This window comes from Streptomyces sp. NPDC002018 (assembly GCF_042890865.1).
In the GTDB taxonomy this organism is placed as follows: domain Bacteria; phylum Actinomycetota; class Actinomycetes; order Streptomycetales; family Streptomycetaceae; genus Streptomyces.
Genome location: NZ_JBIASO010000025.1, coordinates 1 through 113,284 on the forward strand (window position 1 = coordinate 1; position 113,284 = coordinate 113,284).

Consider the following 113,284-nt stretch of genomic DNA (forward strand, 5'->3'; position numbering starts at 1 on the left):
GTGTCGTGGGCGGTGATGGTGTCGCTTGCGGGGTTGTGGGGTTCGTTGGGGGTGGTGCCGCGGGTGGTGGTGGGTCATTCGCAGGGGGAGATTGCTGCGGCTGTGGTGGCGGGTGTGTTGTCGTTGGAGGATGCGGCGCGTGTGGTGGTGTTGCGTTCGCGGGTGATTGGTCGTGAGCTTGCGGGGTTGGGGGGTATGGCGTCGGTTCCGCTTGCGGTGGGGGTGGTGGAGGAGCGGATTGCTGCTGATGGTCGGGTGAGTGTGGCGGCGGTGAATGGTCCGCGTTCGACGGTGGTGTCGGGTGATGCGGAGGCGATCGGCGCGCTTGTGGCTGAGTTTGAGGGGGAGGGGGTACGGGCTCGTCGTATTCCGGTTGACTACGCCTCCCACTCGGCCCATGTCGAGCGTATCGAGGGAGAGCTGAAGGAAGCTCTCGCGCCTATCCGGCCCCGAACCGCTTCTGTCCCCCTGTACTCCACGGTCGATGGCGCGCTGATCGACACCAGCGTGATGGACGCCGACTACTGGTTCCGGAATCTGCGGCAGACAGTGCGGTTCGAGGAGACCATCCAGGCGCTGTTGGACGACGGACACGACGCCTTCTTGGAGATGAGCGCCCATCCGGTGTTGACGTATGGGGTGGAGGAGTCGGTCGAGGCCGCCGGGTCCGACGCGGTGGTGGTGGGTTCGTTGCGTCGGGAGGAGGGTGGTCTGGAGCGGTTCCTGTCTTCGGTGGCGGCGGCGTGGGTGCGGGGTGTGGAGGTGGACTGGGCGCGGCTCTTCTCGGGCAGTGGTGCGCGGCGGGTGGATCTGCCGACGTATCCCTTCCAGCGTGAGCGTTTCTGGCTCAGTGCGCCCGAGGCGAAGGGTGATGTGGCGACGGCTGGTCTGCGGGCTGCCGGGCATCCGCTGCTGGGTGCGGCGGTCGAACTGGCCGACGGTGGCGGTGTGGTGCTGACCGGCCGACTGTCCCTGCGGACGCATCCATGGCTTGCTGATCATGCCGTTCTCGACACGGTTCTCCTGCCCGGTACGGCCTTTGTCGAGCTTGCCGTACACGCGGGTGACCAGGTGGGATGTGACCTTCTCGAAGACCTGACCCTCGCCGCCCCGCTCGTTCTGACCGAAGGCGCGGAGACGCAGCTCCAGGTGGTGGTCGGCGGCGAGGACACCTCGGGCCGGCGGCAGCTGAGTATCCACTCCCGGCCCGCCACCGCCACCGCCACTGCCACCGACAGCAACGCCACCGCCGACGGCCTCGACCGCCCCTGGACCCGCCATGCCACCGGCACTCTCACCATCGCCGTGGCCCAGACCCTCACCCATGCCCCGGTCCCGCCCCAAGCCCCCGTCGAGGAATGGCCCCCGCCGGCCGCCGTCGCACTCGACGCCGACGGTGTGTACGCGGCGCTCTCCGCCCTGGGGTTCGGCTACGGTCCTGCCTTCCAGGGGCTGCGCCGGGCCTGGCGGCGTGGGGACGAGGTCTTCGCCGAGGTTGCCCTTCCCGACGAACAGGCCGCCGAGGCCGCCTCCTTCACCCTCCACCCCGCCCTCCTCGACGCCGCCGTCCAGCCGGTTCGTACCGGTACCGGCGCCCCCGACGGCGAGGAGGCGGCGCTCCTCCCGTACTCCTGGTCGGGTGTGCGCGTCCACGCGAGCGGCGCCTCCGGCCTCCGGGTGCGGTTGACCCCGCTGGACTCCGGTGCGGTGACACTGGAGGCGACCGATGACACCGGCCGGCCGGTCGTCTCGGTGGAGGCGATGACGCTGCGCCCCCTGTCGGCCGGAGATCTGCGGGCATCGGACCACGGTGAACACCACGAATCGCTGTTCCGCGTGGACTGGAGGCCCGTCTCCCCGCCGGGACCGGCCGATGCACTCCTTCCGGCCTCCTGGGCCGTGCTCGGCGACGGTGAAGGAACCCTCCCCGCCGTATCCGCCCGGGTGCACGCGGACTTCGGGTCCCTCCTGCGTGCGCTGGACGACGGCGAGGCCGTTCCGGCGGTCGTGGTGGCACCGTTCCTCTCCCCGCCCGACGGCGCCCGGGACACTCTTCCGGACCGCGCGCACGCGGCCACGGCCGGGGCCCTGGAACTCGTCCAGCGCTGGCTCTCCGACGAACGGCTCGCCGCGTCACGCCTGGTGGTCCTCACACGCGGTGCTGTCTCCACAGCCGGGGGCGCCAGAGACACCAGGGACGCCGGGGACGCCAGGGACCCCGGTGACATCGGCGTCCGGGACCTCGCGCACGCGGGCCTCTGGGGGCTGGTACGCAGCGCCCAGACCGAGAATCCCGGCCGCTTCGTACTGGCCGACACCGACGGCACTGCTCCCGCGACCGGACGCCTGGCCTCCGCCCTCGCCACCGGTGAACCGCAACTCGCACTGCGCGGCGGCGATGTGCTCGTACCGCGGCTCGCCAGGATCCCCGTCGCAGCGGTCGCGCCCGCGCCCGCGGCCCTCGCTCCGGACCCCGACGGCACGGTGCTGGTCACCGGCGCGACGGGCGCGCTGGGCGCCCGGCTGGCCCGGCATCTGGTGACCGCGCACGGCGCCCGGAACTTGCTGCTGGTGAGCCGGCGCGGTGAACGGGCCGACGGGGCGGCCACGCTGGAGGCCGAGCTGACGGCGCTGGGCGCCCGCGTCACGATCGCGGCGTGCGATGTCACCGACCGCGCCCAGCTCGGCCGGCTGCTCGCCGGGGTACCCGCGGACCGTCCCCTGACGGCCGTCGTGCACACGGCGGGCGTACTGGCCGACGGGATCGTCGCCTCGATGACGGCGGAACAGCTCGCCACCGCCCTGCGGCCGAAGGTGGACGCGGCGTGGCACCTCCACGAAGCGACCCGGGATCTCGGTCTCTCCGCCTTCGTGCTCTACTCGTCCGCCGCCGGGCTGCTCGGTGGCGCGGGGCAGGCCAACTACGCCGCCGCCAACGCCTTCCTGGACGCACTGGCCGCCCACTGCCGCGACCAGGGCATACCCGCGCTCTCGCTGGCGTGGGGGCTGTGGGGCGAGTCACTCGGAGGCATGACCGGGCAGATGAGCGAGGACGACCGGCGCCGCCTCGGACGCGGTGGTCTCGCCCCCATGACCGACGCCGAGGCGCTGGCGCTCTTCGACTCGGCCCTCCGGTACGACGAGGCGCTCCAGGTCCCGGTGCGATGGGACTTGGCGGCCGTCCGCGCCCAGGGGGAGCGGCTGCCCGCCCTTCTGCGTGGCCTGGTGCGGGTCGTCACCCGGCGTGCCCCGGCCCACGGTTCGGGGTCGGGTGGCGGCCCGGCCGACGCCGGGCCCTCGGGACTCGTACGACGGCTTACGGACCTCACCGCGGAGGAACGCGGCAGAGTGGTGGTGGATCTGGTGCGTGGCGAGGTCGCGGCCGTGCTCGGCCACGCCGACCGGCGCACGGTCGACCAGGACCGCGCGTTCAAGGAGCTGGGGTTCGACTCGCTCACGGCGGTCGAGCTGCGCAACCGGCTCGGTGCGGTGACCGGGCTCCGGCTGCCGGCCGGCCTGGTGTTCGACCACCCGACCGCCGCCGCCGTCGCCGGCCATGTGCTCTCGGTGCTCTTCCCCGAGGACGGGACGCCATTGAGCGAGGCCGACGCGGAAGAGGCGGAGATCCGGCGCGTTCTCTCGACGATCCCGCTGAGCCGTATCCGTCAGTCGGGCGTCCTGGACACCCTGCTGGACCTCGCCGCCGCCGACCATGCCGTACCGCGACGGACCCCGGCCCCGGGGCCGGACCACGGGAACGGTTCCGAATCGATCGACACGATGGACGCCGAGAGCCTGCTGCGGCTGGCCGCCGGCCGTTCCACCGACTGACCGGGGATCCCGGGACGGAGAATACGGTGGCAGATTCCACGCAACAGTTCGTCGAGGCGCTGCGCTCGTCCCTCAAGGAGAACGAGCGGCTGCGGCAGCAGAACCGCCGGCTCATCGCGTCCGCCTCGGAACCGATCGCCGTCGTGGGTATGGGGTGTCGTTTTCCGGGTGGGGTGGGGTCGCCGGAGGATTTGTGGCGGCTGGTGGCGGACGGTGTGGACGCGGTGTCGGGGTTCCCGGTGGACCGGGGGTGGGATGTCGACGGGTTGTACGACCCGGATCCTGGGCGGTCGGGGCGTTCGTACGCGAGGGAGGGTGGCTTCCTCCACGGTGCGGCGGACTTCGACGCGGGGTTCTTCGGTATTTCGCCGCGTGAGGCGTTGGCGATGGATCCGCAGCAGCGGTTGCTGCTGGAGACGGCGTGGGAGACCTTCGAGCACGCGGGTGTCGACCCGGGCTCGGTACGCGGCACCGCGACCGGTGTCTTCATCGGTGGCAACGGTCAGGACTACCCTCTCCTCCTCGCCAACGCACCACGGGAGGTCGAGGGTTTCCTGCTGACGGGCAACGCGGCGAGCGTGGGATCCGGGCGTATCGCCTATCACCTGGGGCTAGCAGGACCCGCCGTGTCGCTCGACACCGCGTGCTCCTCGTCGCTCGTCGCCCTCCATCTCGCGGCGCGGGCGCTGCGCTCCGGCGACTGCACCCTGGCGCTCGTGGGCGGCATCTCGGTGATGTGCACACCGACGAGCTTCGTGGAGTTCAGCAGGCAGCGAGGACTGGCCCCGGACGGCCGGTGCAAGCCCTTCGCCGCGGCGGCGGACGGTGTCGGATGGGGCGAGGGCGTGGGAATGCTCCTCGTCGAGCGTTTGTCGGACGCCCGGCGCAACGGTCACACGGTGCTGGCCGTGGTCCGTGGTTCCGCGGTGAACCAGGACGGCGCGTCGAACGGTCTGACGGCTCCCAACGGTCCCGCGCAGCAGCGGGTGATCCGGCAGGCCCTCGCGGCTTCGGGACTCACCGCCGCCGAGGTGGACGCGGTGGAGGCACACGGCACGGGGACCCGCCTCGGTGATCCGATCGAGGCCGAGGCACTGCTCGCGACCTACGGGCAGGAGCGGGCCGCGGACCGTCCGCTCCGGCTCGGATCGTTGAAGTCGAACATCGGTCATACGCAGGCCGCCGCCGGTGTCGCGGGTCTGATCAAGATGGTGATGGCGATCCGCGAGGGGCTGCTGCCCCGCACCCTGCACGTGGACGAGCCGTCCCCCTTCGTCGACTGGTCCTCGGGAGCGGTGGAGCTCCTCACGGAGGCGCGGGAGTGGCCGGAGACGGACCGGCCCCGGCGGGCGGGGGTCTCGTCGTTCGGCATCAGCGGGACGAACGCGCATGTGGTGATCGAGCAGGCCCCGGCCGAGGAGAGCACGGCGACGGTGGAAGCCGCCCCTCCCGGAATCGTGCCCTGGGTCGTGTCGGCCCGTTCGCACACGGCGTTGAGGGCCCAGACCGGGCGGCTGCGGACGTATCTGCGGTCGCGGCGTGAGCACTCCGCGCTCGACGTGGGATGGTCGTTGACGTCGTCGCGGTCGGTGTTCGAGCACCGCGCCGTGGTGCTGGGCGGGAATCAGGGACACCTCCTCGACGCCCTGGACGTGTGGACGGACGATCCCTCCGGTCCTGGCGTGGTGTCGGGGGCGGTGGTCCCGGGCCGGCTCGGCGCGGTGTTCACGGGGCAGGGCGCGCAGCGGGCGGGGATGGGCCGGGAACTGTACGAGACGTTCCCGGTGTTCGCGGGGGCGTTCGACGAGGTGTGCTCGTACTTCACCCCGTCGGTGCGGGAGGCCGTCCGGTCCGGGGAGGGGCTCGACAGCACGGATGTGGCACAGCCCGCGCTCTTCGCGCTGGAGGCGGCCCTGTTCCGGCTGGTCTGGTCCTGGGGCGCGCGGCCGGAGGTGGTGGCCGGGCATTCGGTGGGCGAGATCGCCGCCGCGCATGTGGCGGGCGTCCTCTCGGTCGAGGACGCGGCCCGCCTGGTGAGCGCTCGCGGCCGGCTGATGCGGGACCTGCCGGCCGGCGGAGCCATGCTGGCCGTACAGGCCACCGAGGAGGAGGTCCTGCCGCTGCTGTCCGGCCGGGAGGACCGGGCCGCTGTCGCGGCGGTGAACGGTCCCCGGTCGGTCGTCGTCGCCGGTGACGCGCCCATCGTGCGGGAGATCGGTGACCACTTCGCGGAAGAGGGCCGGAGAACGAAGCGGCTGACGGTCGGTCACGCCTTTCACTCGCCTCTGATGGACCCCATGCTCGACGCCTTCCGCGCCGAGATCGGCCCGCTGTCCTTCAAGGCTCCACGCATGCCCGTCGTCTCGGCGGTCACCGGAGAACTGATCACCCACGAGATCGCCTCGGCGGACTACTGGGTCGCTCATGTACGCCGCCCGGTGCGGTTCGCCGACGCCGTACGCGCCATGGAGAACGAAGGCGTTCGTACGTTCCTCGAACTCGGCCCCGACGGTGTGCTGTCGGCCTTCGTACCCGAATGCCTCGGCGACCCCTCCGGTTCGTCCGCCCTGCCCGTGCTGCGCCGGGACCGCCCCGAGCCGCAGGCGGCCATGACGGCGATGGCCCAGGCCTTCGTACGCGGTGTCCCGGTCGACTGGAGGTCGTTCTACGAAGGCACCGGCGCCCGCCGCGTCACACTGCCGACCTACGCCTTTCAGCGCAGGCGCTACTGGCCCGACCTGCCCGACCTGCCCGACGGACGCCCCGCTACCCCGGCCGGGGCCCCGCCCACCGGCACGGCCGCGCCAGTTGGTGACTTCGCCACGGCCACGGCCACGGCCACAGGCGCGGGCGCGGGCGCGGAGCCCACCCTCGGCGAACACCTCGCCGCCCTGCCCGGCGCGGAACGCGACAGCGCGCTGCTCGACCTCGTGCGCGTCCGGACGGCCCGCACCCTGGGACACCCACCTGAGGAGGTGGAGCCGTCACACTCCTTCACCGAACTCGGTGTCACCTCCCTCACCGCTGTGGAACTGCGCGACGACCTCGCCTCGGCCACGGGTGTGACGCTCGACGCGACCGTCGTCTTCGACCATGCGACGCCCCGGGCGCTCGCCGCGCATCTCGCCACCGCTCTCGCCCCCGCCGGAGCGAGCGGTCCCGTGTCGCCCGCCCCGGCCCCACCGGACTCGCCACTCGCCACACTGTTCCTGCGGGCCTGTGCCCAGGGCCGTACGCGGGAAGGGCTCGACCTGCTGGCCGCCGCCGCGGACGCGTCCCACGATCCGGCCGGCTCCGCCACCGCCGCCGCGCGCGGCGCACACGACATCACACGGTTCTCGAAGGGGCCCGGCACCCCGGCCCTCATCTGTCTGCCGAGTTTCGCCGCCCCGGCGAGCGCGTACCAGTACGCACGCTTCGCCGCCGCCTGCCGGGAGGTCCGCGACGTGGCCGTGATCGCCCCGCCGGGCTATCGGGCCCCGGGGGCCCTGCCCCGTTCCCTCGACGAACTCATCGGCCTTCAGGCCGCCGCCGTCCGGCAGTGCGCCGACGGGTCCCCGTTCGTACTCGTCGGATACTCCTCCGGGGGGTGGCTCGCCCACGCCCTGGCCGAGGCCCTGGAGAGCGGTGGCGGCCCCGCGCCGTACGGCGTCGTCCTGCTCGACTCCTCCCTGCCTCGCAGCCGTGAACTCGCCCTGCTCCAGGGGCGCTTGTTCGGCCGGCTCGCGGCCGACCCCATGATCGCCGACCTTGTCGACGACACGAAGCTCGCGGCCATGGGCCGGTACCTGCGGATGTTCCGCGACTGGTCTCCCGGCGCGCTCGACTGCCCCGTTCTGCATGTACGGGCGACGGAGGCCCTGCCCGGCGACGGCGACCGTACCCGTCCCGGGGCGCCCCCGCCCTACCGCGCGTCCTGGCCGCTGCCGCACACCGGTGTGGACGTTCCGGCGGACCACCTGAGTGTGATCGACCAGTTCGCGGGCGCCACCGCCGATGCCGTGGCGGACTGGCTCGCCGGACGGATCCAGCCGACGGAAGGGACGCACCAGTGACACAGCCACCGGACCACCGCTCCTTGCTCAGCCGGGAGTTCATCGAGGACCCGCACGCGTTCTACCGCGAGCTGCGCCGCGAAGGGGTGGTGAGCAGGCATGTGGTGAAGACCTTCGCCGCCGAGATGGACGCGTGGGTGGTGACGGGCTACGAGGAGGCCCGGGAACTGCTCGCCGACCCCCGGCTGTCCAAGGACGCCGGGGATCTGCCGCAGGTGATCGCCGCCAACACCGCGCACACCGACGGCGCCGGGGCCGCCGCCGCGCCGCCCAATCCGCGGAACATGCTCTTCAGCGACCCTCCCGACCACACCCGGCTGCGCCGTCTGATCGGCAAGGCGTTCACGATGCGCCGCGTGGAGAAGATGCGCCGGTGGATCGAGGAGACGACCGACGGCCTGCTGGACACCGTCGTTCCCGGCCAGGAGTTCGACCTGGTGGAGGAAGTGGCGCTGGCCCTGCCGATCTATGTCATCGGCAATCTGCTCGGCGTCCCCTCCGAGCGGTTCGCGGACATCCGGCACTGGAACAGCGTCCTGACGAACGTCGACAGGGGCGCCGAGGAGAAGAAGGCCGCCCTCGCCCAGATGTACGGCTACATGGGCGGGCTCATCGCGAGCAAGCGCGAGCGGCCGGGGGACGACATGGTGAGCGCCCTCCTCGGGACTCAGGACGACGGAGCGGGGCTGGACGACGGAGAGCTGCTGTCCACGATCTTCCTCGTCATGAACGCGGGATACGAGACGACGGCGAACATGATCAGCAGCGGTGTCCTGACCCTGCTGCGCCACCCGGAGGCCCGCGAGCGGCTGCGTGCCGACCCGGCGCTGCTCCCCGGCGCGATCGAGGAGTTCCTGCGCCACGAGGGCCCGTTGAACCTCGCGACCATCAGGTTCACGACGGCTCCGGTGCGGGTGGGCGACGTCCTCATTCCGCCGAACGCGATCGTGTTCGTCTCGCTGCTGGCCGCCAACCGCGACGCGAAGAGATTCGTGGATCCGGACCGGTTCGACATCGGGCGCCCGACGGCCGGCCATCTCGCGTTCGGGCACGGCATCCACCACTGCCTGGGCGCGCCGCTCGCCCGGCTCGAAGGGGAGGTCGTCTTCCGCCGGCTGCTGGACCGCTTCCCCTCCTGGGAGCTCGCGGTGCCGGACGAGAGCCTGCGGTGGAGGTACAGCCTCCAGTTCCGGGGGCTCGACGCGCTTCCGGTGCGGCTGAGCCGAGGGGAACGAGGCAGCAGATGACGGGTGTGACCGGGATTCGACCGAGGAGAGGAGTCGGAACATGACCGACAACGTGGTGACCAGGTTCTTCACAGCAGGTGAGGCGGACGACGTACCGGGCGCCGTGGCGTGCTTCGCCGACGACGGCGTCTGGATCACCTGGGACGGGCCCGAACCGGGCACGACCTACCGGCGGGACGAGATCCCGGGCCTTCTGGCGGGGATGATCGACACGCGCAAGAAGTTCGAGAACCAGGGCGTGCGGATCGTCTACGGCGAACAGCTGGTCGCCGGGGACAAGATCGTCCTGGAGTACACGCTCAAGTCGCCGGACGGTTCGGTGCTCGACCGGGGCGTGGACATCTTCACCCTGCGCGACGGCAAGATCGCGGTGAAGGATGTCTTCCGGAAGGCGTGAGGACGTCCTCGGCGGCGGTCGTCAGCGCCAGACCATCGACTCGCCCAGGGCCGCCATGGCGTCCCGCACCTGGGCGGCGGCCATCGGCGGCTCGGGCAGCGGGTGCGCGCGGTCGGCGCGGAAGCCGTCGAGGGTGAGGGCGAGGTGACGGCGCCAGGCGTGGGGAGCGGTGGCGCGAGTGGCCTCGATGATCCGGGTGTGGGACCAGACCAGCAGGGCGAGGTCCTCGGCGGTGACATCCGGCCGCAGCCTGCCGTCGTGGTGCGCGCGCGCCACGATCCGGCGGAACAGGTCCTGGATGCGCTCATGGGCCTCGGTCGTCCAGTCGCAGCTGAACGTCATCGACAGCAGGTCGTTGAGCCCCCGGTCCTGGGACTGGAGTTCGCAGAGCCGTTCCAGGAAACCGGTGAACGCCTCCCACGCGTCCGGCACGGTGAGCGCCTGCCTGCCCGCCCGGACGCACTCGTCGAGTCTGTCGTCGAAGATCGCCTGCATCAGGTCCAGGCGGCGCGGGAAGTGCCGGTAGAGGGTGCCGATCGCGACGCCGGCCTGGCGGGCGATGGCCTCCAGCGAGGTGCTGATGCCCTCCCGGGCGAAGGCGGTCCGTGCCGCGGCCAGGATCGCGTCCCGGTTGCGCTGGGCGTCACGGCGCAGCGGGCGCCCGGTCTCCTTGGCAGCGGTCCGGTCAGGGGTCATGCCGTCACTGTAGTCCACACACCATTATGTCGAGGCACCCCTCGACTTGTGCTAGTGTCAGGAGCGTATACATGAGGCATGCCTCGACTTGTGCGGGACATCGGCATCACCTCAGGCACTCACGTCAGGCATGAAGTCAGGCATCACGTCACAGACAAGGACCCGCTATGCCCACCATTGCGATCGTCGGAGCAGGCCCGATTCTCGGGCTGTCGGCCGCGAAGATCTTCGGCGGTAACGGATTCAAGGTCGCGCTCGTCTCCCGGACCCAGGAGAACGTCGACAAGCTGGCCGCCGAGCTCGCCGAGCTGGGTGTGGAAGCCGCGGGATTCGCCGGTGACGTCACCGATTCCGCCTCCCTCGCCGCGGCGTTCGGCCGTATCCGGGAGCGCTTCGGGACCGTGGACGTGGTCTCGTTCTCGCCGGTGACCAAGTCCCCCAATCTCGGTGTCGACATCGTCGGGCCCGAGGCCATGACGGTCGAGAACACCCAGGCCCAGCTGGACGTGCAGCTCCACGGCGCCATCCGGACGGTCCGTGAGGTGCTGCCGGGGATGGTCGAGCAGGGCAGCGGCACCCTGCTGTTCACCACGGCGTACGCGTCCGTGGAACCCCTGTCCTTCGTGGCGAACTTCGGCCTCGCGGGCTCCACCGTGCGGTACTACGCGCGCACGCTGAACGAGGCGCTGGCGGACAAGGGCGTCCACGCGGCGCACATCTCGGTGAACGCCTACATCAACACCGAGCCGGGCACCGAGGCCGACACCATCGCGCAGCTCTACTGGGAGGCCTACACCAAGCGCGACAAGGCGGAGCTGATCTTCCAGTCCTGACACCGCGGCGCGAAGGACCGATGGGTGACCCCGGGATGCCGGCGGAGGCCGCGTCCGCGTCCGGGAAGAACGGGAGTGGTCATATATGCGGACCGACCGCAGAACAGTGCTGCGCCTGGGCACGAGCGCGGCCATGGGCGCCGCGCTGGCCGGCGCGACGGGGGCCGCCTCGGCAGGGGCGTGGGGCGGCGCGAAGGACAGGGCCCCGTGGGAGAGCCTGCGACGCCGGCTCACGGGCGACCTGGTGCTGCCGCCGGACCGTGGATACGCACAGGCGCGGCAGTCGTACTTCAGCCAGTACGACCTCCCCGGCCCCCGGGGCGTCGCCTACTGCGCCTCGGTGGAGGACGTACGCCTGTGCCTGCGGTTCGCACAGGACCATGACCTGCCCGCCGTGCCCCGTGGGGGAGGGCACAGCCAGGCGGGTTACTCCTCGACACGGGGCCTGGTCATCGACATGGCCAGGCTGCGGTCCGTCACCGTGGGGCGCGGGACCGTGACCGTGGGCGCCGGGGCCCAGCAGATCGACGTCCTGCACGCGCTCTCCCCGTACGGTCTCGCCCTCGTCGGCGGCACCTGCCCCACCGTCGGAGTCGCCGGCTATCTGCTGGGCGGCGGATACGGACTGCTGACACGCGGCGAGGGCATGGCGTGCGACCGGCTGGTCTCCGCCGAAGTGGTCCTCGCCGACGGACGGGTCGTGACCTGCTCCCGTACCACCGAGCCCGACCTGTTCTGGGCACTGCGCGGCGGAGGCGGCGGGAACTTCGGCATCGTCACCCGGCTGGAGAGCACTCCCGCCCGTCTCTCCCGACTCGTCAACTTCACGCTGTCCTGGCCCTGGGAGCGGGCCGCCGCCGTCCTCGACGGCTGGCAGGGCTGGGTGGCGGACGGCCCCGCCGAACTGGGCACCATCCTGGCCGTCGCACTGCCCGACGCCGCCCCCGGAGCGCTGCCCGTCGTCACGGTCACCGGAGCCTGGACGGGCTCACAGCCGGCGCTCGACCGAGCCCTCGACCAACTCGCCGCCCGCGTCGGCGCGCCCCCCACCGGGCGGACGGCGGAAGCGCTCGGATACCGGGACGCGATGATGCGCTGGTACGGCTGCGCCGACAAGAGCGTCGAGCAGTGCCACCGCATCGGCTGGACCCCCGAGGCGATGCTGCGCCGGGGCGACTTCCTGCGCCTGCGCAACCGCATGTTCACCCACCCCATGCCCACCGCGGGTACGGAGGCGCTGCTGACGGCCTTCGACGCCGACCGCCGGGCGGGCCACGGCCGGTCCATCACCGGGGTGTCCCTGGGCGGCCGGGCCAACGAACTCGCCCGTACGGACACCGCGTATGTGCACCGCGACACCCGCTTCGCGCTCATGTTCGCCGACACCATGGCCACCGGCCGACCGGGCGAGAGCGACCGCGCCGCGGCCCAGGCATGGACGACCGCCCTGTTCCGCGCCGTCGACCGGTATGCGAACGGCGAGACCTACCAGAACATGCCGGACCCCCTGCTGACCGACTGGCAGCGGGCCTACTACGGCGAGAACCACCGGAGGCTGACCGAGGTGAAGAAGCAGTACGACCCCGGCCGGTTCTTCCGCTTCCCACAGGCGATCAGCAGCACCCCGGGGGTCAGAGTATGAAGAACGACGGCGCCGCCGAGCCCGAGGCCGGAGCAGCGGACGACCTTCCCGAGTTCCCGCTGACCAGAGAGTGTCCCTTCCACCCGCCGTCCGGCTACGACGAACTGCGGGCCCGTGGTCCGGTCACCGAGGTACGGCTGTTCGGCGGGCGCACGGCCTGGGCGGTGACCGGCTACGCCGAGGCGCGCCATGTGCTCGCCGACCTCGCGATGTCCTCCGATCACCACCGTCCCGGCTTCCCCCATGTCGCACCCGCCCTCGCGGCGGTCAAGGACCAGCGTTCCAAGCGCGCCCTGGGCGCGCTCACCAGGACCGATCCGCCCGAGCACAGCAAGCAGCGGCGCATGCTCATCCCCAGCTTCACCGCCCGGCGGAACGCCGCGCTGCGCCCCAGCATCCAGCGCATCGTGGACGCGCGGCTGGAGGCCATGCTGGCCCAGGGCCCGTCCGCCGACCTGGTCTCGGCGTTCGCCCTGCCCGTGGCATCCGGCACGATCTGCGAACTGCTCGGAGTGCCCTATCAGGACCATGACTTCTTCGAGGAGCAGGCCCGGCGCCGGCTCATTCCCGAACAGGTCGACGACGCGTTCACCGCGCTCATCGGATATCTGGACAAGCTGATCGAGAACAAGGAGCGGTCACCCGGTGACGGGCTGCTCGACGATCTCGTTGTCGAACAGGTGCTGCCCGGACGGCTGGAGCGCTCCGAACTGGTCCGCTACGCGCTGCCCCTGCTCCTCGCGGGCCATGACACCTCCGCGAATATGATCGCGCTGAGCGTTCTGGCCCTTCTGGAACAGCCGGAACAACTCGCCGCGCTCCGCACGGACCCGTCCCTGTTCCCCGGCGCGGTCGAGGAACTGCTGAGATACCTGTCCATCGTCGGCAGTCTGGCGCGGGTGGCGACCCAGGACATCGAGGTCGGCGGCCGGCGTATCCGGGCCGGGGACGGCGTGCTCATCGCCGGCGGGGCGGCCAACTACGACGAGACGCAGTTCGACCGCCCCCGGGAACTGGATGTGCGCCGGGCGGACCGCCATCACCTCGCCTTCGGCTACGGCCTCCACCAGTGCATCGGGCAGAACCTCGCACGTACGGAGCTGGAGGTGGCCCTGCGTACGCTCTTCGACCGTGTGCCGACCCTGCGCCTGGCGGTACCGGCCGAGGACGTGCCCATGAAGCAGGGCCTCTTCTTCGGCCTCGAAGACCTCATGGTGGCCTGGGACCGGGAGTAGAGGGGCCGCGCAGGCGCGAAGCTCCTGGCGGAACCGGGTTCATGATGGAGAACCCGGTTCCGCCAGGAGCTTCTTCTTTCTGTGACGCCAGATCCCACCGACGCCCGGCCGCACCGTCAGGTGGAAGGGCGTCGGCGGAAAAGGCATCAGTGGAAAATGATGCTGTTGTTGATGTTTCCGGTGGAGAAGTTGAACAGTCCACCGCAGACGAGAAGACAGAAGCCCCCCGGAGGAGTCGGAGGTACCGGCGGAGTCGCCGATACCACGACCGTCGTCTCGTCGTTCGAAGCGCTGCAGTTGTCATTGCCGTTGTACGCGGCGGTGATGGTGTGCGCGCCGGTCGTGGTGAAGCTGGTGCTGTACGACGCCTGCCCGGAGGGACTGACGGGTACGGTGTCCAGAATGTCGCTGCCGTCGAAGAACGTCATCCCGAGGCCGCCGCTGGGGTCTCCCGTACAGGAGACTGTCGCGGTCAGCGCCACTGATTGCCCGACGGTCGCTGATGCCGGTGTTGCCTGGACGGTGGTCGTCGACGGCACCGCTGCGGCCGCCGGTGTAGCGAGGGCGACCACCGCGGCCAAAGCCGCGACAGTCACCGTTTTCCAAGTGTTCCGCTCGTGCAAACGCCTCACTGATTCGACTCCTGGATCGGCCCTTGGGGACGGTTTCGCCTTACTGGCGACGTGACCGTAGAACACAGGGTGCGGTCCGGCACGGAAGCCGTCGGTGTGATAACCCCACTGGGTCAGCGGGATCACCCTTCCGAACAGAATGCCTCCTCTCGGGCCGGACACGCCCTGACAGGTCCTAGATCCCCGGAGGCGGGACACGGAGGTAGGGGAGGGAGTTGCTGGTGCCCCCGAGCGTGACGACGCTGACGGCGGTGGAACCCGCGGGCCCCGCCGGGGCGATCGCGGCGACGCTGGTGTCCGACAACACGGTGAACGAGGCGGGCGCGGCCCCGAAGAGCACGGATGTGGTGGTGGTCAGACCACTGCCGGTGAGGGTGACGGCCCCGCCGGCGCTCGTCGGTCCCGTGTTGGGAGTCAGCGCGGTCAGTACCGGGCCCGTTACATAGGTGTAGTTGACGGAGTTGCTGATGCCTCCCGGGCCGGTGACGGTGAGCGCGACGGTCCCCGTGCCCGCGGGGGCGACGGCGGTGATCTGGGTGGCGGAGTTGACGGTGAAGCTGGTGGCGGGCGTGGCACCGAAGGTGACGGCGCTGGTCCCGGTCAGGCCGGTGCCGGTGATGGTGACCACGGTGCCACCGGCGGCGGGCCCCTGATTGGGTGAGGCGGAGATGAGGGCGGGAGCGCCTTGGTAGAGGTAGACGACGGCTCCGGTGGTGCCGCCTGGCGTGGTGACCGTGACGGGCACGGCGCCCGCGCCCGCGGGGGCGATGGCGGTGATCTGGGTGGCGGAGTTGACGGTGAAGCTGGTGGCGGGCGTACCGCCGAAGGTGACGGCAGTGGCCGCGCTGAGGCCGGTGCCGGTGAGGACGACCACGGTGCCACCGGCGGCGGGCCCCTGACTCGGCGAGATGCCGGTGAGGGTCGGCGCCGACACATAGGTGTAGTTGACCGGGTTGCTGGTGAAGCCGGGAAGCCGGACGGTGACGGGCACGGTGCCCGTTCCGGCCGGGGTGGTCGCGGTGATCTTCACCGACGAGTTGACCGCATAGGTGAGGGCGGGAGCGGTGCCGAAATTGACCGCGGTGGCTCCTGTGAAACCACTGCCGTTCAAGATGACGGTGCTGCCGCCTGCCGAGGGTCCCGAGTTGGGTACGACCGAGCTGAGGACGGGTGCGGCGGCGACGGCGCTCGGCTGTGCCGCTCCCGCCGTCTGGTCGCTGCTTTCCACGGTGTCTCCCGTAGAGTGGGGCGGCCCGGAAAGGCCGCGAATGGCTGATCGGTGATGCCGCCCGCGGCCGGGGAGCATCTGGATTCGGGGGGCGTACGCGGCCACCCTGCAGAGTGGCCGCGTACGCCCTTGTCCGGACGTTTCCCTAAACGAGGCTATGCGGGAAAGACCAGGTCAGATGCCAGGCCCTGCGAGGTAGGTGAATCCGTCCACCGCGGTCGCGCTGCCCGCGTCGTTGCTCACGACGACATCGACGGCGCCGGCGGCCCCCGGCGGGGTGACGGCCGACACCGCGGTGTCGGAGATCACGGTGAAGGGCGCAGGGGCCCCGTCGAACGTGACCGAGGTGGTGCTGGTGAGGCCGGTACCGGCCACCGTCACCGCGGTGCCGCCCGATGTCGGTCCCTCGTCGGGGGTGACGGTTGTCACGGTCGGGGGAGCCACGTAGGTGTACGTGAGCCCATTGTTGGTGCCTCCGGCCGTGGTGACGGTGATTCCCACCGCGCCGGCGGCCCCGGCCGGCGCGAGAACGGTGATCTGACTGTCGGACACGACCGTCGGAACGGCCGTGTTGGCACCGAAGGAGACACTGCTGGCGCTGGAGAAACCGGTGCCGTTGATGGTGATGGTCTCGCCACCCGCCGTCGACCCGGAGGTCGGGCTCACACTCTGCTTGAACGGCGCCCCGACATAGAAGAACGGAATCGGGTTGCTCGTACCGCCGGGAGTGGTCACGGTGACGCCTACCGCTCCGTTGCCGGAGGGGGAGATGGCGGTGACCTGGGTCGGCGAGACGTTGGTGACTGCGGTGGCGGGCCGGGTGCCGAAGCGCACCGCGGTGGTGCCGGAGAGGTTGGTGCCAGTGATGGTGACGAGTGTGCCGCCGCCGCTGGACCCTTGGTTCGGGCTGATTGGCATGAGAGATTCCTCCTCGCTCGGAATGCGGTACATTTCCGAGCAGTGGTAGGGCTGTTCGCACTCGCATGCGTCCCCGGATTCGGGGCGAGTCGGATTTCGTGTCCACTGTGGGGACTCGATGGCTTCGCGTCGACGTCAGGTAGCGGTTCAAAGACTCCTGCGTCGCACGTGAAGCCATTGAGGAACACATCCTGAGCGGGCATCAACTGCTACACGATCAGGTGTCGGTTCGCCTCTGTCCGAGGATTCATGCGTCCGCCGTTGCGGAACCCTCAGTCATCCATCTGAGTGATGCTCACAGCAAGGCCTTTGTCGTGAAGTCACCTGTTTGGGTGAGGGTACGGCGGGCGAAATAAGGGTGTACTCACGGCGCACAAGTGAAGAGCCGATAAATGAGACCACTTCACGGGCAGTGGTGACGTATGCGGAAGAGGCGCAGTCGGACGCGCGGGGCGCGTGTCGAGTGGTGTGTCGGCAAGGGGAGCGCCGTAGGTGTTGTCGCGCGCCCGCCGAGGGCCGGGGGCTTGGGCGACACGCCCGGGGACAGCCCTCAGGGACGGAGGAGCGCGGCGACGGCGTCGGTGATGACCCGGCGGCGGCCGGCGTAACCGCTCCCGCGCGCCACGGAGTGGTACTCCGGTGTCTGGGCCGTCCATGTCGCGGCGAGCGTGAGGGTGAGGGTGAGCAGCTCGGCCGGCGAGAAGCGATCGGGGAGCTTCCCCTCCTTCTGTGCCCGCCCGATGGCGTCGATCTTGTCGAGGCTGCTGTCGACGATGGACCGGATCGGGCCGTGCTGTTCGGCACGCTCGAGCCGGTACCAGGCGGCCAGGCGTGACACCTCCGGCATCCGCTCGTAGCCGTCGAACAGTCGGCCGGCGTAGCCGGGCAGGTCGGTGGGGTCCATCGTGACCTCTTGTGTGGCCTGGACGACGAGGGCGTCGAAGACCGCGTCGAAGAGGGCTTCCTTGCTTCCGAAGTAGTGATAGATCTGCGCCTTGTTGGACCGGGCCGCCTTCGCGATGCGCTCCACGCGCCCTCCGGCGATGCCATGGGCGGCGAACTCCTGGGTCGCGGCCTTGATCAGTCGCTCTCGGGTCGCACGTGAGTCTCCTCGCATACACCCGATGGTATCAACTAACTAGGTAGTGGACAATTCCGGTCCGGCGGGCCTCGAGCCGGACTAACCGGATAGTTGACAATCGGACCGGGCTGCTGTTTCTATTCAACTATCCGGTTGGTCGAAAGTGGTCGGGCGATCTCGCGGCGCCCCGCGCCGTTCCTTGCCCCCGCCCCCTGCCCCGTGTCCCCAGGAAGAGAGGTGCTCCATGAGCGCACAGGAGAACATCGCCGTCGTCCACCGCTTCATCGAGGAGTGTGTCAACGGAGGCGACTTCGACGCGGTCGAGGAGCTCTGGGCCGAGGACATGATCTGGCGGGGCGGCAGCCTCGGTGAGATCCACGGCCGCGCCGCGTACCAGGAGTCGCTGGCCGCCCATGCCGGACGCGCCTTCACGGGTATGCGCCTCGATGTCCTCAGGACCGTCGCCGACGGCGACACCGTCATCCTGCACTTCACCAACGGCGGTACGCACGAAGGCGAGTTCCTCGGTGTCCCCGCCACCGGCAGGAAGGCCCGCTGGAACGGTGTCGGCTTCTACCGTCTGAGCGAAGGAAAGATCGTCGAGGCCGACTTCGTGGAGGACATCCTGGCCGCCCTCGTACAACTCGGCGCGGTCGAACTGCCCTTGCACGGCTGATCTCCCGGAAACACATGTCTGAGCCACTTGGACAAGAAGGACCGCGACATATGAGTGCCGACAAGGAAAACACGTATCCCCTGCCTGAGGGCTCGTTCCTCGCCGCCGCCGGGCTGACACTCAAGGAGCTCGTGGTGGACGGCCCCAGCAGTGTGGTGCGCGGCCGGCTCGTCGTCGACGAGAGGCATCACACTCCGTGGGGAGTCGTCCACGGCGGAGTGTGGGCGACCGCCATCGAGTCCGCGGCGAGTCTCGGCGCCTCGGCGGTGGTCGAGGAGCGCGGCCAGTTCGCCGTGGGCGTCGACAACCTCACGGACTTCCTGCGGCCCGTCCGGGCGGGTGAACTGGATCTGGTGGCCAGGCCCGCGCAGATCGGGCGGTCACTGCACCTGTGGGAGGTCCACATCACGGACGCCGACGGCAAGGCGGTGGCCCGGGGACGCGTACGGCTGGCCAACCAGTCCTTCCCCACCGGCTGACGGGACCGGACCGGACGTGGCGGGTGCCACGACGGCCCGCTGGTTAAGCTGGGCGCCGGGTCAAGTCGATCATCGCGACACGTGCGAGCGGATCCGCTCCCCGTTGTCCGCGTCCGAGGAGGCACAGTGATCATCGATCTTTCCGGCAGGACCGCCCTGGTCACGGGATCCACCCAGGGCATCGGCCGGGCCATCGCCGCGGGGCTCGCCGGCTCCGGGGCCCGGGTGGCCGTCAACGGGCGCCGCCAGGAGTCCGTGGACACGGCCATCGCCCGTCTGCGCGAGGAGACGGGCGTGGACACATTCATCGCCGCCGTCGGCGATCTCACCACCGAGGACGGCGTACGGGAGGTCACGCGAGCCGTCCCGGACGTGGACATCCTCGTCAACAATCTGGGGATCTTCGGCGCCGCTGACGCCCTGGACATCAGTGACGAGGAGTGGCGCCGGTACTTCGAGGTGAACGTCCTGGCCGCCGTCAGGATGATCCGCGCCTATCTGCCCGCCATGAAGGACCGTTCCTTCGGACGGATCCTGAACATCGCCAGCGACTCCGCCGTGGTCATCCCGGCGGAGATGATCCACTACGGCATGTCCAAGACGGCCCTGCTGGCCGTCACCCGCGGTTTCGCCAAGGACGCCGCCGGCACCGGTGTGACGGTGAACTCCCTGATCGCCGGGCCGACCCACACCGGAGGCGTCGAGGACTTCGTCTACGAGCTGGTCGACCGCGATCTGCCCTGGGACGAAGCCCAGCGGACATTCATGGCCGAGCACCGCCCGCAGTCACTGCTGCGCCGGCTGATCGAGCCGGAGGAGATCGCGAACATGGCCGTCTACCTCAGCTCCGCCCAGGCCTCGGCCACCACGGGCGGTGCCGTGCGGGTGGACGGCGGATACGTCGACTCGATCCTTCCCTGAGCCGGGCCCGGCCCGATCGGCGCACGCCGCGATGTTCCCCTCCGCGGGGAGCGGGGAGCGGGGAGCGGGGCGGGGAGCCGGGACCGGGCGCCGGGCCGTCACCCTTCCCCGTCCGCGAGCCGGCGCCGGTGCCCTTCTCCCGAGGCCGCGAAGTCGCGCTCGTCACTGTCGCGGAAACGGCGGTAGAACCACTCCGGCACCCGGGCCGTTTCGAGCCGGGTCCGCAGCACCCCGTCCTGAACGTCTCTGGCCACCTCGCGCATCCGGTGCCACTCCTGGCCCGGGATCCGGCGCGCGCGTGCCGCGCGCAATTCGGCGGTGACGATCTCGGCCAGCCGGCCGCGCTCGGCCGTGACGCGCTGCTGGGTCGACCAGATGTCATGGGCGATCTGGTAGGCGGCCAGCGAGGGGACGAAGAAACCGAGGAGGACACCGGACAGGGTCGCGCCCGTGACCAGTCCGACGAGGAGGCCGAGCAGGCTCCAGCCGAGGGCGGCCGTAAGGACCAGACGGTGGTAGCGGCGGCGCAGCCGCGCGTCCCAGGCGAGGTTCTGTTCCTGGGCGATGAACACGTCGTAGGGATGGTGGACACCACCGGTCGGGTTGTACCAGCCCTCCGTGATCCGTCGGTCCACGGCGCCGCCGGGCCGGAGTCTGTGCGCGAGCCGGTGGACCTCGGCGTCGGGCACGGGCGCGCCGGCCACCGTGGTGCGCCAGCGCAGATGGAAGAGCGTGGTGTCGAACATCTCCTGGAGGAGGGCGCCCCGAAGCGCTGTGGCCGAGGCGATCCGCTTGAGGAACACGGAGGAGACGAGGAACCACAGGAACCCGGCGATCGACAGTGCCGTACTCCCCCGGCCGGTCAGCATGACGACGACTCCGGCCATGGACAGGGCGGTCGCGACGGCCGTCCGTACCGCCTCGACCCGCTGCCCCTGCCGGTGGTTGGCGGCGGCGGCGCGTTGCAGACGCAGCATGTCGGCGTCGAGCTGACGCTCATGGATCGCGCGCCCCGGTACTCCCCGTGGGATGTCCGCGCCGGTGGTGACGGGCCGGCTCATCGGAGGATCCCCCGGCTTGCGGAACGTGTCGTCCACGCGCCGCGGACCGCTCTGCCCCACCGGCCCGGCGGCGCCGCGTCCAGTACGAGTCGTCTCGTCCGCCGGCCTCCGATCAGCGGAGCGAGCCGGGCCGCCGTACGGTCCCGCCGGCCGCCCAGGGTGATCAGCGCGGAGCGTCCCCCCGCTCCCGTCATGACGCGACGGGCCGTCTCCCACGGCAGTGCGCCGGGGTCGGACCCGGAAGCGGCGCCGGTGAGTTCCGAGTCGAACTTCCCGGGCCGTACCAGGACCAGTGGGGTTGCGTGGTCCTCGCGGTGAGCGGTGACCCAGGCCTCCAGCGCCGCCTTGCTCGCGCAGTAGGCCGCCAGCCCGGGGAACGGGACCACCGCGGCCAGCGACGAGATCGCCACGATCGTGGTGCCGGGGGCGGCCAGCGCACGGATCAGCTCCACCGGCCGCCGGAAGTTCAGCGTGACCAGTGCGGCGAGGTCCGAGTCGTCGCCGGTCGCGGCCACCAGATACACCAGGGACGGGACATCATCGGCCCGCCCCGCGCGGAACCGGTTCCAGCGCTCGTGCAGGAGACCCACCGCGTCCTCGCGGAGCAGGTCGAGCTCCACGGACTCCCACCGGCCCGCGCCGTCGGACGCGCCGTACCGCTCCAACGCGTCCAGCCGGCGGGCCCGTCGGGCCACCGCGGCCACATCGTCCCCCGCCCGCCGGTGGAGCACGGCCAGCGCGGCGCCCAGGCCGGACGAGGCGCCCACCACGAGTACCCGCCGGTTCACCATCGCAGCGCACCCGCGACCCGCCGTACCCGGTCCACCAGATCGTCGAGCTGGGCGTCGGTCGCGGTGAGGGGAGGCGCCAGGACCAACTGGCCGACGGCCGTGACCATGCTGGGGACGTGGCAGAGCAGACGGGCCCCGCGCAGCGCCGTCATCACCTCGGTCCGCGACCGGACCGGCCCGTGCACGGCGCGCAGGAACCCCGTACCCGTGGTCCCGATCCCGGCGCGGCCGAGGACACCGTCCAGCGCGGCCGTCCTGGCCGGGAGGTCGAGCGAACCCAGCACCCGCAGACAGGCCGCGGCGGCGCCCAGCGAGGCGGGATGGTTCGAGTGCGTGTGACCGAAGTCCAGGGGACCGGACGCCGTCGCCTTCTCCGCGACATGCCGTGCGACGACCATCGCCGACACCGGGGCGGCGCCGTTGCCGAGCCCTTTGCCGAGAAGGGTGATGTCGGCCCGGAGCCCGAGGGCGCTGCCCGCCGTCGGCCAGGCCGCCCGGCCGAGCCCCGCGGCGATCTCGTCCACGACCACGAGACCGCCGGCCCGCTGGAAGCGACGGACCGCCCGCACGGTCCGCGGTGTCAGGGGCAGACACCGGTCGGCGGCGCGTACCGGTTCGACGAAGGCCAGACCGGGCGCCGACCACGCGTGCGCGGGCGCGGCCCGTGGCAGCCGGGCGGCGGCCGGAAGCGGTCCCCACACCGGGGGGAGATCGGAAAGACCCGCCGCTCCCGCGGTCGAGCCGTGGAACGCCGACGGCAGGGACCACACCGGGGCGCCCGCCGGCAGCGCCGCGAGCCCGAACCGCAGCGCGGCCTCCACGACCTCGGAGCCCGACGATCCGAAGAACACGAAGGCGTCGGGCCGGTCCAGCAGGCGCAACAGGGTGTCCGCGACCGAGTCGGCGATCGCGGTGCCGGCCTGGAACGGGTTGACCGCGGCGAGTTGCGCACTCTGCCGCAGCAGCCCGATGACGGGCTCGGGATGTCCGTGCCCGAGGGGGACGTTCCACATGCCCGAGGTCGCGTCGAACCAGTCACGCCCCTGTTCGTCGAAGACATGGCACTGCGCCGCGCGTTCGGCGCGGAGCATCGGCGGGGCGCCGACGGATCCGGCCGCGAGGAGGACCCGGCCGGTCCGGGACGACGGTTCCGTACCGGCCCGGCCCTTCGCGTTCAGCGCGGCGACGCCTTCGGCCGCCGCGGCCGCGCCGATCGCCAGCAGCCGGGCAGCTTCCAGGTCCGCGCGATTGCCCGTACGCGTCGAGCCCGCCAGCGCGGCGACGGCCGCCGCCGCGCGCGCCACCGCCCGGGGGCCGGCCGTCGTCGCCTCCGGGGCGGGCGGGGAGGCCCAGTAGTGTTCCGTGTCCTGGTCCGCGACCCGCAGAGCCCGGTCCGTCAGCCGGCGGAAGGACGCGGCCAGTGCCGGGGCACCCGCCTCGCCCACGGCGGCGGCGACGGCGGCGACCAGTCCGCTCACCGCCACCGCGCCGGGCGGCGAGGCGGCGGCCGCCGCCGCGTCGAGGAGCGCCCGGACGTCGCTGTCGCCGCTCAGGGACAGCCGCTCAACTCCGGTCATGACGTGCCCACCATTCGTCGGTCTGCTCGATCAGTGCCCGTACGGCCGGATGGCCGTGCTCGGCCCGGTGCCAGCGGTCGCGGAAGCCGTCCGCGACCTGACGGGGTATCAGAATGTGCCGGAACCCGGTGGCCAGCAGGTCGAGAGGGCCCACCACATAGGCGAGTGCCAGGGTCGGCAGCCGTCCGAACTCGGCACCGGACTCCTCCGGGAGCAGGGCCCGCGCCGGGTTCGCGGCGACGGGCACTCTGGCCACCCGTTCGACCAGCCCCGAGCGCACGGACGCCTGGACCGCGCCCTCACCGTCCGCCAACGCCTCCGCCGCGGCGAGCAGTTCGGCGGCCATGGCCAGTGCCTCGGTGACCAGAAGACCCCGCCCGAACTCCACGGGAGTGAGGCCGGCGGTGCCGAAGGACGCCAGATGATCGAGATGGGTGCCGTCATGAACGCCCCACCAGACATCCATGTCCTCCCGGCTGAGGCGCTCGTCGGCGACGACACGGACGATGCCCCGGTCCGGCAGGGTCATCCAGGCCCGCCACAGCGCGGTCGCCGGGACGTCCACCGGTACGACGCAGTGCCCGACCGCGGAGGAGGGCAGGGGCCGCCACCGTGCCCGGCGCGCGACGGCGGCCGCTCCACCGCCCTCAAGAGCGCTCACCTCCTCCCGCGCGCCCGTCGCGGTCTCGGTGCCGGCGGGGCCGCCGTGCAGCCGCGCGGCGAAACGGAGCAGGATCTCGCAGGCGCCCCGGGACCGGGGGGAGAGCGGTCCCCGCCCCGCGCGTACGCGGGTGCCCTCCGGATACCAGCCGGGCACCTCACCGCGGCGTGAGCGCAGCAGGCGCAGCCGTGTGGCGAACCGGGGATCCGCGCCCCGGAGGTCCGACTGCCCGGTGACCCGGTCGAGCAGCTCGACCGGTCCGTCGGCCACCTCCATCATGAGCGCCAGTTCGGCCAGATTCCGGGTCACCCAGGAGGCCCGTTCGCCGCCGGCGGCGGGAACGTCCACCGCCGCTTCCGCGGCCCGCTCCCAGAACGCGGTACGGCGGCTCACCACAGCCGTGTCCGGTACAGCAGCCGTCCGGGGTCGCGGAAGGCGGTTCTGCCGTGCAGGACAAGGCTGTTGTCGCAGTACAGCACGTCGCCGGCGGAGAGGGACACCGTCTCGGTGGCCGGGTGGTCCTCGATGTGGCGGTGGAACCGCCGGGCGGTCCCGGCGAGGCCGTTCTCCGTGGTGACGAGGTTGTCGTACCGCCAACGCAGCCTCCCGCGACGGCCGATGACCGGATGCGCGCCGCTCGGGGCACGTGCGGCGGGGCGGAAGACCTCGGGAGTCCGCCAGCGCCAGAGGCCGCGTTCCAGCAGCGCCGTGTCGTTCTCGTCGAGCCCGGTCTCCGACAGGCCGTCGAGCAGGTCCGCGGTGCGCAGCAGCCGGCTCAGACCGCCGCCGCACTCCGCCGGTCTGACGCAGAACAACAGGAAACGTGACTCCGGCCGCTCGTGGTACTGCGCGTCGGTGTGCAGCCCCGTGGCGGCACTGGTCACCGAGAAGGTGCCCGTGGCGGCGCGTGGGGCCACCGGCCAGAGCGGCCCCCCGTCCCTCGCGGACGGTCTGCCGCACGCGCGGGCGATGGTGTTCATCGCCGCCGTGTCACCGTCGGCCACGTCCTCGTCGTGGAAGACCGCCCAGCCCCGGAGTGTCACTTCCCGGGCGGCGGACCCCAGGTCAGCGGTCCGCATCCGGTCCGCCCTCCTCCCAGAACGACGCGGCGGGGCCCTCGACCTCGGCCTCCGCGCTGTGCGGGTGGATCGACTCCAGCAGCCGTGTGGTGACACGCACCCGCACTTCTCCGTCCACCCGGGAGGCCAGGGCCGCCGCGGCGCCGCGGCACAGATCCTCGGTAAACTGCGGCCTGCGGTGGGACCGTTCGACGAGATCATGCTCGTCGGGACGTTTGAGCACGGCTTCCCGCAGGTGGGCCACCTGGGCACACACATCGAACAGCACGGATTCCGCGGGCAGGAGCGCACGCGGACCAGCGGCCGTCACGGTCAGCCGGCCCGGCTGGGAGTGGCTGAACGTCGGCGGGAGCCGGTCCGCCGCCTCGGTGCCCACCACCTCCTCCGCCCGCAGCCGGGAGTAACGCAGGGTGCACGGGCACGCCGTCATGATCCCCACGGTCAGCGACACCCTCGCCGTGTCACCTCCCGTCGCGGTGACACGGGACTCGGACTCGACATCCACCAGAACGGCGGACGGTCTGCCGGAGTGACGGGCGACGGTGGGGAGTTTGCGCCGGCCGCGCACCACGACCGTGGCGGCGGTGGCGGGCTGGGTGCGCAGCACCTCGACAGCCATCCGCCGGGCACCGGCCAGGACCGAGGGGAAGGTCTCGCGTTCACAGGAGATCACGGCCTCCTGAAGTCTGCTCATATGCGCGCCACGCTGCCCGACGGGCAGCAGGATCATGATCTTCGCCGAGGCGCCGACCGTCCGGCCCGCGTCCGGGGCGAGCCGCAGCGCGAGGTCGAGATCACCGATGCCCGCCCAGGTGGGGCAGGCCGACCGCGCGGGCGCCGCCGGTATGTCGGTGCGGGGATCCCTGGACAGGCTGTGCGGCGCGGTACCCACCCCCTGACCGGAGGGGAGGGCAGGACCGAGGGGGAGGGCCGCCAGGTCCTTCCAGACGCCCTCCGGGTCGGTTTCCGCGCTCGCCAGCGCGGCTCCGACGGCGCCGGGGGCGCCCCACCGTCTGTTCTGCCGGCGGGCCCAGTCGTCCGCGGACTCTCCCCGCTGGAGGGCACAGACCGCCGAGGCCGCCAGGGCCGAGCGGAACAGCGTCCAGGGGGACACCGGGTCATCGGCGGTTCCCGACGCGTCCAGGACGTGGCAGGGCGTGCCCTCGTCCCGCAGCGCGTCGCCGGTCTCTTCGAGAAGGCTCTCCACATCGTGGCGCAGCCGTGCGTCCGGTGGCCGGTTCGCGGCCGTCGGACCGTGCGGGACCACCGGTCGGGCGGCCGGGACGACCCCGGCGGGTCGGGTGAAGGGGGATGGCATGACGACTCCGCTCCCTGCGAGACGGGCGGGACAGTGAGCCCATCATGCGAACCCCTCGGACGCGCGACAACGCGTTTCCCGTTGCCGAAACGGATGGCCCGGGAAACACCGGCGGACGGCCCGGGAGACACCGGAGTCGTGGAACACCCCGGCGTCACGCAACACACGGTGTCATGGAACACACCGGCGTCGCGCAACACACGGCGTCATGGAACACACCGGCGACCGGGGAATACACCGGCGTCGACAACACACCGACCGGGGAAGGGGAAGGGGCAGGGGAAGGAGCAGCGGCCGACGGTCAAGGGGCGGTACCGAGCGCCAGCCGGACCCGCGAGACCTCCGGGGCACCCAGCTCCGCGTACAGCGAGACGGCCTGCTCCAGACAGTCGACGGCGGTACCCCGGTCGTCCGCCACCGAGGCCAGCCCCTCCAGCGCACGCGCCAGTTCGTACCGGCTGCCGCACGCCCGGCTGGTCTCGACGGCCGTGCGATACGCCTCCGCCGCCGGTCGTGGCTCCCCCCGGTGCTGGTGCGTCTCCCCGAGGCAGTTGAGTGCCATGGCCCGGTCGAAGGGCAGATCGTGCTCGTCGAAGGTGCTCAGGGCCTCGGTGAGATGCCCGACTGCGGCGTCGAACCGGCCCAGCCCCACCTCGGCGACGGCGATGCCCCGCAGGATGACGGCCGCGGCGACGGGCGTTCCGGCCCGCACCTGGAACCGCAGGGCGCGGTGGTGCGCGCGCAGCGCCTCCTCGTAGTCGCCCAGGTGGTGGTGGACCCAGGCCCAGTTCCCCGTGGTGTTGCTCAGCCCCCGCTCGTCGCCGAGGGCCTCGAACCTGGCGTACGCGGTACGGAACGATTCCACCGCCCGGTCCACCTCATGGCGTTCGAGGTGGACAAGACCGAGGCCGTTGAGCAGATACCCCTCCGCCTCGCCGTCACCGATCCGCCGCGCCGCCGCGAGTCCGGTCGAGTGCGCCGACCTCCAGGCGTCCCATGTCTTGGTGAGGAAGGAGAAGCCCTGGAGCGCGTGGGCGATCCGCCAGCAGTGCTCGTCGAGGCCCAGCTCACCGCTCAGCCGGCAGACGGCCACCAGATTGTCGAACTCCGTGGTCATCCACCGCACCGCCGCGTCCCTGGTGTCCAGGGCGATCTCCGGCCCGCCGTCGGCGGACCGCGCGGGGCCGGGCGGCGGGTGGTAGCGGTGCGGTGCGATACGGCGGTCCGCCCGGCGGGCGGTCGTCGCGTAGAAGTCGGCCAGCCGGCGCGGCGCTTCGAGGTCCCGGGACGCCGAGAGGCCCACGGCGTACTCACGGAGGAGGTCATGGAACCGGAACCGTCTGTCCGGTCCGCGCATGAGCAGATGCGCGTCGGCGAGCCGGTCGAGGGCCGCGTCGGCGGCGGAACGCGTGGTACCGGTCATCGCGGCCACGGCCGGTACGTCGAAGTCGGCGCCCGGATGCCGGGCCAGCGCGGTGAAGGCGGCCCGCTGCGGGGGCGTCAGCGTACGTACGGAGGGTTCGAACATGTCCAGGACCGCGCGCTCGCCGTCGTCGAGCTCACTCAGTCTGCTCGCCCCGTCGGTGGCCAGCCGTTCCGCGAACGCGGCCAGCTCGGCGTCGGGATGGTCCGCGAACCTGGCGGCGGCCACCCGGATCGTCAGGGGCAGCAGGCCGCACCGCCGGACGATCAGATCGACGGTCGGATCGGCCACCCCGGTCGAATTGACCGAGCGGAAGAGCGTGATCGCGTCGTCCACGGACAGCGCGTCCACCCCGACCCGGTCGGCGTCGTCCAGCGCGGCCAGCCGGCCGCGGCTGGTGATCAGTACGGCACAGGCCGCGGTGGCGGGCAGCAGCGGCTCGACCTGGGCGGCCTCCGCCGCGTTGTCCAGGATCAGCAGCATGTCCCGGTTCGCCAGCCGGTCCCGGAGCAGTCCCGCCCGGTCGTCGACATGCCGGGGTATGTGCTCGCCCGACACCCCGAGCCTGCGCAGACAGCGGTCCAGGGCGTCCATGGCCGGGACGGGACGCATCTGCGGTGTGTAGCCATGGAGATCGATGAACATGCACCCGTCGGAGAACAGCGGACGGAGCCGATGGGCGGCCCGTACCGCCAGGGCCGTCTTCCCGACGCCGGGCATCCCGTGCAGGACACAGATACGAGGGGAGGGGCCCGGCCGTACCGGCGGCGCCAGCAGATCGACCACCCTCGTCAACTCGTCCTCGCGCCCGGTGAAATGGGGGGTCTCCCGGGGCAGCCCGGAGAAGAAACCCTCGGTGCGCGGACGGGAGCGGCGGCCGTCCTCCCGTGGCCCGGGAAGCAGCCTGCGCAGGGCGTCTCCCGTACCGAGCGCCAGATCGCACGCCCGGGCGAGGTCGTGGTGGGGGCGCGCCACCCCGTTCTCGACCTTGCTGAGCTGGCTCTTGCTGTAGTTCGCCGCGGCCGCGAGCCGACCGAGCGACATACCCGCGGCCTGGCGCATCCTGCGTAACTCGGCGCCGAAGCTGTTCCCTTCGGGCGCCGTGCCACCGGGCCGTGCGAGGGAGTCCATCACCACCACCTGCTCCGGGCACGATCGGACGACTTCTGATTACCCCATGGTCCACGCCCGCCCACGTGGTGCGCGCTTCCCGGCATCAGCCCGGCAGACGGACGAAGGTGCCCTCGGTGAAGGAGAGCCGGTAGCGGCAGGGCTTCTTCGTCGCGGCCCTGCGCACCTGACGCACCACCACCGTACGCACGACGGTCGCCGCCACCTCGATCACCACATCCGTCGTCTCCACCGCCCTGGGCCGCTGGAGCAGACAGACGACATGGTGTCCCTGGGGGCGCAGCCGCTCGCCGCCCTCCGGGGGTTCCAGCTCCCAGCTCATGGTCGGCATCCCCAGTCCCCAGACGGTGGCCCGCCCCTCGAACTCGACGTCCTTGCTGCCGGGGGACGGTGCCAGATACTTCGCGATGATGTCGGGTTCGACGAACGTCGTGGTGATCCGGACGCTTTCGTAGTACCCGTGCTCCAACGGCCGCAGGTCGAAGGGGAACCAGACGTAGGAGTAGTCCCAGCGGTCACGGTCGACCTGGGCGGCGAACTGGTCCACGGTGTAGGCGTCCGGCGCGATCACCGTCGCCCTGCCGAACTCGATCTCGCTCTGGAGCTCCAGCCTGCTGTCTCTTCCCGCCACCGGAATCCGGGTGTAGAGCCCCTCGCGCCCGGCGATCTCCGGCTCGGCCGACGCCGGCCGGCCGTCAGGAACATTCGTCATCGGTCTCCTCCGCGCATGTCCGCCGAGCCTAGGGCCTTTCGTTTGGATCGTGCCGGGGGGAACCGGGGGGAGCCGGGCGTGACAGACTTGAAGCGCTCCGTGCGGACCGAACGACGTGGAGACGGCATGACCGCAGTTCCCCCTCACACCGGTGCCGACGCGCTGGCCGACTTCCTCGGGCCGGGGCATCGGGACGTCGCCGAGGCGCTGGCCCTCTGGGCCGATGACGACGGAGGTACGGTCGCACTCCCCGACGACCCCTGGAAGGCCACCGGTTACACCGACGCCCTCGTCTTCTCGGTCGTCGTGGGCGGCATGAACTCCTACGCGCGGGCCGAGGGGGACTGGAACCTCGTGGCCAAGATCGTCCCCGCCGCCGACCGCCGGGAGATCAAGGCCCACCGGGCCGCCGTCGCGGACGCGCCGCCCCGCTTCGCCGCGCGGCGTCTGGTCCAACTCCGTTTCGGGGCCGTCCCGGTGGGTGGCGCGAAGGCGGTCTACTTCCAGGACATCGCGGGCGGTACGACCCGTCATCGCCCCGCGTCGACGCTGTCGCCGAAGGACGACGCCGAAGCCGTCGTCGCGCTCTGTACGGCGGTCTCGCACAGCATCGCCACCGAGTGGAACACCACTGTCCGCACGTCCGGGGCACCGGTGCCCGTGGCCGCCTTCGCCCACCGGGAACTGCACCATCCGCTGAGCGGGAAGGGCTCGGTCGACCGCTGGGCGACGGCGTTCGGTCTGGACGACCGCTCCGTCCTGTGGGTGAGCACGGCGGACGGCGAAGAGGCCATGCCCAACCCCGTGTTGCTGGCCCTGGGGCACCCACGGCTGCCGGAGCGGAAGATCCGGGTGCTGGAGGGCCACGGCCACGGCGATCTGCATCTCGGGAACATCTTCCTGCTGGTGGACGACCGCGGTGCCGACCCGAAGAGTTTCCGGCTCATCGATCTGTCCACGTACTCCGCCTCCGCCCCGCTGGCCAGGGATCAGCTCACCCTGCTGCTCTCGGCCGTCGCGCGTTTCTGGCCGAGCCTGTCGCCGGATCAGCGCGAGGCCCTGCTCGACGACATCCCACGCGCCCACCGTGAGGCCCACCCGCGCCAGGATCCGCTGCTGGCCGGTCTGATCCACTCGGTCTTCCACTCCACCCTGCGCGCCGTGGCGAAGAGGAACTGGTCCGATGCCTGGCACGAGCAGTACGTGCTCGCCCTCGCCGCCACCGCGCTGCGATTCACGACCTTCGAGGACATGGGCCCGCGACTGCGGTGGTGGTTCGTGCGGCTCGCGTGCCGGGCGGCGAAGGAGTACTTCACGAGCCGGGGGGTCCCCGTCGGGGACGGCCCGGTGCTGCGGCTGCGCAATCCCTTCGACGCCACCGCCGCCCGGGGGACCGCCACCACCCCCCACGGCACGGAGCCGCCGGCCGCACCGGCGCCTGCGGCGTCCGGGCAGGCCCGCGACGCGGCGCCCCCGTACACGAGACTGCGGCTGGACGGCATCCTGCCGGGCAGGCTGGGAGGCCCACGCCCCGCCGCCGACGGCCGGCGGGTTCCGGAGGACGGTGAGTGACCGTTCAGGGAGAGGGAGAGGGAGAGGGCGAGCACGAGCGGCCGCGGGCGTCCACGGGTGGGGGCGACTCCTACCGGGGTGACATCACCGCACACCGGCTGGCGGGTGCCCTTTTCGCGGCCTGGCGGGGCGGCGACCCCGAAGCCGTACGGGCCCTGGCCGCCGAGCCTCCGCCGGGCCCGATCGCCCTGCGCTGCCGCTACCGCCAGCTCCTCGACACCGCGCGTGAGCACACCGGCGAGGAGCGTACGCACACCGGTGAGGAACGGGCGGAGGCCGGACCGGTCCCTGCCCCACCGGTGGAGTCGGGACCGGATCTCGCGGCATGGAACCGGGTGCTCGTCATCGAGACCGAAGGCGACGACGCCATCCGCACCGGGGACTTCGACCGGGCGGCGGAGCTGTTCCGGGAGTCGCTCGCCGACAGCCGCTCCGACGCCGTCGCGGTGGCCAACGCGCGCGTCGGGCTCGGTGATGTCCACCGCGCCCGCAACCAGGTCGAGCAGGCGGTCGAGGAGTACGAGACGGCCCTGCGCACCGCGGAGGGAGCCGGCTATCGCTTCGGCACCCTGCGGGCACTGATCCCGCTGGGCCATCTGTCGCTGGGACACCACTCGGTGGTACGGGCCACGGCACTGTTCGCTCAGGCGCGCGAGCTGGCCGGGGCCCTGGACGATCAGGTCTGCCTCGCCGGTGCCGTCCAGGGCCTGGCCGAGTGCGACGAGCGGTCGGGCGCCACGGCCCAGGCACTCGAAGCCTATGAGCGGGCCCACGAGTTGTTCCGCCGGGTGCGCAGCCTGACCGGTCAGGCGCACACCGCCCAACGTCTCGGCGCGCTGTACCACCGCACCGGCCGTATCGACCTCGCCCGGGACTGGCTCGTCAGGGCCGCGCGGCACTTCGCCGAGGACAACGACGCCGTGGGCATGACCAATGTTCTGGAAGGTCTCGGCGACATCCTGCTCGACGCGGGAGACCCGGACCTGGCGGAGGTGCAGTTCCGCGCCGCGCACTCCATCGCCGTCGACCGCGGTCTGAGCGGCGCGAGGGCCCACGCGGCGCAGAATCTCGCCCGGCTCGCCAGGAGCCGCGCGGACTGGCCCGCGGCGGCCGGGCTGTTCGGAGAGGCCGTGGCCGCCTACCGCGAGGAGGGCGACCTCCTCGGGGTGTGCACGGCGCTGGCGAAGCTCGCCGAGAGCCATGAGCGGCTGGGCCGGGCCGAGGAGGCGCTGCGGGACCGGGTCGACGCGGTCTTCGCGATCGAGGAGTACCGGGCGGCGAACCGTGACGCCGAGGCCCAGCAGGAGTACCGCGGCCGGTTCGCCGGGGTGTACGCGCTGGCGCTGCGCGCCGCGGTGTCGGAGGGGAACCCCGAGGCCTTCGCCGTCGTGGCCGACGGCCTCGCCGGCCGGCGGCTGGCCGGGCTGGCCGAGGCGGCGATACCTCCCGGCGTGACCGACCATCTGACCCTCCTTCAGCACATCGTGGTCAGCGCCGACGAACGGTGGATCGCGGAGAGCCGCCCGGCCGGTACGGGCGGGATGCGGCTTCCCCCGGGCATCTCGCGCCAGGAGCGGATCAGCCGCATGCTCGGCGCGGTGGGACTGCGGGGCGGACTGCGGGAACCCGCCGAGGAGGCCGTCGACGACCTGCTCGCGGCGATGTATCTGCCGCCCGCCGACGACGGAGCCGATCTGCTGGCCATGCTGCCCGCCGGGTGCCATGCCCTCCAACTGGTGCGTGATCCCGTCGACCAACGGCTGCTGCACCGCCTCTGGCGCGGCCAGGACGGGTCCGTCCACATCGACACCGTAGAACTGTCCGCCGCGTGCCTGAGGGTCCTGGCCGTACTGCGGGAGGACAGCCAGGAACGCGCTGAGCTGCGGCCCGAACGGCTGACGGCCCTGGCCGGTCTGCTGCCCGCCCCGCTGCGGGAGGCGATGGCCGGGGGCGACGCCTCCCGGCTGCTCCTTCTGCCGGTCGGGGACCTGTGGCTGATCCCGTGGGGAGCCGTCCCGCTCAGGACCGGCCTGGTCCTCGGCCAGGCGGTCGAGTACGTCGTCTGCCCCTCGCTGGTCCTCCAGCGCGTTCTGCGCGGGCGCGGTCCGGCCCGTCCGGTCGACCGGCCGACCTGCTTCTGGCGCAGCCCGGTGATGGAGAGCCTCGACATGACCGCGCTGCGGGAGGACCCCCGGTGGACCTTCGAGACGCCGCCCGAGGCATGGCAGGCCAAGAGCAGCCTCGGTGACGGGGCACACACGGTGGTGATGGTGTGTCACGGCCGGCTGTCGGAGGGGCCGGGTCACTATCTCGAACTGGACACCGGGACCTGGCTGCTCCCCTCCGACGTGCTGGTCGCCACTCCGCCCGTGCGGCTCTATCTGATCACCTGCTGGGGAGCCGGGGTGCCCGGCCAGGCCATGACCGATCCCGTCAGCATCGCCACCCTGGCCCTGGCCAGGGGCTCCACCGAAATCCTGGCGACGGTGGGGGAGTACGGGGACACCCCGGTGGGGGACCAGTTCGCGCAGTGGGTGCTCGCGTCCCTGGACGGCACCGAGGTGACGGCGAGCGCGGCCGTCCACCGCGCCACCGGAACGATCATGAACGAGCAGGGCATGTGGAACTGGCCGATCCGGGACTGGGCACCGCTGCTCCCGATCGGCACCTTCCGGGACTGACCCCCGTACGGGCGGAGGCGTCTTCGCCGAGGTGAGGGACCAGGGACAGGGGACCGGGAACAGGCGACACGCGACAGGCGACAGGCGACAGGGGACAGGGCCGGACGGGCAGGGCCGAGGCCGAGGCCAAGGGGCGGGCGGGGTCAGGGGCTGAGGGGAATTCTGAGCGTGGTGGCTCCCCGCAGATCGAGCCAGGTGCTGTCGGGTCCGTGGACGAGCCGCATGATCACCTCGCCGCAGTCGGGACAGCGGGCGACCAGCCCCGGTGCGCGCCGGTAGACGCGCAGCCCCGCCACCGGGCCCGTGCTGTCGCAGTGCGCGCAGCGGCTGACGGCGCTCGTCAGGTCGACCGCGAAGATCTCGGAGAGCGGTCCCGCCAGCGCGTTGCCGTCCTCGTACGCGTACTCCACGGGCTCTCCGTGCCAGGTCCGGCCTGGAGTCCGGTCCATGTCATCCTCCGCTCGGGCCGAAGCGTTCGGTGCGGATACGTTCCGGGGCGTGGCCGGTGACCACCAGGTGCGTGGCCGCCGCCTCGACGAAGCCGGTGGGCCCGCAGACGTAACAGGCCGGTTCGGATTCGGCCGGCCATCCCCAGCGGACGAGGTCCTGCCGCGTCAGCCGCCCGGCCCGCCGGGGCCAGCCGGACGGCGCGGAGCGCGTGTAAAGGAACGTGGTGTCGAGCCCGGGATCACCGCGACGCAGTTCCGGCACGTACATACGGTCCTCGCAGTCCCGTACCGAGTACAGCAGCCGGAACGGCACCCGGTTCCCCGTCGCCCGGCGCACCCGGACCATCGCCATCAGGGGCACCAGGCCGGATCCCCCGGCCACCAGCAGGACCGGCTCCGTCTGCTCCGGCCGCCAGACGAACCAGCCGCCGACCGGACCGCGTACCTCGACCTGATCACCGATCGCCAGGTCGTCCGTCAGATAGGGGGAGACCTCGCCGTCCTCCACGCGCTGGACCGTGAGCTCGATCCGGTCGCCGTCCGGTGCGGAGGCCAGGGAGTAGCTGCGCTGGGTGCTGTAGCCGTCCTCGGCCGTCAGCCGCAGATCGAGATGCTGCCCCGGCAGATGGCCGGGCCAGCCGGGCACGGTGAAGGCCAGTGTCAGCGCCGTGGGCGTTTCGGACCGCCGCTCCACGAGCTCCGCCACGCTCCAGCGCAGACGGCCCTTCAGTCGCCTCGGTACCGCTGCTCGCGCCATGGGTCTCCGTAGTCGTGGTAGCCGGCGCTCTCCCAGAAGCCCGGATCGTCCTCCTCCGTCAACTGGATCCCGTGCACCCACTTCGCCGACTTCCACAGATAGAGATGAGGAACCAGCAGCCGGACGGGACCGCCGTGTTCCGGGGCCAGCGGGGCTCCGTCGTAGGTGTGGACGATCCAGGCCTTTCCGTCGAGGAGGTCCTCCAGCGGCAGGTTGGTCGTATAGCCGCCGTACGAGAAGACGAGCGCGAAGCCGGCGGCCGTCTCCACGTCCGCCAGCAGGAGGTCCAGCGACACGCCCTCCCAGGTGGTGCCGAACTTCGACCACTTGGTGACGCAGTGCAGATCCACGGTGGGAGTCTGCGTCGGCAGAGCCGTCAGCCGTGCCCAGTCCCAGGCATGCCGCTCACCGGTCTCGGATGTGATGGTGAACTCCCAGTCCTCGCGGCGTACACGGGGCGTGGGACCGGCGGAGAGAACGGGGAAATCAAAGGTCTCGTACTGACCCGGCGGTAGTTTCCGTCCCGAATCGGGACGCCTTCCATGAAAACCACGTGAGATAACGGCCATATCCCGTCATCCTTCCTGGAGGCTCCCGGTCGGGCGTCCGAGGGGGCGGAATTCCAGAATGCGCCTTCTGTCGGGGATTGTTCCACCGGTGCGGGGCCGGTCGTCATGGCCTGGAGGCGCGCCGGACGGTCCGGGTGAACCTCGACACGGTCAAACGAACTGGTTTGTTTTCCTGGTGGGGTAGTGTCCGGACTGAGCACGCCGGAGTACCCAGGACCAGGGCCGCTGTTCGAGCCGGCGAGCCGTCCTGGGCGCCGCGTCGAAATCTCGCACCCTCCACCGTGCCGTCGTCAGGGGCGGGTCCTGTCGTCGGCCGAACGGCCGATCCGATCGGTGTGCGCTGTACGCCGGGACCGCGAAAACCATACGCTGATCATTCGGCGTGTCGCGCTTCGGCTAGCCTCAATCCATGGTGGTGCGGTGCCGTTCCCGGGGAGGGTCCGACGAGGTCGAGGCCGCTGGTCGGGCGGTGGGTTCCACCATCCGTGCGGGCAATGCGCGAGGGCCCGGTCGGCCGTCGCGGGGTGGCGAAACGAGAGGGAGCATGGCTGATATGACGGTTGGCGCTTCTCAGCCGGTGACGCGCGGCAAGGCCGCGCGTGCTGCCGGAGCGGTCGGGGAGCCGGAGCTGCGGGGACTGCTGGCGGGGCTGACCGCGGTGCGCGACGGCGACTTCGGCACCCGGCTGCCCGACGAGGCCGACGGTCTGCTCGGGGAGATCGCCACGGTCTTCAACGGCATGGTCGATCAACTCGCGCTGTTCACGTCGGAGGTGACCAGGGTCGCCCGCGAGGTGGGCACCGAGGGCACCCTCGGCGGGCAGGCCGAGGTACCCGGGGTCTCGGGCACCTGGGCCGATCTGACCGACTCCGTCAATGCGATGGCCGGCAATCTCACGACACAGGTCCGTGACATCGCCCAGGTGGCCACCGCGGTGGCCAAGGGCGATCTCTCGCAGAAGATCGACGTGGACGCCCGCGGGGAGATCCTGGAGCTGAAGAACACCGTCAACACGATGGTCGACCAGCTCTCCGCGTTCGCCGACGAGGTGACCCGGGTGGCACGCGAGGTCGGCAGCGAGGGACGCCTCGGCGGCCAGGCACAGGTGCCCGGAGTCGGCGGGGTATGGCGTGACCTGACCGATTCCGTCAACTTCATGGCCGGAAACCTCACCGACCAGGTACGCAACATCGCCCAGGTGACGACCGCGGTGGCCAAGGGCGATCTCTCGCAGAAGATCACGGTCGACGCCCGCGGTGAGATCCTCGAACTCAAGAACACCATCAACACCATGGTCGACCAGTTGTCGTCGTTCGCCGACGAGGTCACCCGGATGGCACGCGATGTGGGCACCGAGGGGATACTGGGCGGCCAGGCGGACGTCAAGGGCGTCTCCGGCACCTGGCGCGACCTGACCGACTCCGTCAACTTCATGGCGGGCAATCTCACCGCGCAGGTACGGTCGATCGCCCAGGTGGCGACGGCCGTGGCCAAGGGCGATCTCTCGCAGAAGATCACCGTGACGGCCCGCGGCGAGATCCTGGAGCTGAAGAACACCATCAACACGATGGTCGACCAGCTCTCCGCGTTTGCCGACGAGGTCACCCGGGTCGCCCGTGAGGTCGGCACCGAGGGCCGGCTCGGCGGCCAGGCCGATGTCAAGGGTGTCTCGGGCACCTGGAAGGACCTGACGGAGTCCGTCAATGTGATGGGCGACAACCTCACCGCGCAGGTGCGTTCCATCGCCCAGGTCACCACGGCCGTCGCCCAGGGCGATCTGTCGCAGAAGATCAGGGTGGACGCGCGCGGGGAGATCCTGGAGCTGAAGGAGACCATCAACACGATGGTCGACCAGCTCTCCGCGTTCGCGGACGAGGTCACCCGGGTCGCGCGCGAGGTCGGCACCGAAGGCAATCTGGGCGGCCAGGCGACCGTGCGGGGCGTCTCGGGGACCTGGAAGGACCTGACGGACAACGTCAATGTCATGGCGTCCAACCTGACGGGGCAGGTGCGTTCCATCGCCCAGGTGGCGACGGCCGTGGCCAAGGGCGATCTGTCGCAGAAGATCACCGTCGAGGCGAAGGGCGAGGTGGCCGCGCTCGCGGGAGTGATCAACACGATGGTCGACACCCTCTCGGCCTTCGCGGACGAGGTGACGCGCGTGGCGCGTGAGGTCGGCACCGAGGGCCGGCTCGGCGGCCAGGCCCATGTGCCGAACGTGGCGGGCACCTGGAAGGACCTCACCGACAACGTCAACTCGATGGCGAACAATCTGACCGGCCAGGTCCGCAATATCGCCCAGGTCACCACCGCCGTCGCCAACGGAGACCTCTCGAAGAAGATCGACGTCGACGCGCGCGGTGAGATCCTCGAACTGAAGACCACCATCAACACCATGGTTGACCAGCTCTCCTCCTTCGCCGCCGAGGTCACCCGCGTGGCCCGTGAGGTGGGCAGCGAGGGCCGGCTCGGCGGCCAGGCCGAGGTCGAGGGCGTCTCCGGCACCTGGAAGCGGCTGACGGAGAACGTCAACGAACTCGCCGGGAACCTGACCCGGCAGGTGCGCGCCATCGCCGAGGTCGCCAGCGCCGTGGCCGAGGGAGACCTGACACGGTCCATCACGGTCGAGGCCTCCGGCGAGGTGTCCGAACTCAAGGACAACATCAACTCGATGGTGGAGTCCCTGCGCGAGACCACCCGGGCCAACCGGGACCAGGACTGGCTCAAGACCAACCTCGCCAGGATCTCCGGTCTGATGCAGGGGCAGCGGGACCTGGTCGTCGTCGCGGAACTGGTCATGGACGAACTGACCCCGCTGGTCGGCGCGCAGTACGGTGCCTTCTACCTCGCCGAGGACCAGTCCCACGGCACCGAGCTGACGCTCATCGGCTCCTACGGCTATCCGGCCGAGACCGAGCGCCCCACCCGGTTCGCCCTGGGCCGCACCCTGGTCGGCCAGGCGGCCCGCAGCCGCCGCACCATCGCCGTCGACCAGTTGCCCGCCGGCTACGTGACCATTTCCTCCAGCCTCGGGTCCACACAGCCGCAGGGCCTGATCATCCTGCCCATCGTCGTCGAGGACCAGGTGCTCGGCGTCATAGAACTGGCTTCCGTCACCTCGTTCACCGAGGTGCACCGCGACTTCCTCGACCAGTTGATGGAGACCGTCGGCGTCAACGTCAACTCCATCGTGGCCAACGCCCGCACCGACGAACTGCTCGGCGAGTCCCAGCGGCTGGCCGGCGAACTCCAGGCCAGATCCGAGGAGCTCCAGGTCCAGCAGGAGGAGCTGCAGCGCTCCAACGCCGAGCTGGAGGAGAAGGCCGCGCTGCTGGCGACACAGAACCATGACATCGAGACCAAGAACCTGGAGATCGAACAGGCCAGGCAGGAGCTGGAGGACCGCGCCCAGCAGCTCTCCCTCGCGTCCACGTACAAGTCGGAGTTCCTGGCCAATATGAGCCACGAGCTGCGCACCCCGCTCAACAGCCTGCTGATCCTCGCCCAGCTCCTGGCCCAGAACCCGGCCCGCAACCTCACACCGAAGCAGGTGGAGTACGCCGGCATCATCCACTCCGCCGGGTCCGATCTGCTGCAACTGATCAACGACATCCTCGACCTGTCGAAGGTCGAGGCGGGCAAGATGGACATCACCCCGGAGCGTGTCCCGCTGCGCCGGCTGCTGGACTACGTCGAGGCGACCTTCCGTCCCCTGACCACCCAGAAGAGCCTCGACTTCGAGATCAGGACGGCCCCCGGGGTGCCGGTGGACCTGGTCACCGACGACTCGCGTCTGCGGCAGGTGCTGCGCAACCTCGTCTCCAACGCCGTGAAGTTCACCGAGCAGGGCCGTGTACAGCTGCTGATCGAGCCGGCGGTGGCCGACGAGCTGCCCGACGCGGTGGACCGGGGTTCCCCCGCCGTCGCCTTCCGGGTGAAGGACACCGGCATCGGCATCGCGGAGGAGCAACTGGAAACGATCTTCGGGGCCTTCCAGCAGGCGGACGGCACCACCAGCCGCAAGTACGGCGGCACGGGACTGGGCCTGTCCATCAGCCGGGAGATCGCCTTCCTCCTCGGCGGTGTCGTCGTCGCCGCCAGCACACCCGGTGAGGGCAGCACCTTCACCCTGTATCTGCCGGTGGCGCGCCCCGACTTCACCGCCCCGGCGCCGGGTGCGCTCCCGGCCGCGGAATCCCGGCGCGACGAACTGTCGTCCGCCGACGGCGGGGCCGAGGCCTGGGCGCTGCCCGAGGCGGCCTCCGCCGCGCCTCCCCAGCGCAAGCGCCTGCTGGTGATCGAGGAACGGCCCCGCGGACTGCTGTCCCTGGTCGCCGAGAGCGCGGTGGGGGACCTCACCGACCACCATGAACCGGCCGATCCCCGCGGCCCCGTGGAGGTCGTCACCGTCGTCGGAGGCCAGGAAGCGGCCGGCGCCCTGGCCGCCAACTCCTACCACTGCGTGGTGCTGGAAGTGGACATGGCCGAGGGGGCGGCGCTGCGTTTCCTGGACGCGATGGACGGCGATCCCGCGCTGCGGGGCGTCCCCGTCCTCGCCCACAACAGCCGCCGTCTGGAGGCCGGACAGGAGCGGACGCTCCAGGAACGCGCCGAGACCCAGCCGCTGGAACTGCTGTCCAGCCTGGACGAGCTGCGGGAACGGATCGCCCTGCATCTGTCCGCGGAACAGCCGGGGGACGTGCTGCCCCTGGTACGGCCCGAGGAGTCCCGGGCACCGGACACCGCGGAGATAGATGACGCGTTGTCGGGTCGCACGGCTCTGGTGATCGACGACGACGCCCGCAACGTCTACGCCCTCACCGGCATCCTGGAACTCCACGGCCTGCGTGTCCTGCACGCCGAGGACGGACGCAAGGGCATCGAGATGCTGATCGCGCATCCCGAGGTGGCCATCGTCCTGATGGACGTCATGATGCCGGAGATGGACGGCTACACGGCCACCGCCGGCATCCGCGCGATGCCCGTGTACGCGGACCTGCCGATCATCGCCGTGACGGCCAAGGCGATGCCGGGCGACCGGGAGAAGAGTCTCGCCTCCGGCGCCAGCGACTATGTCACCAAGCCGGTGGACGCCAACGATCTCCTGGCCCGCGTCCGCCGCTGGCTCAAGGTGTGACACCGCACCATCCACGGCCTGTCCACACCTGTGCCCGGTCCCAGGACCGGGCACAGGAGACCCCATCACAGGAGCAGCAGCCAGTGCATCAAGACCAGCGGGCCGGGGGACCGGCTCAGCCGGACACCACACGGGACCCGTTCCCGGAGGGACAGCGGACGCCGGAGCACGAGCACCGGTCCGGCCTGCCCGGACCGGGGACGCCCATGGACGGGTACGCGGGTCCCGAGGCGGCACCCGCCACCGGCTCCGGCTCCGGGGGCGCGGGCATCGACAGGCTCGCCGCCACGGTGGAGCGACTGCGCCGTCAGGTCCAGGAGGCGCACGCGGCGGCCGACGGCCGCGCCCTGATCGAGCTGGCCAAGGGCGTCTTCGTGGAACGGCTGCGCTGCGACCCCGTACGGGCGGCACGTGAACTGACCCGGCTCGCCGACCAGGCGGGGGTGCCCGAACTGGAACTGGCCACCAGGATCATCAACCAGGCCGCCCACGACCGGGTCGCCGAAGCCGCGAACCGCTTCCTCTCCCACCTCGACGAGTCACCGGACGACTCCGCGGCGAACCCGTCCGGCTCACCGGACTCACCGGACTCGCCCGAACTCGCCGTACGTCTCCGCAGCGCGGAAAGCGGCGTACTGGCCGCCAACGACACCCAGTCGGCGGCCCAGTCGATCCTCCAGCACGCGCTCACCCCCCTCGGCGCCACCGGAGTCGCCATCTGGGCGGTGGGCTCCGACGCCTCCCTCACCCTGGAGGGCGCCGCGGGATTCACCGAGGGGGAAGCCCGGCGCTGGCGCTATGTCCCGCCCGGTGTGGCCACCCCGGCCCGCCGCGCCCTGACCGAGCTGCGTACGGTCTGGCTGGAGTCGCTCTCGCGAGCCAATCTGCCGTCCATCGGACACCGTCAGCACCCGGGCGGCGGGCGTGTCACCGTCCCCGCCGGTACCGGTGGCCGTATCCAGGCGGTGCTGGAGATCTGCTGGCCGCAGCCCCTCGCCCCCCAACCGCCGCAGGTGCAGCGGCAGATCGAGGCCCTGGCCGAACTCTGCGCCCGCACCCTGGAGACACATCCCGCGGCCGACCACCCGGCGTCGCCGGGGGACCGGGCGCCCGAGGGCCACTGCCCGGAACTCGCGGATCTGGCCGACGCCCTGCACGACACGGTCCTGGTGCTCCGCCCGCACCTGGACAGCGAGGGCGGGCTCGCCGACTTCCGCATACACCATGTCAACCCGTTCTTCGTCGACCTCGCGGGACGGCCGCGCGGCAACATCATCGGGTCTCTGCTGCTGGAGACCTATCCGATGGCCGCGACCGAGAGCGGACTGTTCGAGAAACTGGAGTACGTCTACGCCACCGGAGAGGCGTTCCGCAGTGAACGCATGTCCCTGGCGATGACGGTGGACGACGTCCCGATCACCATGACGGCGAGCGTCAGCATCAGCCGCCACCGGGAGGACCTGCTGCTCGTCTGGCGCGTCCAGGACGAGACGGCACGGCTGGCGAGCCTTCTCCAGCATGCCCAGCGGCTGGGCCGCCTCGGCGGTTTCGAGGAGCACGCCGAGACCGGCGAAATCAGCTGGAACAGCGAGATGTACGGCCTCTTCGGCCTTCCGCCCACCGCCAGCCCCATCCGCCTCGAAGAGCTTCCGGCCCGCGCCCACCCGGACGACGCCACGGCGATCGGCCGTTTCCTGCGCACCATCTACCACCACCGCCGCTCCGCTTCCACCGCGTTCCGGCTACAGCGCTCGGACGGCGTCACCCGCCATATCCGTATCGTCGCCGAACCCGTTCTCGACGGCAGCCGTCTGGTCACCGTACGCGGTGCCTACCAGGACATCTCCGCGCAGCACTGGACCGAGGTGGCCCTCGCCGCCACCCGCGACCAGCTCGCCCACTCCGAGAAGGAGTCCGCCGAGCGCAGCAGGCTCGCCCTCCAGCTCCAGCACGCCATCATGCCGCCGACACGCGGGCCGCTGGACGCGGAAGGACTCCAGGTGGCCGTCCGCTACCGGCCCGCGGAGACCGATCACCTGGTCGGCGGAGACTGGTACGACGTCGTGGTCCTGCCCTCCAAGCAGATCCTGCTCTGTGTCGGAGATGTCGCGGGCCATGGCATCAAGGCGGCGACCAGCATGGTCGTCCTGCGCAACGCGCTCCGCGGTCTCGCCGTCACCGGCGCCGGTCCCGCGCAGCTTCTGACCTGGCTCAACAGCGTGGCGCACCATCTCACCGCACAGGTCACCGCCACGGCCATCTGCGCGCTGTACGACCCGGCGGACCGTACCCTGCGCTGGGCCAGGGCCGGGCATCTGCCGCCCGTCCTCGTGCGCGCGGGCCGGGCCGTCGCCCTTCCGCTTCCCGAGGGCATCCTTCTGGGGGCGATCGCCGACGCCCATTACGAGGAACGCCAGGTGGAACTGGAGCTGGACGACCGGCTGCTGATGTACACCGACGGACTCGTCGAACGCCGTGATCTCTCCGTGGAGAACTCCATCGACCAGCTCGTCGTGACCGCGGGCTCGCCGACCGGCGACCTGGAGAGCTATCTGGACCGGCTTCTGACCCACAGCCGGTCCGACACGGACGACGACACCTGTGTCATCGGAGTACGGCTCCAATGACACAGGTGTCGTGATGTGTTCTGTGGCCCGGGGCCACCGTCGCGGCCGTCCTGCCCGGCGGTGGCCCCGGGTCCCGGGTCAGTCCTCGGTGAGCATCCCGGTGCGCAGCTTGCGGAGGGTGCGGTTGAGCAGGCGGGAGATCTGCATCTGGGACACGCCGAGTTCGGCGCCGATCTGACTCTGTGTCATCTCCTGGCCGAACCGCATGGCGACGATCCGGCGTTCCCGGTCGTCGAGCCGCTCCAGCAGCGGAGCCAGGGCGTGCAGATTCTCGACCGTCTCCATGCCGGGGTCGGGTTCACCCATGACGTCGGCGTAGGAGCGCCCCTGGGGCTGCGCGTCCCCGTCCTCACTTCCGGCGGGCACATCGATGGAGCCGGCCGTGTAGCCGTTCGACGCGACGATCCCCTCGATGACCTCTTCCTCGGTCAGTTCGAGATGCGCGGCGAGTTCCTTGACGGTGGGATCGCGGTCCAGGAGGAGGGAGAGTTCCTCCTTGGCCTTGGCCAGTTCCACCCGCAGTTCCTGGAGACGCCGGGGAACGTGCACCGCCCAGGTCGTGTCACGGAAGAAGCGCTTGATCTCGCCGACGATGTAGGGGATGGCGAACGAGGTGAACTCCACCTCGTGGGAGAGATCGAACCGGTCGATCGCCTTGATGAGTCCGATGGTGCCGACCTGGACGATGTCCTCCAGGTCGCCGTTGCCGCGGTTACGGAACCGGCGGGCCGCGAACCGTACCAGCGAGAGATTCATCTCGATGAGGGTGTTGCGGGCGTACTGGTATTCATGGGTGCCCTCTTCGAGGACCTGGAGGCGGTCGAAGAACACCTTCGACAGCTCTCTCGCGTCCTTGGGCGCGATCTTCCCCGTGTCCTCGATCCACGGCAGGTCCTCCGCACCGGCGGACACCCCCGTGGAAGGCGACCCCGCCGTCAGTCGCTTCTCCGCATGCGTCGTCTGCGGCACCATCGCCATGTCCCCACCCTCTTCACTCTCGTCGATCAACCGTCCATGGCGGCGCATGCCCCCGTGCACGGGTTCCATGCGTCGGCGGATGAGAAAATTTCGCGCCGGACGCCCGGTCCCCGGAATCTCCCGGTCCCAGGATCCCCGGACCGCACGTCAGCGGGGGCCGACCGGACGTTTCCGGTCGGCCCCCGCGCACTGACGTACGGAGCTGCCGCGCCCCCTCAGAGGCACTCAGACGCGGCGGTGGCGGCCGTAGTACTCACCCGTGGTGCGGTGATGGTCGGCGTCACCGAGATGCTTGTCCTTGTCGAACTCGGGAGCATCCTTGATCTGCTCCTTGGTGAGCCCGACATAGATCTTCTCGTCGGCCGTGTCGACCCGCTGGACGGTACCGGCCGGGAGCAGGACATGCCGGCCGAAGATCCATACGCCGGTGTCCACGACGAGATAGCCGGACCCGACCTCGTCCGAGTACTTGTCGACCTTTCCGATACTTCCATCGGTGGCTTCCACCGTGAAGCCGGCCAGACTTGTACCGGCGATGTAGCCAGAAGTGGGCTCGTAGCCCCATATGCTGTCGCTCATAGGAATAACTCCTTCATCGACATTCAGGTGGCCCCGGGGTCATCACTTGCCGTGACTTTCCCTCAGGAATTCGGCTGCCCGGCCATGAGGGCCTCACACATACGACCGGATGATTCCGTTCGTCCGAATGAGGCCGACGGCCGTCCGCCGCGCGGTCCGCGGACCGGCTACCAGCGATACCAGCGGCCGCTGCTGCCCTTGGGGCGGGCGACGAATCCGATCAGCCAGACCACGAGCACGATGATCGCGATCCACCACAGGGCCTTGAGCGCGAAACCCGCGCCGAAGAGAATCAGGGCGAGCAGAAGAACGAGAAGCAGGGGAACCATAGTTATCAACCTCCAGAGCGCCGAGTGCCCCCTGCTGAATCCATTACACGCCCGAAAACCGGCTGTTTCGGATTTCCTGAGCGGGGAATTCGGGGCGGCGGAGCGCACGGCGGAAACCCCCGGCGCCCAGGACGGAACGGTCTGGAGGCGCCGGTACGCGGTCCCGTGACGCGCATCACGTCCGGTGTCCGGAACACCACCGCTTGGCCCGGCTCCGGCGGGGCACAAGGGCGATGCCCCTTCTGCGACGGCAGCGTTTCGCCGCCCGACTCGTAATGGAGAGATCACTGTGCTGATGGCTCACCCCACGATCCTGCGCAGCCTTGTCGAGCAGTACGAGACACTTGAGGTCCTCCGTGCCGAGCAGGGCAGCCCGGAGACACGGCGCCGCCTGGAGGACGTGACCTACACGCTGTGCGTGTCGACCGGCACCCGGACGATCGAGGACGCCCTCGCGGTGGCCCGGACCCAGTTGGCCGACGCTCTCGGTGAGACGGCCGCCATCCCGTCCCCGATGTCCCCGGACGAAGTACGCCTCACCGTCTGACCGTCGCGCACAGGAGCCGGGCAGATCCCCTCGGCGGAGGCCGCGCCGCGGCGGTCCGGCCTCCGCCCGATCGGGCGCATGAGCAGGCGCAGGGGCAGGCGCAGGGCCGAGGGGATCGGGCGAGGGCGTGACCGCCCGCCACCGGGCCCGCCGGCCCGTCAGAGCGTGGCGAGGACCTTGCCCGCCGTGTCGTACAGCGTGATGCCGCGGATGAAGTCGGCCGTCGGCTCGCCGGTGCCCGCGCCCTCAGGACCGAAGCCCGCTGTCGCGGAGGACAGTTCGGTGGTGGCGTACCAGACGCCCCAGCCGGGCTCGCCCGCCAGTTCCAGCATGGCGGCCCGTACAGTCCTGCCCGTCGCGGTGGTGAGCTCGACACGGGCCGCGTCACGCGTCCCGTAGTAGACGCCGGAGTGGAAGTAGCGGCTGCCCACCGTTTCCGACTGACGGGAGACGCCGGGCGTGTTCAGATCGAGGTTTCCGTCGTTCACGCTGCGGAACTGATCGGGCTGGTCCTCGGTGGACCAGTGCTTGCCGTCCTCGGTCAGCCACACCTGCGCGCCCGGGGCGGCCTTCACCCGCTGACCCGGCCGTACCACGCGGGGCGGTTCCGCGGCGGGGGAGGGCGTCGGCGGGCCCGCGGTCAGTACGGGCACGGGTACGGGTACGGGGTCCGGCGGCGGGTTGCCGTGCAGGGCGACGACGGCCAGCGGACCCAGCAGCAGCCCGCACCCGGCCACCAGCATGGCCGCGTTGCCGCGTCGGCGCCGGGCGCGGCCGGCCCGTTCGATCGCGGCCAGCGGGGCCGGCGAGGGCGTGACGGCGGCGGCGGCCTCGGTGAACGCCTGGCGCAGGGCTTCGTCGTACGCGCCGCGGCAGGCGCGGGGGTGCGTGTCGTCCGGCCGTCGTCCGGCCTCGGAAGCGGGATTCATGAGCGGGCTCCGGTTCCGGCTCCGGTGCCTGGGACGGCTTTGGAGCCAGCTTCCGACTCGGGAAGCCGATGGGCGAGTACGGGATGGGCGCGCAGACTCTCCAGTGCGCGCCGGGCATGGGTCTTGACGGTTCCGACCGAGCAGTTCAGCACCGCGGCCGTCTCCTGTTCGCTCAGGTCCTCCCAGTAGCGCAGGACCACCACCGCACGCTGCCGGGCCGTCAGGGCCGCCAGTGCCTGGGCGAGCGCGGCACGCTCCTCGACATGTTCGGCGTGCCCGGCGTGCCGCCCGTGCACCCGCTCCGGCAGCAGCGGCGTCAGCAGATGGATGACGCGCCGCTTCCGGACCCGGCTGAGGTTGTTGTTGACCAGTGCCCGGCGTACATAGAACTCGACTTCCTCGCGGGGGATGCGCCGCCAGCGCGCACAGACCTTGACGAGGGTGGTCTGCACCAGGTCCTCCGCCTCGTGGAAGTCGCCGGTGAGCAGATGGGCGGCCCGTACGAGGCGGGGCCAGGCCCCGGCGGCGTACTCGGCGAAGTCGTCGTTCGTGTACGGCACAACCGGCGGTCCCTCGGTTCGAGTGGGGAGGAGCTGAAGCGGTGGGCGAGCGGTGGGGGAGCGGCAGGGGCGGGTAGGGGGCGGTGGGCACCGGACGACGGTACGGGTGGGGACCCCGGCTCCCCCGGGACGGCCGAGGTCCCCACCCGGGCTCTCCGTCGCCCGCCGTCCGTCAGAGCGTGGCGAGGACCCTGCCCGCCGTGTCGTACAGGGTGACGCTGCGGATGAAGTCCGGCACCGGCTTGCCGGTGCCCGCGCCTTCGGGACCCCAGAGCTCGGTGACGGAAGGCAGTTCGGTGGTGGTGTACCAGGCGCCCCAGCCGGGCTTGCCCGCCAGCTCCACCATGGCGGCCCGTACGGTCCTGCCCGTCGCGGTGGTGAGCTCGACCCGGGCCGCGGCCCGGCTGCCGTAGTAGACGCCGGAGTGGAAGTAGCGGTTGCCCACCGTTTCCGACTGACGGGAGACGCCGGGCCTGCTCAGGTCCAGGTTTCCGTCGACGACGCTGCGGAACTGCTCACCGACGTCCGGAGTGGACCAGTACTTGCCCTCCTCGGTCAGCCAGAGCCGGACGCCCGGTGCGGCGTGCACCCGCTCGCCGGGAGCGACGACGCGTATGGACGAGGCCTGGGCGGCGGGCCGTACCCCGGCGCCGGACACGGCGGTCGCCTCGGACACGGTGGTCGCCTCGGACACGGTGGTCGTGGCGGCCGGTGCGGACGGTGCCTCGCCCGAGGCCAGGGCGTACGCCGTCGTCGGTACGGCCAGCACCGCCGCCGTGACCGTCGCGGCGGCCAGGTACTTCTTGTTCCGTGTCATGAACGGACAGCTCCTTGTGCTTCGTCGAGTCGAACGGTACGGAGGGCGCCTCTCCACCCCTTCAAACCCCGGTTGTCACGCCGCCGGATGACATGCGCCGCGAACTTTCTCCCTCGCTTCGCCGACCGCCGGACCCCAACGGCCCCCGGACACCGGCGCACAGCCGGCCATTCGCCCCATCAGGGCCATCGGTGCCATCGGTGCGGGGCCGGTCATCGGCGCGTACATGAGCACACAACCGGCACCGGACGTACCGTCAGGCCCGCCTCCCCCGCGCCCTACCGCTCAACTCGGCCCACGCCGCCTTCACTTCGGCCTTCTCTGCCGTCACACTGCCCTCAGCAGGCAACTCCGGCCCAGGTCACCCACCCCCTGTATTGGCTGACCTTTCATCGCTCCGACATCCGCGGACGCTCGACGTGTCGACGAGGGACGGAGAAGCTGAGCCGCGCATGTCAATCAGGCCGTGTGCCCCACGCCACGGTCGATCAGGAGGACGCAGTGAAGAAAAGTCCGCGCATCCGCAAGGTCTCGCTCATCGTCGCCAGCGCCTTCGCGCTGGTCGTCGCCTTGCCGGGCAGCGCTCTCGCCGATCCCCCCAGTGCCTTGCCCGCCAACGCGGACGGACTGGAGCAGACGTTCCAGCCGGCGTACGACTACGACACGGACGGCTGCTACCCCACTCCCGCCATCGGCCCCGACGGAACCATATCCCCCGGACTCAACACCACCGGGGCCGTCAACGGCTCGTGCCGCGACTCCTGGGACCTCGACAACACCAACGGCTACGCACGGTACAAGTGCAACAACGGCTGGTGCGCGATCATCTACGGCCTCTACTTCGAGAAGGACCAGGCCGTGGCCGGCAGCGGACTCGGCGGGCACCGCCACGACTGGGAGCACGTCGTGGTGTGGGTGCAGGACAACGAGGCCAAGTACGTCTCCACCTCCGCCCACGGCAACTTCAACATCTACAACCGTGACCAGATCCGCTGGGACGGCACGCACCCGAAGGTCGTCTACCACAAGGACGGCGCGGGCACGCACTGCTTCCGCCCCGCGAACTCCAACGACGAGCCGCCGGAGAACCACTACCGCGGCTGGCAGTTCCCCCGGCTGGTCGGCTGGAACGGCTACCCCGCGGGGCTGCGCGACAAGCTGAGCCAGGCCAACTTCGGCAGCGCCGTCTTCGGCCTCAAGGACGGCAACTTCAACTATCACCTCGAGCGGGCCAAGCCGGCGGGCATCCCGTTCGACCCCAACGCCTGACGCGCGGGGACCGGAGGGCGGGGCGCCGGATCCACGGCCGCCCCGCCCTCCGGGCGTTCCACCGCCCTCCGGCGTTCCACCCCCCTCCGGCGCCCCTGCCCGTCGTGGGCCGGTCCGACGGAGACCCGGGCCGGCCCGGCCGGAGGGTGCCGGAGGGCGCTTCCGCCGGTGGACGTGATCGCCCGGTCGGCCGTACGGACCGGTGGGCCGGGGCCGATCGGGGGTACCTCGCCAGGGACCGCGTACGGGAACGCGTCACCGGAGACCTGTGACTCCGGGACCTGTTCCCGGATCACGGAACACGGAACACGGACCCCCTCACCCGTCACCCGGAACCCGTCACCCGGAACACGGGCCCCCGAGCCGAAGGAGCCGCAGTGAAGTTCGGTGTATCGACCTTCATCACCGATCAGGGCATCGCGCCGACCGCGCTGGGGCGCGCCGTCGAGGAGCGGGGGTTCGACTCCCTGCTCATCGCCGAGCACAGCCATGTCCCGGTGGAGCGCCGTACCCCCTATCCGGAGGGCGGCGAGCTGCCGGAGAGGTACTACCGCACCCTCGACCCGTTCGTCGCGCTCAGCGCCGCCGCCGCGGTGACCGAACGGATCCTGCTCGGCACGGGCGTCGCCCTGGTGGGTCAGCGGGACCCGATCATCACGGCCAAGGAGGTGGCCTCCCTGGACCTGGTCTCCGGCGGACGGGTGATCTTCGGGGTCGGCATCGGCTGGAACAGGGAGGAGATGGAGAACCACGGCACGGACCCGCGTACCAGGGGCCGTCTCGTGGACGAGCGGCTGCGGGCCATGCGTGAGCTGTGGACGGAGGAGAAGGCCGAGTTCCACGGCGAGTTCGTCGACTTCGCCCCCGTCTACGCCTGGCCGAAGCCGGTCCAGCGTCCCCATCCGCCCGTCTATGTGGGCGGTGGTGAGGCCGCCTTCCCCCGTGTGGCCGCCCTGGGTGACGCCTGGCTGGCGAACAGCGAGACGCCCGAGGACCTGGGGCCGAAGATCGACCGGTTGCGGAGCATCGCGGGCCGGGACGTGCCGGTGACGGTCTACGCGGTGTCGAAGGACCCGGAGAGCATCGAGCGGTACACCCATCTCGATGTGGAGCGGGTGCTGTTCTATCTGCCGACCGAGCCGGACGCCGGGACACTGTCGTATCTCGACGAGTGCGTCGCCGTCGCGGAACGCTTCCGGTGAGCCGTCCGGGACCGCGGTGCCGGGGATGACGGACGAGCGGGCCCGGGAGCGCTTCGTCCGGTCCCGGATCGCCCGTCTCGCGACCACCGACGCCTCAGGCCGTCCGCATCTGGTCCCCGTGGTGTTCGCTCTGACGGGTGACACCCTGGCCTTCGCCGTGGACCACAAACCCAAACGGTCCCTACGGCTGAAGCGGCTGGCCAATATCCGTGCCCACCCGGAGGTCTGCCTCCTCGTCGACGGCTACGACGAGGACTGGGACCGCCTGTGGTGGGCCCGCGCGGACGGCACGGCCGCCGTGCTGCCGCCGGCGGCCGACGGGTCGGCGGCGTCCGCGCGGTACGTACGCCTGCTGACGGAGAAGTACCGGCGGCAGTACGCGGACCGTCCGCCGGAGGGCCCGGTGGTGGAGATCGCGGTCACCCGCTGGTCCGGCTGGCACGCCACCTGACGGGCCGCGCCCCCGGGGAGCCGTGGACGGTTCCCCGGGTGGTCTACGGGCCCGTCGGGGGGAACGGGCCGGGGCCCAGGACGCCCGAGCGGTCCGGGAGGCCCGCCGCGACGCGCAGCCTCGCGAACTCGACCGCCAGGGCCGACGGCGGGTAATGGGCATTGAGGCCGCTCGGGTTGGGCAGCACCCAGACCCGGGTGGTGCCGAGGGTGAGGGGCTGGAGTCCGACGGTCGCGTCGGGGGCGTCGAACGCGGCGCGGTAGCCCGTGACTCCGAGCAGGGCGAGCCAGGCCGGGCGGTGGGCGCGTACCCGTCGGCGCAGACGTCTGCCGCCCTTTGCGTACTCCGGCGCCGTGAGTTCGGCGGCGCGCGCCGTGGGCCGGCGGACGATGCTGGTGATCCCGATCCCGTAGTCCAGCAGCCGGTTCTCCTCCGTGGCGTTCAGCACGCGGGGGGTGAAGCCCGCCCGGTACAGGGCCGGCCACAGCCTGCTGCCGGGTGTGGCGAAGTGATGACCCGCCAGGGCGGACGAGAGACCGGGGTTGATCCCGACGAGCAGGACGGTGAGATCGTCGGCGATCAGATCCGGCAGCCGGGCGCCGCGCGCGGCGTCGAGTTCGGCGCGTGCCGGACGGCGGCCCCGACGCGCCCCGGGGGCGGGGCCCGGCGCTCCGGCCGTCCCGCCGTGACCGTCCGGCGGCCGGTCTCCCGATGCCTGGCTCATCATCGGCTCCGCTCCTCCCGTGGAGACGGAGCCGTCCCCTCAGCGTGTGTGCAGCACGTCGACCGGGTGCCCGTCCCGCCATCGTTCGACCCGCGAGGCGAGTTCCTCGATCGCGGGAACCGAGTGGGGAACGGTCAGCTCCACCGCGGCGTCCCGGCGCTTCCCGCGCCTCTTCGCCCAGGAATCATACGGATAGTCGTCCACATCGACGAACACCCCGGCACCCCGTCGGGGAGCCGTCGGCACATAGGTGCTGCCGGTGTTGTACGGCGCGAGCTGGACCCGGTCGCCGTGCCGCGCCAGGAGGGCGGCCGTATCGATGTGCAGGACCGTCTGCGCCGGCTTCCGGCGGTTCCGGGACGCGTGGAGCAGCGAGTGCAGCCTGCGCGAGCTGAGCCAGAAGAACACACGGCCGTTGAGCGCGTTCAGGAACTGCCGCCGGGTCGTATCAGGGGTCAGGACCTGGTCCAGGAACCGGAGCGGTCGCTGGTCGCGGATCACGGCCGTGCCGTACCGCGGATGCTCGATCGGCACGCTCGACCGGCGCACGTCGGAGAGGATGCTGTGCCGTGTGGCCGGGTCGGGTGCGAACAGATCGACCAGCGCCTCCGTGCTGAGCAGCCCATGGGCCTTGATCGACGGCCACGCGCCGTCCTCCGCCACGTGGTAGACCGTCGGATGTTTCGAGATGAGTTCCTCGCGCCGCATACGCCCCCGCCGTTCCCGCCGCCGAACGAGGAGTTTCCCACGGAAAACGGCGGGGGCGTGGCCGGGGCCCCGCCGGTCCCGGGCCGGGGGCGGCGAGGGCGCGGGTTCCGGCGCGGGTTCCGGCGGACCGGCGAGTCCCCTGGCCCCGCTCAGCTCTTGAGCGGGCCGCCGTTGATCGCGACCCGCTGGCCGTAGCGGGTGAACGGGTAGTAGTCGTATGTCGCGTGGTGCTGCACACAGCGGTTGTCCCAGAACACCAGGGTGTTGGGGCTCCAGCGGACGCGGCAGGTCAGCATGGGGCGACCGGCGATCACCTGGAACAGCATGTCGAGCAGGGCCCGGCTCTCCTCGGACGAGAGCTGCGGGACGCGCGCGGTGTAGGCCTTGTTGACATAGAGAAGCTTGCGATCGGTCTCGGGGTGACGCACCACCAGCGGGTGTTCGCTCCTGGGGGCGACATAGCCCGGGGGCGGGGTGTAGCCCTGGAAGGCGACCAGCCCGTCGTGCACGGCGGTCAGGCCGTCGAGGAAGCCGCGCATGGCCGGTGACAGCATCTCGTAGGCCAGATGCATATTGGCGAACAGGGTGTCACCGCCGCTCCCCGCCTCCGGTATGCGGGTGATGTAGAGCATCGAGCCGAGCGAGGGCTCCGCGTCGGCGGTGCCGTCCGCGTGCCAGCCGTTGCCGGCCACGTTCTCCGCCTCCGGGGTGGTGCTGATCTCCAGGATGTACGGATCGCCCTCCGGCGGCGGGGGATTCACCGGGCGCAGTTCACCGAAGTGGCCCGCGAGGCGCTTGTGCTGCTCCTGGGTGAGGATCTGATCGCGGAAGACCAGGACATGGTGGTCGAGGAACGCCGCCCTCAGATCGCGCAGTTGCTCGTCCGACAGCTCCTCGGAGAGATCGATGCCGGAGACCTCGGCGCCGATGACGGGGGTGATGGAGTCCACCGTGAGGGTGCTGTACTCCTTCCGGGGGCGTGCCGTGATGCGCTGGACGGCATCCAGTTCGTAACTCTCCACGTGTTCCTCCTGTGGTGGTGGGCCGGGCTCCGGCCGGTGGTGCGGGGGATTGGGCCGGGGGGTGAGGGGGGCGGGGCGGGCTGAGAAGGGGGCGACGGGGCAGCGGCGGCGGTCGGCGGGCGGTGCGACGCGTCAGCCGGTCTCGGGAACGTGGTGCGGCACCGCGTTGATCGCCGCGGCCACCGCGTCCACATGGGGCGGCCGGACGATCCCGTAATGCGTGGTGTCGAGCCGGTGCCAGACGCTCGGCTCCGGGAGATGGGGCCGCCACAGCGCCCGCTGTTCCTCCGGTGAGCCGAGCGACGGCAGACCGGTCACCGGCTGTTCCGCCAGCCACAGCCGGGTGGGAGTGGTGGCCAGCGGCCGTACGTGGTGATCGGTCATGCTGCGCAGATTGGCCCGGCAGCACCGGGCGAGCCGTTGCGCGTAGGCCCGCGCCCGCTCACCGGCCGGGGCGTCCCCGCTGTGCCCGAGTTCATTGGCGAACACGGCCTCGAACTGGGTCTCGTCGTACGTCCGGAAGAGCGCCCCGGCGCCGGGCGGCGGCGGGTCGAGCAGATGGAGCGCGTCCGCGGGCCGGCCGGCCGCCTCCGCCTGGACGGCCATCTCCAGGGCGACCCAGGCACCGAAGGACCACCCGGCCAGTTGCCGGCGCCAGACTCCGTCGGGGAACCGGGCGCACAGGGCCGCGTGATAGTGCCGGGCCCGCTCGGCCACCGTCCAGGGCGGCAGCCCGGGGGTCCGCAGCCCGGGGTCGGCGATGAGGGCGACGGTCAGCCGCGGGTCGAGCGCCGACACCAGTGACCGGTAGGACTGGATGTCGCCGCCCACCGGATGCACCAGGCACAGGACGTCGTGCCCCGTGCCCTCCTGCCAGACCTCCAGCGATACGTCCCCGGCCTCCGGCGAGCCGTCGGGGGGCGTCGCGCCGAGCCGCGTCAGGATCTCGGTGAGAGAGACCCGGTGGCTGAGCCAGGACAGTTCGAGTTCGACATCGAAATGCCGCTTCACCTCGCTGATCAGGTCGAGCATGGTCAGCGAGTCGGCGCCCAGGTCGTACAGCGGGACGTCCGGGTCGAGACGGTCCACTCCCAGCCAGGCGCGGAGCCATTCGGTGAGACGCTCGGCCGCCGTGCCGGTGGCGGCGGCCCGGGAGCCCTCGGCCCCGGCCGGAGCCGTGGCACCGGACGTTCCGGTCCGTGCCGGAGCCCCGGCGGACACCGCGACGGATGACGGGACCGTCACCGCCGCCGGGAGCGGCGAGGAGCCGGAGTAGAAGGCACGGGACTCGTCCAGGCCGGTGGTCGAGACGAGGAGCTGCGGCAACTGGAGTCCGACGGCCCGCCCGAACAGCCGCTTGCCCTCGTCCACGGTCAGGCCGACCGCGAGATGCGCCTGATGCCGGGCGTCCGTCCGCAGCGCGCGCACGGCCATACCGCTCTCGCGCCACACATCCCAGTCGACGCCGATCCGTACGGTGGTCTCGGCCTCCCCGGAACGGTGGTGGGCGAAGCCGTCGAGAAGGCCGTTGGAGGCCGCGTAGTCGAACTGGCCGACGCCGCCGAGCAGCGCCGACATCGACGAACAGTAGACCGCGACCGCGGGCCGGTACTCCTCGATCAGCCGCTCCGCCAGCAGCGCGCCTCCCAGTCTGGCCGCTGTCGCGTCGCCCGCCCCGAGGGCGTCGCGCCGGGCTATCAGGCCGCCCGCCGCCACGCCGGCCGCGTGGATCACACTGTCGAGCCGTGAAGTCCGCCGGGAGATCAGGGACATGAGCTCCTCGGGCGGCGACGCGGCCAGGTCGGCCCGGATCAGCTCGACACGGTCGGCCCAGGGCGCCAGCTCCTCAGGCAGTCGTGCGTGCCGGGCCAGGAGCACCACCCGGCCGGCGGTCCGTTCCAGCAGCCAGGCCGCGACGCCGGAGCCGATCCCGCCGGTGCCGCCCAGCACGAGATGGACGCCCTCCCCGGTGGGCAGCGCCGAGGGGGTGGGACCGGCGGAGGACACCGGCCGGGTGATCTGCTCCCACCAGAATCCCCGCCGCAGCGCGAGCTGTCTGGGCAGCCCCGCCACCGCGGGACCCGCGCCGCCGCCGCCGGAGACGCTGGAGGGAGCGTGGGCGTGGACGGGGACGGGGGTGGGTCCGGTGCCGGTGCCGGCGGTGGCGGTGGCGGCCATCAGCGCGGCCAGTGGCGCGGCCCAGTCGTTGAGACCGGCGCCCGGGAGGTCCAGCCAGTGGCCGTCCACCGGGCCCTCCTGCGGGGCCACTTCGGTGACACCTGCCAGCAGTCCCAGCTCGGGCCGCCGCACGGAACCGTCGACCGGTCTCGCCCGGTACGACACCCACCAGGGCCGCAGCCGTGCTGTTCCCGGGCCTTCGGCCACCGCCCGCACCAGGGCGGCCGTGGTGTCCAGACACGCCCAGCGGGCGCGGGCCACCGAGCCGGGGCCGACCGGTCCTTCGACGCCCAGCGGCAGCGCGTGCAGCCAGTCGATGTCCCGCGCACCCGCCTCCGTCAGCGCGTCGAGCAGGCGCCGCAGTGATACGGGATCGGCCGGGTCGACCTCGAAGGCATCGTCCCCGTGCCGGGCGAAGGCGCCGGCGGCGCGGACCCGCACGACCCGCTCGTACACCGCCTCGAAGGCCTGGACGGCGGACGGCTCCACCGGACGGTCCGTCAGCAGCACCAGCGGACGGGGTATCCGTGACGGGGCTTCCACGGTGGCGCGGCGCAGGCGTACCCAGTGGGGCTGGTGCAGCCACTCGGCCTCCGGAAGCCGCCGCGGCCCTTCCCCCGCCATGTCCGCCGGACCGGAACTCTCCGCCGCCCTCGCGGCGCGTACGAAGTCGTGGTCCGCCAGTGCGAAGGCGGGCGCCGGGAAGTCCCACGGTGCCTGTGCGGGCCCCGCCGGCCAGTCGATCCGCCGGCCGGCCAGCCACGCGGCGGCCAGTTCGTCCGCCGGACGCCCCCCGGCGGGGACCGCCGCCGCGTCGGTCGTCCCCTCGCGTGCCCGGTCGCTCCGCGCCGTCGCGCCGTCCGGCGCCGGGCCGGTGAGGGTGTCGGAGACCGGTCCCGGTTCCCCTCCCGATTCCCAGCCCGATGCCGATGCCGCCGTCGTACGCAGCCATTCCACGGCGGCGACCGCGTCCGGGCAGACCGCGGCCATACGATGGCGCCGCGCCGGCCGGCCGGCCTGGAGATGGCGGAGCACCGTCCCGTACTCCTCGGGACGGGCCGCCAGATAGTCGGCGACACGTACGGCATCCGCGCGCAGACCGGTCACGCTGCTGTTCGAGAGCATCAGCAGGCAGTCCGCCGTGGCGGCCGACGCCGTCGACACGGCCGCCTGCGTGGCCGCCGACCCGGCAGATGACGTGGCGGCGGGTGCGGCGCAGGCGCCGGGCCCGGTGCCCGGTCCGTCCGGTTCGAGGACCAGATGCGCGTTGGTGCCGCCGATGCCGAAACTGCTGACGGCGGCCACCCGGTCCCGCCCGGCGGGCCAGGGCCGCGCCCGCGTCGGGATGTAGAACGGCGCCGGGTCGGGGCCGATCTGCGGATTGAGGGCGCGGAAGTCGGCCTGCGGCGGAATGAGCCCGTGGTGGACGCTGAGAACGGCGCGTATCAGTCCGACCACACCGGCCGCCGCCCCGAGATGACCTATCTGGCTCTTGACCGAGGTCAGGGCGCAGCGGCCGGACTCCGTCACGTCGAACGCCTGGCGCAGCGCGCCGACCTCGACCGGGTCGCCCAGCCGGGTGCCGGTGCCGTGTGCCTCGACATAGCCGAGATCGGCTCCGGTCCGGCCGGCGCGCCGCAGGGCCGACCGGATCACCTCGCGCTGGCCGCTGAGCGAGGGCGCGCTGTAACTGAGCTTGTCGGAACCGTCGTTGTTCACCGCCGAGCCGGTGATCACCGAATACACCGTGTCACCGTCGCGCCGGGCCTGTTCCAGGGGCTTGAGCACCACCACGCCGACACCGCTGGCGCCGATGGTGCCGCTCGCGTCGTCGCTGAAGGCCCGGCAGTGCCCGTCCACGGAGAAGATGTGCTGCGGGCGGTAGCGGTAGCCGTCGGTCAGCTCCGTGTCGACCAGCACCCCGCCCGCCAGCATCACCTCGGCGTCGCCCTGGCGCAGCAGGGCGGTGGCGAGATGGACGGCGACGAGCGAACTGGCGCAGGCCGCCTGGGCGGTGAAGGCCGGGCCGGTCAGCCCGAGGTGGTAGGCGGCCTTGGTCGCGAGGAAGTCCTTCTCGTGGTGGAGGGCCAGCCGGAAGCCGTCGGGCAGCTCCGCGGGATCCGCCTCGCGCAGCATGGCCTGGAAGTAGGTGCTCTCCCCGGCCCCGGCGATCAGGCCGACGCGCCGCGGGGACGGATCGGCGATCCCGGCGTGCGCGAGCGCGTCGGAGCAGCTCATCAGCAGATGCCGCTGCTGGGGATCCATCAGCCGGGCCTCCTGCCGGCTGATGCCGAAGTGGTCCGGGTCGAAGGCCAGCAGCCCGTCCATCTGGCTGCGCGCCCCCACGACGCCGTCGGGAGCGTCGAAGTGCTCGATGCCCCGGCCGCCGGCCTTCACCATCTCCCAGAACGCGGAGAGATCGGCGGCGCCGGGCAGCCGTACGGCCATGCCGATGACGGCGATCGGCTCGTCCGCCGGGGGGGCGAGGCTCCTCACGGCACGGCTCACGGTGGAACGGTCCACGGTGGAACGGTCCACGGCGGAACGGTCCACGGCGGCGGGTCCGGCCGCGCCGTCCCGTTCGACCGGGCCGTCCGGCGCCGTGGAGGTCCGGTCCGTACCGTCCGGCGGCGTCGAGGTCCGGTCCGTACCGTCCGGCGGCGCCGCGACCCGGTCCGTACCCTCCGGGGCGGTCGGTGTCCCCCCGTCCAGGAAGCGGGCCAGCGCGCGTACCGTGACATGCTCGAACAGGTCGGCGACGGTGAAGCGCAGCCCGAGTTCGGTGGTGCAGCGCAGATGGAAGCGCATCAGTCCCAGACTCGACGCACCGGCCTCGAAGAAGGTCTGGTCGCGTCCGATGGGGGAGCCGGTCACCGACTCGAACGCCTCGGACAGCCGCGCCTCGTGCTCCGGCAGCGGGGGCACGGCGGCGGATCCCCGGCGCAGTTCCTCGCCCGGGGCCCGCAGAGCACGCTTGCGGTCGAGTTTGCCGCTGGGCGTCAGCGGCAGTGCGGTCAGCCGCCGGAAGCGGCCGATCCGTACGTACGGCGGCAGCAGGGGGGCCAGATGGGCCGCGAGCGCCCCGGCCTCCGGTGCCTCCCCCCGGCACTGGAGGCAGGCCACCAGCTCCTCGCCGTCACGCACCACCACGGCGTTGACGATCTCGGGATGCCGCAGCAGGGCCGCCTCGACCTGGCCCAGTTCCAGCCGGTGACCGCTGAGCTTGATCTGCTGGTCGTCCCGGCCCGTGTAGTGCAGCAGGCCCTGCCGGTCGAAGTACGCCCGGTCGCCGCTGCGGTAGAACAGCCCGAGTCCCGGCAGTTCGACGAAGCGTGTGCCGTTGAGCGCCGGGTCACCCAGATAGCAGCGGGCGGTCATCGTGCCGCCGATCAGCAGTTCACCGGTGCACCCCGGCGGTACGGCCTCGTCCCACTCGTCCACCACGCGCAGCACCGCGCCCGCGATCGGCCGGCCGATGGCCGGACGCTCCGGCCACCGCGCCGGGTCGCCTTCGAGGCAGAGGCCGCTCACCACATGCGTCTCGGTCGGGCCGTAGTGGTTGAAGAGCCGGGCCCCGGGCATGCCCGCGAACCAGCGGCGGATGGCGTCGGTGCACACGAGCTGCTCTCCGGCGGTCACCACCTCCCGCAGCCGCGAGGGACGGCGGCCCAGATGGACGGCGTGCTCGGCGAGAAGCTGGAGGGCCACATACGGCATGAAGACGCGCTCGACGCCCGCCGTGTCGAGCTGCTCCAGCAGCGCCGGGGCGTCCTGCCGCCACTCCGGACGCACCAGACGCAGACAGCCGCCGCCGCAGAGCGTGCCGAAGATCTCCTGGAAGGACACGTCGAAGGACAGCTTGGAGAACTGCTGGGTGAGGGCGGGCGCCGCCAGACCGCCCGACTCCGCCTGCCACTGGAGCAGATTGCACAGGGTGCGGTCGGACACCCGCACGCCCTTGGGGGTGCCGGTGGACCCCGAGGTGAACAGGGTGTAGAGCGGACGCGCGCCCCGGTGCGGCGGCAGCGGCGCCACGGACGGTACGGGTGCGCCGGCGGCCGGCAGCGTGACCGTGTGGCGTACGACACCGCCCGGGTCGACGGCGTCGAACGCCGCCCCGCCGCCGGGGGGCAGCAGGACGCAGAGCGGCTCCACCTGCTCCAGGATCTGACGCAGCAGTCCTGGCGGGTACGACGGGTCCAGCGGCACGATGGTCAGATTGAGCCGGGCCAGCGCCAGGAGCGCCACCACATGCTCGGCGGAGGGCTCGAAGTGCAGCGCGACGCCGCACGGGCGGTCGTCCTCCGCCGGCAGCGGATGTCCCGCCCGCAGCTCGGCGGCCAGGGCCGCCGCGTGCGCGTCGAGTTCGGCGTAGGTGTAACCGGCGGAGCCGTCGGCGGACAGCAGGGCCGGCGCGTCCGGTGTCAGCGCGACCTGACGCGCGAAGCCGTCGGCCACCGTCGTCCACGCCGGATCGGCCGGTGTGCCACGGCCGTGGTCGGGCAGACCGCTCCGGTACGGTGCCGCCAGCTCGGCGGGGGTCGCCGTGAACCCCTCGGTGAGCAGGTCCAGGCCCCGCAGGAACAGCCCGGCCATCGCCTCGGTCCCGGCGGCGTCGAAGCGGTCGTCCGCGTACTCCCAGAGGCAGTCGAAGCCGTCCGTGTGCTCGACCACGGTGAGCGTCATCGGGCACTTGGCCTCGGCGGGCGCCCACCACAGGGGCCGCGAGGCACAGCCCGGCAGTGCCAGCGCGCCGAAGTCGGTGTTCTCCAGGACGAACAGGAAGTCGAACGGTGTCGTCCCCGCGCCCGTCGCCCCGTCGGACAGCACATCGGCCAGCGCCACGTCCTGGCGCTCCAGCACCTCCCGCGCCCCGGCGCCCAGCCGCAGCGCCTGGGCGCGCAGATCCTCGTGCGGTGCGACCGTCAGCGGAAGCAGGACGGTGTTGGCGAACATGCCGACGCTGGCGTCGAACTCCTCCACCGGCCGGTTGGCCACGGGACCCGCCACCCGGGGCCGGGTCAGACCGGTCACCCCGTACAGGCTCCACGCGAAGACACCGAGCAGGAGCTGAAAGCGCGTCAGATCGAGTTCGGCGCAGAGCCGGTCCACGGCGGCGCGCCGTGCGGCGTCGAGCGAGGTGCGCAGCAGCCGTCCCTCGGGGAAGGGCCGGGAGCCCGCCGGCGGCAGGGGCTGCGCCTCCTCGTCCAGCCCGGCGTAGTGGGCGCGCAGCTCGCCGCGCTGGGCCAGATAGGCGGGACGGGTGAACCAGTCGGCCTGCCAGGCGGCGTAGTCGAGCGGGGTGGGCGCGGGTCCGGCGGCCGCCGCTTCCGCGCGCCCGGGGGCGTCCGCCGCCTCAAGGGTGTCGGCGCGCCCGGGGGCGTCCGCGACCGCGAGGGCGTCGGCGTAACCCTCCGACAGATCCCGCAGAAGGAGCGTGACCGACCAGCCGTCGACCGCGATGTGGTGCAGACGCAGCAGCAGCACCCCGCCCCCGCCCCCGTCCCGTGGCAGCCAACTCGCTCCCAGCATCCGGGGCCGCGCCAGATCGAAGCCCTCGGCGAAGAACCGGTCGGCGAAGGCCCGTCCGCCGGACTCGCCGCCGACGGCGTCCCTGTCCGGTTCGGACCAGGGGTCGTACGGCTCGCCCACCACCTGGAGCAGGCCCTCGGGCGCCGCCTCGAAGGCGGTACGCAGAGCCGCGTGACGTTCCACCAGCCGTCGCAGCGCGCGCCGCAGCGCGTCCACGTCGACCGTGCCGTCCAGCCGGAAGGTCAGTCCCACGTTGTAGGCCGTGGAGTCCGGTGAGCGCTGTTGCAGCAGCCACAGACGCTGTTGCTCACTGGTGGCGGGTGCGCGCCACGCCCCCGAGGGGGCGGCGGGCACCGGATAGGGCGAGTCGCCCGAGGTTCTCGCCCGGTCGATCGCCTCGGCCATTCCGGCGAAGTCGCCGTGCAGGACAAGGGCCTGGGGCAGCTCGCACCCCCAGCGCCGCCGCACCTCGAAGCGCAGCCGCAGCGCCTTCAGCGAGTCGCCGCCGACGGCGATCCAGCGGTCGCCGAGCCGCGGTCGCGGAGTGCCGAGTACCTCTCCGGCCAGGGCGAGCACCTCACGCTGCCATCCGGTGGCGGCGCGCTCCTCCTCGTCCGGGGGCCGCCAGGGCCGCTCGTCGAGCCGCAGCAGGGCGGCCTCGTCGACCTTCCCGTTCGCGTTGCGCGGGAGCGCCTCGACGAGATGGATGTGGTGGGGCCGCATATAGGCCGGCAGCCCGGCCGCGAGATGGCGGTCGAACGCGTCGTACGACAGTGGGCCGTCGGGCACCACATACGCCAGCAGCTCGTTGGGCCCGTGCTCCTCGTCGCGGCGGGCGCACACATATGCCTGGCGCACCGCGGGATGGGTGACGATCCACTGTTCCAGCTCGCCCGGCTCGATACGGAAGCCCCGCACCTTCACCTGGCGGTCCGCCCGCCCGACGTACTCGATGAGCCCGTCGGCGTCGGCCCGTACGAGATCACCGGTCCGGTAGTGGACCCGGCGCCCGCCGTCGTGCCAGGGGAGCCGGACGAAGCGGCGCTCGGTCTCCTCGGGCAGACCGAGGTACCCGGCGGCGAGGCCGTCGCCGCTCAGCAGCAGCTCGGCCACCTCGCCGGGGGCCGCCGTGCGGGTGGTGCCGGGGACGACCAGCAGGGTGCCGGTCTCCGGCAGCGCCCGCCCGATCGGCACCACGCCCGCGTCGAAGTCACGCGGGATCGGGTGGGACACGGCGAAGGTGGTCGTCTCCGTCGGACCGTAGGCGTTGTGGAGCTGGGTGGAACTCGACGCGTTGTGGCGGTACCAGCGGCTGACCAGGCGCGCGTTGAGGCGTTCGCCGCCGATCAGGACCTGACCGACCCCGGCGAAGCAGTCGGGCACGGTCTGGACGACCGCGTTGAACAACGCCGTCGTGAGGAACATCGTGTCGATGCGCAGCCGCAGCAGCGCGGCCGCCAGGGTGTGCGGCGACTGGACGGTCTCGTCGTCGAGGATCACACAGCAGCCGCCGGTCAGCAGGGGCACCCAGACCTCGAAGCTCAGCGCGTCGAAGGCCGGGTTGGACAGGCAGGCGAAACGCGCGCCCTCCGCCAGCCGGACATAGCCCGGCCGGGCCAGTCGCAGGATGCCCGCGTCCCGTACCTCGACGCCCTTGGGACGGCCCGTGGTGCCGGAGGTGTAGAAGACGAAGGAGACGGGTGCGCCGGTGAACGGCGTTTCGTGGGGGGCCTGTTCATCCGGTCCCGCCGTGAGCAGGCCGTCCACCGCGAGCAGGCCGTCCACCGGGAGTGGCCGTACGCCCTCCGGCAGGGCGTCGGGCGCGGTCCCGCCGTGGATCACCGCCACGGCGGCCGAGTCGGTGAGGATGTGACGGAGCCGCTCCGGCGGGCTCTGGGTGCCGAGCGGTACGACCCGGGCGCCCAGCCGCAGGATGCCGAGCATGGCGCAGACCAGTTGCCAGGAGCGCGGCAGAGCGACCGCGACCGCCTCGCCCGGCCGTACACCGTCCCGGCGCAGCGCGTGGGCGACCGTGGCGCTCGCGGCGTCGAGAGCGGCGTAGTCGAGCCGCCGGTCGCCGTCGACGAGCGCGGGGGCGGCCGGGGTGCGCAGGGCCTGTTCGTGCACCGCCCGCGCCAGTCCGGTGGCCGGGTGAGCGGCGGGGAGGCCGGTTGTTCCGGATCGCATCATGCCTCCAGCGCGGCGGACGGGCGGGCCTGCTGTGCGGCGCCGGGCGGCAGGGCGTCGGAGTCTCCCCCGCCGGGCTCTCCCCTGCCGGGGCCTTCCCCACCGGGGCCTTCCCCGCCGGGCCGTCCGGTATCGGGGGGCGCGGCTCCCGGCGGGTCCGTCTCCGGCTCCCGGCCGCCCGTCTCGGCGGCGCCCGGTGGTACGGCGCCCGGATCCCCGGCGCCCGGGGGGACAGCGGCGGGGGCCGGCATCCGGGCCAGTTCCGCCGCGATCAGTTCCGCCACCCGAGGCACCTCGTCGCTCTCCAGCAGGTCCCAGTGGCCGCAGTTCACCGGCTCGACCGCGAAACCGCCGCCGGCCCGCCGCTCCCAGAAGGCGCGCACCCCGGCCCCGTCCTCGCTGTCGGTTCCGTCCCCGGCGGCCTGTACGAACACCAGCCGGGCGGGCGACGCCGGGACCGCGTAGTCACGGGCGGTCATCCGGTTGTGGTTGTAGACACGGAAGTACCGGTCGATCTGGTCGTCCTCGATACCGGGGTACATCCCGTTGAACCTGACCAGCTTCTCGCGGAACTCGGACGCCTCGACCGGCCCGATCGCGGCGCGCTCCGCGGGGTCCTCCGTACCGTGGGTGTCGAGCAGGACCACACTCACCCGGCTGTGTCCGGCGAGCGCCAGCCGGCGCCCCATCTCATGGGCGATCAGCCCGCCGTACGAGAGTCCGCACAGCACCAGTGACTCGTCGGGCCGTGGGCCGACGGCTCGCAGATACTCCTGCGCCATGGCCTCGACCGTCGGCAGCGGGGTCTCCCCGGCGTTGACACCGGGCGACTGGATCCCCTGGACGCCGATGTCCTCGGGCAGCGCCGCGGCCAGGGAGAGATAGCAGAAGGCGGTGCCGCCCGCCGGATGGACACAGACGACGCGCCGACGGCCGTCCCCCTCCCGGAACTCGATGAGATCGCCCCCGGCCCGGTCCGACGCGCCCTTCCTGAGCCGCTCGGCCAGCGCCTCGATGGTCGGGTGCAGCATGATGTCCCGGATCGGCAGCGTCTCGCCGAACTCCTCACGGACCGCGTGGGCCAGCTTGATCGCGGAGATCGAGGTGCCCCCGAGGTCGAAGAAGTTGTCGGAGACGCCGATACCGGGATGGAGCAGCAGCCGCCGCCAGATCCGGTACAGGGCCATCTCGACGTGGTCGCGCGGACTGGCCGTGTTGACCTGGGCGGGCAGCGCGGCCCTGGCCCGCTCCAGCAGCGCCGCGCGGTCCAGTTTGCCGTTGCGGCTCAGCGGCAGCCGGGGAAGTTCGACGAAGACCGCGGGGATCATATGGTCCGGCAGCCGCTCCGAGAGCGCCGCGCGCCACTCGTGCGGTGACCTGGGGGCCGCGCCGTCCCGGCCGATGCCCGCCACCAAGCGCGGCTCGCCGGGGCCCTCCCGGTCGGCCATCACGGCCGCCTCCCGTACACCGGGCAGTGCCAGCAGCGCCGCCTCGACCTCGCCCGGCTCGATACGGAAGCCCCGCAGTTTGAGCTGGTCGTCGCGGCGGCCCACGTACTCGGCGTTGCCGTCCGGGAGCCAGCGGGCCAGATCGCCCGTGCGGTACACCTGCTCACCCGGCACGAAGGGGTCGGGAAGGAACCGTTCGGCCGTCAGATCCGGCCGGTGCAGATAGCCGCGGGCCAGACTCGCGCCCCCGACATACACCTCGCCCGCCACCCCGGCCGGTACCGGCCGCAGCCGCTCGTCCAGCAGATAGAGACGGGTGTTGTCCAGCGGGCGGCCGATCGGGCACTGCCGGTCCACGGGCCCCGGATCGGTGTAGGCGGTGGTGTAGAGCGTGGTCTCCGTCGGGCCGTAGCCGAAGCAGATACGCAGTCCCGGCAGGGCCTGCCCCATCCGGTACAGCGCCCGCTCGGGAAGTGACTCCACGCCGGTCAGCAACTGACGCAGCGCCAGCCCCGCCAGGCGGGTGCCGGGATCCTCGTCGATCCATTTGACATAGGACGGCGGCAGGAACGCCTGGGTGATCCGGTGCTCATGCATCCAGCCCATCAGCAGTTCGGGGTCGCCGCGCAGCTCGTCGGGGACGAGATGCAGCGCCGCACCGGTGGTGAGGGGCATGAGGATCTCGTGCACCGAGGCGTCGAAGCCGATGCTCGACCAGAACGACGCCGCCTCGCCCGGCGCCTCCCCGAAGCGGGCCAGCCAGTGGTCGAAGAGGTTGGTGACGCTCGCGTGGGTCACCGCCACCCCCTTGGGGCGGCCGGTCGAGCCGGAGGTGTAGATCACATAGGCGGGATGCGACGGCTGGACCGCCACCCCGGGGGCGTCGTCGCGCGATCCCCGCGCCTCGACCGCCGCCAGATTCTCCCAGCCCTCGGGCGGCAGGCCGGCATCGCTCAGCACGAGGACCGGTACGGCGTCCTCCACCATCGACGCCAGCCGCTCGGCGGGCTGACCGGGATCGAGCGGCAGCCAGGCGGCGCCCGCCTTGAGGATGCCGAGGACACCGACCACCAGATCCGCCGACCGGGTGGCGTGCAGGCCGACCACCTGGTCGGGACCGGCCCCCCGGGCGATCAGGGCGTGTGCCAGCCGGTTGGCACGCCGCTCCAGGGCCGCGTAGTCGAGCTGTTCGGTACCGCTGACGAGGGCGGGGCCGCCGGGACGGGCGCGTACCTGGGCCTCGAAGCGCTCGACCAGGCCCTCCGGCCGGGACGACGGCCGTTCCACGGTCCGTCCGACGCCGCTCCAGCCCGTCAGCAGTTCCCGTTGCTCCCGCGCGTCCATGAGAGCCAGGTCCGCGACCTCATGGCCGGGCCGCTCGGCCATCTGCGACAGCACCCGTGTCAGACAGCCCGCGTAGCGTTCGACCGTCCGCCGGTCGAACAGGGCGGTGGCGTAGTCCAGATCACCGACCACACAGCCGTTCTCCTCGGTCAGCGCCAGCACCAGGTCGAACTTGGCCGGGGCGTGCGGTACGAGGAGCGGTTCCACCTCGACATCCGTCAGATCCAGCCGCTCCCGCAGCGAGGGGACCCAGGCGAACATGGTCTGGAACAGCGGGGTGTGGGCGGTACTGCGCGGCGGGTTGACCAGTTCGACCACGCGCTCGAACGGCAGGTCGACATGGTCGAGGGCGCCCCGCAGAGCGGCGCGTACCCGCCGCAGCATCTCCGTTCCCGTCGGCGAGCCCGACAGATCGGCCCGTACCGCCAGGGTGTTGACGAAGAAGCCCACCAGCTCCGAGACATCGCCGCGTCCGCGGTTCGCCGTGGGGACTCCGACAACGATGTCCGACTGGCCGGTCAGCCGGGACAGCACCACGGACCAGCCGGTCAGGATCGTGGAGTAGAGGGTGACGCGCTGCTGCCGGGCGAGGTCCTTGAGCGCCCTCGTGAGGCCGGCGTCGAGGGACAGCCGTACCCGGCCGCCCCGGAAGTCCTGCTCGGCCGGTCGTGGCCGGTCGGTCGGCAGTTCCAGCAGCGGCGGGGCATCGGCCAGCGCCGTTGTCCAGTAGGCGGCCTGCGCGGCGGGTTCGGCACCGGACATCCACTGCCGCTGCCAGCGGGTGTAGTCGGAGTACTGCCAGGCCAGCGGCGGAAGACCGGGCTCCTCGCGGTGGAGGAAGGCGTGGTAGAGCGCGCCGAGATCCCGGAGCAGGAGATCCCTGGAGCGGCCGTCGAACACGATGTGATGCACCGTCAGAAGCAGGATGTGATGGTCCGTGTCCAGGATGAGCAGCCTGCCGCGCGCCAGCGGGGCCCGGCTCATGTCGAACGGTACGGAGGACTCCTCACGCTGCCGGAGGGCGAGCCGTGCGTCGGTGTCCCGGCAGCCGGTCAGATCCTCCACCGTGAGGGCGAAGCCGGTGTCCGGCGGATCGATCCGCTGGTACGGCTCGCCCCCCTCGGACACCAGACGGGTGCGCAGCGTCTCGTGCCGGGCGGTCAGCGCGTCGAGCGCGCGGACCAGCGTCGCGCGGTCCAGCGGACCCCGCAGCCGGAAGCCCATCGGCTCGTTGTACGCCTCGCTGGCACCGCCCATCTGTGCCAGGACCCAGAGCCGCTGCTGCGTCCACGACAGTGGCGGGGGTGTTCCGCTCTCCGCCGGCGGTCCGTCCGTGTGCGGAGCCGGTACCGCGTGAGGCGGTGTGGTGGTGGTGCTGTGAGAACCGCGTATCGCCGACAAGACCAGCCCTTTCCCCTGGGGGAGGCTCAGTACGGAGTGGGGGATCACCGGGGGCGCCGTCCTCCCGGGACGGGCGCGAAGGAAGTAGGCGCGAAGGAAGTGGGGGCGGGTGCAGTGGAGAGAGTGGGGGTGGTGGAGAGGATGGGGTGGTGGGGGCGGTGGAAGACCCCGGAGGGCATGCGGGTGCCCCCGGGCAAGGCGGACATCGTTGTCGCGCCCCGGTGTCCAAGTGGCCCGCTCGTCGTGGTCGGCGCCGGTGCCGATGGCCGCGCCGGTACGGATGCCGGTGCCCGCGTGGCCGCGCACGGGCGGTCGTCCTCGTACGGCGTCACCGACGGGGGTGGGGGAGATGTCGGGCCGGGGACCGTATCGGTGGTGGGGCGTACCGGCCGGCCCGGTCACGGACCTTGATGCCGGGCGGAATCCGGCGATGCCCGGTGAAGACGGGTGAGGACGGGTGAGGGCCGGTCGGACGACTGGGGGAAACGGGGGTCGGAGGATTCGATCTTGTTACGGATGCCGGCGAGGCTGTCCGAGGCCGGTGCGAGGGATGTCTTCCGTCCTGTGTCCGGTCCGCCGCGGGTACCGGCTGCCTACGCTGCTCCTCTCACCATGCCGCACGGGTGGGCTCTCCCGGGGGCGGCCGCTCCGTGCGCTCCGCATCAGGACGTCCCACACGCATGCTCTCGCCCCTCGACCAGCCGGTTCGCTCGGTACGCGACGTGCTTCACTTGCGTCTCTCACGTCCTTCGCATCAGGCTGCTGATGATGATTGGACAACTCTTCAGCGCTGTCAATGGCGGCCTGAAGTACGGCAGTTGGCCGGATACGACGGGTGATGTTTCAGCGGCGGGGCCCTTGTGGCACCTGCGTCGACAGCCCCACGGACGGTGACTCTCCGGTGTCCATGGCCGGATTCCCCGCCCCTGAGTCCGGCCCGGCGCCGTCCGGTGTCCGGGTTCTCCCTCGTGTCCCGCGAGTGGGGAACGTCACGCGTTCCGCTTTCCGCCCGGAGCGGCACGGTCCGGCCCCGGTCGGGTGCCGGGATCACGGAGCACGACGGACCGGGTGCCGGTGCCCCGTCCCGGTGGGTTGATGGCGCGTGCGGCCGTACGGGTGACGGGAACTGCGGGACCGCTCCCGGCGGAGCAGTATGGAGCCACCGGCGCGAAACACCGGAATCGCGCAGCCCGCGCCGAAGGGCCGCCAGCCCGTGCCGAAGGGCCATGGGAGAGAGGCAGGGAGCCATGACGACCGCACACGCTCCTCATTCCGACCACCCGCACCACCACGGTGAGGGCTGCGGACATGTCGCCGTGCCGCACGAGAGCCATGTCGACTACGAGCACGACGGCCATATGCACCGCGTCCACGCGGATCATGTGGACGAGTGCGAGCACGAAGGACACACCGCCCACGGTGAGCACCCGCACCGCCACGGTGAGGGGTGCGGGCATGTCGCCGTGCCGCACGACGGCCATGTCGACTACGTGCACGACGGCCACCGGCACGCCGGCCACGACGGGCACTGGGACGACCACTGAACCCTGGCCCCGATGAGCCGTGACGCCCGGTGTCCGCGTGAAGCGCGGTCATCGGACCCGGTCGCTCCCGAAGCGAGTCGCTCCCCTTCCCCGGTGGAGAGGCTCGCTTCGTCCTTTCCCGGCCGTCCCGTCCGCGGCGGCCGGAAGTGGCGCGTAAGGGGTCCCGAAAAGGGAAATGAATATCGCTTGTATAAGGACGGCGGGCCGATATGCCCGAATGAGGAGGACTCTTGAGTGCTCTGCCGCTGTATCTGGAGCCGCGCACCGAGCCGCGTCTGGCGGCGCTGCTCCAGGCGGAAGACTTCACCCACGCGCTCGTCGACGCGCTCGGATCGCCGCTGGGTGTGGTGCTCCCCGATCAGATCGCCGACAACGCGGAACGCTTCCGTGCCATGTACCGGAAACACCGGCTGGGCGGTCAGATCTGGTTCGCCCACAAGACGAATCGTTCCTGCGCCCTGCTGCGCCGGCTCGCGGTCACCGACGCCGGCGTGGATGTCGCGTCCGTGGGTGAGTTGCAGCAGGCCCTCGGGGCGGGGTTCACCCCCGACCGGATCATGGCCACCGGTCCCAAGAGCCCGGAGTTCCTGTGGCTCGCCGCCCGTACGGGCGTGACCGTCAACGCCGACGGACGCACGGAGCTGGACGAGCTGGCCCGGATCGTGAGCTCCTACGCGCTGCCCCGTGTACGGGTTCTGCTGCGGCTCTCCGCGTTCGAGGCCTCCGGTGTGAAGGTGCTGAGCAGGATGAGCCGCTTCGGCACACCGGTCAGGGAGCTGGACAGCCTGCTGAGGACGGCCGAGCGGCACAGCGAGGCCGTCGAACTGGTCGGTGCCGGCTTCCACTTGGACACGACGAGCACGGCCGAGAAGGCGGTGGCGCTCGAAGGATGCGTCCGCGCGATGGAAACGCTCCGTGAGCGGGGCCTGAGACCGCGGGCCGTGGACATCGGGCGCGGGTTCGGCGTCAACTACCTTGCCCATCAGGAGCAGTGGGAGCGGTACACGACCGAACTCACCCGGGCGGTCCTGGGCCGCAGGCCCGCCCTGACCTGGCGTGGCCACGGCTACGGCCTGCGCGACGAGGCGGGGACCCTGCGCGGTTCCCTCGGGCTCTACCCGGGGTACCGTCCGGTCGCGAGCGAACGCTATCTCGACGAACTGCTGTCGGCGCCCGCTCCGTCGTTCGGCGGGCGGACGCTGTCCACCGTGCTCCTGGAGAACCTGTACGACCTCTACACGGAGCCCGGACGGGCGCTGGCGGACCAGTGCGGACTGACCCTCGCCCGGGTCCTGGAGGTGCGGAGCACCGAGGCGGGGGAGCACCTCGTACGCCTGGCGGCCAAGGCCGACGACATAGGTCTTGAGGACCACGGGATCGTCATGGACCCTGTTGTCATCGGGCGTGACGGGGGCCGGGTGGACGACGGCGGCGACGCGGTGGGGGTCTACCTCGCGGGCAGCCTGTGTCTGGAAGCCGATCTGATCTCGCGCAGGATGGTCTTCCTGCCGCGCCTCCCGCGCCCCGGCGATCTGCTGGGCTTCGCGAACACCGCCGGATACTGCATGGACTTCCAGGCCGGCCGGGCCCAGCACCTCCCCGTCGCGCGCAAGGTGGCCGCGTGGCGGGACGGCGAGGGCGCGTGGCGATGGAGTCTCGACGAGGAGTACTGGCCGACGCTGTGCCAGGAGGGCAGGGCATGAGGTACGACAGCATCACCCAGGTCATCGGCAACACCCCGCTGGTGCGCATCGATCCAGGAGTGCACGGCCTGCGGCACATCGACCTCTACGCCAAACTGGAGATGCTCAATCCCTTCGGCTCCGTCAAGGACCGGGCCGCGTGGAACATGGCCCGCCCCGGACTCGCCACCGCCGTCGAGCGGGGCAGCCAGATCGTGGAACTCTCCAGCGGGAACACGGCGAAGGCCCTGTCGGTGATCGCCGGTATGCACGGACTGTCGTTCAAGAGCGTCACCAACCGGATGCGGGTCCCGGAGATCAAGGATCTGCTGCTTCTGCTGGGCGCCGAGATCGAGGAACTGCCCGGACGGAGCGAATGCCTCGACCCGACCGACACCGAGGACCCGCTGACGCTCTTCCACCGGGCGCTCTCCGATCCGGACAGCGCCTATCTCCACACCGACCAGTACTTCAACGCCCGTAACACCGAGGCACACGCCCAGGGAACCGGCCCGGAGATCGTGAGGGACCTGGACGGGCGCGTACCGGACTGGTTCATCGCGTGTGTGGGCACCGCCGGCTCCTCCACCGGTGTCGCCGGGGCGCTGCGCCAACACGACCCCAGGGTCCGGGTCGTCGGGCTGGTCGCGGACAAGTCGGACTTCATACCGGGGATCCGCACCATCGACGAAGCGCACGAGGTCGGTCTCTTCGATCCGGCGACCTACGACACGATGGACGCGGTGACCGCCGACGAGGCCATCGACGGGATGCTCACCCTGGCCCGCCGTTGCGGCATCCTCGCCGGGCCCACCGGAGGAGCCGCCTACTTCGGTACGGTCCGGCGGCTGCGGGAGGCCGACGCCGCGCTGGCGGACAGCGACGAGCGCCAGACCGCCGTCTTCATCGTCTGCGACCGTATCGAGAGCTACTTGAGCTATGTGAAGCAGCGCCGCCCCGAACTGATCGGGCTCACGGCCCGCAAGAACTCACTCCTCGATGTGTCCGCCGCCGAGACCGCCGCGGCCGTGACCCTCGGGACGGGGGAGGCGCGGGAGTGGATCGCGCGGGAGCGGCCCCTCGTGATCGATCTGCGCGGCCCGTCCGCGTACGCCGCCCTCCATATCGAGCAGGCGGTCAACATCACCGACGAGCTGTTCGCCGAACTCGTCCGGGGCGGGCTCCCGTTCAGCAGACACCAGCCGGTTCTGCTGACCTGTCCCGTCGGCGACAGATCCGCCCGGTACGCGGCGCTGCTGACCCGTATGGGGCACTGCGACGCCCGCAGCCTGGACGGTGGCATCATCGCCTGGCGCGACGCCGGCGCGCCGCTGGTCAGGGACTGACGAGATGACCGACGAGACGACCGGCGAATCGACCGACGAGAGCACGGACGAGACGACCGAAGAGACTGCTGCCGATGCGACGACCGGGACGATCCCGCGCGGGCCCGACGCGGCGTTCCCGGACGAACTGATCCCCTGGCAGCGTCCGCTGCGCGCCATGTTCCCCATCATCACCGGGCATCCGGAGCTGGTCTATCTGGACAGCGCCGCGACGGCACAGAAGCCCCGGACCGTCCTCCAGGCCGTCGAGACCTATCTGACCACCGCCAACGCCAACGCCGGGCGCGGTACGTACCCCTGGGCCAACGCCTCCACCGAACTGGTGGAACGGACCCGTGAGCGGATCAAGTCCTTCCTCTCCGACCCCGCTCCGGAGCGCTCCGCCGTCCACTTCACCAGCGGTACCACCGAGGGACTGCGCACCGTGGCGCGGGACTGGCTGCCCACGTTCCTCGCCGACGGGGACGAGATCGTCGTCCCGTTCGCGGACCATCAGGCGAACCTGGTCCCGAGGCTCGACGCCCAGGAACTGCTGGCCTCCCAGGGGACCCGGATCCGGATACGCGAGATGCCGTACCAGACGTCCTCGGGCGACTACGACCCGGCGGCCCTCGCCCGCGCGGTCGGTCCCCGCACCCGCTTCGTCGCGGTGACCCATGTGCACCATGTGTACGGAGCGGACATGAATGTCCAGCGCGTCCGCGCCGCCGTCGGGCCGGACGTGGCGATCTGTCTCGACGCCGCGCAGAGCGTGGGGCATCTGCCGGTCTCCGTCGCCGACCTCGATGTCGACTTCGTCGCCTTCTCCGGGCACAAGGCCCTGGCGCTGCCCGGGTCCGGCGCGGTCTGGGCCCGTCAGACGCGCGGTCCCCGGTTCGTGCCCGGCGGCTGGAGCGGCACGCCCAACACCACCGGGATCGCCTCCCTGGCGGCGGCCCTCGACTGGCTGGCGGAGGCGGGCACGGACCGGATCGAGCGCTGGACGACGGCCCTCGCGCTCCGGCTGACCGACGGACTGCGGCGGCTGCGCGCCTACCAGGTCCTCGGCTGTCAGCGGAGTCTGGCGCTGGACACCCGTATCCAGCACCGCCGCGGCATCGTGGCGTTCCGCCATCACGGGATCGGCGCGAGCGATCTGGGATTCATCCTGTTCAGCCACGGTTTCATGGTGCGCACCGACGGCCACTGCCAGGGCGCCGCGGGGGAGAGGACCAGTTCCGTACGTGTCAGCACGCATGTGTACAACACGCCCGAGGAGATCGACCGGCTCCTCGCCGTTCTCGCCACGCTGGAGTGAACACACCCATCAGAGGGGAATGGGAACCGTTTTCAGATGTAGATTTGGCGGGTCGGTCGGAGGCGAGACAAGCGAGACAAGTGAGGGCGGCACGGTCACATGGGCCTGAGCATGGCGACAGCCGAATCATGGGTACGGCGGTGGGAGCGGCAGCAGGGGCGGTACGCGATCGACCGCGAGGAACGGTTCACGGTCATCGCGGATGTCGTCGAGCAGGTGACGGAGGGCCGGCCGCGCCCACGGATCCTCGACCTCGGATGCGGTCCCGGATCGCTGGCCGCCCGGCTGGCCGCCCGTGTGCCCCGGGCGGAGATCGTGGCGGTCGACATGGATCCGCTGTTGCTGGAACTGGCCCGTACCCACCACCCCGACGCGGCCCGCTACGTCGACACGGAGATCGGCGCCGAGGGCTGGACGGAGGAGCTGGCCCTCGGCGGGCCCCTGGACGCCGCCGTCTCGACCACCGCGCTGCTATCTCTCCGAGGCCGCCCTCGGCCGGACGTACACGGAGCTGGCGCGGCTGGTCCGCCCGGGAGGGGTCCTCGTCAACGCCGACCACCTCCTCCAGCACGGGAGCGGGCACTCCCGGATCGCCGCGCACGTCGGCCGGTGCCGGGCCCTGCGCCAGCGGGCGTTCGTCCACGAGGACTGGGAGTCCTGGTGGACGGCGGCGGCCCAGGAGCCCGAGTTCGCGGATCTGCTGGACGAACGCGCCCGCCGCGGCCCGATCACCGGCGCCGGCGACGAGCTGCCCCTGTCGCGCCACAGGGACCTGCTGCACCGGGCGGGCTTCGAACACGCCGCTCCTGTCTGGCAGTTCGGCCAGAGCTATGTGCTGGTCGCGATCCGCTGACCGGGAGCCGGTGAGAGATGTCTTCGACGGGCCAACGAGCGGACAGGCCGACGGGCCGACGGGCCGACGAGGGACGGTGCCGAGCATGCGATCTGCCGGTCTGGAGGCCAACCCCTGCGCCTGTCTGACGTATCAGGGCGCGTCGCCGTATGTGCGGCTGGAGATCGGCGCGAGTGCGGTCGGCTGAGCGCTCCCTCGACGGCGCGGCCGTACAACACCGTTTTCGCGCCGGAGTTCTCGGGGGCGGCCGTCGACCGTGCGGTCCCTGTCCGAGCTGGACGTCTTCCTCGGTGTCCACCGCGCGGCCCTCTCCGACGCGTACCGCCGGGGGATCCGGAGCGCGATGCTCGGCGCGGAGGCCGGAGCGGTCGGGCTCTACCGGCGTCTGGGGTTCGTGGCGGGCGGTGAGATGGCACGGTTACGGGCGCCCGCGCCCTGACGTCCTCCGGCGGCCTGGCCCTGTCCGGCCGGGTGGTGGGATGCCCGGGTCGGGCGGTGCCGTGGCTGCGACCACCGCCCGGCCCGGAGTATCAGGGGCTACGGCACGGGCTACGGCACGGGCTCCGGCGCGGGGGAGACCACCTGTACCGGCTGCCGCGGCCCATGGCCGTGCTCATGGTCGTGTCCCGTCGCGCGGGCGTCGTCGATTCCGGCGGTGTCCCACACGGGGAAGGGGTCGTACGGCGGAAGGCTTTCGCCGTCGGCCATCAGACAGCCGGTCAGCGCCGCCCGCAGGGCGTCACCACGGAGTTCGGTCCCGATGAAGACCAGCTCCTGGCCCTGGGCGGTGCCGTCGTCACGGGCGCCGGCGGGCTCGAACCGGGCGACCGCGCCGGCCTGTGACCACAGTCCGGTGACCCGGGGCCGGCCGGCCAGCAGGAAGAAGCCCTTGGAGCGCAGAATCCGCCCGAAGTCCCCGCTCTCCATGCCCTGGGTGACGAAGTCCCACAAGCGGCCCGGATGGAACGGGACGCCGGAGCGGAAGACGGTGCTGGAGATCCCGTACTCCTCCGTCTCCGGCACATGGTCACCGTTGAGTTCCCGTACCCAGCCCGGTGCCTGCTGGGCCCGTTCCAGATCGAACAGCCGGGTCCCCAGGACCTCGCCCGGACGCACGCGCCCCCGGGTGGCGGGGATGATCCGCGCGACCGGATTGAGGCGCGTCAGCGCTGCCCGGAGCCGGCCGGCGGCTTCCGTGTCGACCAGGTCGAGCTTGTTGAGGACGATGACATCGGCGAACTCGATCTGGTCCATCAGCAGATCACTGACGGTGCGCTCGTCGTTCTCGTACTGGTCGAGCCCGCGCTCGGCGAGGCCGTCACCGCCGGCGAGTTCGGGCAGGAAGTTCGCCGCGTCCACGACGGTGACCATGGTGTCCAGCCTGGCGAGATCGCCGAGGGTCGCACCGTCGTCGCGGGGGAAGGAGAAGGTCGCCGCGACCGGCATGGGTTCGGAGATACCGCTGGACTCGATGAGGAGATGGTCGAACCGGCCCTCACGCGCCAGGCGGTCGACCTCCTCCAGCAGATCGTCGCGGAGCGTGCAGCAGATGCACCCGTTGGTCATCTCGACCAGACGCTCCTCGGTGCGTGACAGGGCGGCCTGTCCTCCGCGGACGAGGGCGGCGTCGATATTGATCTCGCTCATGTCGTTGACGATGACCGCGACGCGCAGCCCCTCGCGGTTGCCGAGGACATGGTTGAGCAGGGTGGTCTTTCCGGCGCCGAGGAACCCGGACAGGACGGTGACGGGAAGCTGGTCGTGCGTCATACGGGCGGCTCAGCTCTCCGGGCGCAGCAGACCGCGCTCGTACGCCTTGGCCAGCCGCCGGGGCACCCGGTGGACCGAGCCGTCGACGGTGACCGGCACCAACGGGGGTGTGGTGGCCTTCCACCGGGCCCGGCGGTGCCGGGTGTTGCTACGGGACATCTTGCGCTTGGGCACGGCCATGGCGTTCTCGCGTTCTCGGCGTAGGGGCGGGCAGTGCTTCAGGACAGTACATGAAAATGGATTCCATTACTAAGTTACGGTGGCGGTGATCGCTGCGCGTGATCACTCCGACCGACGGGGTGGACGCGGCCGGGGGCGGACGTGCGCCGTCACGGGGTCTGGTGCGGGCAGGAGTTCCAGCTCCGGGACGGTACGCCCGAGGGGGCCCGTCAGGCTCCGGCGCAGAGGCAGCAGGCGTCCACGAAGACGCGTACCGCCTCACGGTGGTCCGCCGTACGCCAGACGACGGCGAGCCGGCAGGGGGAGAGCCCGGTGACGGGTCGGCAGACCAGGGTCTCCCGCTTGTAGAGCATCTCGGCGTTGCCCGCGGAGAGAAGCACCACCCCGAGTCCCGAGGCGACCGCTTCGAAGGTCTCGTCGGCGGTCTCCGCCGTCGCGGCGATCCGTGCCGGTGCCCGGCGGTGGTCGTCGCCGAGCCAGAACGCGCGGAGCGCTCCGGCCGTCGCCGGCAGGGCGATGAAGGGCTCGTCCGCCAACTCCTCGAAGGGGACGACAGGTTGGCCGGCCAGCCGGTGGTCCGCGGGGAGAGCCACCCAGCGGTCCTCCGCGATGATCACCTTCTGCGAGAACCCGCCGCTCGTCGGCGCGGGCAGCCAGGCGACGGCGACATCGACATCGCCGCCCGCGAGTCCCGCCGTCGGATCCGCCCAGGTGATCTGCCGGAACTGGAGCCGCCAGCCGGGAAGCAGCTTCTCCATCGTGGCGGTGACGGCCGGGATGAGTCCGCGGCCGATGCTCGTCTGGAAGCCGACCGTCAGTGTGGTGTCCTGGGCCGCCGCGGCGTCCGCCACCGCGCGCTGGGCTCCCTCCCACTGCTCGATCAGCCGACGGGCGTGGGGCAGGAGGGCTCTGCCCGCGGCGGTGAGGGCGACCGTACGCCGGTCGCGCGCGAAGAGCGTGGTGCGGAAGGCCCGTTCCAGTTGGCGGATCTGTTTGCTCAGCGCCGGCTGCGAGACGAAGAGCCGGTCGCTCGCGGCCCGGGTGAAGCTGAGCTCCTCCGCGACAGCGACGAAGTAGCGCAGGTCCCGGACATGGACATCCATAACCAGAGGCTATAACAGCAGCTCTTGGACAGTCGGCGGGCGCGGTTCCACGATGGGCGGGCGGCTGCCGCACAGGAGCGCCGCCCGGATCGGATGGAGGTGGGCGCCCGTGGAACTGGGTGTCACGGGGCTGAACGCGAAGGCCACACTGGGAGCCGCGGAGACGGTCCGGCTGGCCCGGCTCGCGGAGGAGCTGGGATACCGGTCGTGGTGGGCGGGGGAGCATGTCGTCCTTCCCAGCCCCCGGGTAGCGCCCGCGCCGATGGAGCCGACGGATCCGATTCTCGACCCGCTGGTGCATCTCGCCTATGTCGCCGCCGTGACGGAACGGCTGGAGCTCGGCACCGGGATCGTCATCCTGCCGCAGCGCAATCCGCTGGTCCTCGCCAAGCAGGCCGCGAGTCTCGATGTGCTCAGCGGCGGCCGGCTGCTGCTGGGGGTCGGCGCCGGATATCTCGAACCGGAGATGACCGCCGTCGGCGTGCCCTACGCGGAACGCGGCAGACGCACCGACGAGTACCTGGACGCGATGAGGGCGTTGTGGACCCAGCCGGCCCCGTCCTACCAGGGCCGCTATGTGGCCTTCGACGCCGTCGACGCGCATCCGCGGCCGGTCCGTGCGGACGGACCGCGGATCGTGATCGGCGGCCACAGCCCGGCCGCCTTCCGGCGGGCGGTCGCCCGTGGCCATGGCTGGTTCGGCAACGGGGACGGCCCGGACGATCTCGCCGGCCATCTCGCCGGGCTGCGGAAGGCCGCCGCCGAGGTCGAACGCCCGGAGCGGCTGGGCCGGTTGGAGATCAGCTTTATGCAGCTCTCCCCGGTGGACGCCGGTACGGCCCGGCGCTACGCGGACCTGGGCGTCGACCGGCTGGTGGTCTATCCGTTGCCGCTGGAGGATCCGGCGGAGGTCGCCGCGTTCCTGGAGCGCCACGCCGGGCTGCCGCACTGAAACGTCAGAGGGGAGTCCGCCCCTCGGGGGCGTGGCGCGGGCGGTCCGCCCGGTGGCCACGTGCTCGCGTGCGCCCCTCCTCTGTGAGGGACGGGGTGAGGGATGAGACGGGGGTGAGGGATGAGGGGTGAGGGGCGGGCGCGCCGTCCGGGACCGTGAGTGCGGTGACCGTGCGGGGCGCCAGTCCTGATCGCGCCGAAATGGTGATGACCCCGGTCGCGGAGGCGAAGGGCCGGCCCGGGGGAGCGCGGTGGCTGCGGAGCGTACCGACGGCCGGGCCCGGTTCTCCGGGTGACGGCGTGTCGGCCCCCGCGCCCGGGGAGGGCCGCCCGGCTTCCTTCCGATGGTCCGCACCCGCGCGATGCCTCCGTATGAATGACGTGTCACCGGGCGGCACCCGGCACGGTGCGGGGCACACCCACGGCGGCCGACGCGGTGCGCGGCCGGTGTCCGGCGGGCCGTGACGGTCACTCAGCGTCGGCTTTCCGGGGGCGGATCCCCGCGCCCGCGCCCGCCCTCTCCTCGTCCGTCCGACCGGCCTCCGCCTGCGGGGCGATGCCCTTCGGCCAGGCGTCGAGCCATTTTGTTAAAGCTGTTGACGAATTGCTGACGGCGGGCCACCATCGCAGCACTTTCCGCAGTGCCCGACCCGTACCAGCCACAGCCCGTACAGGGAGAGCGACGCATGTCGACCCGTACCGCACCGCTGTCCGTGCACAATCCCGGAACAGGCGAACATCTCGGAGACATCGAGGACTTCACCTCCGACCGGATCACCGCCGCCCTCGGCGCCGCGGCGCGCGGGCAGCGCGCCATGGCCGCCATGCCCGCGCACGAACGCGCCGGGCTCCTGCTGCGCACAGCCGATCTGATCGAGGCCGAGGCCGGCGACCTGGCCCGGCTCCTCGCCGCCGAGAACGGCAAGCCCCTCTTCCAGACGGTCGAGGAGGTCGGGGCGGCGATCCGGATCTTCCGGGGGTTCGCCGGGGAGGCGACCCGGCTGTTCGGACGGCAGATCCCGCTCGGCGCCGTGCCCGGTCTGGAGCGCCATCTCGCCGTCACGGTCAGGGAGCCGCTGGGCCCGGTCGCCGCGCTGGTGCCGTTCAACTACCCCGTCGAGCTGTACGCCCACAAGGCCGCCGCCGCGCTCGCCGCGGGCAACGCCGTCCTGGTCCACCCTCCGGTACGGTGCCCGCTCACCCTGCTGCGGATCGGCGCGCTCGTCGAGCGGGCCGGTGTTCCCGAGGGCGCCCATCAACTGCTCACCGGCGGCGTCCATGTCTCGCAGGAACTGGCCGCCCGCCCCGGCACGGCCGCCGTCAGCCTCACCGGCAGCACACTGGCGGGACGGGAGATCGCCCGCCGCGCGGCCGACACCCTGAAGAAGGTCCATCTCGAACTCGGCGGCAACGACGCCCTGATCGTCTGTGACGACGCCGATGTCGAGGAGGCCGCGAACGCCGTCGTCCTGGGCCGGCTCGCCCGCGGCAACGGCCAGATCTGCTGCGCGGTCAAGCGGGTGTACGTCCAGGACGGCGTCCATGACGCCTTTGTGGACGCCCTGCTCGCGGGCGCCGCCAAACTCACCGTCGGCGACCAGCTCGCCGACGGCACCGATGTCGGACCGCTGATCAGCGAGGAGGCGGCCGAGCGCGTCGAGAGCGCCGTCGCGGCGCTGGTCTCCGACGGTGCCCGCCAGGTGGCCGGGGGACCCCGCCACGGCGCCTTCAGCCGGCCCGCCGTCCTGGTCGACGTACCGGGGGACAGCCCCGCGCTCGCCGAGGAGATCTTCGGACCGGTCGCACCGGTCGCCCGGTTCACCGACCCGCTGGACGCCGTACGGATGGCCAACGAGTCCCCGTACGGACTTCAGGCGGCCGTCTTCACCCGGGACATCCGGCGTGCCTTCACCCTGGCCCACCGGCTCGACGTCGGCGGGGTGATCATCAACGGCTCCACCGCGCTGCGCGCCGAGAACCTCCCCTTCGGCGGGCCCAGGGACACCGGCGGCGCCACCGAGGGCCTGCACGACACGGCCCTGGAGTTCACCCGGCAGAAGACCGTCGTGGTGATGGAGGCCCTCGGGTGAGCAGCACCACCCCGAGCACCGCACGGAGCGCCGCACGGACCGCCCTGGAGATCCGTGGCGTGCGCAAGGCGTACGGCTCCACCGAGGTCCTGCACGGGGTCGACCTCACCGGACGGGCCGGTGAGGTGCTCGCCGTGGTCGGCGCCAACGGGGCGGGCAAGTCCACCCTGATCAAGGTCCTGGCGGGCGCCGAGCGGATGAGCGCCGGGGAACTCCTGCTGGACGGCGAGCGCGTCGAACTGCGCTCGCCGCACGACGCGCACGCGCACGGCATCCGTACGGTCCACCAGGAGCTGACCCTCGTACCGGAGCTGTCGGTCACCGAGAACCTCCTCATGGGCCACTTCCCCCGCCGGTTCGGCCGTCTGATCGACTGGCGGGCGGCCCACGCGCGCGCCCGCGATCTGCTGGAGTCCATCGGCTACGGCGCGATCGACCCGCGCACCCGGGCCGGCCGGCTCACCGTGGCCAGACAGCAGATGGTCGAGATCGCCAAGGCGCTGGTGAGCGAGGGCGGCGAGCCGAGGGTCCTGGTGCTCGACGAGCCCTCGGCGGTCCTCGCGGGCAGCGATCTGGAGGCGCTGTTCGCGCTGATCCGACGGCTCCAGCGACGCGGGGTGCTGATCGTCTATGTCTCGCACCGCCTCGCCGAGGTGACGGAACTGGCCACCTCCATCGTGGTGATCAAGGACGGCCGGGTCGTCGCCGAGACCGTGCCCGAGCGCACCGACGAGAACGAACTCATCCGGCTCATGGCGGGCCGGGGGCCGGGCCGGCTCTATCCCGCACGCCGCCCCGGCCCCGGCGCTCCGCTGCTCACGGTCTCCGGACTGCGTCGCACGGGGGAGTTCCAGGACATCTCCCTCACCCTGCGGGCGGGCGAGATCACCGGACTGTTCGGACTGGTCGGCTCGGGCCGCAGCGAACTGGCGCGCTGTGTCTTCGGCGCCGAGCCCGCCCACGCGGGAAGCGTCACCGCGTCCGGGGCCGGAGACCGGCCGGGAGGCGGGTCCGGGGGTGGGGCCGGGAGCACGCCCGGCGACGGTCCTCCCGCCCCCACCGCCATGACCGGCGGCGGCGCCCGGCTCTTCCGCTCCCCGCGCGAGGCGATCGCCGCCGGGCTGGCGCTGGTCACCGAGGACCGCAAGCGCACCGGTCTGGTCCTCGGCCTGACCACCGCGGAGAACATCGGCCTCACCACACTCCGCACCACCACCCGCGGCCCCCTGCTGGACACGGGAAGACGGCGGCGCGAGGCCACCGCCATGGTTGAGCGGCTGGACATCCGGCCCGCACACTGCGCGAGGCTGCCGGTCCACACCCTCAGCGGCGGCAACCAGCAGAAGGCCGTGCTCGCCAAATGGCTGCTCACAGGACCACGTGTCCTGCTGCTCGACGAGCCGACGCGGGGCGTGGACATGGCCACCCGCGCCGAGATCTACCGGATGCTCGACGAACTCGCCCGCGCCGGGATGGCCGTCCTGCTCATCTCCTCCGATCTGACGGAGGTGCTCGGCGCCACCGACCGGGTGCTGGTGATGCGTGAGGGGCGTCTCACCGCGGACCTCCCCTCTGACGGTACGACCGAGGACACCGTCCTCGCCCACGCGATCGGACACGCCGCATGACCGACCAACTGACCACCTCCGCCCAGCCCGCGGAGCCGGCCGGCTCCGGGAAGCCCGGTCCGGACGGCCGCCCACCGTCACGGCTGTCACGGCTGCCCCGGCTGGTCGTGGCCGGACGCGATCTCACCCTGGAGGCCGGGTTCGCCGTCCTGCTCGTGGCGTTCGTCGTGATCGCGGGCTCGACCACCGACGCCTTCCTCACCGAGGGCAATCTGACCAATCTGCTCAAGCAGATGGTCACCACGGGCCTGCTGGCCTTCGGCATGCTCACCGTGATCCTCACCGGCGGTATCGATCTCTCGGTCGGGTCGGTGGTCGCCTTCTCCGGCATCGTCGCCGCGGGGCTCTCCGCCGGGCTGCCGGTCCCGCTCGCGATGCTGATCGGTCTGGCCGCCGGGGTGGGCTTCGGCTGTGTCAACGGGGTGCTGATCGCCCGCTTCCAACTGGCACCGTTCGTCGTGACCCTGGCGGCGCTCACCACCATCAGAGGGCTGGCCTTCGTGTACTCGGAGACGCCCGTCGCGCCCGAGAAGGAGGGCTTCTTCGAACTGGGCTCGGCGGTGCTCGGCCCCCTGCCCGTCTCCACCCTGATCATGCTGGCGGTCTTCCTGGTCGGCGGGATCTTCCTCGGCCGTACTCCGGCGGGCCGCTCGCTGGTGGCGATCGGCGGCAGCGCGGAGACTGTACGGCTGGCCGGCATCGGTGTCCGCCGCCATATCGTGCTCGCCTATACGATCAGCGGCGCCTGCGCGGGTCTGGCGGGCGTCATCCTCGCCAGCCGGGTCGGTATCGCCCAGCCCAGTGTGGGCACGGCCTTCGAACTCGACGCGATCGCCGCCTGCGTGATCGGCGGGGCCAGTCTGGCCGGCGGCAAGGGATCGGTACGGGCCACCTTCGCCGGCGTACTCGTCCTGGCGCTGATCAACAACCTGCTCAACCTGTACGACGTGCAGAGCTTCTGGCAGCAGGTCCTCAAGGGGCTGATCATCGTCGCCGTCATTCTCGTACAGCGCACCGGACGGTTCCGTACGGCCGGCGCACCGAACCCCGCGGATTCCGGAAAGGCAAGATTGTCATGATCATGAAAAAAGCATCCGGTGTGCTGGTGGCCGGAGCCCTCGCCGCCGCCCTGGCAGGCTGCTCCTCCGACGGCGCCGGAGGAGCGGGAGACGGTACGTACACCATCGGTGTCGCCAACTTCACGCTCAGCGGGCCCTACTTCAACGGTATGGACCGGGCCATCAAGGCGCGGGCGGAGAAGAAGAACGTCGAGATCGTCAGCACCGACGCGGGAGGCGACGCGGCCAAACTCGCCTCGAACGTCGAGGACCTGCTGAGCAAGGGCGTCGACGCGGTGATCGTCTCGGGCGGTCCGCTGGAGTCGGCCCCCGCCGTCCTCAACTCCGTCAAGGCGGCCGGCAAGCCCGCCGTCCTGGTCGACCGCAAGTTCCGGACCGGTACGTACAGCAGTTGGATCGGCCCCGACAACGAGGCGATCGGAAAGCAGAACGGGGAGTTCCTGGCCCAGCGGCTGCCCGACGGCGGCACCGTCGCGCTGGTCAAGGGCGGGCCCGCCGACAACAGCATCGGCCAGGCCCGTACGGACGGGGTCAAGGCCGCCCTGGAGGGCGCCCCGGGGATCGAGCTGGTCGAGGCGCCCGACTTCGGCAACTGGAGTTCCGACGGCGGACTGAACGTGATGGAGAGCCTGCTCGCCTCGCACGCCGACATCGACGCCGTCTTCTGCGAGAACGACGCCATGTGCCTGGGCGCGCAGCGCGCGATCAAGGACGCGGGCCGCGACGACAAGATCGTGCTGGCGGGGGTCGACGGCCAGGCGGAAGCGCTCAAGGCGATTCTCGACGGCACCAACTACCTGGTCACGGGCCTCAACGACGCCGATGTGATCGGCAGCCTCGGGCTGGACAGGACCGTGGACATCCTCGACGGCAAGAAGACCGAGAAGGACACGGTCGTTCCCTCACCACGTGTCACCAAGGAGAACGCGGAGAAGTACTACGACCCGAAGGGCAACTTCTGATGACCCGCACCCCACTGAGCCGTGCCCCGGCCGGCGCCACCCCCACGAGCCGTTCCCGTGTCCGCACACGGCCGCGGCGTACGGCCTACGCGCTGACGGGCCTCGTCTGCGGCGCACTCGTCCTGCCGCTCTCGCTCGACACCGCGTCCGCGGCACCGGACGCGGGGCCACGGGCCCAGGCACAGACCCAGACCCAGGCGCAGGCGCAGGCGCAGGACGTGGCGCAGGACGCGGCGCGGGGCGCGAAGCCCAAGGTGTCCTGGCGGCTGCTGCACTCCGAGAACTTCGCGAGGAGGCTCGACCCCGGCGGCGCCCCCTGGACGCGCGAGACATACGCCGAGCCCTTCGACACGATCATGGACGACAACGGGCAGTGGTACCCCAATGACTACGGCCCCGCCTGGAACACGGCGTTCAACTCCTTCGACACCTACCGCAAGGAGTTCCCGGTGGGCGACGGCGGCTGGCTGACCGCCTCGCTCTCCGCCCGTGACTGGAACAAGGACGGCCTGATCGAGAAGGCCCCGTCCATCACCAACGGCAGGGCGGGCGGCAGCACGGTCGCCCAGCTCAAGGTCCCGGACCACACCGGTGGCGCCATCTTCCGCCCCACCGAGCAGCTTCCCGACCAGTACCGCATCGAGTACCGCCTGAAGACCATCGACTTCGGCGGGAAGCGGAACGGCACGATCGACTACGACAACCGCGTCAACGGATACAGCAAGGACGGCTGCAAGACCCAGCACCCCTGGGGCGAGGGCTCCAACAGCCCCGGGTGGGAGGGCGACGCCTCCGCGCCGTACTGCGAATGGCAGGACGTCCGTGAGGGCAACTACGGCTACAACGGCTTCCACTTCCTGTCGATCGTCGACTTCGCGGACCCCGCGCCCCGCAACAACCACTTCTGGCACTACCGCCGCAAGGTGCTGATGGACTCGTTCTCCCAGCACCCCGACCGGGTCGGCAGCGGCACCGGCGGCCGGGTCTGCAACTCCACCTCCAACACGTACTACAACTACCGTGACAGCAGCTTCAACACCGTCAACATGTGGATCAGCGGACTTCCCAACTGGACCCCGGGCAGGGGCGGCCTGGCGGGCAACTCCCAGTGGTTCATGTCCAGTTGCTCGGGCGGCGTGGCCGAGCAGCAGCTCACCTCGGCGGCGGAGCTCCAGCCGGAGCTGATGCCCAACCAGGACTATGTCTTCGCCATCGAGCGCGATGCCACCGGCTACACCCTGGAGGCCAGCGGCAACTTCGCCCGCGTCGGCCAGAAGACGCTGCGCTTCCACCGGAACTTCATCGTCGACAACCAGCCGATCTGGCACTACAACGTCAAGCCCGGGGAGTACGACGGGCGCTTCAACAACACCCTCGTCCAGAACGATGACAACGGCAGTGCGCGGTGGCCCGACCAGTGGCCGGCCGGCTCCGCGTACCCGGACTCCTTCGTGATCGGAGACCTGTACACCAATGTGTACGAGGGGAGCGCCGGGCTGACCGACATCAAGCTCTACGTACCTCGGACGGGCAGGAAGTAGCGCGCCCGGAGGCACGGTACGGGGCGGGATCGGGCACCGGCCGGAAGACCGGGAAAACAAGTGGCCGCTCGCCGCGCATACGTTGCCCGGCCGGGGGCACAGGCACTGATGAGCCGAGCTCGCGGCCCCACCCCCCCCGGGCCGCACGGGCTCCCCGGCCCCACCGGCGCACCCCCTCGCCGGTGGGGCCGCTTCCTCACCTCAGTGCTTGACGGGCAGGTCCGGATACATCAGCTCCGGTCCGCCGGACAGCGCCGCCTCGACATCGCGGCTCCTCTCGTCGGCCACCACTTCCAGGGCCCGTTCCTGGATTCCGTCCAGGGCCAGACCGGCGACCATGGCGGGGTCGACCTTGTTGGCCGCGTCCACGTAGTCGGCCATGTCGGTGTCCATATAGCCGACGTGGAGGGCCGTGACATCGATGCCGGAGGGTGCCAGTTCCTGCCGGACGACATCGACCATCGCCCACTCGGCGGCCTTGGCCGCGCTGTAGGCGCCGTAGGCCGGGTAGTGGGCCCACGCGAGGAGCGAGAGAACGTTCAGAATCGCTCCGCCGCCGTTGGCCGCGAGGACCGGGGCGAAGGCGCGGGTGACGGAGAGGGTGCCGAAGTAGTGGGTCTCCATCTCCAGCCTGATGTCCGCGAGGTCGCCGTCGATCAGTCCCGCGTGCGTACTGACCCCGGCGTTGTTGATCAGCAGGGTGGCGTCCGACGCCACTTCTGCGGCCCTGGCCACCGAGGCGGGGTCGGTGATGTCGAGCTGGAGCGGTATGGCTCCGGGCAGGTCGACGGACGACGGATTCCGGGCGCAGGCGTAGACCTTCGCGGCCCCGCGGCTGAGGGTCTGGGCCGCCAGATGCCGGCCCAGACCGCGATTGGCGCCCGTCACCACGGCGACGGAGTTCTGGATGTCCATGTGTCCCACTTCCCGGACGATCGCGCGATCGCGCCTGGTGCCGGCCGGTGCCGGCCACTCTTCACGAGGGGGGTGACGACCACCGGACACCGCCCACGGGCCCCGGCTCTCCCCGGCGTTCCGCCGCTCGCGGACGGCCGGTGCGTGTGGCCAGGCCTGCCACGGCCCTCGGGGTCTGGTCCGTAGGGACCGCGGTCCACGACGGGACCTCTCGTTCCACGGTACAGGGGCGGGGGCGGCCCGTCATGGCGAAGCCGCCGTCCCGAGGCGGCGCACAAGGCTGCCCCGCACACGGGATCGCGTGCGGGGCACCCAGGGGCCGGGCGTGCGCGCACGACGTGTCGTGCCCGTACGACCCGCGGATCGGCGGATCAGCCGACGACCTTGCCCTCGTGCAGCTTGGAGATGGCGTAGGCGTCGTAGCCGAGGTCGGCGAGGACCTCGTCGGTGTGCTCACCGAGCAGCGGCGCGCCCTTGATGTCGGGCTTGAAGGCCGAGAACTTGATCGGGCTGCCCACGGTCAGATAGGTGCCGCGGTCCTTCTGCTCGACCTCGACGATCGTGCCGCTCTTGCGCATGTTCTCGTCCTCGGCGAGTTCCTTCATGCTGAGCACGGGCGCGCAGGGCACCTCGAACGTGCGCAGGATGTCGACCGCCTCGTACTTCGTCTTGTCGGCCAGCCACTCCTCGATCTGGCCGAAGATCTCGAAGATGTGCGACTGACGCGCCAGGGCCGTGGTGTACTCCGGGTCCTCGACCCACTCCGGCTTGCCGATGGCCTCGCAGGTGCGCTTCCAGTTCTGCTCCTGGATCGTGAAGTAGATGTAGGCGTTGGGGTCGGTCTCCCAGCCCTTGCACTTCAGGATCCAGCCCGGCTGGCCGCCGCCGCCCGCGTTGCCGCCACGGGGCACCGCGTCGCCGAACTCACCGTTCGGGTACTGGGGGTACTCCTCCAGATAGCCGACCTTCTCCAGGCGCTGCTGGTCACGGAGCTTGACCCGGGTGAGGTTGAGCACGGCGTCCTGCATGGACACCGACACCTTCTGGCCCAGCCCGGTCGCGTTGCGCTGGATGATCGCGGTGAGCAGACCGATCAGCAGGTGCATACCGCTGTTGCTGTCGCCCAGGGCCGAACCGCTGATGGTCGGCGGGCCGTCCCAGAAGCCCGTGGTGGACGCGGCGCCGCCGGCGGCCTGCGCGACGTTCTCGTACACCTTGAGGTCGGACCACGAGGAGTCGTCGTTGAAGCCCTTGACCGACCCGAAGATCAGGCGCGGGTTGAGCTCGTGGATGTGGTCCCAGCCGAGGCCCATCCGGTCCATGGCGCCCGGCGCGAAGTTCTCCACGAGGATGTCGGCCTCGCGGATCAGCTTCTCCATGACCTCCTTGCCCTCGGGGGACTTGGTGTTGATGGCCAGCGAACGCTTGTTGCTGTTCAGCATGGTGAAGTACAGGGCGTCGAGGTCGGGGATGTCGCGGAGCTGACGGCGGGTCACATCGCCGCCTTCGATGCGCTCGACCTTGATGACATCGGCCCCGAACCAGGCGAGCATCTGGGTACACGCCGGACCGGCCTGGACCCCGGTGAAGTCGATCACCTTGATTCCGGCGAGCGGCTTTTCACTCATGGTGGCTTCCTTCTCGTGATTGATCTCGTGCGAGGGTGGAGTGTGCGCGGTACGCGGGGAGTTCAGGGGGAGGGGCGCTTACTTCTTCGCCGGCGTGATGTTGCCGACGGTGATGCCCTTCGGGTTGAGATGCGCGATATGGCCGCTCTCGGTGCCGGCCGACGGGTCGATCGCGCAGTCGATGAGCGCCGGGCCGCCCGAGGCCAGCGCCTCGGTGAGGGCCGCGGTGACCTCGGCGGGCGTGGTGGCGCGGTAGCCCTTGCCGCCGAACGCCTCGATCATCAGGTCGTGGCGCGCCTGGAGCATCAGGGTCGTCGGCGACGGGTCGGTCTCCAGCGGGTTGACGTCGTCGCCGCGGTAGACACCGCCGTTGTTCATGATGACGGTGACGACGGGCAGCTTGTAGCGGCAGATCGTCTCCAGCTCCATGCCGCTGAACCCGAAGGCGCTGTCGCCCTCCACGGCCACGACCGGCGCGCCGGTCTCGACGGCGGCGGCGATCGCGTAGCCCATACCGATGCCCATGACACCCCAGGTGCCGCTGTCGAGGCGGTGGCGCGGCACCTGCATGTCGATCACGTTGCGGGCGATGTCCAGCGCGTTCGCGCCCTCGTTGACGATGTACGTCTCCGGGCGCTCGTGCACCACGTCACGTACGGCCTTGAGGGCGCCCATGAACTGCATCGGATGCGGGTCGGCCTTGAGGCGCTCCGCCATCTTGGCGACATTCTGCGCCGAGCGCGCCGCCAGCTCCTCCCGCCAGGCGGCGGGGGCCGCGATCTGTCCGGGCTTGGTCCGCTCGGCGAGCACTTCGAGCACCGACTCGATGTCCCCGACGAGCGGGGCGGCGATGGGCTGGTTGCTGTCCAGCTCCTTGGGCTCGATGTCCACCTGGATGAACTTCGCGTCGGGGTTCCACTGCGGTGCCTCGCCGTGGTTGAGCAGCCAGTTCAGCCGGGCGCCGAGGAGCACCACGACATCGGCCTTGCGCAGCGCCAGCGAACGGGCGGTCGCGGCCGACTGCGGGTGGCTGTCGGGCAGCAGGCCCTTCGCCATCGACATCGGTACGTACGGGATGCCCGTGGACTCGATGAACTCGCGGATCCGCTCGTCCGCCTGCGCGTACGCGGCGCCCTTGCCGAGCACCACCAGCGGCCGCCGGGCGTTCTCCAGGATCTCGATCGCGCGGTCCACCGCCTCGGGGGCGGGCAACTGGCGCGGCGCCGGGTCGACGAGACGGCTCAGCGTCTTCGCGCCCTCCTCGGCGTCCATGATGGAACCGAGCACCGCGGCCGGGATGTCCAGGTAGACACCGCCGGGACGGCCGGAGATCGCGGTACGCAGCGCGCGGGCGATACCGCGGCCGATGTCCTCCACCCGGCTCACGCGGTACGCGGCCTTGACGAACGGCTGCGCGGCGGCGAGCTGGTCCATCTCCTCGTAGTCACCCTGCTTGAGGTCGACGAGATGCCGCTCGCTGGAGCCGGAGATCTGTACCATCGGAAAACAGTTCGTGGTGGCGTTCGCCAGTGCGACCAGCCCGTTGAGGAAGCCCGGCGCGGATACCGTCAGAGCCACGCCCGGCCGTTTGGTGAGGTACCCGGCCGCCGCCGCCGCGTGACCGGCGTTGCTCTCGTGGCGGAAGCCGATGTAGCGGATGCCCCGCGCCTGTGCGAGGCGGGCCAGGTCGGTGATCGGGATGCCGACCACCCCGTAGATGGTGTCGACATCGTTCAGCTTGAGTGCGTCGACGACCAAGTGGTACCCGTCGGTGAGCTCGGCCGGAGCGTCGGCGGTCGACGCGGTCTCCAGTGCGGAAGGGGCGGTCATGGTCCGAGGTCCTCCTTGGGCAGTCATGCCTGTGCGGCTTCTCGTCCCACCTTGTTCGGCGTGCGTCCGCGCGTCCAAGACCTATCTGCGACTAGCCGATAAACAGCATTTATTGATGCTGGTCGAGGCAGCCCGGTACGCCCCGCAGCTCCCTTGATAGACATTTGCTATCGACTGTTCACCAGCGCGTATTGGACGCACACTTCACGCCAGCGCAGGCTCGCAGAAGACGGTTGCATCAGATCCGGTACGCGTTCGAGTGCGAGGAAGTGGTGGTCATGGCCGTTCCCACTACGGCATCCGTGTGCGACACGAACCGGTACCGGGCCCCGGCGGTCACGGGGCTCGTCGATCTCCTCGACCGGCAGGCGCGCGACTGTCCCCGCGCCCGAGCGCTCGTCGTGACGGGGGACCGGGTGGGTCTGACGTACGGGACCCTCGCCGCCCTGGCCGACGACATGGCCGCGCGGCTCGGCGCCGCGGGGCTGCGGCGCGGGGACGCGGTGGGCCTGGTCTGCGCCAACACCGCCGAGTTCGTCGTGGCGCTGCTGGGCGCGGCGCGGGCCGGGCTGGTGGTCGCCCCGGTCGATCCCGCCGTGCCCGGGGCGCAGATCGCGGACCGGCTCGGCGAACTGGGGGCGCGGGCGGTCCTCGTGGGTCCGCCGGCGGCGGACGTCACACCGGCCGCACAGGGCGTCGTCGTGCCCTCATGGACCCTGCGGGTGGACATCTCCCGCGCCGGGACGGCGACGACGACGCTCGACACCGGCGGGCGCGCCCCGTCGGCCCGGGAGACGTCCGGTTCCGGGACGTCCAGAACCGGTACGTCCGGTCCCGGGACGTCCGGAAGCGGCACACCCAGAACCGGGACGTCCGCGTCCGGTCCTGAGCTGTCCGGTGACGACGCCCTGGTGCTGTTCACCTCGGGAACCACCGACCGGGCCAAGATGGTCCCGCTGACCCACGCCAATGTGGCCGCCTCCGTACGGGGCATCTGCGCCACCTACGAGCTGGGACCCGGCGACGCGACGGTCGCGGTGATGCCGTTCTTCCACGGCCACGGCCTGTTCGCGGCGCTCCTGGCCACCCTGGCCAGCGGGGGATGCGTCCTGCTGCCCGAGCGCGGACGCTTCGCGGCCCATACGTTCTGGGACGACGTCCAGGCCGTGGGCGCGTCATGGTTCACCGCGGTCCCGACCATCCACGAGATCCTGCTGGACCGGTCGGCGACCGAGTACCCGGGGCCGGAACTGGCGCCCCTGCGGTTCGTCCGCAGTTGCAGCGCGCCCCTCAACACGGCCACACAGCGGGCGCTGGAGCGCACCTTCGGGGCGCCGCTGCTGTCCGCGTACGGGATGACCGAGACCACGCACCAGACGACCAGCGAGCCGCTGCCGGACCGGGGGCCGCTGAAACAGGGATCCGTCGGCCGGACCACCGGCGTGGCCCTGCGGGTCGTCGACCGGAACGGACACACCTGCCCGATCGGCACCCGGGGCGAGGTGTGGGTGCAGGGTCCCACCGTCGCCCGCGGCTATCTCGCCGACCCGGCCGGGACGGCGGAGGGCTTCGCCGACGGCTGGTTCCGCACCGGCGACCTGGGCTCGCTGGACGAGGACGGATATCTGTATCTCACGGGGCACATCAAGAACCTCATCAACCGAGGTGGTGAGAAGATCTCGCCCGAGCATGTCGAGGATGTACTCGCCGGATGCCCCGGTGTGGCCGAGGCGGCCGTCTTCCCCGTCCCGGACGCGCACTACGGGCAGCGGGTCGGCGCGGTCGTCGTCATACGCGAGGGCGAGATCATGTACCCCGGGCAGATCCTGCGGTACTGCCGCGACCGGCTGTCCGCCGTCGAGGTGCCCGACCGGCTGGAGATCGTCGCCGCGCTGCCGCACACGGCGAAGGGCGGCCTGGACCGGCGGGCGGTGGAGAAGAGCTACGCGTAGGACGCGGAGGGGGCCCGGCCGCCGCGTGTCCGCGCGGCGGGAGGCTGCCCGCGTGGCCGGACCGGTCTGCCTGCGCGGCAGGACCCGGGCCGCCCGCGTGGGGCGGGGCCGGGTCTATCTGACGCGGTGCTCCGCGGGCAGCGGCTGGTCGAAGAACTCGTCCAGTGACAGGCCCGTCGCCGCGTTCACGAACGCCCGGGCGGCGATCGATCCCGGGGTCGCCGCGTGGATCGCCACCGAGACCTGCGCCCTGGCGTCCGGGGCGACCAGACGGACGGCCCTCGGCCGGCCGATCACCGGCATCGCGCGCAGCCAGGTGTGCGGCACGATGCTCGCCCAGTCCCCGACGCCCACATGCGCGTAGAGGGACGCGACCGAGTCCGTCTCCACCTGCGGGGTCACCACGACCCCGCTGTCCGCGAACACGTTGTCGATGAGCTGTCGGATACGCATGTCGGGCGTCAGCAGGGCGAGCGGCAACTGCGCCGCGTCCGCCCAGGTCATGGTGTTGGTCTGGGGCATCAGCTGGTCGCCCGACGCCAGCAGTACGTACCGCTCCTGGTACAGCGGCACCACCTGGAGGCTCTCCCGGTCCTCGGGGGCGAAGTGCGCGATCGCCGCGTCCAGCTCGAACTCCCGTAGCTGGCGGTGCAGTTCCCTCGCCGACAGCCGGGAACGGACCTGTACCTTCGCCAGCGGATGCGCCCCGCAGAACGCGGCCACGGGAAGCGCCAGGGTGGTCGAGGCCGTGGGCTCGGTGCCCAGCCGCAGCGTGCCGGTGATGCCCGACTGCACGGCGGCCACCTCCGCCTTGAACGCGTCCTGTTCGGCGAGGATCCGCTTGGCCCACACGACGAGCCGCTCGCCCTCCGGGGTGAGGCCCTCGTAGTTGTGTCCCCGGTTGATCAGCGTGACGTTCAGTTCACGTTCGAGCTTGGCGATGGCCGCCGAGAGCGCGGGCTGCGACACGTAGCAGGATTCCGCCGCCCGCGCGAAGTGCTTCTCCCTGGCCACCGCCACGAAATACTCCAACTGACGGAACAGCATCAGCGAACCCTCCCTGCCTCGGCACCGCGCCGAAACCGGACCACGGACTTCCGCCGCACCGGTGACACCGCGAATCATCCCATTGATCAACGCTCCGACGACCGCCCCGGGCGCGACCGCCCCGCGCGGCACGGAACCCGGCCGACGCCGCCACCGGCCCGCTGACCAGCGTCCATGGGCTCCGGCCCACGGACCGGAGCCCATGGACAAGGGCCGCGGACCGGGTGCCGGCCCGCGCCGCGGGCGCCGTGGCTCCGCGCCCGGCGACCGTGAGAAAACCGCAGTCCATCCGGGCTATCATCCGCTCTACACACCCGATTGCGCACCGCCGCGCAGGCCGTGGATCTTCCTGGCACCGGAGGGCTTCCCCCGGCCCGGATTCCCGTGCCGCGTGGCCATGCCGCCCTGTCCGACGGGAGCGTCCCCGATAACACTTCGCATTTGGCTCAGCAGCGCGGGGGTGGCCGCCACCGAGGTGGCCCGGATGTTGCGTGAGAACCCCGACGCCACCGATGTCCGCATCTACGGCACCAACATCAGCCGGCACGCTCCCGCGCTCGCGGCCTGCGATGTGGCGGAAGTCGAACCGCACCGGGTGAGCAACGCGGCCTACGCCGAGTTCGCCCTGGACTTCTGCCGCCGGCACGCCATCGACGTCCTGATACCGCCCAGGCGCCTCGGCGCGCTCGCCCCGTACGCCGACGCCTTCGCCGCGGTCGGCACGAAGCTCATGTGCTCACCGGCCGCCGCCGTCGACACCCTGACCAGCAAGACCCTGACCTATGAGGCGGCCCAGGCGATCGGTGTTCCCGTACCGCCCTGGTGGATCGTCTCCGACGGAGCCCAACTCCGTGCCGCGGCCCGGGAGATAACCGGGGCGGGCAGCACCGCCTGTATCAAACCGGCCGGGGAGTTCTCCGCGTTCGGCTTCCGCATCCTCGACGACGAACCCCTGCGTATGCAGGATCTGCTGGCACCGGCGCGGCCCCTCGCCTCCGTCGGCGCGGTGGCGGACGCGCTGGACCGGGCCGCCGACCAGGGGGAGAGCGTCCCCGAGTTCATCGTGATGCCCTATCTGGACGACCCGGAGGTGAGCATCGACTGTCTCTCGGCCCCGGGCGGCGCCATGGTCACCTGCGTCGCACGGTCCAAGGACGGCCGCTACCGTCATCTGCTCGACGCCCCGGCGCTGACCGCCATCGCCCAGCGTCTGGTGAGCCACTTCCAGCTCGCCTATCTCTCCAACGTCCAACTGCGCCACTGGCATGGCCGGCCGGTCCTGCTGGAAGCCAACCCCCGGGCCTCCGCCGGGCTCTTCCAGACCGCCTACGCCGGGGTGAACCTCCCGTGGGCGGCGGTCCGTCTGCTTCTGACCGGCGATCCCGGCCGGCTGGAACCCCCGCGGCTGGGCGGCCGGATCGCCGTCACCGAGACGGTCATGGCCATCACCCCGCCGCCCCAGCCCTTCGCCCCGCCCGTGTCCGCCGGGGCGGTCGCCGCCTGCCCGGCGCCACTGGGCTGAGTGCCCGGCCGGAGACGAGGACGGCGGTGGAGGGCGGCGGTCGCCCTCCACCGCCCCACCGTTCCGGCCGGCCGGCCGCGCGCGGACCGTACCGCCGGACGTACGCCGTCCTCGCCGTGGCCCGTCGCCGCACGGCGTTCCGTGGGTGACCTCGCATGTGGCGGTGACGGTGACCGCGTCGGTGGCTGTGACCTGGGGTCACAGGATGAATGCCTGCCTGGTTGTGGCCGTGCGTCCCGAGCAGCATGGCGGGGGCCGGACGGCCCCCGCCGCCGGAGCCGCACGGTGGCCTTCCCGTCCGGCCCCGGCCGCCGCGAGGGCTCCCCACAGACGCCCGAAAGGCAGTGATCCCCTTGAGCGGTCCCCCGGACGCGCACGACCCGGATCCCGCGCATGACCCGGACCCCGCCCCCGACCCGGACCCGGACCCCGCCCCCGACCCGGACCCGGACCCCGCCCCCGACATCGATACCGCGTCCGGGACATTCCACCGACGGCGGTACGCCGGGGTCTTCGCCCTGCTCTTCCTCTTCGGCACGGAGACCTTCCTGGTCTCGCCCCTCCTGCCGACCATCGCGGACGACATCGACGTCAGCGAGGCCGCCGCGGCCTCCAGCGTGACGGCGTACGTCCTCGTCTACGCGATCTGCGCGCCGTTCCTCGGTCTGCTGAGCGACCGCTTCGGACGGCGGACCCTGGTGGCCGGTGCCGCGCTCTTCCTCGTGTCCAACGCCCTCGCCGCGCTCTCCACCGGACTGGCCCCGCTGGTTGTCTCCCGCGCCGTCGCCGGTCTGGCCGCCGCCGCGGCGGGACCCGCGATCTGGGCCCATATCGCCGAGACGGCACCCGAGCGGGTACGCGGCCGGGCCCTCGGTCTCGGCATGGCGCTCTTCTCCTGCGGTCAGGTGATCGGCGTACCGCTCGGCGCGGTGCTCGCCGGCTGGGCGGGCTGGCGCTCGGCGTTCCTCGCCATGGCCGTGGGCACCGCACTCGCGCTGCCGCCGCTGCTGCGCCGGCTCCCGCCCTCGGTCCCGCCCTCGGCCGGCCGGCCGACGGAGACGGGCGCGGTCAGGGCGGTGCTCGCCGGGTGGAGCGATCCCACGCTCCGCAAGGCGCTCACCGTCAACACGGTGTTCCACGCGGCCAATCTCGGTGCCTACACCTTCCTGGGCGCCCTGCTCGTCGAGCGCTTCGACCTGTCCGTCCCGGAACTCGGCCTCATCGGCATCCTGGTCGGGGCGGGCAGTGTGGCCGGGTCCCTGCTCGGCGGCCGGCTGGGCGACCGGGCCCGTGCCGCCGGGGGCGACCAGGTGCCGCTGCTACCGCTCTGGGGAGTGCTGTTGGCGGCGGGCATCACCCTGGCGGCCTGGGGCCCAGGACCGGTGCTCGCGCTCGCCGGGGTGGCGGTCTGGTTCCTGGCCGGCGGCGGCTTCGTCATCGACCAGCAGACGCTGGCGGGCACCGTCAGGCCGGAGCTGCGCGCGACCTCCAGCGCCTGGCTGACCTCCACGATGTACGCGGGGACCGGTATCGGCGCCTGGGCGCTGGGATCGTTCGCCGGTGTCATCACGGGCACACTGGTCATCGGCACCGGTCTGGCGCTGGTCGCGGCCCTGGGCGCGCTCACGGTCGGCACGGGCCGGCGGAAGGCCGTACGGCAGGATCAGCCGGCCTGACGCCCCGCCCCCGCCCCCGTACCCGGGCCGACGGCCCTGAGGGGCCGCTCGGCGAGGGACTCCATCCGGACCCGGTCCGTGGCGGACACCGGTGTGAGGAGCAGCACCAGCGCACTGGGGTCGTCCACCGGGTGGAAGGAGGAGAGCGACAGCTCGATCCAGCCGGTCCCGGCCGGCTCCACGACGACCCGGCGGGTGGTCAGCTCCGCCACCGAGTGGCACCCCCACCAGTGGCGGAGCTCCGGCGCGTCCTGGTCGAGACGCCGGTAGACCTCCTCGGTACGGGGGTCCTCCAGCGCGGGCCCCGCCTGGGCGCGGAAGTGCTGGAAGACATTCATGGCCAGCGGCTCCCAGTCGCGCAGCACCGCCCGCGGCCGCCGGTCCGCCACCATCAGCCACATCAGATTGCGGCGGTCGGCGGGGACGGTCTCCGGGCTGCCCCACAGCGCTCCCCAGGCGGTGTTCCAGCCCAGCAGATCGAAGTACCGGTCCAGCAGAACGGCCGGACTGGCCGGCCAGGAGTCCAGTACCGGCTGTACGGCCGCGGCGAGTTCACCGCCGCCGTCCTCCCCGGCGGGGAGCACGGGATCGTGATGGCCCGCCAGCCGCATGGCGTGCCGCTGCCCGGCCGCGTCGAGCCGCAGCGCCCGGGTGACCGCCCCCAGCACCTGCCGGGAGGCGGTCACCCGGCCCTGCTCCAGCCAGGTGTACCAGGCCAGTCCGACCCCCGAGAGCGAGGCCACCTCCTCCCTGCGCAGCCCCGGCGTGCGCCGGCGGGCGGTTGCCACCAGGCCCACATCGGCGGGCTTGAGCAGTTCGCGGTGGGCTCGGAGGAACGCGCCGAGTTTCGCGCTGGGGAGGGGAGTTGACATGGTGCTCCTCGAACGGACGGGACGGCGTACCGACGGCTCTGCGGGGTCCGCTCAGCGTAGTCGGACGCTCACCGCGGCGGAGTGAGCCGCCGGAGCCGTACGGGCACCTCGCCGCCGCGCTCCCGTTCGCGGGTGAGCGCGCGAGGTGGGGGAGGCGCGGGAGGTGGGGGAGGTGCGGGAGGTGGGGGAGGTGGGGGAGGTGGGGGAGGTGGGGGAGGCGCGGGAGGGAGGACCTCGTGCGTCCACCGGGCACTCTCCACCCGGGGGCCGGCCGACCGGGGGCCCAGCAGTACCCCTCTCCACCCGTGCCCGCCCCTCGGCACGGACCTAGCCTGGGACCATGAGCGATTTCTCCTCCGAGGCCGGGGCCGGGGCCGGGACCAGCGGGGCCGGCGGGACCGGGAGCGGAGCCGGGGGCAATGCGGAACTCCGGGAGTTCCTGCGTTCCCGCCGGGCCAGGATCACCCCCGAGGAGGCCGGTCTCCCCCCGCAGCCCGGTGTCCGCCGGGTGCCGGGACTGCGCCGTGAGGAGGTGGCCCGGCTCGCCGGGGTGAGCGTCGACTACTACGTACGCCTGGAGCGCGGGCGTACGACGAGCGTCTCCGAGAGCGTGCTCGACGCCGTCGCCCGCGCGCTGCGGCTGGACGACACGGAGCGCGGCCATCTCTTCGCCGTGGCCAGGCGCACCCGCCCGCGCCGGCGCCCGACGGCCCCGCAGCGGGTACGGCCGGGCCTCTACCGGGTGCTGGAGACCCTCGACGACGCCCCGGCCCTGGTCATCGGCCGCCGTATGGACGTCCTGGCCAGCAACCGTCTCGCGCGGGCCCTGTTCACCGACTTCGACGCGCTGCCGCACCGGGAGCGGAACATGGTCCGCTATCTCTTCCTCGACGAGGCCGCCCGCGAGCTGTACACCGACTGGGAGTCCTCCGCCCGGGGCACGGTCGCCGCCCTGCACCTGTATGCGGGACGCCATCCCGATGACCCCCTGCTCGCCGAGCTGATCGGTGAACTCTCCCTGCGTGACCGGGACTTCCGCCGCTGGTGGGCCGATCACGACGTCGCCCGCCGCACGCACGGCACCAAGCGCTACCACCATCCCGTGGTCGGCGACCTCGACCTGGAGTACGAGGCACTCACCCCGGCCGGGGACTCCGAGCAGACCCTCGGGGTCCACACCGCGGAACCCGGCTCACCCTCCGCGCAGGCCCTCCGTCTGCTCGCGAGCTGGACCGTGCCCGAGGGGGACGAGCGCGCGCGGCCGAGCGGCCCGGGTCCGGCGGCCGACGCGGGCCGGTCGTCCGCCCCCTGAGCGTGCGCCCGGGGCCGCCCCGTCGCCCGCCGGCCGGGGCCGCCCGCCCGGCCGGGGCAGAGCCCGCCGTGCGGAGTCGGCCGGAGAGCTACGCGGAGAGCTACTGGGAGGCCGACAGCTCGCAGAGCGCCGAGCGGTTGGGCTGGTCGGTCTTGGTGATCAGGCTGGCGATGTGCTTCTCGACGGTGCGCGGCGAGATGTAGAGGCGGGTGGCGATGGCCTTGTTGCTCAGCCGCTCGGCCAGGAGCTGGAAGACCTCGTACTCCCTGACCGTGACCCCCTGGGTGCGCAGGGCGGTGGGGATCCTGTTGCTGCCGGCCCGGTGCTGGCGTACCGGGGCGCCGATCTGCCGCAGCAGCGCGCGGCACGCGCCCGCGACCGTGGGGACCGAGGCCTGCTGGAAGTGGTGCTCCGCCCGCCGCAGCCAGGCCTCCGGCTCGCCCCACTTCGCGGCATGGGCCGTCTCCGCGACCAGCCGGTGCCCGAGATGGAGCGCGGTGGGGTGGGGGGCGGCGGTCTCCTCCGCGACGCGGGCGGCCTCCGTCGCCGCCTCCGGCTTTCCCTCCCGGCCCAGCAGCACCGCGTCGGCGAGCAGGACGAAGTGGCGGTTCCAGCGCATCTGCGCGGCCGACGCGCCCGCGACCTCGCGGAAGCGCTCACGGTCGGCCGTCCCGCCCAGCACGTCCAGCAGCAGCCCGACACCGTGGCGGCCGTCGAGATGGAAGGTCGTCGGGTTCTCGGCCGTCAGGGTGCGTACCGCGGCCAGCTCCCGGACGGCCCGGGGCCGGTCCTCCTCCAGGAGCGCGCAGAACACCCCGGCGAGTCCGAGGAGCAGCGGTTCCTCCTGGGAGCCGGTGCCGCCCATGCGCCGGAACTCGGCCACGGTCCCGTCCATCGCCTCGCGGTCGCCCTGGTGCGCGGCGAGCGTCGCCCTGGCCATCAGCACATAGCGGGCCACCGGCGTCAGCCGGAGCCGGGTCGCCATGGTCAGGCACTCCTCGCTCAGCTCCCGGGCCTCGGCGAATCCGCCGAGCAGCACGCTGTTGAGGACACGGATGCCGTCGATCGCGTAGACGACGGGGACGGCGCCGAGCCGCTGGGCCTCCTCCCGGGCCTCGGCGAGCGTTCCGGTGTCGCCGGCGGCCAGCCAGTGGATACCGCCGAGCCGGGTGAGCGCGTACATCCGCTGGAGCGGCAGTCCGTGCCGGTCGGCGGTCTCCAGGACCTGTTGCAGACAGGCCGAGGCCTCGCTCAGATCACGCTCCCTGGCCAGCACCCCCAGCAGTTCCCAGGCCTGGCAGGCCACCAGCGGCAGATCGTGCCGCTCCGCCGCGTCTATCGCCCTGCTGACCAGCCTTCCCGCGCGCTGGGTACGGTTCGGGCCCGGCGTGTCGAGGGTGAGATGCGCCGCCACCACATCGATCTGCGCGGCGTACACCTCGTCGGGCTCGGGGCCGAGGAGTGCGCGGGCCCTGGCGATCTGGTCGTTGCCGTCGGCCCACCGGCCCGCCACATGCGCGACCTGCGCCAGCCGGGTGTGCAGCGCCGCGAGCCTGGACGCGCCGAGCCCGCCGCCGACCAGCTCCCGCAGACTGTCCGCGAGGCTCAGCGCCCTCTCCACGTCACCGGTCTCGGCCAGGGCGGGCAGCAGCGCCTCCAGCGCCTCCGCGCGGGCCAGGGTGTCGGGGCCCGTGGCCAGCAGCCGTTCGGCCCGGTCGAGCAGCGCCACCGCGGAGCCGACCGCGCCGTCGGCGAGCGCGCGGCGCCCCGCCTCGGCGAAGAGCCGCCCGGCGCGGAGCGCGTCCCCGGCGTCCGAGCGGAGCGAGGCGACCAGCGGGCACCAGTCGCCCTCCAGCCCGGGATGGAGCGCCTCCACCGCGTCCGCCGCCCGCTCGCAGAGACCGGCCCGGCCGGTGGGGGTGAGCTGGGTCAGCAGGGCCTCCGCGGTCAGCGGATGGCGGAACGCGTACCAGTCGGGCGCGGGCTCGTCCGGTACGACCAGTTGGGCGGCCACCCCCGCGTGCAGATGGCTGAGCAGGCTCCGGTCGTCGGTGCCGGTCATCTGCTGGAGCACCGACAGCGGGAACCGCCGGCCCAGCACGGCCGCCGCGGACATCAGCATCCGGCCCTCGGTGCCCAGCCGGTCCGTGCGGTGGATGACGCCCTGGACCAGGGCGCTCGGTACGGTACGGCGCAGATCGCCGGTCAGCCGCCAGTCCCCGCCGTCCCGTACCAGCGAGCCGTCGCCGATGATCCCCTGGAGCAGCTCCTCGGCGAGGAAGGGATTGCCCGCGCTGTCCCGCCAGACCAGCTCCAGCACATCGGCCGGGATCCGCTCGGGACCGGCGTCCAGACAGGACGCGATCAGCCGGGTGACATCGGGTCTGGACAGGGGCGGCAGCCGCAGCAGCGTCCCGGCCCCGCGCCGCGCCGCCGCGTTCGCCAGGCCCAGCGCGTCGCCGGGCTCGGCCCGGACGGTGGCCAGCAGCATGACCGGCAACTGCTCCAGATTGTCGATCAGGTACTCGACGACGGCGAGGGTCTCGGTGTCGGCGTCGTGCAGATCCTCCAGGATCAGCACGCTGCCGCTCTTCCCGCCGACGGCGACGAGCAGCCGCAGCACCGCCTCGCCGAGCACGACCAGCGAACTCTGGTCCGGCTGCGTGTCGCCGCGCCAGTCCGGGATCAGCCGGCCGAGCACCGCACGGTACGGCCCGAGCACCGTCTCGTCCAGCGGGTCACCGCCCCGGGACAGCGGCATCAGCGCCTCGGTGAGCGGCCGGAGCGGCACCATCGGCCCGATGGTGCCGCTCCGGCCGCGCAGAACCCGCATGGTGGCGCCGAGAGCCGCGCCCGTCGCCTCCGCGACCAGCCGCGACTTCCCGATCCCTCCCTCGCCGACCAGGAACAAGGCGCGGCCGCGTCCCTGCCGGCTGCCGAGCAACGACTCCTCGATGAGGGCGAGTTCACTGTCACGACCCACAACTTCGGCTGCGCGCGCATGCATGGGTATGGATCGTAGCGGTCGGTGCGGGTCCGCCAGAGGCTGTCGTGAGGACGGAATTCCGGTACGGCGGCCGTCAGGGGCTGGAGACGCTGGTGTGAATGCCGCTCAGGGTGATCACGATGCCGCTGCCGAGGGTGAGCCCGGCCAGCACCCGGGTCCGGGCGCAGGCCAGATTCCGGCGCGCCAGGCTGATGGTGTCGGCCGGTACCGGGGGCTGCGGCGACGCGTCGGCCTCGGTGTCCTCGGCGGGGTGCTGGGCGCTCTGCGGCGACGTGGTCATGGCGGTGGTTCCCTTCTGTGGCGTGAAGACGGTGTGCGGGGTCAGTGAGCCGATGTGGTGGGGCACGGGGCCGGGACGTCTCCCCTCGTCGGGGCCGTGAGGCGGGAGGGTGTGGGGTCGAGGAGCAGCACCGAGGGCACGCGGTCGGCGAACCCCAGGCGGAGCAGGGCGTATCCGATGCCGGACAGCCCGGTGAGCAGACCGGGGGAGTGGACCCGGCCGGGGGTGCCGCACAGATGGCCCCCGTACTGGAAGGCGCCGACGGTCAGTCCCGCGCGGCGTGCCAGGCCGGTCCTGGCGCCTTCGTGTCCCTGGGCCGCGAGCACGGCCAGCGGCTCGACCGTGCCCAGGTCCCCGTGGCAGAGGCTGTGGTCGGTCAGCGGCACCTGCGCGCCGAGGACGCGCACCGCCGTGTCCAGACGGGCGGAAAGGCTCTTCCCGGCGGCCGCTCCCGCACCCCGCGGGCCGAGCCCGCCGGCCGCCGCCAGGACCGTACCCGAGAGCCCCGAGCACCAGCTCAGATCCTCCGGGGCGGTCCGCTCGGCGGTGGCGGACGCGGAGTCCAGCAGCCGCTGTCCCGCCTCTGCGTAGGGACGCCGGTCACCGCCGGCGGCGTAGCGCAGCAGGGCCCAGCCGATTCCCGCGTCACCGAAGGCGAATCCGGGGCTGCCCACGCCACGGCGGCCGTTCTCCGTCCGCGCGAGCAGCAGCTCCGCGATCCGGTCGGCGTGGCCGACGGCCCCTGGCGTTCCGCGCTCGGCGTGGACGGAGAGGAGCGCCGCCAGCGCGCCGGCGAGCCCCGACGACACGTCCAGGGACAGCTCGGCGCCGGGCGCGTCGTCGACCGACAGGGCGAGCGCGGCCACGGCGGTGTCCAGGGAGTCGCCCGCCTCCTCACCGAGCAGGGTGGCCAGCCGGGCGACGGCGTAGCAGACGCCGCCCAGTCCGTGGAGCGCGCCCGGTCCCACCGTCCGGCCGAGCCCCGGGTCCTCGGCGAGCGCGCCCACCAGCGCCGACACCGGGGCGAGCGCCTTCCGCGCCAGGTCCGTATAGCGCGAGGAGCCGGTCAGACAGCCGAGCTGGGCGAGGAACAGCGACACCCCGCAGTACCCCTGCGCGAGGCTCGCCCCCATCGGCAGCACCGCCCAGTGCGTGTCGTCGACCAGTTCCAGACCGATCCAGTTGGCCCGGCCCCGCTCCTTCCCGCCCTGCCCGGACCTGGACCCGGGGCCGCCGGGGCCCGGCCCGTGGACGGCCCGTGCCACGATCTCGTCGGCGATCCCGGACGCGGCGGCCAGCAGCACCGACGGATCGGGTACGGCGGCGGGTGTGGTCCTCGCCGGGGCCCCGGCCGGCCGGTGCCGGCTTCCCGCCGGGGGCCGGGCGGTGGCCAGCGCGGCGGAGATGATCCACTCCTGGTCGTGCCGGTCGACCTCGCCCATCGCCCCGATCTTGTCCGTGGCGGCGGCGATGCCGGAGGTGTCGAGCACACCGGACACCCGGGTGCCCCGGGACGTCCACACCTCGGGATCCGTCGGCCGGTGGTAGAAGACCGGAACGTCCCCGCACCACAGATCGGCGATCTCGTCCTCGATCACCCGCTGCCGGGCCGGGTCGCCGGACGACTCCGCCCACAGCAGGGAGAGCAGCGCGTCCCTGTCCAGCGCGTCGCGCAGTACGTCCGGATGGAACGATTCCGTCAGCAGCGTCGCGTAGAGCTGGGTCGGCCGTACGACCAGCCGGCCGGGCCCGGCCACGCTCTCGCGCGCCAGCGGTCCGTCCGTGCCGCGCAGTTCGTCGCGGTGGGCGACGATCGCGTCGTAGGCCGCGCGGAAGCCGCTGAGCAGGGCGGCTCCGTACTCCGCCGCCGCGATGTCCTCGCCCCCCAGCAGCGGCCGGTTGTGGCCGCCGGTGAACGGGGCGGGACGGCGCGTCAGGCGCATCGTGTCCGTTCCCGCGCCGTCCCAGACGATCCGCGCGTGCGGGCCGCGGTCGTCCGGTGCCCCGCCCACGGCCGAGATGTCGACGGCGCCCAGCTCACCGACCATGAGCTGGGGCAGCAGACAGGTCCGGTGCACGGAGGCGGACAGCGCGGCCGACGCGGGGTCGGGTCCGGCCGTCGTCGGCTCGGCGAGGGTGGGGTGCAGCAGCGTCTCGACATCCACCAGGACCGGCTGGTCGCCGTGCGCGACGAGGTTCTCGTAGTGCAGATCGGAGCCCTCCACCGCGTACGCCAGGGCCAGGAGCGCGCCCTGCCGCCGGTAGAACCGGTCGATGTCCGCGACGGACGCGCAGGAGAGACGGCCGATGTACTGGAGCCAGCCGTAGCCGTCCCGGGCGACCGTGCGCACCGTCCGCAGACCGAGCCCCGGAACCCTGTCGTTGAGCCACTCCACCAGCCGGTCGAGGACGTCGTACTGGCTGAGCGGGCGCGGCTTGTAGACCACGGTGGACCCGTCCGCGAATCGCAGCAGGGCCACCGAACGGCCGCGCTCATGGGTGTCTCCGAGCCCCAGGTCCACGGCCACCAGCGGTCCCGGGTCGGTCCCGCCCAGCAGCTCCGCGACGACCGCCGAACGGTCGGCGGCGAACCGGGTCAGCAGCTCCGCGAGGGCGTCGGCGGCGAACGCGCAGGTCTGGGCGAGGATCCGGGCCAGCACCGGATAGCCGGCGAAGAGCCGGGCCAGTCCGCCGGCGCCGCCCGTCCGCCGCAGGAAGTCCGCGAACCGGTCTTCGGGCCGGGCGCCGGTCAGCCGTCCCGCCGAGCGGGCGGCGGCGAGTTCCCCGGCGAGGGTGCGGGCGGCCCGGCGGGCGAGCCGCTCTCCCAGCCGGGCGGCGAACCGCTCCGTCAGCGCGGCCGTGTCGGCCACCGCCGGGTCCAGATGTCCGTACGCCCCGGTCATCGCCCGGACCGCGGCGTCGACGAGCGGACGGAAGAGCGGGACGAACACCTCGGAGCCGTCGGCACCGTACGGGTCCGGGTGCGGGTCCGGGTGCGGGTCCGGGTGCGGGTCCGGCGCGGGGGACGAGCCCTCCGCACGGGACGTAACCGCCGGGACCACCGGGACCGCCGGGATCACCGGGGGCAGCGAGTCCAGTGCGTCGGGGGTCTCATTGGCCTTCCCCGCCAATTCCGCGGCCAGGTCACGGGGGAGGTCCGGGGCCGCGGCGAGGGCCTCCTCGACGAACAGCGCCCAGTCCGGCTCGGCCGCCCGCCCGCCCAGCCGCTCCGCCGTCTCCCCGGCGAGCGCGGCGGCCTGGCCGGGGCCGATGCCCAGCACAGCCAGCCGTGTGCTCCAGCAGGCCTGCTCCAGATCCGACAGCGCACGCTTCCCGTCCGCCCCGTCCGCCCTGTTCGCGCCGTCCGCGCCGTCCGCCACGTCTGCTACGTCCGCCCCGTCCGCCCCGCCGGGACCGGCGGAGACGGGAGCGTGCGGCAGGGCCAGCCGCTCGCGGAGCGTCAGGCCGTACGCCCACCAGCGGCGGGGAAGTCCCGGGGCGGCGGCGGATGCGGGGGCGGAGGAGGTCACATCCGTAACCCTGGCAGAACCCCCCTGGGGGCGGCATGGGGGCGGATCCCCTATATTCCGCGCGTCCGCTACCCACTTCCGCCCCGCTCCCCCCACCCACCGCGACCGGCGGGGGGAAGCACGTGGTCACCGGTCCGCCGAGGGGGGCGACCGCGTCCCGCGCCCGGAGCGCGGCCCGTACGGACCGTTCGGTGGCCACGGCGGGCGACGGGCTCCCGCCGCGCCTTCCCCGGGGCGTGTCCCGGCATTCCCGCGAATGCGGGGGACCGCCCCCGATGTGACGGCCCCCCACCCGCGCCGAAGCTTCCTACGGAGCCGCCCGCCGTACGGAGAAGAGGAGTACCCCATGGGTGAACCGACGCCTGTCAGTGTGGTCGCACTGGACCCGGTGCTGGAGGCGGGCGCCAGGAGCGCCCTGCACAGCAGCCCGGACGTCGCCCTGGTGCTGTCACGCGAAACGGCCCAGGTGACCGTACTGATGGTGGACCAGGTGGCCCACCAGACGATGGACCTGGTCCGGGCCATACGCAGCGAGCCGCACCGGCCCGAAGTGGTGCTGGTGGCCACCGATCTGACACCGGCCGAGGCACTGCACGCCATCGCCGCGGGCGCCCGCGGTCTGCTGCGCCGCCGGGAGGCGAGCGCCGACCGTCTGGTACGCACCGTCCTCACCGCCGCCGGCGGGGACAGCACGGTGCCGCCCGATCTCCTCGACCGGCTGCTGGAACAGGGGGCCGACGCGGGGGGCGGGACCTCCGCGCGCCCGCACATCGCCGGCTGGGGGCTCGACGACCGGGAGAGAGCGGTGCTGCGGCTGGTCGCCGACGGCCGTGAGACGGAGGAGATCGCCAAGGAGCTGAGCTACTCGACGCGGACCGTGACGACGGTGATGCGTGACATCACCCAGCGCTTCCGGCTCCGCAACCGCGCCCACGCCGTCGCCTACGCGCTCCGGGCGGGTCTGCTGTGAGCGCCCCCACGGTCGCGGCCGCACCGCTCGCCTCCGAACTGCGCCATCTCTTCCGGGACATGGCGCCCGCCGCCCCTCCCGCGCCGGGCCCGTCCCGACGGGACTGCCCGCGTGTGTATCTCTGCGCGCCGGGCCCCGCCCAGGGCGATCCGGTCGCGGCGGCACTGCGCCGCGCCGGGATCGAGCGCGCCCCGGCGCTCTCGCCGGACACGGTCCTGGTGGCCGCCGCGCGCACGGTCGACGAGGCGCTCGACGCGGGCTCGGCACTGGACCGCCCCGGCACCCACCGCCTTCTGGTGGTCGCCGACACCTTCACCGCCGCCGGTGTGCTGCGTGCCGTACGGGCCGGGGCCCCGGCCATGCTCCAGTCGTCGGAGGCGACCCCGGCCCGGCTGGCGGCCGGGGTGCGCTCCGCGTACCACGGCGACGGCCGGCTGCCGTCCGGTGTCCTGGTGCGGCTGCTGAGCGGGGCCGCCGAGCAGTACGTCCCGGAACCCGGGAACCCCGTCGCCGTACCGCCCCTGACGGCACGTCAGGCCAAGGTGCTCGCACTGGTCGCGGAGGGCCATGGCAACGCGGCCATCGCCCGCAGCCTCGCGTGCTCGCAGCACACGGTGAAGAACGTCATCTACGACCTGATGGCCCGTCTCCAGGTACGCAACCGCGCCCACGCGGTGGCGTACGGGGTCCGCACCGGTCTGATCTGAGCCCCCGGCCCATGCCGCTGTGCCCTGCGCCGCCGTACGGCGCGGTGCGCGGCCGCGGCCGCACGGCTCCCGTACGGGTGCCCGCGCCTCCACGGGGCAGCGTGCTCGCGCCGCCTGCCCGCCTGCGTCCCCGCGCCCCCGCGCGGCCCTGCGGTCGGGTGCGGGTGCGCGCGGCGGCGGCGGCCGGGCGGCGGGGGTGTCGCGGAGCCGAGCGTGCCCGCTCGGCGCCCCCGGCGGACAGAGACATAAGCGCAGCAAGCCCGGCGGCGGACCGCTGCCGCTCCTTCCCTGTTGCCGCGCCCGGCGCGGCCAGCAAGCTCTCGCTGTGCCACCACGGCCACCACGGACGTGGCAGACACCCCGACCCATGGAGGCAGCCGGTGGACCACGCTGACAGCCGCTCAGCCGACGGCATCCGGACGACATCCCGGACCACATCGTTCTCGCAGCAGCGGCTGTGGTTCCTCGACCAGCTCCGGCCCGGCTCCGCGGACTATCTCCTCCCGCTGGCCCTGCGGCTGCGCGGGGAACTGGACGGCCCCGCCCTCACCGGTGCCTTCGCCGATGTCGTCGCCCGCCACGAGATCCTGCGCACCCGCTATCTGCCCGCCGACGGCGAGCCCGTGCCCGAGGTCGTCGCCGAGGTGAGGATCCCGGTCGACCGCGTCGATCTCACCGATGTGCCCGCCGACGGACAGGAGGAGCGGCTCCGCTCGGTCGTCGAGAGCGAACTGCGCCGCCCGCTGGACCTGTCGGCCGCGCCCGCGCTGCGGCTGACGCTCGTCCGGCTCGGGCCCGCCGACCATCTCCTGCTGGTGGTGGTGCACCACATCGCGTTCGACTTCATGTCCTGGGGCGTCCTCACCCGTGAACTCGCCGCTTACTACCGGGAACGCACCGCGGGCGAGCCCGCGGAACTGCCGCGACCGGCCCTCCAGTACGGCGACTTCGCGGCCCGCCAGCGCGAACAGCTCTCCGGGGAGGGCCTGTCCGGCCGGACCGACTACTGGCGCACCCGGCTCGACGGCCTCGCGCCGCTGGAACTGCCCACCGACCGCCCCCGCCCCGAGGTGTGGCGGGGCGATGCCGCGATGACCCGGTTCCGGCTCCCCGCCGCCCTGGTGAGCCAGGTCGACGCGTTCGCCCGCTCCCGGCGCGCCACCCGCTTCATGGTGCTGCTCGCGGCCTTCCAGGCGCTGCTCGGCCGGTACACGGGGCAGACAGATCTCGCCGTCGGCACCCCGGTCGCCGGACGGAGCGGGCCCGAACTCCAGCGGCTGATCGGCCTCTTCGTCAACACCGTGGTGCTGCGCACCGATCTGTCGGGACGTCCCACGTTCGGTGAGCTGGTGCGCCGGGTGCGGGACACCACCCTCGCCGACTTCTCCCGCGCCGACGCCCCCTTCGAGCACATCGTCGCCGAGCTCACCCCCGAACGCGATCTGTCCCGCAACCCCCTCTTCCAGGTCTCCTTCCTGCTGCTGGGCGGCGAGGCGGAACGGCCCGAACTGCCGGGACTGGAGGTGGAGCTGGTCCCCACCCCCGCCACCGGCACCCCGTTCGACCTGGTGCTGGATCTCATCGGCAGCCCCGAAGGGCATCTCTCCGGCCGGATGCAGTACGCCACCGCGCTCTTCGACCCCGGGACGATGCGGCATCTCGCCGACGGCTACGCGGAGCTGCTGGGCGCGGTCCTCGCCGCCCCCGACGCGCCCCTGGCCGAGACCACCGGGAACATCGCCCCGCTGCCCGCCAAGGAGCGCCGCCGGCTCCTCGCCCAGGGCGCCGGGGACATACGACCCGTACCCGAACTGACCATGGCGGGACTGTTCGAGCGCCAGGCCGCGGCCACACCCGACGCGCTCGCCGTCCGGGCCGCGGACACCACGCTGACCTACGCCGCGCTCGACGCGCGGGCCAACCGGCTCGCCCACCGGCTGAGGGCGCTCGGCGCCGGCCCGGGTGTCCCCGTCGGGGTCCATCTCGCGCGGGGCGCGGGACTGCCCGAGGCGCTGCTCGCCGTGTTCAAGGCGGGCGCGGTCTACCAGCCGCTCGATCCCCTGCACCCGGACGCGCGTCTGGTCCGTCTCGTCGCCGACACCGGCGCCCCGCTGGTGATCACGGAGCAGGCGCTCGCCGGGCGTCTCGCGGGCACGGGCGTACGGACCCTGCTGCTCGACCGGGACCGGGCGGAGACCGACGCCCAGCCGGCCGAGCGTCCGGACCGGCCGGCCCGCCCGCACGAGCAGGCGTACATCTTCCACACCTCGGGCTCCACCGGTACGCCCAAGGGCGTCATGATCCCGCACCGCGCGCTGACCAACTTCCTGCTGTCCCTGCCGCACCGGCTCGGCATCGGACCGGGCACCCCGGTGATGGCCCTGACCACCCTCTCCTTCGACCCGTCCCTGCTGGAGCTGTGCCTTCCCCTGATCACCGGCGCGCACATCGTGATGGCGGACGCGGAGCAGGCCAGGGACCCCCAGCGGATGATCCGGCTGATGGAGGACGTACGCCCCGCCGTGCTCCAGGCCACCCCCGTCGTCCTGCGGATGCTGACCGACACCGGCTGGACCCCGCCGCCCGCCCTGACCGTCCTCTCCGGCGGGGAGAAGATCCTCCCCGGCCTCGTCCGCGCGCTCACCGCCCGCGGCGCCCGCGTATGGGATCTGTACGGGCCGACCGAGACGACCGTATGGGCGACCATGGCGCGGCTCGGCCCCGACGGGCGGCCACGGGACTGGTCCGCCCTGGACAACTGCGCCGTCCGGCTGCTCGACGAGCGCCTGGAGCCGGTGGCCGTGGGCGGGACCGGGCAGATCCACATCGGCGGCACGTCCGTCGGCTGGGGCTACCACGGCCGGCCGGGGCAGACGGCGGACGTGTTCCTGCCCGACCCGTACGCCACCCGGCCCGGCGGACGGCTCTACGCCACCGGCGACCTGGGGCGGCTGCGGCCCGACGGATCACTGGAGATCCTCGGCCGCGCCGACCACCAGGTGAAGATCCACGGCCACCGGATGGAGCCCGGCGAGATCGAGGCCGCCCTGCTGTCCGCCGACGCGATCCGCGCGGCCGTCGTGCATCCGACCCCCGGCGCCTCGGGCGAACCCCGGCTCACCGCCTATCTGGTGGTCCGCGAGGGACACCGGACCCCCGCCCCCGACGAGCTGCGCGAGCGGCTGCTGAGGACCCTTCCCGACTACATGGTCCCGGCGTCGTTCCTGGTGCTCGACGAACTGCCCACCACCGTCACCGGGAAGGTCGACCGCAAGGCGCTGCCGCTGCCCGGCACCCCGTCGGCCGCCGTGCCGGCCGCGGACCCCGGGCATCTGCCGCCGCGCACCCCCGAGGAGAGGACCATCGCCGACGTCTGGCAGACGGTCCTCGGGGCACCGCGGGTCGGCGCCCACGACGACTTCTTCCGCCTCGGCGGGCACTCCCTGCTCGCCACCCGTGTCTCCGTACGGCTGCGGGGTGTGCTCGGGATCGACGTCCCGGTGCGTGCCCTGTTCGACCACACGACCGTCGCCGCGCTCGCCGCGGCCCTCGACGGCTACCCCCGGGTGTCCGCCGACCGTCCCGCGCCGGTGCTCACCGCCCGGCGCAGGGGACGCTGAGCGCTCCCACGACCCGCCGCCGGGCAGTGCCCACGGGCCGGCCGCACCATCCCGAGCCGAGAGGACCCTCATGACCACCACCGTCCCCCTCCACCAGCCCCTCGACCACACCGACCGTCCCGTGCCCCCCGACGTCTCCGTCTTCGAGGACCTGGAGTCGGAGGTCCGGTTGTACTGCCGCACCTTCCCCGTGGTCTTCCAGCGCGCCAAGGGCGCCGAACTGCACACCGAGGACGGGCGTACCTTCCTCGACTTCTTCTGCGGTGCGGGCAGCCTCAACTACGGGCACAACAACGACTTCATCAAGCAGCGGCTGACCGACTACCTCGCCTCCGACGGCATCATGCACGGACTGGACATGCACACCGTCGCCAAGCGCGACTTCCTGGCGCGCTTCTCCGAGCTGGTCCTGCGCCCGCGCGGCCTGGACTACAAGACGCAGTTCGCGGGCCCCACCGGCACCGACGCCGTGGAGGCCGCGCTCAAACTGGCCCGCAAGGCGACCGGCCGCACCGGGCTCATCGCCTTCTCCGGCGCCTACCACGGCATGTCCCGCGGCTCCCTCGCGGTCACCGGCAGCCGCCGCGCCCGCCGGGCCGGCGGGGTCAGCGGCCAGGACGTGACGTTCGTACCGTACGAGGACGGGCCCCTCGGCCCGTTCGACTCCATCGGCTTCATCGAGCGCCTGCTCACGGACCCCTCGTCCGGCACCGATCTGCCCGCCGCGGTGATCGTCGAGCCGACGCAGATGGAGGGCGGTGTCTACCCGGCGAGCCGGGAGTGGCTGCGCCGGCTGCGCGCGCTCACCCAGCGCCACGGCATTCTGCTGATCCTGGACGAGATCCAGGCCGGCTGCGGCCGGACCGGCACCTTCTTCGGCTTCGAGGACGCCGGGATCGTCCCCGACATCGTGACCGTCTCCAAGTCCATCGGCGGCTACGGTCTGCCCCTCTCGCTGACCCTGTTCCGGCGCGAACTCGATGTGTGGGAGCCCGGCGAGCACACCGGCACGTTCCGCGGCAACCAGCTCGCGTTCGTGGCCGCGACCGCCGCGTGCGAGCTGTGGCAGCACGGCCCCTTCAGGACCGGGGTGACCCGCGCGACACGGCGTCTCGCCGCGTTCCGCGCCGAACTCACCGCGCTCGACCCGGCCCTGGCGGTGCGCGGCCGGGGCATGGTCCTCGGCATCGACACGGCGGGCGCCGGGGGCCCCGAACGGGCCCGCGCCGCCCAGCGGTACGCCTTCGAGCACGGGCTCATCGTCGAGCTGTGCGGGCGCCACGACGAGGTCATCAAGGTCATGCCGCCGCTGACCATCGACGCCGACCGGCTCGACCGCGGCCTCGCGGTCCTCCACGAAGGGCTGCGGGTGCGCTGACGCGCGACCGCCGCCGCGACACCCGCCACGCGACCGCCGCCGCGACACCCGCCACGCGCCCGCCACCCACCGCAGACCAGGGAGGACCCGATGAGCCATCCGACCCGCCGTCACCTCATCTCCATCGACGACCTCGCCACCGAGGAGCTGGACCGTATCGTCCGGCGCGGTGCGCGCTACGCGGCCGGCGAACTGGAGGACGCCCGCCCGCTGCACGACGCCGTCGTCGGCGTCCTGTTCCGCAAGACCTCCACCCGTACCCGTACCGCCTTCTCCGCGGGCGCGCTGCGGCTCGGCGGCCGGCTGATCACCTACGGTCCCGGCGACCTCCAGGAGAACACCGGCGAGAGCGTCGAGGACACCGCCGCCGTGCTGTCCCGGATGATCGACGTCCTGGTGGCACGCACCGCGGGCAGCGAGGCCGAGCTGCGCGCCTACGCGGACCAGCGGCGCATGGCCGTCGTGAACGCGATGAGCGCCGACGAGCATCCCACCCAGGCACTGGCCGATCTCACCACGCTCCTGGGCACGTTCGGGCGGATCGAGGGCCTGCGCGTGCTCTACGCGGGGGAGGGCAACAACACGGCGTCGGCGCTCACCCTGGCCCTCTCCCGCTACCGGGACACCACGCTCTATCTGCGGACACCGCCCGGATACGGGGTGGCCCAGCGCTATCTCGACCGCGCCGCCGTCCACGCCAAGACCACGGGCGCCCGCGTCGAGCAGCGGCACGACATGGACGACCTGCCGACGGCGGACGTCGTCTACACCACCCGCTGGCAGACCACCGGCACCGCCAAGCCGGACCCCGACTGGCGGCGTGTGTTCGCTCCCTTCCAGGTCGGCCCGGCCGTGATGGCCACCAGCCCCGGGGCGCTGTTCATGCACGACCTGCCCGCCCACCGGGGCGAGGAGGTCACCGCGGACGTTCTCGACGGGCCGGCGAGCATCGCCTTCCAACAGGCCGAGAACAAGTACCACAGCGCCCGCGCGGTCCTGGAGTGGTGCACGGCCGGCACTCCGGCCGGCTGATCGGGCCCGCTCCTGGCCCCGGTCCTCGCGTCTCCCCCGTCCCCGCGTCCCGCCCGTCACTCGTCACTCGTCCCTCGCCCCTGTCCCGCGTCCGTCCCCGTCCCGTCCCCGTCTCCGTCCCGTTCCGCTCGGCGCGATCCGCCACACCGCCGGTCCACCGGTCACCGGCGTGCTCACCGACGTTCTTCCCTGGGAGGTCCAGCCATGTCTGAAACCGTACTTCTGCCCGCGGGCGGGTGGCGGCTGTGGACGCATTTCTCGCTCCGTGGTCCGGGTTTTCCGGTGTCGGGGGTGTTGCGTTTGGCGCCGGAGGGTTTGGGTGTGGCGGCGGACAAGTTTGGTGTGGGGGAGGTGTTGTC

At 72.1% G+C, this 113,284-nt stretch carries 74 protein-coding genes and 3 pseudogenes; 39 read left to right on the top strand and 38 right to left on the bottom strand.

The annotated features are described in order from the left end of the window. Positions 1 to 15 precede the first annotated feature (15 nt). The 4 genes and pseudogenes from ACFYYH_RS30295 to ACFYYH_RS30310 all read left to right on the top strand — a co-directional run. Positions 16 to 3,003, top strand: a pseudogene (locus ACFYYH_RS30295) (SDR family NAD(P)-dependent oxidoreductase); the annotation flags it as partial. 198 nt (positions 3,004 to 3,201) lie between these two features. After that, positions 3,202 to 7,886 (top strand): annotated as a pseudogene (locus ACFYYH_RS30300) (type I polyketide synthase); the annotation flags it as partial. Beyond that, positions 7,883 to 9,133, top strand: a complete 1,251-nt coding sequence (locus ACFYYH_RS30305; protein ID WP_388557679.1) for a cytochrome P450 — start codon at positions 7,883 to 7,885, stop codon at positions 9,131 to 9,133. The pseudogene ACFYYH_RS30300 and the gene ACFYYH_RS30305, both read left to right, overlap by 4 nt. Before the next feature lie 40 nt (positions 9,134 to 9,173). Beyond that, positions 9,174 to 9,530 carry a nuclear transport factor 2 family protein gene (locus tag ACFYYH_RS30310; RefSeq protein WP_388557682.1) on the top strand — a complete coding sequence of 119 codons (357 nt, stop codon included), beginning with the start codon at positions 9,174 to 9,176 and terminating at the stop codon, positions 9,528 to 9,530. 21 nt (positions 9,531 to 9,551) lie between these two features. Here ACFYYH_RS30310 and ACFYYH_RS30315 read toward each other — a convergent pair whose 3' ends face one another. Continuing rightward, a complete protein-coding gene (locus ACFYYH_RS30315) occupies positions 9,552 to 10,226 on the bottom strand; it encodes a TetR/AcrR family transcriptional regulator (protein ID WP_388557685.1) in 675 nt (224 codons plus the stop codon). Positions 10,227 to 10,393: 167 nt separating this feature from the next. On the opposite strand from ACFYYH_RS30315, the gene ACFYYH_RS30320 reads away from it, so the two are divergent. From ACFYYH_RS30320 to ACFYYH_RS30330, 3 genes are all read left to right on the top strand, one after another. After that, on the top strand, positions 10,394 to 11,059 hold the full coding sequence (locus ACFYYH_RS30320; RefSeq protein WP_388557688.1) for an SDR family NAD(P)-dependent oxidoreductase: 666 nt from the start codon (positions 10,394 to 10,396) through the stop codon (positions 11,057 to 11,059). A gap of 85 nt (positions 11,060 to 11,144) precedes the next feature. After that, complete coding sequence (locus ACFYYH_RS30325; protein WP_388557690.1) at positions 11,145 to 12,701, top strand: FAD-binding oxidoreductase; 1,557 nt, start codon at positions 11,145 to 11,147, stop codon at positions 12,699 to 12,701. Continuing rightward, a complete protein-coding gene (locus ACFYYH_RS30330; RefSeq protein WP_388557692.1) occupies positions 12,698 to 13,936 on the top strand; it encodes a cytochrome P450 in 1,239 nt (412 codons plus the stop codon). The genes ACFYYH_RS30325 and ACFYYH_RS30330 overlap by 4 nt, the downstream gene beginning before the upstream one ends. Positions 13,937 to 14,082: 146 nt before the next feature. On the opposite strand, the gene ACFYYH_RS30335 is transcribed toward ACFYYH_RS30330, so the two are convergent. The 4 genes from ACFYYH_RS30335 to ACFYYH_RS30350 all read right to left on the bottom strand — a co-directional run bounded on the left by ACFYYH_RS30335 (position 14,083) and on the right by ACFYYH_RS30350 (position 17,831). After that, the gene (locus tag ACFYYH_RS30335; protein WP_388557695.1) at positions 14,083 to 14,568 is read right to left on the bottom strand and encodes an Ig-like domain-containing protein; all 486 of its coding nucleotides are present in this window, start codon (positions 14,566 to 14,568) and stop codon (positions 14,083 to 14,085) included. Positions 14,569 to 14,743: 175 nt separating this feature from the next. Beyond that, complete coding sequence (locus ACFYYH_RS30340; protein WP_388557698.1) at positions 14,744 to 15,796, bottom strand: IPT/TIG domain-containing protein; 1,053 nt, start codon at positions 15,794 to 15,796, stop codon at positions 14,744 to 14,746. Positions 15,797 to 15,970: 174 nt separating this feature from the next. Beyond that, complete coding sequence (locus tag ACFYYH_RS30345) at positions 15,971 to 16,714, bottom strand: IPT/TIG domain-containing protein (RefSeq protein WP_388557701.1); 744 nt, start codon at positions 16,712 to 16,714, stop codon at positions 15,971 to 15,973. A 550-nt stretch (positions 16,715 to 17,264) separates the two neighbouring features. Continuing rightward, positions 17,265 to 17,831 (bottom strand): TetR family transcriptional regulator, encoded by a 567-nt coding sequence (locus ACFYYH_RS30350; RefSeq protein WP_388557703.1) that lies wholly within the window; start codon positions 17,829 to 17,831, stop codon positions 17,265 to 17,267. A 208-nt stretch (positions 17,832 to 18,039) separates the two neighbouring features. On the opposite strand from ACFYYH_RS30350, the gene ACFYYH_RS30355 reads away from it, so the two are divergent. The 3 genes from ACFYYH_RS30355 to ACFYYH_RS30365 all read left to right on the top strand — a co-directional run bounded on the left by ACFYYH_RS30355 (position 18,040) and on the right by ACFYYH_RS30365 (position 19,871). Continuing rightward, positions 18,040 to 18,471 (top strand): ester cyclase, encoded by a 432-nt coding sequence (locus tag ACFYYH_RS30355; RefSeq protein ID WP_388557705.1) that lies wholly within the window; start codon positions 18,040 to 18,042, stop codon positions 18,469 to 18,471. Positions 18,472 to 18,521: 50 nt separating this feature from the next. After that, the gene (locus tag ACFYYH_RS30360) at positions 18,522 to 18,950 is read left to right on the top strand and encodes a PaaI family thioesterase (protein WP_388557707.1); all 429 of its coding nucleotides are present in this window, start codon (positions 18,522 to 18,524) and stop codon (positions 18,948 to 18,950) included. Between the two features lie 126 nt (positions 18,951 to 19,076). Beyond that, on the top strand, positions 19,077 to 19,871 hold the full coding sequence (locus tag ACFYYH_RS30365; RefSeq protein ID WP_388557709.1) for an SDR family NAD(P)-dependent oxidoreductase: 795 nt from the start codon (positions 19,077 to 19,079) through the stop codon (positions 19,869 to 19,871). Positions 19,872 to 19,969: 98 nt separating this feature from the next. Here the strand turns inward: ACFYYH_RS30365 and ACFYYH_RS30370 are convergent, their stop codons facing one another. The 8 genes from ACFYYH_RS30370 to ACFYYH_RS30405 form a co-directional block, all read right to left on the bottom strand. Continuing rightward, positions 19,970 to 20,932 (bottom strand): S-4TM family putative pore-forming effector, encoded by a 963-nt coding sequence (locus ACFYYH_RS30370; protein WP_388557716.1) that lies wholly within the window; start codon positions 20,930 to 20,932, stop codon positions 19,970 to 19,972. Beyond that, positions 20,929 to 21,723, bottom strand: a complete 795-nt coding sequence (locus tag ACFYYH_RS30375; RefSeq protein ID WP_388557719.1) for an SDR family NAD(P)-dependent oxidoreductase — start codon at positions 21,721 to 21,723, stop codon at positions 20,929 to 20,931. The genes ACFYYH_RS30370 and ACFYYH_RS30375 overlap by 4 nt, the downstream gene beginning before the upstream one ends. Next, positions 21,717 to 23,300, bottom strand: a complete 1,584-nt coding sequence (locus ACFYYH_RS30380) for an aminotransferase class III-fold pyridoxal phosphate-dependent enzyme (RefSeq protein WP_388557722.1) — start codon at positions 23,298 to 23,300, stop codon at positions 21,717 to 21,719. Before ACFYYH_RS30380 ends, ACFYYH_RS30375 begins: the two co-directional genes overlap by 7 nt. Next, on the bottom strand, positions 23,287 to 24,354 hold the full coding sequence (locus ACFYYH_RS30385; RefSeq protein WP_388557725.1) for a hypothetical protein: 1,068 nt from the start codon (positions 24,352 to 24,354) through the stop codon (positions 23,287 to 23,289). The genes ACFYYH_RS30380 and ACFYYH_RS30385 overlap by 14 nt, the downstream gene beginning before the upstream one ends. Next, entirely contained in the window at positions 24,351 to 25,040 is a 690-nt protein-coding gene (locus tag ACFYYH_RS30390; protein WP_388557728.1) for a TauD/TfdA family dioxygenase, read from the bottom strand. Before ACFYYH_RS30390 ends, ACFYYH_RS30385 begins: the two co-directional genes overlap by 4 nt. Continuing rightward, positions 25,027 to 26,358: a GTP cyclohydrolase, FolE2/MptA family gene (locus ACFYYH_RS30395; protein ID WP_388557731.1), complete on the bottom strand. Its 1,332-nt coding sequence runs from the start codon at positions 26,356 to 26,358 to the stop codon at positions 25,027 to 25,029. The genes ACFYYH_RS30390 and ACFYYH_RS30395 overlap by 14 nt, the downstream gene beginning before the upstream one ends. Before the next feature lie 301 nt (positions 26,359 to 26,659). Then, complete coding sequence (locus ACFYYH_RS30400) at positions 26,660 to 28,912, bottom strand: ATP-binding protein (protein ID WP_388557734.1); 2,253 nt, start codon at positions 28,910 to 28,912, stop codon at positions 26,660 to 26,662. 85 nt (positions 28,913 to 28,997) lie between these two features. Then, positions 28,998 to 29,624, bottom strand: coding sequence for a hypothetical protein (locus ACFYYH_RS30405; protein WP_388557737.1), 627 nt, complete (start codon positions 29,622 to 29,624; stop codon positions 28,998 to 29,000). A gap of 126 nt (positions 29,625 to 29,750) precedes the next feature. Here ACFYYH_RS30405 and ACFYYH_RS30410 point away from each other — a divergent pair, with 126 nt between their 5' ends. Next, positions 29,751 to 31,196: a hypothetical protein gene (locus ACFYYH_RS30410; RefSeq protein WP_388557740.1), complete on the top strand. Its 1,446-nt coding sequence runs from the start codon at positions 29,751 to 29,753 to the stop codon at positions 31,194 to 31,196. Further along, positions 31,193 to 33,877 carry a tetratricopeptide repeat protein gene (locus ACFYYH_RS30415; RefSeq protein ID WP_388557743.1) on the top strand — a complete coding sequence of 895 codons (2,685 nt, stop codon included), beginning with the start codon at positions 31,193 to 31,195 and terminating at the stop codon, positions 33,875 to 33,877. Before ACFYYH_RS30410 ends, ACFYYH_RS30415 begins: the two co-directional genes overlap by 4 nt. Positions 33,878 to 34,020: 143 nt before the next feature. Here the strand turns inward: ACFYYH_RS30415 and ACFYYH_RS30420 are convergent, their stop codons facing one another. Genes ACFYYH_RS30420 through ACFYYH_RS30430 form a run of 3 tightly spaced genes read right to left on the bottom strand, consistent with a single transcriptional unit; the run spans position 34,021 to position 35,652 of the window. Continuing rightward, entirely contained in the window at positions 34,021 to 34,326 is a 306-nt protein-coding gene (locus tag ACFYYH_RS30420; protein ID WP_388557746.1) for a DUF6510 family protein, read from the bottom strand. 1 nt (position 34,327) lies between these two features. Next, positions 34,328 to 35,083, bottom strand: a complete 756-nt coding sequence (locus ACFYYH_RS30425; RefSeq protein ID WP_388557748.1) for a ferredoxin reductase — start codon at positions 35,081 to 35,083, stop codon at positions 34,328 to 34,330. Next, on the bottom strand, positions 35,053 to 35,652 hold the full coding sequence (locus ACFYYH_RS30430) for a sulfite oxidase-like oxidoreductase (RefSeq protein WP_388557751.1): 600 nt from the start codon (positions 35,650 to 35,652) through the stop codon (positions 35,053 to 35,055). The genes ACFYYH_RS30425 and ACFYYH_RS30430 overlap by 31 nt, the downstream gene beginning before the upstream one ends. A gap of 544 nt (positions 35,653 to 36,196) precedes the next feature. Between ACFYYH_RS30430 and ACFYYH_RS30435 the strand changes: the two genes are divergently transcribed. Beyond that, the gene (locus ACFYYH_RS30435) at positions 36,197 to 40,789 is read left to right on the top strand and encodes a HAMP domain-containing protein (RefSeq protein ID WP_388557754.1); all 4,593 of its coding nucleotides are present in this window, start codon (positions 36,197 to 36,199) and stop codon (positions 40,787 to 40,789) included. A 206-nt stretch (positions 40,790 to 40,995) separates the two neighbouring features. After that, the gene (locus tag ACFYYH_RS30440; RefSeq protein WP_388557870.1) at positions 40,996 to 43,416 is read left to right on the top strand and encodes a SpoIIE family protein phosphatase; all 2,421 of its coding nucleotides are present in this window, start codon (positions 40,996 to 40,998) and stop codon (positions 43,414 to 43,416) included. 78 nt (positions 43,417 to 43,494) lie between these two features. Here the strand turns inward: ACFYYH_RS30440 and ACFYYH_RS30445 are convergent, their stop codons facing one another. From ACFYYH_RS30445 to ACFYYH_RS30455, 3 genes are all read right to left on the bottom strand, one after another. Next, positions 43,495 to 44,388: a SigB/SigF/SigG family RNA polymerase sigma factor gene (locus tag ACFYYH_RS30445; protein WP_388557873.1), complete on the bottom strand. Its 894-nt coding sequence runs from the start codon at positions 44,386 to 44,388 to the stop codon at positions 43,495 to 43,497. A gap of 231 nt (positions 44,389 to 44,619) precedes the next feature. After that, the gene (locus tag ACFYYH_RS30450) at positions 44,620 to 44,973 is read right to left on the bottom strand and encodes a PRC-barrel domain containing protein (RefSeq protein ID WP_388557757.1); all 354 of its coding nucleotides are present in this window, start codon (positions 44,971 to 44,973) and stop codon (positions 44,620 to 44,622) included. 167 nt (positions 44,974 to 45,140) lie between these two features. Continuing rightward, complete coding sequence (locus ACFYYH_RS30455; RefSeq protein WP_388557760.1) at positions 45,141 to 45,302, bottom strand: hydrophobic protein; 162 nt, start codon at positions 45,300 to 45,302, stop codon at positions 45,141 to 45,143. 289 nt (positions 45,303 to 45,591) lie between these two features. On the opposite strand from ACFYYH_RS30455, the gene ACFYYH_RS30460 reads away from it, so the two are divergent. Next, on the top strand, positions 45,592 to 45,849 hold the full coding sequence (locus tag ACFYYH_RS30460; RefSeq protein WP_388557763.1) for a DUF5133 domain-containing protein: 258 nt from the start codon (positions 45,592 to 45,594) through the stop codon (positions 45,847 to 45,849). A 158-nt stretch (positions 45,850 to 46,007) separates the two neighbouring features. Here ACFYYH_RS30460 and ACFYYH_RS30465 read toward each other — a convergent pair whose 3' ends face one another. From ACFYYH_RS30465 to ACFYYH_RS30475, 3 genes are all read right to left on the bottom strand, one after another. Then, entirely contained in the window at positions 46,008 to 46,778 is a 771-nt protein-coding gene (locus ACFYYH_RS30465; RefSeq protein WP_388557766.1) for a hypothetical protein, read from the bottom strand. Beyond that, complete coding sequence (locus ACFYYH_RS30470; RefSeq protein WP_388557769.1) at positions 46,775 to 47,338, bottom strand: SigE family RNA polymerase sigma factor; 564 nt, start codon at positions 47,336 to 47,338, stop codon at positions 46,775 to 46,777. The genes ACFYYH_RS30465 and ACFYYH_RS30470 overlap by 4 nt, the downstream gene beginning before the upstream one ends. Positions 47,339 to 47,510: 172 nt before the next feature. Beyond that, positions 47,511 to 48,155 carry a hypothetical protein gene (locus tag ACFYYH_RS30475; protein WP_388557772.1) on the bottom strand — a complete coding sequence of 215 codons (645 nt, stop codon included), beginning with the start codon at positions 48,153 to 48,155 and terminating at the stop codon, positions 47,511 to 47,513. A gap of 501 nt (positions 48,156 to 48,656) precedes the next feature. Between ACFYYH_RS30475 and ACFYYH_RS30480 the strand changes: the two genes are divergently transcribed. The 3 genes from ACFYYH_RS30480 to ACFYYH_RS30490 all read left to right on the top strand — a co-directional run bounded on the left by ACFYYH_RS30480 (position 48,657) and on the right by ACFYYH_RS30490 (position 51,077). Next, entirely contained in the window at positions 48,657 to 49,424 is a 768-nt protein-coding gene (locus ACFYYH_RS30480; protein ID WP_388557774.1) for an NPP1 family protein, read from the top strand. 377 nt (positions 49,425 to 49,801) lie between these two features. Beyond that, positions 49,802 to 50,626, top strand: a complete 825-nt coding sequence (locus ACFYYH_RS30485; protein WP_388557776.1) for an LLM class F420-dependent oxidoreductase — start codon at positions 49,802 to 49,804, stop codon at positions 50,624 to 50,626. A gap of 25 nt (positions 50,627 to 50,651) precedes the next feature. Then, complete coding sequence (locus ACFYYH_RS30490) at positions 50,652 to 51,077, top strand: TIGR03668 family PPOX class F420-dependent oxidoreductase (RefSeq protein WP_388557779.1); 426 nt, start codon at positions 50,652 to 50,654, stop codon at positions 51,075 to 51,077. Between the two features lie 43 nt (positions 51,078 to 51,120). Here the strand turns inward: ACFYYH_RS30490 and mug are convergent, their stop codons facing one another. From mug to ACFYYH_RS30515, 5 genes are all read right to left on the bottom strand, one after another. Beyond that, positions 51,121 to 51,804, bottom strand: coding sequence for a G/U mismatch-specific DNA glycosylase (gene mug, locus ACFYYH_RS30495; protein WP_388557782.1), 684 nt, complete (start codon positions 51,802 to 51,804; stop codon positions 51,121 to 51,123). Positions 51,805 to 51,840: 36 nt separating this feature from the next. Next, complete coding sequence (locus tag ACFYYH_RS30500) at positions 51,841 to 52,509, bottom strand: DUF7002 family protein (RefSeq protein ID WP_388557785.1); 669 nt, start codon at positions 52,507 to 52,509, stop codon at positions 51,841 to 51,843. Positions 52,510 to 52,658: 149 nt separating this feature from the next. Then, positions 52,659 to 53,531, bottom strand: coding sequence for a TauD/TfdA dioxygenase family protein (locus ACFYYH_RS30505; RefSeq protein WP_388557787.1), 873 nt, complete (start codon positions 53,529 to 53,531; stop codon positions 52,659 to 52,661). Between the two features lie 132 nt (positions 53,532 to 53,663). Next, positions 53,664 to 63,428 (bottom strand): amino acid adenylation domain-containing protein, encoded by a 9,765-nt coding sequence (locus ACFYYH_RS30510; RefSeq protein WP_388557790.1) that lies wholly within the window; start codon positions 63,426 to 63,428, stop codon positions 53,664 to 53,666. Continuing rightward, positions 63,428 to 67,621 carry an amino acid adenylation domain-containing protein gene (locus ACFYYH_RS30515; RefSeq protein ID WP_388557793.1) on the bottom strand — a complete coding sequence of 1,398 codons (4,194 nt, stop codon included), beginning with the start codon at positions 67,619 to 67,621 and terminating at the stop codon, positions 63,428 to 63,430. Before ACFYYH_RS30515 ends, ACFYYH_RS30510 begins: the two co-directional genes overlap by 1 nt. A gap of 1,247 nt (positions 67,622 to 68,868) precedes the next feature. On the opposite strand from ACFYYH_RS30515, the gene ACFYYH_RS30520 reads away from it, so the two are divergent. The 6 genes and pseudogenes from ACFYYH_RS30520 to ACFYYH_RS30545 all read left to right on the top strand — a co-directional run bounded on the left by ACFYYH_RS30520 (position 68,869) and on the right by ACFYYH_RS30545 (position 74,782). Beyond that, positions 68,869 to 69,165 (top strand): hypothetical protein, encoded by a 297-nt coding sequence (locus ACFYYH_RS30520; RefSeq protein ID WP_388557795.1) that lies wholly within the window; start codon positions 68,869 to 68,871, stop codon positions 69,163 to 69,165. 230 nt (positions 69,166 to 69,395) lie between these two features. After that, a complete protein-coding gene (locus ACFYYH_RS30525; RefSeq protein WP_388557798.1) occupies positions 69,396 to 70,868 on the top strand; it encodes an alanine racemase in 1,473 nt (490 codons plus the stop codon). Then, positions 70,865 to 72,193, top strand: a complete 1,329-nt coding sequence (locus tag ACFYYH_RS30530; protein ID WP_388557801.1) for a pyridoxal-phosphate dependent enzyme — start codon at positions 70,865 to 70,867, stop codon at positions 72,191 to 72,193. Before ACFYYH_RS30525 ends, ACFYYH_RS30530 begins: the two co-directional genes overlap by 4 nt. A 157-nt stretch (positions 72,194 to 72,350) precedes the next feature. Then, on the top strand, positions 72,351 to 73,490 hold the full coding sequence (locus ACFYYH_RS30535; protein ID WP_388557876.1) for an aminotransferase class V-fold PLP-dependent enzyme: 1,140 nt from the start codon (positions 72,351 to 72,353) through the stop codon (positions 73,488 to 73,490). A gap of 99 nt (positions 73,491 to 73,589) precedes the next feature. Next, positions 73,590 to 74,343, top strand: a pseudogene (locus tag ACFYYH_RS30540) (class I SAM-dependent methyltransferase). Between the two features lie 256 nt (positions 74,344 to 74,599). Further along, positions 74,600 to 74,782 carry a hypothetical protein gene (locus ACFYYH_RS30545; protein WP_388557803.1) on the top strand — a complete coding sequence of 61 codons (183 nt, stop codon included), beginning with the start codon at positions 74,600 to 74,602 and terminating at the stop codon, positions 74,780 to 74,782. 110 nt (positions 74,783 to 74,892) lie between these two features. Here the strand turns inward: ACFYYH_RS30545 and ACFYYH_RS30550 are convergent, their stop codons facing one another. The 3 genes from ACFYYH_RS30550 to ACFYYH_RS30560 all read right to left on the bottom strand — a co-directional run bounded on the left by ACFYYH_RS30550 (position 74,893) and on the right by ACFYYH_RS30560 (position 77,396). Next, a complete protein-coding gene (locus tag ACFYYH_RS30550; protein WP_388557806.1) occupies positions 74,893 to 76,113 on the bottom strand; it encodes a GTP-binding protein in 1,221 nt (406 codons plus the stop codon). 9 nt (positions 76,114 to 76,122) lie between these two features. Next, positions 76,123 to 76,293: a 50S ribosomal protein L32 gene (gene rpmF / locus ACFYYH_RS30555; RefSeq protein WP_388557809.1), complete on the bottom strand. Its 171-nt coding sequence runs from the start codon at positions 76,291 to 76,293 to the stop codon at positions 76,123 to 76,125. 209 nt (positions 76,294 to 76,502) lie between these two features. Continuing rightward, positions 76,503 to 77,396, bottom strand: coding sequence for a LysR family transcriptional regulator (locus tag ACFYYH_RS30560; protein WP_388557812.1), 894 nt, complete (start codon positions 77,394 to 77,396; stop codon positions 76,503 to 76,505). 109 nt (positions 77,397 to 77,505) lie between these two features. Here ACFYYH_RS30560 and ACFYYH_RS30565 point away from each other — a divergent pair, with 109 nt between their 5' ends. The 6 genes from ACFYYH_RS30565 to ACFYYH_RS30590 all read left to right on the top strand — a co-directional run bounded on the left by ACFYYH_RS30565 (position 77,506) and on the right by ACFYYH_RS30590 (position 85,647). Beyond that, positions 77,506 to 78,348 (top strand): LLM class F420-dependent oxidoreductase, encoded by an 843-nt coding sequence (locus tag ACFYYH_RS30565; RefSeq protein WP_388557815.1) that lies wholly within the window; start codon positions 77,506 to 77,508, stop codon positions 78,346 to 78,348. A 685-nt stretch (positions 78,349 to 79,033) separates the two neighbouring features. Continuing rightward, positions 79,034 to 80,437, top strand: a complete 1,404-nt coding sequence (locus ACFYYH_RS30570; RefSeq protein WP_388557817.1) for an aldehyde dehydrogenase family protein — start codon at positions 79,034 to 79,036, stop codon at positions 80,435 to 80,437. Beyond that, on the top strand, positions 80,434 to 82,065 hold the full coding sequence (locus tag ACFYYH_RS30575; RefSeq protein WP_388557820.1) for a sugar ABC transporter ATP-binding protein: 1,632 nt from the start codon (positions 80,434 to 80,436) through the stop codon (positions 82,063 to 82,065). The genes ACFYYH_RS30570 and ACFYYH_RS30575 overlap by 4 nt, the downstream gene beginning before the upstream one ends. Next, positions 82,062 to 83,144, top strand: coding sequence for an ABC transporter permease (locus tag ACFYYH_RS30580; protein WP_388557821.1), 1,083 nt, complete (start codon positions 82,062 to 82,064; stop codon positions 83,142 to 83,144). Before ACFYYH_RS30575 ends, ACFYYH_RS30580 begins: the two co-directional genes overlap by 4 nt. A 2-nt stretch (positions 83,145 to 83,146) precedes the next feature. Continuing rightward, the gene (locus ACFYYH_RS30585; RefSeq protein ID WP_388557824.1) at positions 83,147 to 84,106 is read left to right on the top strand and encodes a substrate-binding domain-containing protein; all 960 of its coding nucleotides are present in this window, start codon (positions 83,147 to 83,149) and stop codon (positions 84,104 to 84,106) included. Beyond that, entirely contained in the window at positions 84,106 to 85,647 is a 1,542-nt protein-coding gene (locus ACFYYH_RS30590) for a mucin-5B (RefSeq protein WP_388557826.1), read from the top strand. Before ACFYYH_RS30585 ends, ACFYYH_RS30590 begins: the two co-directional genes overlap by 1 nt. A gap of 201 nt (positions 85,648 to 85,848) precedes the next feature. Here ACFYYH_RS30590 and ACFYYH_RS30595 read toward each other — a convergent pair whose 3' ends face one another. The 3 genes from ACFYYH_RS30595 to oxc all read right to left on the bottom strand — a co-directional run bounded on the left by ACFYYH_RS30595 (position 85,849) and on the right by oxc (position 90,020). Further along, complete coding sequence (locus ACFYYH_RS30595; protein ID WP_388557829.1) at positions 85,849 to 86,562, bottom strand: SDR family oxidoreductase; 714 nt, start codon at positions 86,560 to 86,562, stop codon at positions 85,849 to 85,851. A 371-nt stretch (positions 86,563 to 86,933) separates the two neighbouring features. After that, a complete protein-coding gene (gene frc, locus ACFYYH_RS30600; RefSeq protein WP_388557831.1) occupies positions 86,934 to 88,190 on the bottom strand; it encodes a formyl-CoA transferase in 1,257 nt (418 codons plus the stop codon). Positions 88,191 to 88,268: 78 nt separating this feature from the next. Next, on the bottom strand, positions 88,269 to 90,020 hold the full coding sequence (oxc, locus tag ACFYYH_RS30605; RefSeq protein ID WP_388557834.1) for an oxalyl-CoA decarboxylase: 1,752 nt from the start codon (positions 90,018 to 90,020) through the stop codon (positions 88,269 to 88,271). Between the two features lie 278 nt (positions 90,021 to 90,298). Between oxc and ACFYYH_RS30610 the strand changes: the two genes are divergently transcribed. Further along, positions 90,299 to 91,972, top strand: coding sequence for an AMP-binding protein (locus ACFYYH_RS30610; protein ID WP_388557837.1), 1,674 nt, complete (start codon positions 90,299 to 90,301; stop codon positions 91,970 to 91,972). A 114-nt stretch (positions 91,973 to 92,086) separates the two neighbouring features. Here the strand turns inward: ACFYYH_RS30610 and ACFYYH_RS30615 are convergent, their stop codons facing one another. Further along, entirely contained in the window at positions 92,087 to 93,019 is a 933-nt protein-coding gene (locus tag ACFYYH_RS30615) for a LysR family transcriptional regulator (protein ID WP_388557839.1), read from the bottom strand. A 397-nt stretch (positions 93,020 to 93,416) separates the two neighbouring features. Here ACFYYH_RS30615 and ACFYYH_RS30620 point away from each other — a divergent pair, with 397 nt between their 5' ends. Continuing rightward, positions 93,417 to 94,541, top strand: a complete 1,125-nt coding sequence (locus tag ACFYYH_RS30620) for an ATP-grasp domain-containing protein (RefSeq protein ID WP_388557878.1) — start codon at positions 93,417 to 93,419, stop codon at positions 94,539 to 94,541. A 353-nt stretch (positions 94,542 to 94,894) separates the two neighbouring features. Beyond that, positions 94,895 to 96,217: an MFS transporter gene (locus ACFYYH_RS30625; RefSeq protein WP_388557841.1), complete on the top strand. Its 1,323-nt coding sequence runs from the start codon at positions 94,895 to 94,897 to the stop codon at positions 96,215 to 96,217. Here the strand turns inward: ACFYYH_RS30625 and ACFYYH_RS30630 are convergent. Continuing rightward, positions 96,205 to 97,089 (bottom strand): helix-turn-helix domain-containing protein, encoded by an 885-nt coding sequence (locus tag ACFYYH_RS30630; RefSeq protein ID WP_388557844.1) that lies wholly within the window; start codon positions 97,087 to 97,089, stop codon positions 96,205 to 96,207. The two genes, ACFYYH_RS30625 and ACFYYH_RS30630, sit on opposite strands and share 13 nt — an antisense overlap. A 340-nt stretch (positions 97,090 to 97,429) precedes the next feature. On the opposite strand from ACFYYH_RS30630, the gene ACFYYH_RS30635 reads away from it, so the two are divergent. Continuing rightward, on the top strand, positions 97,430 to 98,401 hold the full coding sequence (locus tag ACFYYH_RS30635) for a helix-turn-helix transcriptional regulator (RefSeq protein ID WP_388557846.1): 972 nt from the start codon (positions 97,430 to 97,432) through the stop codon (positions 98,399 to 98,401). Between the two features lie 100 nt (positions 98,402 to 98,501). On the opposite strand, the gene ACFYYH_RS30640 is transcribed toward ACFYYH_RS30635, so the two are convergent. The 3 genes from ACFYYH_RS30640 to ACFYYH_RS30650 all read right to left on the bottom strand — a co-directional run bounded on the left by ACFYYH_RS30640 (position 98,502) and on the right by ACFYYH_RS30650 (position 105,218). Further along, positions 98,502 to 101,408, bottom strand: coding sequence for an AAA family ATPase (locus tag ACFYYH_RS30640; protein ID WP_388557849.1), 2,907 nt, complete (start codon positions 101,406 to 101,408; stop codon positions 98,502 to 98,504). A gap of 73 nt (positions 101,409 to 101,481) precedes the next feature. Continuing rightward, positions 101,482 to 101,688 carry a hypothetical protein gene (locus tag ACFYYH_RS30645; protein ID WP_388557852.1) on the bottom strand — a complete coding sequence of 69 codons (207 nt, stop codon included), beginning with the start codon at positions 101,686 to 101,688 and terminating at the stop codon, positions 101,482 to 101,484. 41 nt (positions 101,689 to 101,729) lie between these two features. Next, positions 101,730 to 105,218: a type 2 lanthipeptide synthetase LanM family protein gene (locus ACFYYH_RS30650; RefSeq protein WP_388557854.1), complete on the bottom strand. Its 3,489-nt coding sequence runs from the start codon at positions 105,216 to 105,218 to the stop codon at positions 101,730 to 101,732. 346 nt (positions 105,219 to 105,564) lie between these two features. On the opposite strand from ACFYYH_RS30650, the gene ACFYYH_RS30655 reads away from it, so the two are divergent. From ACFYYH_RS30655 to ACFYYH_RS30675, 5 genes are all read left to right on the top strand, one after another. Further along, positions 105,565 to 106,188 carry a DNA-binding response regulator gene (locus tag ACFYYH_RS30655; protein ID WP_388557857.1) on the top strand — a complete coding sequence of 208 codons (624 nt, stop codon included), beginning with the start codon at positions 105,565 to 105,567 and terminating at the stop codon, positions 106,186 to 106,188. Next, on the top strand, positions 106,185 to 106,895 hold the full coding sequence (locus tag ACFYYH_RS30660) for a response regulator transcription factor (protein WP_388557860.1): 711 nt from the start codon (positions 106,185 to 106,187) through the stop codon (positions 106,893 to 106,895). The genes ACFYYH_RS30655 and ACFYYH_RS30660 overlap by 4 nt, the downstream gene beginning before the upstream one ends. A 380-nt stretch (positions 106,896 to 107,275) precedes the next feature. Next, positions 107,276 to 110,515, top strand: a complete 3,240-nt coding sequence (locus ACFYYH_RS30665; protein WP_388557863.1) for an amino acid adenylation domain-containing protein — start codon at positions 107,276 to 107,278, stop codon at positions 110,513 to 110,515. Positions 110,516 to 110,585: 70 nt separating this feature from the next. Next, entirely contained in the window at positions 110,586 to 111,893 is a 1,308-nt protein-coding gene (gene ectB, locus ACFYYH_RS30670; protein ID WP_388557865.1) for a diaminobutyrate--2-oxoglutarate transaminase, read from the top strand. Between the two features lie 90 nt (positions 111,894 to 111,983). Then, a complete protein-coding gene (locus ACFYYH_RS30675) occupies positions 111,984 to 112,925 on the top strand; it encodes an ornithine carbamoyltransferase (RefSeq protein WP_388557868.1) in 942 nt (313 codons plus the stop codon). Positions 112,926 to 113,284: the final 359 nt, after the last annotated feature.

Coding starts and splice junctions, on each gene's coding strand:
- ACFYYH_RS30310 (WP_388557682.1), top strand. CDS start 9,174: ATGACCGACAACGTGGTGACCAGGTTCTTCACAGCAGGTGAGGCGGAC.
- ACFYYH_RS30315 (WP_388557685.1), bottom strand. CDS start 10,226: ATGACCCCTGACCGGACCGCTGCCAAGGAGACCGGGCGCCCGCTGCGC.
- ACFYYH_RS30320 (WP_388557688.1), top strand. CDS start 10,394: ATGCCCACCATTGCGATCGTCGGAGCAGGCCCGATTCTCGGGCTGTCG.
- ACFYYH_RS30325 (WP_388557690.1), top strand. CDS start 11,145: ATGCGGACCGACCGCAGAACAGTGCTGCGCCTGGGCACGAGCGCGGCC.
- ACFYYH_RS30330 (WP_388557692.1), top strand. CDS start 12,698: ATGAAGAACGACGGCGCCGCCGAGCCCGAGGCCGGAGCAGCGGACGAC.
- ACFYYH_RS30345 (WP_388557701.1), bottom strand. CDS start 16,714: ATGCCAATCAGCCCGAACCAAGGGTCCAGCGGCGGCGGCACACTCGTC.
- ACFYYH_RS30350 (WP_388557703.1), bottom strand. CDS start 17,831: ATGCGAGGAGACTCACGTGCGACCCGAGAGCGACTGATCAAGGCCGCG.
- ACFYYH_RS30355 (WP_388557705.1), top strand. CDS start 18,040: ATGAGCGCACAGGAGAACATCGCCGTCGTCCACCGCTTCATCGAGGAG.
- ACFYYH_RS30360 (WP_388557707.1), top strand. CDS start 18,522: ATGAGTGCCGACAAGGAAAACACGTATCCCCTGCCTGAGGGCTCGTTC.
- ACFYYH_RS30370 (WP_388557716.1), bottom strand. CDS start 20,932: ATGAGCCGGCCCGTCACCACCGGCGCGGACATCCCACGGGGAGTACCG.
- ACFYYH_RS30375 (WP_388557719.1), bottom strand. CDS start 21,723: ATGGTGAACCGGCGGGTACTCGTGGTGGGCGCCTCGTCCGGCCTGGGC.
- ACFYYH_RS30380 (WP_388557722.1), bottom strand. CDS start 23,300: ATGACCGGAGTTGAGCGGCTGTCCCTGAGCGGCGACAGCGACGTCCGG.
- ACFYYH_RS30390 (WP_388557728.1), bottom strand. CDS start 25,040: ATGCGGACCGCTGACCTGGGGTCCGCCGCCCGGGAAGTGACACTCCGG.
- ACFYYH_RS30395 (WP_388557731.1), bottom strand. CDS start 26,358: ATGCCATCCCCCTTCACCCGACCCGCCGGGGTCGTCCCGGCCGCCCGA.
- ACFYYH_RS30400 (WP_388557734.1), bottom strand. CDS start 28,912: ATGGACTCCCTCGCACGGCCCGGTGGCACGGCGCCCGAAGGGAACAGC.
- ACFYYH_RS30405 (WP_388557737.1), bottom strand. CDS start 29,624: ATGACGAATGTTCCTGACGGCCGGCCGGCGTCGGCCGAGCCGGAGATC.
- ACFYYH_RS30410 (WP_388557740.1), top strand. CDS start 29,751: ATGACCGCAGTTCCCCCTCACACCGGTGCCGACGCGCTGGCCGACTTC.
- ACFYYH_RS30420 (WP_388557746.1), bottom strand. CDS start 34,326: ATGGACCGGACTCCAGGCCGGACCTGGCACGGAGAGCCCGTGGAGTAC.
- ACFYYH_RS30425 (WP_388557748.1), bottom strand. CDS start 35,083: ATGGCGCGAGCAGCGGTACCGAGGCGACTGAAGGGCCGTCTGCGCTGG.
- ACFYYH_RS30430 (WP_388557751.1), bottom strand. CDS start 35,652: ATGGCCGTTATCTCACGTGGTTTTCATGGAAGGCGTCCCGATTCGGGA.
- ACFYYH_RS30435 (WP_388557754.1), top strand. CDS start 36,197: ATGGCTGATATGACGGTTGGCGCTTCTCAGCCGGTGACGCGCGGCAAG.
- ACFYYH_RS30440 (WP_388557870.1), top strand. CDS start 40,996: ATGGACGGGTACGCGGGTCCCGAGGCGGCACCCGCCACCGGCTCCGGC.
- ACFYYH_RS30445 (WP_388557873.1), bottom strand. CDS start 44,388: ATGGTGCCGCAGACGACGCATGCGGAGAAGCGACTGACGGCGGGGTCG.
- ACFYYH_RS30450 (WP_388557757.1), bottom strand. CDS start 44,973: ATGAGCGACAGCATATGGGGCTACGAGCCCACTTCTGGCTACATCGCC.
- ACFYYH_RS30455 (WP_388557760.1), bottom strand. CDS start 45,302: ATGGTTCCCCTGCTTCTCGTTCTTCTGCTCGCCCTGATTCTCTTCGGC.
- ACFYYH_RS30465 (WP_388557766.1), bottom strand. CDS start 46,778: ATGAATCCCGCTTCCGAGGCCGGACGACGGCCGGACGACACGCACCCC.
- ACFYYH_RS30475 (WP_388557772.1), bottom strand. CDS start 48,155: ATGACACGGAACAAGAAGTACCTGGCCGCCGCGACGGTCACGGCGGCG.
- ACFYYH_RS30490 (WP_388557779.1), top strand. CDS start 50,652: ATGACGGACGAGCGGGCCCGGGAGCGCTTCGTCCGGTCCCGGATCGCC.
- mug (WP_388557782.1), bottom strand. CDS start 51,804: ATGATGAGCCAGGCATCGGGAGACCGGCCGCCGGACGGTCACGGCGGG.
- ACFYYH_RS30500 (WP_388557785.1), bottom strand. CDS start 52,509: ATGCGGCGCGAGGAACTCATCTCGAAACATCCGACGGTCTACCACGTG.
- ACFYYH_RS30510 (WP_388557790.1), bottom strand. CDS start 63,428: ATGCGATCCGGAACAACCGGCCTCCCCGCCGCTCACCCGGCCACCGGA.
- ACFYYH_RS30520 (WP_388557795.1), top strand. CDS start 68,869: ATGACGACCGCACACGCTCCTCATTCCGACCACCCGCACCACCACGGT.
- ACFYYH_RS30530 (WP_388557801.1), top strand. CDS start 70,865: ATGAGGTACGACAGCATCACCCAGGTCATCGGCAACACCCCGCTGGTG.
- ACFYYH_RS30535 (WP_388557876.1), top strand. CDS start 72,351: ATGTTCCCCATCATCACCGGGCATCCGGAGCTGGTCTATCTGGACAGC.
- ACFYYH_RS30550 (WP_388557806.1), bottom strand. CDS start 76,113: ATGACGCACGACCAGCTTCCCGTCACCGTCCTGTCCGGGTTCCTCGGC.
- rpmF (WP_388557809.1), bottom strand. CDS start 76,293: ATGGCCGTGCCCAAGCGCAAGATGTCCCGTAGCAACACCCGGCACCGC.
- ACFYYH_RS30560 (WP_388557812.1), bottom strand. CDS start 77,396: ATGGATGTCCATGTCCGGGACCTGCGCTACTTCGTCGCTGTCGCGGAG.
- ACFYYH_RS30570 (WP_388557817.1), top strand. CDS start 79,034: ATGTCGACCCGTACCGCACCGCTGTCCGTGCACAATCCCGGAACAGGC.
- ACFYYH_RS30580 (WP_388557821.1), top strand. CDS start 82,062: ATGACCGACCAACTGACCACCTCCGCCCAGCCCGCGGAGCCGGCCGGC.
- ACFYYH_RS30585 (WP_388557824.1), top strand. CDS start 83,147: ATGAAAAAAGCATCCGGTGTGCTGGTGGCCGGAGCCCTCGCCGCCGCC.
- ACFYYH_RS30590 (WP_388557826.1), top strand. CDS start 84,106: ATGACCCGCACCCCACTGAGCCGTGCCCCGGCCGGCGCCACCCCCACG.
- ACFYYH_RS30595 (WP_388557829.1), bottom strand. CDS start 86,562: ATGGACATCCAGAACTCCGTCGCCGTGGTGACGGGCGCCAATCGCGGT.
- frc (WP_388557831.1), bottom strand. CDS start 88,190: ATGAGTGAAAAGCCGCTCGCCGGAATCAAGGTGATCGACTTCACCGGG.
- oxc (WP_388557834.1), bottom strand. CDS start 90,020: ATGACCGCCCCTTCCGCACTGGAGACCGCGTCGACCGCCGACGCTCCG.
- ACFYYH_RS30610 (WP_388557837.1), top strand. CDS start 90,299: ATGGCCGTTCCCACTACGGCATCCGTGTGCGACACGAACCGGTACCGG.
- ACFYYH_RS30615 (WP_388557839.1), bottom strand. CDS start 93,019: ATGCTGTTCCGTCAGTTGGAGTATTTCGTGGCGGTGGCCAGGGAGAAG.
- ACFYYH_RS30620 (WP_388557878.1), top strand. CDS start 93,417: ATGCCGCCCTGTCCGACGGGAGCGTCCCCGATAACACTTCGCATTTGG.
- ACFYYH_RS30630 (WP_388557844.1), bottom strand. CDS start 97,089: ATGTCAACTCCCCTCCCCAGCGCGAAACTCGGCGCGTTCCTCCGAGCC.
- ACFYYH_RS30635 (WP_388557846.1), top strand. CDS start 97,430: ATGAGCGATTTCTCCTCCGAGGCCGGGGCCGGGGCCGGGACCAGCGGG.
- ACFYYH_RS30640 (WP_388557849.1), bottom strand. CDS start 101,408: ATGCATGCGCGCGCAGCCGAAGTTGTGGGTCGTGACAGTGAACTCGCC.
- ACFYYH_RS30645 (WP_388557852.1), bottom strand. CDS start 101,688: ATGACCACGTCGCCGCAGAGCGCCCAGCACCCCGCCGAGGACACCGAG.
- ACFYYH_RS30655 (WP_388557857.1), top strand. CDS start 105,565: ATGGGTGAACCGACGCCTGTCAGTGTGGTCGCACTGGACCCGGTGCTG.
- ectB (WP_388557865.1), top strand. CDS start 110,586: ATGACCACCACCGTCCCCCTCCACCAGCCCCTCGACCACACCGACCGT.
- ACFYYH_RS30675 (WP_388557868.1), top strand. CDS start 111,984: ATGAGCCATCCGACCCGCCGTCACCTCATCTCCATCGACGACCTCGCC.